This is a genomic window from Marinomonas ostreistagni (assembly GCF_016461785.1).
GTDB lineage: Bacteria > Pseudomonadota > Gammaproteobacteria > Pseudomonadales > Marinomonadaceae > Marinomonas > Marinomonas ostreistagni_A.
Genome location: NZ_JAEMUH010000016.1, coordinates 1 through 115,343, shown reverse-complemented (window position 1 = coordinate 115,343; position 115,343 = coordinate 1). Strand labels below are relative to the sequence as shown.

The window sequence follows — 115,343 nt, the reverse complement described above, 5'->3', positions numbered from 1 at the left end:
TGGAATAGCGCCTATTTTGGTTTTGTGTCACCTGAAGTTTTCATTAGCGTCGCTGAGAAAAAAGGCCTTATTCGTAAAATAACACATTTTGTTATTGAGAAAAGTTTAGAAAAAACTCATGACGTTATGCGTTTACGTCCAGAATTTCGGCTAAATATAAATGTATCTATTCAAGATTTAATGGACCCTGACTTACTCACATTTATTATCCAGACAGCCGATAGGTTTGATGTATCTCTATCACAACTCGTATTTGAAGTAACAGAGCGCTCAGCAGGAGATGATGCAAGCTTAGCGGAAGTGGTACAGAAGTATATTGATGCGGGAGTGAGTATCTCTCTAGACGATTTTGGAACGGGCTATTCCAATCTTGCTTGGCTAGGTCGTTTAAATGCTTCTGAAATTAAGGTGGATAAGTCGTTCACTCAATCCATTGGTACAGGCTCCATAAACCAGACAATGCTAGATGCCATTTTTAGCCTACTTCATGGATTAGATGTTGCGTGTGTATTTGAAGGTGTAGAAACACAAGAGCAGGCGGATTACATATATCGTGCATGTCCCCAAGCATTGGTGCAAGGCTGGCTCTATGCAAAGCCAATGATTGCTCCACAGCTTAAAAAGTACTTAGACGGCAATGATGACGATGTATTTTAAGTTGTTAATACGCTGGCATATTTAGAAAAAAATAAAAAAAGTGGGAAAATTTAACACTTAATGTTGTTTCCTCATGAAAGGTAAGGTTTAATTCCGCCATTCACTTACCTTTGGAATTTCTGAGAGTTAATCGATATGCCGATACGGATGCATCCACATATCAGAAGCTTATTTATGAGCAAACAAATCACTGGATTGTTACTTTTAGCCGCTATATGTGGAGGGCTTGCTGCCCTGTGCGTTGGTCACTACTTTGCGATGAAGTTTCAGCAAAAAGAATTAGAAAGTTACTCAAACTATGCGCTGAACTATTCTGCAAAGGTTGCTAAAGATATTTTCGGTAGCATTCAGGAAGCGAAGCAATCTAGTGCAGAGCCTTGTTCTATAGAAGACCTTGCCAAGCTAAGAACGTCGCTTTGGGAGCATAAATTTATAAAGGATATTGGGCGTGTTATCGACGGTAGGGTTTCATGTACAGCAGAATGGGGCGTTTTAGAAGATAAGCCTACTCTGCCTGAGCCAACGTCATCTTTTCCAGATCAGTCAAAACATTGGTTAAATACAGACAGTGTTTTAGGACTGCCTTATCAAACAGGAATGGATCAAGATGGTAACGTCATTGTATTTACTTCACCTTTTGCATTTGATGGACTAAGACAGCCACCAAGTGATATGGCAGTTAAAGTGCTTCGCCCAGAGAATAATTTCATTTACAGAAGCTTTGGTGCATTTGAGATTGATTCAGACATGTTAGTCCCCTTGCCATCGTTTGCCATGTGGCTGCCTTTCCCAAATAGATATCTACATTATCGGACATGCATTGGGCCAACCCTTTGTGCAGTGGGCGTGAATAAAGTGGTGGGCGCTTACGAACTACCATTGTCCGCTGTACTTATGATTACTGGGGTAGGTGTTTGCTTTGGTGTAATGTTATTTTGTCCATTCTATATAAGACGAATGAAGCGACACTCAATGATCTACCATTTGCGTAAAGCGATCGTCCGTCGCGAGCTGAGTATGGTTTATCAACCCAAGATGGATTTAAATTCAAAGAAAGTAATAGGTGTCGAATCATTAGTTCGCTGGCATAGCCACGAATTTGGAATGGTTTCACCAGATACTTTCATTGAGCTGGCAGAAAGGCATTCTTTGATTCGTCCACTCACTCAACTTGTGATTGAAACATCCCTATTTGAAATGTCACCTTTACTGACTAAATATCGCGACATGAGCTTGAGCATTAATTTATCGATTCAGGATTTATTTGATGCTTCGTTAATGCCATTTATTTGTGAATGCTCAAAGCAAAATAATATACGCACAGATCAATTAGTGTTTGAGATCACTGAACGGTCTGCTGGAGATAGCCATGAATTAGCTAATATCGTGGCGCGATATACTGAACAAGGTATTTGCATTTCTTTAGATGATTTTGGGACTGGCTACTCGAACTTAGCATGGTTAGGGCGTTTAAATGCAAAAGAAATCAAAGTCGATAAGTCATTTACTCAGTCCATTGGAACAGGTTCAATCAATCAAACCATGCTGGATGCTATTTTTAGTTTGGTTCAAAGGCTGAATGTGCGAACGGTTTTCGAAGGCGTTGAGACTCAAGAGCAAGCCGACTATATTCAGCGAGCTTGCCCTAATGCATTAGCACAAGGCTGGTTGTATGCTAAGCCAATGATTATTCCTCAATTAGAAGCTTATCTGTCCATTCCAAAAGCCTAGTCATGGATATAATGGGCAATCTGCGATCTGCCTTTTGATTTAGCTTCATAGAGCGCTTGGTCTGCTCTAGAAATCAAACGTTCAACAGGCATATCCAAGTTTGCTTGTTCCAGATAGGCTGCGCCAACACTAATGGTCACATGATGAAAAGGTGTATATCCATGCGCGATGTTTGCGCTGTCTATTGCAGAAAGCAGTGTCCTTCCGAGCTCATCCAGAGCGTTTATCGTTACATCAGGGACTGCCACAATAAATTCTTCGCCACCATACCGAGCTAGCATTCCAGCATAGTCCTTAGAAACGTGCTGTAACAGGTGGGCTACATGGCGTAAACACTCGTCGCCAGCTTGGTGTCCATAGTGGTCATTAAAAGACTTAAACCAGTCAATATCGATCATTAGAATCCCCAAGCTGCTGTTGTGCTCCGCTAGGTTCTCATAGCTTGCTTGCAACCAATTAAAGAAATAGCGGCGATTAGGAATTTGTGTGAGCTCATCAGTGTTATTTTGCTGATTAAGATGGGTGTTTAACTCTCGTAATTGCTGATTGGCTTGTTCAGCAATTTTTCTAGCGTTTTGAGTTTCTTCATGGGCGACATTGTTTGCTTGAACAAACTGTGCAAAGGTTTTACCAATCACAGTGATCTCATCATGGCCACTTTGTGGAATCGGCTCCGGTGATCCCATTGCGTGTTTTTGCATAACCGCACTGAGATGATTTAAACGTCTAACAATAAAATGATGTATAAACCAATAGGCTAAGCCAATCAGGCCTAAAAAAGCGGCGCTGAAAAGCGCAATTTGAATATTAACCCTCTCAATCAGCTGGCTGTGTTGCAATGATGCTTGTTCGGCACGATTTTTCACCATCAAGTAAAAGTCGTAACAAACACTGCTAAGGCGCTGTGCATAAAGGCGAGTAGTGCGCATAGCAGACAGGGTTTCCAAATTGGTTTTATGAAGCTGATTTTTTAATGAAACCGTTTGGAGGATGTTGTCAATTAAAGCATTACGCGTTTCTTGTTGATTAACGGTTAAGCCTTCAATACTCATTAATCGTTCTTGAAGTTGTTTTAACTGCGATTGACGGCGAGCGATTAGGCCGGGAGAACTTGCTTCTAAATAAGCTTGGCTGCTGTGAGAGTAGCTCACAGCGAGGTTGCTAAAGCGACTGGGGGCTGACGAAAAATCAATGTTGAGCAGCGGCTTAATAATTTGTTGCCGAGCTCTATTTAATGAATCCATGTCCAATTCTAAGCGCTGTTGTCGCTCACTTAACTGATAAAACAGAATCAGTTGACCGAAGTAAGGGGACGTTAAACGGTCAATTTCAGCCAATGTCTCCACTTCTTCCGTGGTCTCTGCCGTAAGCTTTTCACGTGCTACAGTAAATATACGAGTGAAGTCCGCCTGCAAAATGGTGGTGTCAATATTGCCTAATTTTTGGGTGACGCTTTGCTCCATGGCTTGTGTTGCTATCAGCTCTGCATCACGAGACAATTCGGCTGCAAGCATTGCTCGCTCGTAATAGGTCTGAGTTACTGCTTTAAATTGCGCCGATTGTTGCTGTAGCGTCCAAATACCGTAACCGCTGGAAACTAAGAAAAAAATGATCGTTCCCAATAGGATAATGTTTAAGCGAACGCCGAGTTTTTGAAAGCGAGGGATCCTAAAAAAGTACTCTGCAGACATATTCAATTACTTAAATGGCGGAGCGAATAAAACACCGCCGTCGCGCCACAAAGCATTTAGGCCCCGAGGCTGGCCAATGGGGGTGTCTGGACCAAAGTGACGGTTATAAATTTCACTGTAGTTGCCGACGGCTTTAATGACACGATAAGCCCAATCCGCATCCAGGCTCAAATGTTCGCCTAAATCACCGCTGACGCCTAATAAGTTACGTGTCTCTATATTCTGACTGCTGAGCTTAAGCTGATCAATGTTCGATTGAGTGATGCCCTTTTCTTCCGCCACAATCACAGCGTGAACAACAGAACGCACGATACGGTTCCATTGCGGGTCATCATCTCGAACGCTTGGTCCGATAGGTTCTCGAGACAGAGTGTCTGGCAGAATCCGATAATCACTGCGGTTTTCAACACGATTCGCTAGATTGGTCGCTAAGTTCATGCGGTCTGCACTGTATGCATCACAAATACTTCCACGAAAGAATTGATCGCCATTCGCATAAACAACATCTGTTTTAAAACCGTGGTTGTTAATGTAGTCCTCAAGGTTTTGTTGGGTGGTTGTATTACCAGTAACACACACCGTTTTACCATTGAGGTCATCAAGGCTGTGGATGTTTGAGCGGTTACGGACTACGAAGCCTTGACCATCAAACAGATAAAGCGCTGGAAAGCGGATGTTATAAGTGTTTTCGCGGCCAAGTGTCCAAGTGGAGCTGTACATAACCACATCCGTGGTTCGTTCAACTAAAGACGTGAACCGTGATGTTGAGCCCACTTCGACAAAATTGACGTACTCTGGGTTATGCAATACCGCAGCGGCAACGCCACGACAGAAATCTACATAAAAACCTTGCCAACGACCGTTACTGTCCAACGCGCTACGACCCGGGTCGTCAGGGTAGACGCCACAATTCAGGTCCCCTCTGTTTTGCACTTCTTCAAGAGTGCCTGCTTGCGCAGTAATACATACACCACTGAACAAAGTTATTGCGGCAATTGCGGGCCAATTTGGAAGCTTTATCATAAACCTGTCCTAACGAAACCGTGCTTGGTGACTATAAACTTTTCGAATAACACGAAAATAATATAACCAACTTCTTATAAGCACACTACTTTTAAACCAAAAGGTTAGGTTTGGATTGATCTAAGTGAAGCGTAGGCGGGAATTATAAACTAATCTTATGAATAATCTTTGCTCACGAGTGAATACGACCGTGCAGAAATACGAGCCCATACGGTGACGGGCTCATATTTTGGTTTACAGCTAATGAACCAAATTAGCTGTTAATACAAACGCATCCATATATCCAAGTTCGCCGTCAATCGGTTCAATAGGCGCGGCATAATGGAAAAAGCGACGATCATTTAAGACAACGAATTCACCATTATTAAGAGGGTGTTTCATCATGGCTGGGCTGGTTTCCATTGTATGAACACTCACTTCACCACCAGTGATATTATGGCGTTGAATGACGTAAATACCAATGCGATCAAAGCCATCCTGATGAACGCCTTCTGGTGCCACTTCAACGGAGTTGTGGTCAGCAAAGATACGCATTTGATGAACTTCAATAGTGCTGCCGTCTGCAATATCAGTCATCTTTTGGAAGTGCTCGAATAATTCTCGAAAAGCTGGGTCAGACACTGTCTCGTCTTCAATTTCTGGGTAGGTACGTTCAACGTTTCCTTGAAAGTGATTAATGCTTTCATCTTGTACAAATGCCTTGCTTGGAAGGCGTGAGAGTGAGTCGTTGCTAAAAGCGAACCGCGAGTAACGGCGTAATCGGTATGAGCCGTCGGCGTAGGGATTGTCAGGTAAGTTGTCAAAAGACGGTGCGAGGTGGTTTACACTTGCTTGAGGTAATTGGCCTACTTCAAGACGAAAAGCCTCTTGAGCTGATTTAGTCGTCAACATAGTAATTTCTCCTCGTTGGCAGATCATGCGCAACGTATGATTATTTTTATTAGAGAGCCGGTAAGCTCATTACTAAGTTTAGACTGAAAAAGGTGGGCAATGAAACCCACCTTTACGATCAAGAATGATTATTTTGCGCTAATGACATCCATGACCAGTTTGCCATCCACTTTGATTGGACCATCCTCTTTGGCTCCTAGAGTGTATTCAAAGACGCCTGTCTTCATACCCCCATTTTCACCGTGTAACATCAGCATCAGCATTTCACCGCTTTTCACGGGTTCTTGCAAAATAGCACTGACATTACTGTTTTTGCCTTTGATAACGGGGGCGTAACCAACCACTGGACCAGGCTTCATATTGCTATCAGTGCGATGCACCACTAGCCACCCATTTGCTTCAGACTTGATTGTGCTGGCTGTAACATAGCCATGAGAGACATCTTGATCCATACCTTCTACGCTTACGCCATGATGAGCTGCGGTGGCGAGACCTGCTGCACTGGTTAGTGCCATGCTTAAAGAAAATACTTTCAGTGTTCTAAGAGTGACCGTGTTCATAATTACCTTCCTGTATTGATCAAGTGAAAATAGAACCAACGCTTGGTTCGTTAGTTCTATACACGAAGGAAATTTTTAAAAGTTTCATTGTGATTTAAATTTTTCTTCTTCCTCTGTGAGACTACGTAAGCAAAGTGCTAAAAACTCTTTGGCAGGGATCGGTTTGCTATACAAGTATCCTTGTAATTGATCACAGCCAATTTCAGTAAGAATTCTTTCTTGCATTGCTTTCTCTACACCTTCGGCCACTAAGGATATGCCGAGTTGCTTTGATAAAGCTTTTACTGCTTTGATGATTGCGAGATCGTAGTTCTCTTGGTTCTCTTGAAGGTGGGCAACAAAAGATCTATCAATTTTGAGCGTATCAAGTGGCAAATTTCTCAAATAACTAAGTGAGGAATAGCCTGTGCCAAAATCATCCAGCGCGACTTTAACGCCCAGCGAGCGAATATAAGTAATGAGATCTGTAGAATGATCAATATCGACGAGTAACTGACTCTCGGTTAACTCAAGTTCTATTAAATGTGTTGGAAGTTTAGTCTTCTGCAGAATAAACAATAGGCGATCTAGCCAATCTGGATCAGACAGCTGTGAAGCAGAAACATTGATGGCAACAGGTATATTTTCAAAGCCTAAATCATTCAGCTCTTTTGCATGAAGACATGCATGCTCCATCACCCAATCACCTAATGGTAAAATTGCCCCAGTTTCTTCAGCAATTGGAATAAACTCTGAAGGCGAGAGAATACCAAGCTGAGGGTGGTTCCAACGTACTAATGCTTCATAGCCACAAACTTGGCGAGACAAGCCGCCTACTTTAGGTTGGTAATAGAGTTCGAACTGCCCAGCGGCAATGGCGGCAATCAAACTTTGTTCGATGAGTTTACGGCGCTCTAACTGTTCCTTAATAGATTGAGTAAACAGCATGGTTCGGTCACCGCCAGCTTGTTTTGCAACATACATCGCAGCTTCTGCATGAGCGATTAGCTCATCAGAATTACTGGCATCAATAAAAAGCTGTGCCATGCCGACACTACAGCAAATCTGAATCACATGGCCTCTGACCTTGTAAGGCATGTTGAGCACTTGAGTGACTTCGTGTAGCAGCTGATCAAGATTTGTTGCTGCGCTCTTAAGTAATCGAAACCCCATTAAGAACTCATCGCCACTGAAACGTGCCAACAGTTCGCTCCCATCTTGCCCTACGGTTGCAAAAGTATGGTTCAGCCATATCTCATGCCATGCTCTACGAACACGATCAGCAAACATAGTTAGTAAGTCATCACCTACAACATAACCATATTTTTCATTAATATCCTTGAACTTATCAATGTCTAAGTACAATTGTATGAACAGTTCTTCAGAAGACACATGATGGCAAATGTTAGTCAAACTCTCCCGATAACAACTGCGATTACAAAGACCAGTAAGTGGATCGATGTTAGCTAAGCGCTCTCTTTCATGGAGACTGGGGTTGGGATTTTTCGTCTCGTAAAAAACACCAACATAATGGGAAATATTACCTTGGCTGTCGTAAGTTGCCTGAATCTTTAACCACTTTGGGTAGACTTCAGCATTTTTCCGTCGGTCCCAGATTTCACCTTCCCAATATCCAATCGTTTTGAGGTCCTGCCACATAGCTTGATAGAACGCGTCTCCATGACGTCCCGACTTTACTTTTGCTGGGCGCTGACCAATGAGCTCCGCTTCGCTGTAACCGGATATATCTTGGTATGTTTGGTTGACCTTAAGGATAATGCCTTCAGCATCTGTAATCACAACTGCATCTCGGAACATATCCATAACATCAGTTGTAAAAGGCACATTCAAATGTAGTGGTTCCATTACTATTCATACTCAAAGCGTCAAGTACCCAAGAGTAACGGAAGCAAATTATGAGGTGAATTGATATACAGCAACAAGCAAATGAAACGAACAAAAAGCTACACTTCTGAAGAGCTAAAATGCATAGTAGATAAGAAAAAATCTCAGTTTGGAGGGCGTTGCACATGGCAGAGTTCATTGTACTAGGTGCAGGGATGGTTGGTATTTCTTCTGCACTCGCATTGCAAGAGGCAGGGCATACTGTGACGGTGGTTGATCGAACTCAACCAGGCTTGGAAACCAGTTTTGGTAATGCAGGGATTATTCAAACAGAGGCTGTTGAACCCTATGCTTTACCTCAGGATCTGAGCACACTTTGGCGCTATGCCATTGGGCATACCAATGATGTGTTATGGGAGCTAGCACCTACGCTTAGGATGGCTCCCGCTCTATGGCGTTACTTCTTGAATTCGGCAACGGACAAGCACCGAAAAATATCCACAACCTACGCAAAACTTGCCGCTCTTGCCACAGCAGACCATGCACCGCTCATAGATGCCTCTAACTCTGACACATTGATTATTCGAAATGGTCTGGCGATGCTTTATCGAGATGAGGTGAGCTTTGATAAAGAAAAAGCGCGTGCTGAGCGGCTAGAGCGTGAGTTTGGCGTACGTTCTCGTATTGTTGACGGCCAAGCTTACCAATTAGAAGAATCTGCTCTGAAGCAGGCACCGGTTGGCGCTGTTCATTGGTTAGACAGTTGGAGCTGTAAAGATCCAGGAGGGCTGACGCAAGCCTATGCAACCCTGTTTGAACAGCGCGGCGGCCGTTTGCTAAAAGGCGACGCGAATAGCCTGACGCAAACCACAACGGGTTGGGTTGTAAAAACAGAGCAGGGCATTGTTAATGCTGAGCAGGTGGTTATTGCTTTGGGTCCTTGGAGTCCTGAACTACTGAAACGCTTTGGTTATAACATTCCGATGGTCTACAAGCGTGGTTATCATGGTCACTATCAAGAGACGACGCCTTTAAATCGTCCATTCTTAGACGTGGCTAATGGTGTGTTAGCCGCTCCTATGAGTCGAGGCATTCGTGTTACAACGGGGGCTGCGTTAGTTGACTTAAACGCCACCGCTGAGCCCAAGCAATTGCAGCGAGGCGTTAGCGCTTTAAAAACATTACTCGAACTAGGTGAGCGTATCCAAGAAGATCAATGGTTTGGCACACGTCCATGTATGCCAGATATGCTTCCTGTTGTTGGTAAGGCGCCGAAACATGAGCGCATGTGGTTCCATTTTGGCCATGGTCATCAAGGTTTCACACAAGGTCCAACTACCGCAAAAATCCTCGTAGCAAATATAGCAGGAGAAAAAGAAGGGCAGTGGGCTCCACTTGAGCCAAGTGCACGTTTTTAGACATTTCTCATGAAAGGGTCAGTTTTATTGGGTGCTTTTTGCTAACTTGTAAACAAAAGGAAGATTAGAGTTCAAACCTTCCTATCTGTCTAGAATGGCGCTAGTTTAAATACTGAATTAACGCACAGGAGGTACAGAACATGGCAACAGCAAACAGCTCTACTCAATCGAAAAATGGAACTCAAGCGAAGAACAATGCTCAGTCAAAGGCACATGATGCTGTAGATAAAGCGGCTGAAACAGCTCATAAGGGTGTTGATGGTGCAGCGGCCGCTGCCGAAAATGGTCAAGAGCGTGTTGAGGCAATGGCGCAACAAATCAGTGCCCAAGCGCATCAAATTGCAGATACCGCACGTGAGCAATCTGAGAAAGTAAGCACTGCCGTAGGCTCTTATGCCAAAGAAAACCCACTTAAAACAGTTGGTTTTGCGTTCCTAGCAGGTGCTGTCGCAGCCAGTCTTCTGTGCAAGCGTAAGTAATATGACTTGATCACATGGAAGCTAGCATGACGCCATTTAACGAACGTGACCACGCCACTGAAGCACCCGCTAAGGAAGTGGCTGTTACTGCAGATCAGCTGACCTTGAGCCATAAAAAGTGGCTCAAAAGTATCCTCGGTCTTAGCGCCTTAGAGGCAAAGATCTGGATGGCTTCAGGGGCTCAGCTCATCGCTCTAATGTGTGGTGTGGTGTTTTTACTGGTGACCAGCTGGCTTCTATTGATCGCATTACTGGCGACGGCTGCATGGTATGCAGGCTGGTCTTTACTCGGGATTTTAGCCACCGCTTTGGTCGCTACGCTTATCAGTTCCTTTGGTTTAGTTTTGCTGATACGTAGAACCCTTAAACGTATGGATTTAACCCGTACATTGGATGCGATCATTCCAACAGACAGCGAGGATGACTGATGTTTGGCTTAAATGACATGTATCGAGAACGTGAAAAACTCTATATGCGCTGTAAACGCCAGCAAGCCAAGGCTGGTGCAGATCGTACTCTAGCCAAAAAGCAAACCCTTGAAGCTATTTCGAGTACTAAAGGTTTATTGGTGAGTTTTGCCTTGGGATTAACCACACAATGTGAAGCCGCCCATCAATCTCGTCGAACGCTATTAAAAGGCATTCAAACCGAAGTGTTGGGTATTATCAGTCAGTATGTGGCTGCACGGTTTAATCCAGAACCTGAGCAACCACAAGCCAAGAAAGATTAACGCCAAGTAGGGTTCAGCGCGCACTCGCCTTGTTCGCTAGAGATCCACATCTCGCCGTCTTGGATAGTAACGTTTAACTGCATGGTACGAGCACACAATCCTTCCAGTGCTTGGATTTCAGACTCTGCGAACTGTAAAATACGCAAATTATCAAAACGGCTGGTTTTACCTTTGTTCTGCTCCCACCAGATATCTGACTTATCGTTGTAGTTCACAACCACGACATCTTTTGCGCGACCACATGCTTTACGCAGGCGCTTCTCATCAGGCTGACCAAGCTCTACCCATAGCAAAATCTCATCTGAGAAATTCTTCTGCCATAGATCCGGCTCGTCATCGGTGCTCAACCCTTTGGTGAATGACAACTGCTCATCGCCTTCTTTCTCATCGGCTAATAATGCAAACGCAGCTAGGCGCGTCATCATGCGTTCTTCGGTTTCAGAAGGGTGTAGCGCAAGGGTTAAATCGTAACTTTGGTAATGGTGTCGATCCATGTCCGACACTTGCACAGAGGCTTTGTAAATCGTTGCTTTGATAGCCATTTATGAGTAATTCACTAATTCAGAAAAGATGGCGCGCATTGTACTCCTAAATAAGAACTGATGGGGAAGTTCTTCAGGCTAGAGAGCTTTCAGATCAACCCTCTGGGCCTTTAAGTTCAAATTGCTTTGGCCAGTCACGGTAGTTAAATACCTGTCCTTCGTCACGGATGCGGGCAATTTCAGCAAGGTCAACAGTAGCAAAGACCCAGCCAGCATCATCTGTGTCACCTTGCGCCAAGATACCGTTGCCAGGGAAGCCGTAATCCATGGGTGTGTAGACACTGGCGCGGCCAGTGTTGATGTCGACTGCCTCTGACCAAGTGGCATGACCGACCGTTGGGGATTGCACCACGTAACATTGGTTTTCCAAGGCACGGGCCTGACAACCGATGCGCACACGATGGAAGCCCGCTTCCGTATCGGTGCAGCTTGGTACCAATAGTAAGTCAGCGCCCGCCGCTACCTGCTGGTTGGCGATCATTGGGAATTCAGAGTCGTAACAGATATGCACGCCGACGCGGCCAAGGTCAGTGTCGATGACTTTGATCTGATCGCCGCCAGTGATGTGCCATTGCTCGTTTTCAAAACGGGTCATGGTTAGCTTGTCTTGGAAACCAATGAGGCCGCGTGGGTCAAACAGGTTGGCACGGTTTAGGAAGGTGCCGTTGTCTTGGATCGTTGGAAATGAGCTTGCCAAAATCATGACATTGTGGCGCTTTGCCAATTCTATATGTAAGTCATGGAATTGCGGCAGGATCGACTGCATTTCGTGCAGTTGCAGATTTAGATCTTTGTAGACGTTTTCGCCAAATAAAGAGGCCAGTTCCATACTGCCGTATTCAGGAAACACCAATAATTTTGCATCTTGCTGCGCGGCTCGGCTCACCCAACTTTCAAGCTTGTCGGCAAACTCTTCCCAACGGTGAAAGAAGCCAATGTCGTATTGGGCCGCCGCCAGTTTAAATGCGCTCATAATCGTTCTGCTCTATCGTGCTGAGTTCGTTAAAGGTTTCATCCAGAAAGTCATGGGTTTCAATGACTCTGTACTTTCGCCCACTTCTTTCCAACTAAAGTGGGTGGCGAGTTCTGGGCGTTTTTCGTAACCGCGGTTATGCCAGAACTGATCTAACGGTTGGTAATCCGCCGGACGCGCAGGGTGGTCGCCGGAGCGTTGTACGCCACAGAAGCAAGAGTATTTGATGCCAGCTAGGCTCTGTGCGTGTGCTTCGCGATGATCGAAAAAGGCGACGCCGGCGCCTTGGCCACGGTATTCGGACAGCAGAACCGATTCACCGCAATAAAAGATCTCATCGATGTTTAGGCCCGCATCTAGAAATGGCTGTTTTACTTCCGCCATTTCGTGACGCAGTGGCACGCCAGTGGACGCACCGACGACTTTGTCGCCGTCAAACGCCAATACGATGACGCTGTCTGGGGCTTCGATGTAGGTTTTTAAATAACGTGCTTCGTAGGCCAAATCCCCATCGTACAGATAAGGAAAGTCACGAAACACCTGCATACGTAGCTGTGCCAGCGCATCAATGTATTGATTCAACGCTGGGCCAGAAAGTCGTTGAAAGGTCAGCATGGGCGTTCCTGTATAGCTAAGATCTTAAGACGTCGGGCTCACGCTGAAACTTGAGCGATCCAGTCTTCTAGGTTGTAGTAGTTGGTGACTCGAGCGACTTTGCCATCACGGATGTCAAAAAACGCGCCTGCTGGCAGTTTGTAAGTTTGGCCGTTTGCTTCTGGTAGGCCTTCGTCCGTCGCAAGGTATTCACCAAGCACGGTAAATTCTACCGCTGCCCGGTCGCCTGCTGCGTTCGACATCACAACGATATCTACGATGGTTTCTTTGTAGTTCTTGTTCATACGATCCATGAACGCAGAGAAAGTGTCTTTGCCCACTTCACGGTCACCCTGGTTGATGTCATGTACCACGTCATCCGTTAGTAGAGACAAGAACGTATCCATATCTTGAGCGTTGAAGGCTTTGTAGTAGTTTTGCAGTAACTGAACAGTGGCTTGGCTCATGAGCACTCCAAAGGGTTGATCGAAAAAGACTTATGATAAGAGGCCAGCTTTCGTTGTTAAAGGGCCTGACATATGGTCTGGCAAAATCACGCATTTACATGTCGTAAAAGGAGTGGGTATTAAGATGCGACCTGATTTCGACCATTTCGTTTTGCCATATAAAGCGCTTCATCCGCATGTTTTAGGAATTTATCCCGCTGGCTGTGATGTTTTGGAACAGCATTGTAAAGCCCAATACTAATGGTCACATGAAACATTTCACCACCGTAGCGAATCTCTTTTTCTGCCACAGCTTGTCTAATAGACTCCGCTATATCATAGGCCTGCTCTTTTGTACGATTTGGCAGCACAATGCAAAACTCTTCACCGCCGTATCGTGCACAAAGGTCGCATTTATCGTCCGTCATGCCTTGAAATATGGCCGAGATATCACGTAAACACTGATCCCCAGCTTGGTGACCGTGTTGATCATTTACCTTTTTGAAGAAGTCTATATCCAACATCAAAATAGCCATCATCCACTTTGCGTCAATGGCGCGATCAAATGCTTCTGTGAATTTTCGATCAAAGTGGCGTCGATTAATCAAGTTAGTCAAACCATCTGTTTGGCTCATTATTTCCAGCTCAGTATTGGCTTGGGTTAATGAATACATAGCGAGCTTTAGTTCACTGGTTTGTTCTGCTACTTGCTGCTCTAGGTTTTCTTTGGCTGTCCGTTCAACCTCAATAGCATGTTGTTGAGCGGTGATTTCTCGTTGTCGGGCCTCAACGCTTCGTTGTTCATAGTAAATGGATTGTGCTTGAGCTTCTTCTCGTTCTTGTCGCTCCCTATTAATACGTTCAGCCAGAGCGGTTGATATCAGTAAAACCTCCACGGTGAAAGCGATATTTTGTAAGTAATAAAGGTTCATTGAGAAAGAGATAATATTGGTTAGGCCCATCATGAGCACGAATGTTGCTATCATCAATGGTGTCCAGGCAATGGTGATGTACTTTCCTGAAGGGTCACCTTTGTACCAAACAAAGCTTGAAATCCATAAACCGACCACGCAGCTTGTAAAAGCAAAGATATCTATGATCCAAATTTGCCAAGTCGCGGGCATGATGGGGGTCATCAAAAATATCATCGTCCATATGAGAATAGCCACTTTGCTTACGTACTGTGTGGCATCATTGCGCTCAGACAGTAATAGAAATTTACGTATGAAAATGGCTGCACTAAGAAATGCAATAGGAACAGATATGCGATAGGCATATTGATCAAACCAGTCGAAATGCCCGTGTAAGAAACTAATGTAATGGCTTGAAGTGCTGAGCGTATAAAAAATAATAGAGATTACATATAGGCAGTATGCGCCGTAATTTGACTCATGGGTAAAGGCATATAGTGAAAGGTTGTAGAACAACATGGCACACAGAACACCGTAGAAAAGTCCTGTCAGAAGACTTCTGATATGTATTTCTTGATCATGAATATCTAGGGTTTTCAGTGCCAACGGTAAAATGATTTTTTCATGGCCGACTACTTTTATGTACAGCATATAGCTGCCTGTACTCGGCAATGATATAGGGAAAGATAATTGATCGTTTTGAGTGCTTTGAGCGGGCACTTGATGATCAATCAATTTTCCTGTCGCTTGATCTTTCAAATACCAATCAATGTATGAAAAGTTCGGCCAGCCGACCTCGAGTAGCCACTTATCTGTTTTTGGAGCGTTGATTTGGATGGGGATACGTACCCATTGAGTTAGATTAACACCTAAGTGTGGGGCGTTAGTTGATTGCTGCCAAACGCTGTTAGAAAGTTCATTTACGTCCTCGTAATGGGCCTGATCTGTATTTTGAAGAAAGCTTTGATAAGGTGTTAAGACGTAATGGGATTGACTCGCACTAATTTCCAAATAAGGGGCTTTACTCGTAGCGCCAGAGAAAGAGCTTAACATCAATGAACTGGCCATAAATAAGATTAAGCCGAGGACACTGGCAATCATTTGCATCGAGTGCTTCCTTCATGAAGTTGCTAAATCAGGGTTTTCTTATAAACAAAGAGTGCATCTTTGCGATAACCTTATCAAGCCATAACCACAATTCATGGTTTCAAATTTGCAAAGCACTACATTCAGCAACGTTTTGAAACGATAAACTTCTGTTTATAAATTGACCGCAACACCATTGCTGAACGATATTTATACTCTATTGTTTAGAGATGCTCTTATTTCTCAAAGGTCGGTTTATATGGCAAATCCATTATTTTCAAAACAAGCACCGTCTACATCGCCTGCGCAACAGGCAATGGTGAATAAATTAAGTGCCTCAGGCCTCGAGCCTTGGAAAGTGGCGCTAATTGATGATGAAGACGACATCATTGCGGTTTCTGAAATGGTGCTGAAACGTTTACTTGTTGATGACCGACCTCTCAAGTTCCTGAAAGCACATTCCGCTAAAGAAGCGATGAAACTGTTCGAGGAAAACTCTGACATTGCGATTGCGATGGTGGATGTCGTGATGGAAAATGATCACGCAGGCCTCGACTTGGTGAAATGGATTCGGGAGAGCCATAAAAACACCTCAACGAGATTGGTGTTACGAACGGGGCAGCCAGGCCAAGCACCGGAAGAAGATGTCATCCGAGATTACGATATCAACGATTACAAAAATAAAACGGAGCTTAACTCTACTCGTCTTAAGACAACCATTTACTCTGCGATTCGTTCTTACCGAGATATTAAAGAAGTGGAGCAAGGCCATAAAGGCTTAGAAGATGTCGTCAATGCCACGACGAGAGTTTTACAAAGTAACTCTAGTGAAGAATTCTGTGCCCAAGTATACGAAGAATTAAAAGCACTCACTGCTGATGAGTCTATTTCACTAAACCTTTATTACCGTAATCGCAATGTACTGGGTCAGCAAGAATACCTGAAAATGTTTTATGACGGGGCACAATGCAAGATGGAGATGAGTGAACCGTTAGACCCCTATTCGAAGAAAGTAGCAGCCAGTCTACAGTTAGCATTAGACCTAGAATCAGATGTTCAGACAGACAATAGTTTTACGTGTTTCACGCAGCTGTCAAAGCAAAGCGAATGCGCTATCTCAATTCAACATGATTTAGAGTTTTGTGAGCTAACCCGCAAGCTTCTAAATGTGTTTTTGACCAAAGCTGCGATCATTTTCGAGAGCCTTTCCCGCCGAGAAGATGTTGAAAGGACACAGCAGGAGCTGATGTTTATTTTAGGCGAGGCGATAGAACAACGAAGCAAAGAAACGGGTTGTCATGTACGAAGAGTGTCTTTAATCAGTGAGTTTTTAGCTCGTGAATGTGGCCTAGATGAAACCATGGTGAGTCTGATCAAACATGCCACGCCTATGCATGATATCGGCAAAATAGCGATCCCAGAAAACATATTACACAAGCCTGCAAAGTTGGACGCCGAAGAGTGGAGCACTATGCAAACTCATGCGCAAGTGGGATACGACCTGCTTCGTCATTCGAAAAAATCGCTACCTATTATTGGCGCTAACATCGCGTTGTATCATCATGAGAAATGGAATGGTAAAGGGTACCCAGCGGGGTTAAAAGGAGAAGATATACCCATAGAAGGGCGCATTATGGCGCTGGCTGATGTGATCGATGCCCTAGCGGCAAAGCGTGCCTACAAAGAACCGTGGCCGAATAGCAAGATTCTAGAACTGCTACATGAAGAGCGTGGTCAACACTTTGATCCTGCGTTATGTGATATTGCTATCGCTAAGTTTGACGAGATTATGGCACTGCGTGACGTCTACCCAGATTAGAAAGGGGGTCCCTTGAATCGTGAGCTCGAAAACATTCTACTGCGTGTATCTCAATCAGAATACATTGATGATGGCGACTTAGATCGCGCGGCGCGTTTAATTTTAGATTGCATCATTGAAGGTCTTAACGTTAACCGAACAGGCATTTGGTTATTGGCTGAAGATAATAAGTCGATTGTTTGTAAATTATTAATTGATGTTCATAACAATACGGAAGTGGAAGACATTGTTTTAACTCGAGAAGACTTTCCCTCTTACTTCCGCGCTCTAGATGAAGAGCGGACGCTTCGTATTAACAATGCCTTAACCGACCCAGTAACCGCAGAGTTTATCGACTCCTATCTAAAACCATTGGGTATAGGCAGTATGTTGGATACACCTATTCGCCACCGTGGAAAAATGATTGGCATCATTTGTACCGAAGGCAATGAAGAGGATCGCAACTGGACTGATGACGAAGCCACTTTCTCTGGTTCATTATCCGATCTTTTTGGCCGAGCCATTTCCTCATCGCAAAGAGCCGAGCTTGAAAACGCCCTTCGTGATGCGAATGCAGAGTTAGAAAGAAAAGTCACAGAGCGTACACAAGTTCTCAACCAGACGCTTGATGAGCTTAAGAATACTCAAGCTCATCTAATTGAGTCCGAGAAAATGGCCGCTTTGGGTGGACTTGTGTCGGGTGTTGCCCACGAAGTAAATACGCCACTAGGGGTCGCCATCACATCACTGAGTCACATAAAAGAAGAGGTGGATAGGCTTCGTAAAGCCTATGAGCAAGGTTCTTTAGATGAAAACAGCTTCACCAGCTTCCTGTCGGAATTTGACTCAGCTCATCTTATCGCTGGTGCAAACATGGAACGTGCAGCGAAACTGGTATCTGACTTTAAAAAAACGGCGGTAGGACAAAGCTCCAATGTGCTTGAGACTGTACGGCTGAAAGACTCAGTCAGTGCGCTTCTAACGAGCTTACATCCGATGTATAAAGTTAAAAATGTTCAGGTGATTACCACTATTCCAGATGAGCTGATGCTTAAAACCTATCCTGGAGCCGTGGATCAAGTGATTACCAACCTCATTAGTAATAGTTGTACTCATGGTTTCAATGGCCATGATCGTGAGCATGAGATTTACCTTACAGCTAAAGCACTAGAAGACTGTGTCGTCATGGATTACCGCGATAATGGTATTGGCATGGATGCAGAGGTTGCTCGTCGAGTGTTTGAGCCGTTTTATACGACTAATCGAGCCAAAGGTGGTTCAGGTTTAGGGATGTCGATTACTTATAATCTGATTACACAAAAACTCGGCGGAGAGATTCGGGTGATTCCGACGACTCAAGCAGGTGTGCATTTTCAGATAAAGCTTCCTCTTGAGTATGTCGAGTAAAAATTAACGAGTCAGCATAGAAGATTATACTGACTCGTAAAGCCATTAACGTTAAAAGCGGTACGTTGCTTTTGCCATGACATTTCGTGATGGCCCGTAAAAATTGAAGGTCGTTGTGCTGCCTACACGAGAGTAGTACTTGCGGTCGAACAGATTGTTTACATTCAACGAAACATTCAAGTTCTCAGTGATGTCTTTACTGATGCTGGCATCTACGGTCGCATAACGAGGTGCAGTAATCGTGGTAGTACCACGAGTAAGTGAGAACTCACTCATGCCGGTAACGCCTAAACCAAGCTCTGTCCCCTGGAGTAAGTTATCACTTTCAAGCGTATACGTGCCCCATACATTGATGGTGTGTTTTGGCATCAACATAAATAACGTATTGGCATCACCTTCTAGGTTTTCTGTATCCATGTACGTGTAACCTGCAATCATTTCCCATTGCTCATAATGTCCGCTTAACTCGAGCTCCGCACCGGTAACACGTGTTTTACCCGTTGCTTCTGAGTAAGTTTCACCGGAAACACTGGCGGCGCGATTATCATCCGTCAGTTGGAATAGGGTAAAGCGACTGTTCAAACGACCATCGTTATAGCTACCTTTGATGCCAACTTCTACTTGATCACCCACACGTGGATCAATCATTTTGCCATCTTCACCAATGTCTGTTTGTGGTTTATACACCTCAGAGTAGCTGGCGTAGAAAGAATGATGGGTATCTAAGTCGTAAACCAGTCCGCCATAAGGTGTGAAGCGTCCGTTATCGTCATAGCTGCTAGAGGTCACCGCTCCGGTGGATAGCGTGGTGGTATCATTGCTTAAGTCATACCAGCTAAAACGTCCGCCGCCAATCAGCGCCAAAGACTCAACGGGACGGAAGGTTACTTTGGCGTATGCCCCCGTTTCCTTCTCAGTGGACTGAACACGAGAAGTATAGGTCGGATCTGTGTAAGCAACGGATGCAGAATCAAAGTTGTTTACATCGATACTGCTGACAAGGTTGCGTGTTGCGCCACTGCGATAGTCGGTGTCGTAATTTTTGTAATCCATGCCGACGACAAATTCACTCATGTTGCCAAAGGTTGTGAAAGGCTGGCTGTAGCTTGCATCAATGGCTAGTGTTTGTTGTTCTAAATCGCGCTGTGTTGTGTTGAGGGACGTAGTGCCATCTTCCGCTAAGGCAGATCCCGTGAAAGCATAATAGAAATCAGTAGTACGATCCGAAGCACGAGCAGCAATACGACCATAGCCACCATTCTCAAACTCATGGGTCAGGTCGACGAACACATCGGTCATTTCGTTATTAAAATCGTTCCAGTCGGCGCCTAAAAACGTTGATCGGTCCCAGTCAGCCAGTGTGCCATCAGAATAAGCTGGGTAGCCATTGGCGGGGGCAATATCTTTCTTTTGATGGAGAACAGCGACCGAGAGCTCAGTGGATTCAGACAGGTCGGTATCAACCGTCGCATAGAAGCTTTGATCTTTGTTTTCATTGCCGTCTATTTCGTTCGGCATGTTTTCTTCGGCAATGACCACTCGACCACGAACGGTTTCGTCATCATTTAACGCACCGGAAACATCCGCGCTCAACTGATGGCGGTCCCAGCTCCCTAGCCCTGCTGAGATGGAGCCTTGAGTGTCGTAGGTGGCGCGCTTACGAACTAAGTTAATGATGCCTCCCAGCTCACTTGTACTATTGAACAGTCCTGATGGGCCGCGCATGATTTCGACACGATCAAAAGCGGACAAAGACGGTAGCGTGCCATTGATAGATGCCATGGGCGCGGGTAAACCATCAACATTGTACTCGTCATACTCGTAACCACGGGAGTATATAGAAGAGCGCCCGCTATCATTGGATAGGGTTCTAAGTCCTGGCGTGACTTTGGCCGCATCGTCTAAATGCGTTAAATCACGATCTTCTAGATAGTCATTGGTCAGAACCGTAATAGACTGGGGAATATCACGAAGCGCAGCAGGGGCTTTTGTACCGATGGTTGCTGAACCCACGCTGTAGCCTTCAGTACTTTCTGATGACTCCATGCCATACAGGGCATTCCCTTCGACTGTTAAAGTAGACAGTCGATTGGTGCTAGCAACGCTTTCCGCGATGGCGGTCATAGAAAACGGTACCAGTAACGTGGCACCAATTACAGCAATGGCTTTCATAATTGTTCTCCAAAAAAAATGTCTAAAAACAATATTGCAAAAGATAATTATTTGCATTTGAGTTTTGATGGGCCCATTATTCCACAGCCTTGCTTCCTGTCGCCTATGCGAATCGCGCATATAACTATGTGAAAAGCTCAACTCCTAGGAAGCGAACTGTTCTCATTTTCGTAGTCCGTTAGGATGTTCAGCTCAGGGGTGACCATGACACAAACCACACGTTTAAAAGACCAAATCGTCAATGCAACCGAGTTGCAGGAACAGGCTCCCAATGTAAATCGCTACCACTTTGCGAAGACGAAAGGCGTTAAGCAGCCGCTTGCATCAGGTGATCAGAAGTCAAAGCATCCAGTATTGAAGGGATCGATTTTGACAGAACGAAGTGCGTCCGATGTGGTGATTCATATGACGAATGCGATCGCCATGCAGGATTTTATGGTGGAGACAAAAATAGAGCCTTGTGTCCGCATTATTTTGTTCTTTGAAGGGGAGAATCGCTTCCAATATGGTCCCCATTCCGTCACGTTTCACAAAGACAGTCAACGTGCCAAAGTGGTCACGGTACGGGAGGTCGCACCGTGTCATATGAGCATTCGTAACGGGGATCGCCGTTGTGGTTTGTATGTGTCCGTGTCGCCAGCGTGGTTTGCTGAGCAAGGCTTAAATAGTGCAGCGTTAGAGCAGCGTCTAGCTGAGCACTTATCAGTGAGTGACTGGTCGCTGCCGCGACACTTATGGCTGCATGCAAGAAAACTACTCGATGCACCTGCAAGCAGTGCGACAGCAAAGCTTGCTCGAGAAGCATTTGCCATGTCTCTAATTGCGGCTTGGTTGGACTCTTTAGAAGAGCAAAGTTCAGAGCAAGCCGGCCACGACTCACGCCAAGGGCTACGCTTTTGTCAGTTGCTCGCCCAAGAAGAGAGTTGGTCTATGTCGTTAGAGGAGATAGGTCATCAGTTAGGGATGAGCGCCGCTACATTGCAGCGTTATGCTCATGACCATTTAGGTATGAGCTTGACTCAATATCTAAGAAAACAGCGTTTAGCTCAGGCTTGCCAAGTACTGTATCGAGAACATGCCAGCATTTCGGAAGCAGCGCTACTGGCAGGCTATAACCACCCAAATAACTTCAGTGCGGCTTTTAAACGTCACTTTGGTGTATCACCCAATGAAGTTCATCAATACTCATTAAATGCATTATTAACTCGACATTAATCAACTGAGACAAGCCCATGCTTTTTAACATTCGTCGCCATTTACTTAGCTGTTTAGTATGTTTGATAGGAAACTTTATGACCCAAGTGTTCGCCCAAGATATTTCAACGCCGACACCCGTGATTTACACGTTGCCCAATAGCTATTCCGTTGATTGGCAAGTCGATGGTCAAGTTTCGCCTTATCGAGTATTTGTTTCAGTGCCTAATGTGTCGGCACCAGAAGGAGGCTTTCCAGTCGTCTATCTTCTCGATGGTAATGCATTTTTTTCATCGGCCGTCACCGTCAGCCAAACATTAACCCATGAGCGTGCAGGGGGAAAACAGCCTGCGATCATTGTGGGCATTGGCTATCCAATTGATGGCTTATATGACATTGAGCGACGCTGGTATGACTTAACCCCACCAACACCAGAGCCACCCAAGGCACCACTGAAGCATATGGATCGCTTTAAAAACATTCAATACGGAGGGGCGGAAGCCTTACAAGGGTTTTTAATTGAGCAAATACGCCCATGGTTGGCTCAGCAATACGAGATCAATGAGCAACAACAGATTTTGTTTGGGCATTCGTTAGGTGGGTTATTTACACTTTACACGCTACACATTCATCCTGAGGCCTTTTCAGCCTATGCGGCAGCGAGCCCCTCGCTTTGGTGGAATGAAGGGTATCTTAAACCACTTCTAGAGCAGCAATCGCCAGAAAATCTGGAGAACAAGCCTGTACTTATGGTTGTTGGTGGGGATGAAATGGATTTTATGGTCTCTGATGCGAAGCTTGCTCAGCAATGGTTTACTAAGCAAGGTCTTCACAGTGAGTTACGAGAGCTGCCCTATATGAATCATGGAACCGTGTCATTACCCGCATTAACCATGGCGTTAGAGGCGTTGCTGCCTAAAGCACAATAAGCAGCAGTCTAAGTCATAAGGAGCTTTACACTAGGCTTGCTTTGCCATGAGTGAAGCGCCCGCCATCAACTCGACGGCTTGTAAACGTACCTGAGGGTCGTGTAACGGAAAGGAAATAATGATCTCATCCACATCAGTAAGCTCGATAAATTGTGCCAAGCGATGCTCAACTGTTGTGGGTGAGCCGACCATCGCGTAACGAAGCGTCTGATTAATCATTGGCATTTCTGCCGCCGCAACGGCGCTTTGCAAGTCTGCCACAGGTTTTGGGAAAGGACGATTTGCATTTCGACGTAAGTGGGCGAACTTAATCTGTGCTGAGGTAAAGTGGTACTTTGCCTCTTCATCTGTTTCTGCAACGGAGGCCATCACCCCGGCAGACACGTAGGGTTTATCCAGTTGTTCTGAGGGGCGAAAGTTAGCACGGTAGACGTTAAGTGCTTCGAGCAACATGTCCGGAGCAAAATGTGAAGCAAACGAAAACGGCAATCCCATATGAGCGGCTAATTGAGCAGAATACAGGCTCGAGCCTAACAACCAAATGGGAATATTCGTGCCTTGCCCCGGCATCGCCATAATGGGTTTGATTTTATTCTCATCTGCTAAGTAACCTTGTAGCTCTTCTACGTCGTCAGCATAGGTATCTACCGGACCGCCAAGATTTCGACGCAGTGCTCTTGCAGTGGCCATATCGGTGCCCGGAGCACGTCCTAAACCAAGGTCGACTCGACCTGGGAACATCTCAGCTAACGTTCCGAACTGCTCAGCAATCACTAATGGCGCATGGTTAGGTAGCATGACACCACCGGAGCCAATGCGTATCTTGCTAGTAGCTTCACCAATCGCACCAAGCATAACCGCCGTGGCTGCACTGGCAATGCCACGCATGCCGTGGTGCTCGGCTAACCAAACGCGCTGATAACCGTTGGCTTCAGCGCATTGAGCTAGGGCTTTACTGTTTTGAATCGCATCGGCAACAGACTGGCCTTCACCGATGGGAGCCAAGTCTAAAATCGAAAATGGGATCGACATAGTGTCCTCCAAACTTTTACATAGCTCTCACAGTGAGGGCTAGGTCATCGTTTGGCAAGGGTATAACGGTCATCATCCTTGTTTCTTAGGGTATTCCGTACCGCTGATAAAACGGTGGTAACCCCAGCCAATGACTACAATCAGAAGACAACCAATCAGTACTGGATTGAATAAGAAACCCCACGATGCGCCAGTCATCATTATTAATAATGGGTTTGCACCAGCGGGTGGATGAAGGGTATTGGTCAGCATCATGATCATCACGCCCAGACCGACTGCTAGACCTAGCATAAGTGGCGTGCTATCGACATAGTGAGCCATCAGCACACCAATGCAAGCGGTTAGAAAATGGCCGCCGATAATATTACGTGGCTGTGCTAAAGGGCTTTGCGGTAATACAAATAAGATCACCATGGTGGCACCAAACGGCGCCATGATACCGAAGTATTCGGGTGACAATTCACCGCCCAATGCCAGCAATGAAATGCATAAACAGGCGCCTAACCCCGCGAGCAGGGCTTTAGGAATAGGGTGAGCATTAAGAGAACGCAGAAGCATAAAGACCTCATCGAAGTTGTAGTGTATAGGTAGACCGATCTGTCTACCTATAAAGAGTAGACAAGCCTGTCTACCTCTGTCAAACTTTTCTGAAAGAGGAACGCTATGACAAAACGAGACGAATTAATAAAAACGGCGTTTGAGCTGTTTTATTTAAATGGTGTCCACAGTGTGGGGATCAATCAAATCTTGGCCGAAACCGGTGTTGCCAAGAAAACCCTGTACACGCACTTTGCTAGCAAAGAAGCTCTGTTAGAGGCGGTCATTGCTTATCGTGATGAGCGTTTTCGCACATGGATTTTTGGGTTGATGGATCAATATTCTGAGGCGGAAACAATCGTTAAAGCTATGTTTGATGGCTTAGATGACTGGTTTAATGATCGCGTCGATAGTCTTATGTCATTTCAGGGCTGTTTCTTCGTCAAAGTAAACGCAGAGTTTGTACAGCACCGTGTGAATGATCTGTGTTTTGAGCACAAGCAAGCCATTGTTAATTACTTACTATCGGCTTTATCAGCCGAATATGGTGAGGATCGAGCGCGTACGATGGCGGATCAGGTCGCACTTTTAAAAGAGGGGGCGATTACGCAAGCTTATTTAGGCAAAGATCGTCAAGCGGCCATAAAAGCTTGGCATATGGCCAAAACACTGTTTAGGTAATTAGCTTGCTAGCGCTGGTCGTACACAATTCCGTCCAGCATTTTTAGCTTCATACAGGCATTGGTCTGCTCGTTCAATCAAAGCGTCCAGTGCTTCTCCTGACTTGAATTGAGCAACGCCAAGTGAAGTCGTAATGGAGCGGATACTCTGGCCTGTTTTCTTATTCGTTAGACTGATCCGACTGATGCGTTCGCGAATGTCATTGGCAAATTGAGTGGCAATTGTAATGTTGGCGTTGGGCATCAAAAGCGCAAACTCCTCACCACCAAAGCGATAGGCTTGTACACCATTTTTGATGTTGCAGCTTTGTTCAAGAGTCTTAGCCACGGTCTGAATGACTTTATCACCCACAAGATGACCGTATTCGTCATTGAACGGTTTGAAGTGGTCAATATCGACAAGTAATAAGCATGTGTCCTCTGTGGAGGCAGTGAAAAGGCTAAGATCTTCGTTAAATTTCTTACGATTATTGATTTCCGTTAAGCCATCCAGATACATTAGCTTTTCTGTTTCTGCGATTTTCTGCTTAAGTGCATCTATCTCTGAATTCTGCTTTTCTAGCTGACAACGATACGCTTCTGTTTTGCTCATAAAATCGCGTGCCATGGAAACCATTTTGTGGGCTGATGGAGTGTCATTTTGCAATGCTTCATCAGCCATTAGTTGGATATCTGCAGAAAGCGATTGGTTTAAATCGTGTGCATGACTCATGGCGTTTTCGGTAGAGCTACCGATGGATTTGACGACCTGATTGATGTTGCTTTGCATTTCAACCAGTCTATCTTCAGCTGAGTTTAAAAGGTACTCGTCCAGCAACTGATCACAGGTATAACGATCACATTGCCCTTGTTGTGCAATGATGTCATCCATTCGCTGGGATAAGGCTGGAAGCTCGCCAGTGGTGTAAGTAAACCAAAGCGTGTAATAAGGCGGCGTGACCGGTACATTATTCTTCACCATCATGGGAATGGTTTGGCGGAAATACTGGTTAACTTTTGAGGTTGAGCGACCCATACCGTTTCAGTTCCTTTACGTTTGAAGCCATAATCAAATCAGGTGAGAAATTTGGATTTTAACATGCCTTGAAAACAGGGTGATGCTTATTAAATAACTTACATCAATGTTTTGCGGAATAAAGGAACTTTATCAAACTTATACGTTAATTTTTGTTACAAGGTTTGATATGGCTGGTCGTTTAAAAGTCGAAAGAGACCTTTAAATAGCTTTATGACAGACCACAGCCATACCCCTAGTAACAAAACGTAACCAATAAAGAAAAGTGCTAATAAGAACCCTACAATGCTGATCCCCAGTCCCCACCAGAAGATACTGATCATGTTCTGATAGTGGTCATAGAAAACTGAGAGTTTAGCTTCACGTGCTTTGGCCATGGCCCATACGGCGCCCACTAGCCAAAAGACACCGGTGAACAGACCAAGGAGCATAAAGCCGTACGCAATCAACGCATTTTGTTTCGCTTGTGCCTCGTACGCAGACATCGGATTGTCATCGTTCATGCCTCAGCTCCTCAGATGGGAATGTATTAATCCAACTCTATCACGCAGTTAAAGGCCACCACAACGCGGTCTTTTTGGCCAAAATAGGGCAGTGCCGAGTGTTTTAAGTAAGAGGGGAAGATGACCACTTGACCTTCTTTTGGCGCAAAATCCCAAAAGCCTTGGCCACCTAAGTAAGCTGTACCTGGGTCAGCGTAATGCTCAGCGTTGACGCGTGGATCATAGAAACGGTTGATGCCATTGCGCCCTTCAAGGTTCGCTTCACCTGGATCAAGGTAATAAATGCCACACCAAGAGCAATTTGGGTGCGAGTGGGCGTCATGGTAACCACCGTTTTTAGTAATGTGGTACCAAGATTCGATCACATGAGCATAAGCTTCAGCGTCTTCTGGCCAGTACTGATGGTTCACCTCAAATGCAACCTCCGCGATCAGCTCTTCCACCATACGACGCAGTTCCATGACTTCCGGTACTTCGTCTTCAAGAAAATCCAAACGGCTTTCAGACAGATTGTGCTTAGCTTGAACGGCCACATCGCTGTCGACCGCGTTTTCTTGTTCTTGCTGGCGCTGGTAAATATGTGTCAGTAGGGCGTCTTTTAGAAATTCGTGGTCGGCCAGTTCCGCCACAAACAGTGGTGTTGTCCAAGCATCAATGGCTTCAATCGTGGGTGTTTCCATAGTAGCAACTCATACAAAAGTGAATGGTGCCGATTTTAGCAGAGATTTGTGCCAATACAGTTGTCATTACACAAGCGTTTTCGCGAAAATGATAAGGCACTCATTGTTACTTAATTAAAGGTTTCCATCATGCAGCCATTAGCAGGATTGCTAAATCAGTATTTCGGTTTCGATCAGTTTCGCGAAGGACAGCAACAAACGATCGAACAATTGCTCGCAGGACAATCGTCCCTTGCCGTATTTCCCACGGGTTCCGGTAAATCCTTGTGTTATCAGTTTACTGCGACCCAGCTACCCAATCTGACACTTGTGATTTCGCCATTAATTGCGCTGATGCACGATCAGCTGGCTTTTTTGCAAAGCAAGGGCATCCCGAGCGCGAGCCTTGATTCGACCCAAGCTAAAGAAGAAAGTCAGGCCGTGATGCAACAGGTGCGAGAAGGGCGCATTAAAATCTTGATGATCTCAGTAGAGCGTTTTAAAAACGAGCGCTTCCGCCGCTTTATTCAAGGTGTGCCGATTTCTATGTTGGTGGTAGACGAAGCCCATTGTATCTCAGAGTGGGGTCATAATTTCCGCCCCGACTATTTAAAGCTGCCACAATATCAGCAAGAGTTGAGTATTCCCTTAGTATTGCTGCTTACAGCAACGGCCACTCGTCGAGTGCAAAAAGATATGGCGCTCAAGTTCAGTATTGCGCCAAACCATATTGTGCAAACCGGCTTTTACCGCCATAACTTGGATATCGATTTAATCTCGGCTCAGGGCCAAGACAAACAAGCGTTGCTGCGCCAAGTGCTAAACGACACCCAAGGGGCGGGCATTGTCTATGTGACGCAGCAAAAAACCGCCGATGAATTAGCCGCGACTCTACAGCAGTCAGGCTATTCCGCCGTGTCGTATCATGCTGGGCTTGGCAATGAAGTGCGCGCCGCCATTCAGAATGATTTCATGGCTGGGCAAACACGTATCATCGTCGCCACCATCGCTTTTGGTATGGGTATTGATAAGTCTGATATTCGCTTTGTCGTACATTACGATCTACCGAAATCTATTGAAAACTACAGTCAAGAAATTGGCCGTGCAGGACGTGATGGTCAACCCAGTCGCTGTGTTATGCTGGCGAGCCTTGATGGGTTAAATGTCTTAGAAAACTTCGTCTACGGTGACACGCCAGAGCCTCACGCCATCCAATCTTTACTGCAAGAAATCTTCAGCAATACGATCAATGGTGAATGGGAAACTCAAGCTTATGGTCTGTCACAAGTGACCAATATCCGAGCGTTGCCGCTGAAAACCCTATTGGTACAAATGGAAATCGCAGGTGCGATTGTCCCGCGCTACAGCTATTACAGTGATGTAAAACTTAAATGGAATCAAAGTTTTGAGCAGATTCGCGCTGCTTTGCCTGTTGAACAACAGGAAGTGTTCAATGGCGTGGCGCAGCAAACTGTATTTAAGAAAATTTGGGGTGTGCCAGATTTTGAGCGTCTGCATCAACAAGGCCTAGAACGCGGTGCGGTCTTAAGCTTACTGGAGCAACTCGCGGATCGAGACTTGATTACCCTAGAAACCAAAGGTCTGACAGAAGTGTATGGCGTACGTACCGAGCTAATAACGCCCGCTCTTGCTGAAAAGCTGCAAAGCTACGTGACGCAAAAAGAAACCTCTGAAATCGAGCGTATCGCCACCATGATTCGTTTCTTTGAGCTTGATCGCTGCTTGAACCATAACTTGGCTCGCTACTTTGGTGATCAACAAGCACCAGAGCATTGTGGCCATTGCTCAGTATGTCGCGGCGATGTTTTATCTTTGGATAAACATGGCAGCTATCAAGTGATAGATAGCTTATCAAGTGACATGCAAACGGCGAAACTTTGGCTGCTGCAAAAGCTGCCGCAGAACCAAGTAACGCCAGTCCTACTTGCACGCTTTATGGCGGGATTAACACAACCCGTTTTTACCAAGCTTAAAGCTCGTCAACAGCCAAGCTTTGCTAAGTACGAAGACGTGGCTTACCGCATGTTATTAAACCAAGCAGAAAATCTATGAAGTGATACACTAGCGCCGTCTCAATTTATTGTTAGCGCGGTGCTTGTTTATGAGTTTCTCCACCCTAGGTCTTCACGCGGATTTACTGTCAGTCCTCGACACGCTTGGCTATCAAACGCCAACGCCGATTCAACAAACGGCGATCCCTGAAGTCTTAGCCGGTCATGATGTGATGGCGGGTGCGCAAACGGGAACGGGTAAAACCGCTGCCTTTGCTTTGCCGCTGATTCAACGTCATTTAGAACGAGAAGTATCAGAAAAAGCCATTCGTGTGTTAGTGCTCACTCCGACGCGAGAGCTTGCCCAGCAGGTACATAAAAGCTTTGTGAAATACAGTCAAGGCTTAGGATTAAATGCAGTGGTGGCTTATGGAGGCGCGAGCATTAATCCGCAAATCGATGCGTTAAACGCAGGGTGTGATGTCTTGGTAGCAACGCCAGGTCGCTTGCTTGAGCTTGCGATGAAAGAGCTGATTGATCTAAGCACCGTGGAAACACTGATTCTTGATGAAGCCGATCGAATGCTGGATATGGGCTTTATTATCGATATCGAACGCATTTTAAAACGCCTGCCTGAAACACGCCAAACTCTGTTCTTTTCAGCGACCTTTAATGATGAAGTCTTTGCCCTTAGCAAAACCATTTTAAAGCAGCCTAAGTTGATCGAAGTCGCTGAGCGAAACGCTACGGCTGCCAAAGTTGAGCAACGTATTTACGAAGTGGATAGCAAACGCAAAGCAGGTTTAGTGGCCTACTTGATCGGCTCAAAAAACTGGCAACAGGTTTTGATTTTTACCCGTACCAAGCAAGCGGTGGATGATCTGGTCAAAGAATTGGGTAAGGATGGTATCAATGCCGTCGGTGTGCATGGTGATAAATCCCAAGGTGCCCGTGATCGCGGCCTAGAAGAATTCAAAACCGGACAAGTACGTGCCTTGGTCGCAACCGACGTCGCGGCTCGTGGCCTAGACATCCAGCAGCTGCAATATGTGATCAACTACGAACTGCCGTACAACGCAGAAGATTACATTCACCGTATTGGTCGTACTGGCCGAGCGGGCAAAGAAGGCTTGGCGATTTCCTTGGTCTCAGCAAAAGAGAAATATCTACTGGAAGACATCGAGAAACTAACCGGCGAGCACTTCGTGCCCCAGTGGATGGAAGGCTTTGAACCCAATTTAATGGTTCAAGAAGAACAAGCTAGTTTGAAACGCAAACCCTCAAAAAAAGCTCTGCGTGCTAAAGCCTTAGGTCAAAGCAGTGGTGGCAAAGCGAAAAGCAGCAAATCTCGTCGTCGTTAGTTCCTAGTTGTTGAGGCTGATTCAACACGAGCCTCACAGTTAATAAAACCTCTTGAAAATTATTTTGCACATAGTTGCAAAATTTAATCTCATTGAAACATTTCTCTTCTATCGTTGCTCACAACTTAATCAAGTAATGAGCGATAGAAATATGTCTGTAATGACTGACATGACTTGTTCGACCCCATGGCAGCGGTGGTGTTACAAGTTAGAAATTGCTAAACGAGCACCGACGCTTTTTATTGGTCTCGCTTTGCTGTTTATTTTTGGCTGGCTGATTGTTGCGCCGATTGTGAACATGATGTTTGAAATGTTCACCGTACAAACGGGTGATGAAATACGTGTCGGTGCTGAGGTGGGGCAGTTAACAAGCTACTACCTTGAACGTGTATTTTCTTCACGAATGTCTTCGATTATTTTCTGGAAGCCTTTGTGGAACACCTTGATGGTCGCAGTCATTGCGATGGTAATTTCTATGGTCATTGGCTCAATCTTAGCTTGGTTGCTAGTTCGAACCGATTTAATGGGCCGTAAATGGCTATCTACAGCGTTAATTATTCCTTTTATGTTGCCAGCATGGACCTTTGCTCTGGCGTGGACAACCCTGTTTAAGAACGCCACCATTGGCGGCCAGCCAGGGTGGGTAGAAAACATGGGTTACCAGTTGCCAGACTGGGTTTCTTATGGTGCGTTTCCTACCATTGTCATCATGACGTTGAACTACATTCCATTTGTTATTTTGTTGGTCGGAAATGCGTTACGACGCCTCGATAGTCAGTTAGAAGAAGCGGGTAAAATGCTGGGCGCCAGCCGACCGAGAATTGCCTTGTCTATTGTCTTCCCTCTAATGCGTCCGGCCTTGATGTCTTCGGCATTGCTGATTTTTGCGGATGCAATTGGTGAATTTTCGGTGCCTTATGTCCTTGGCCTGCCGGTTCACTTTGAAACCTTAGCGACGTCGCTATATCGTGCTATTGGTACTCAACAAACGGGTGTCGCAGCGGTCTTTGCGGGTGTCATTTTAGTGTTTGGTATTGCAACACTCGCTCTGGACGCATGGATGATGCGTGAGGCGCGACGCTTTGCCATTATTGGCTCGAAAGGTGCTATGGAGCGTCGTCAATCGCTAGGTTTGTTGCAATGGCCAGCAGCGTTTTTAGCGCTAGCGATGGTTTTCATCGGTGTGGTTGCACCATTAGGTGCCTTGGCTCTATCGACGGTGATGCACATTCCTGGGCGTTTTGAATTATCCAACTTCACGCTGGATTATTGGATCGGTAATAATCTAGACACCGTTGCCATGCAAAATGGCATATTGTTCTCGTCCGAATTTTGGGCGGCTGCTTGGAGTTCCATCAGCATTGTTGGCAGTGCTTCAGTGTGTGCGGGCATTCTCGGTTTGTTGACGGGCTATATTGTGCTGCGCTCACCACTTCGCGTGATCTCGGTAACTTTACGGCAGGTGACGTTCTTTCCATACTTGGTGCCGGGCATCGCCTTTGCTGTGGCATTTTTAACACTGTTTGCCGTACCGCATGGGCCTATTCCAGCACTATACGGAACTCCCATTATTCTTTTCTTAGCTTTGATCGCCGATCAAATGCCGTTTGCCAGCCGCGCCGGGATATCTGCGATGACACAACTGGGCAGTGATGTAGAAGACAGTGCGCGTGTCTCTGGGGCTGGTTGGTGTCGCCGTATGTGCTCGATCATTATTCCCATTCAACGTAATGCTTTAGTGACTGCTGTATTGATGCCATTCATCTCTGGCATTAAGGGAGTCAGTCTATTCATCATTTTGGCAGTGCCTGCCACAGATGTTTTAACCACCTTCTCAATTCGATTGATTGATTTCAACTACACCCAAGCCGCTAATGCTGTGGTCTTGATGATCGCCTTGATTGCTTTACTGGGCACGATTGTCATTAACAGATTGACCCGAACCGGCCTCGCACAGGGATTGGAGAGCTAACCCATGCCAAATATTACTCTAAACAATATATCTAAGCGTTATACACCAGACCATCCGCCCGCGGTGGATCAAGTCTCAATGGAGATCGAAGACGGCGCCTTTATGTGTGTGCTGGGGCCCTCTGGCTGTGGTAAATCGACGATTTTACGCATGATTGCTGGCCTGGAAAATCTAACTGACGGTGAAATTTCTGTTGCGGGTAAGTCCCTTGATCATGTGCGTAAAGGAATTTTTATTCCGCCGGAGAAGCGGCATATCGGACTCGTATTCCAATCCTACGCTTTATGGCCGCACATGACGGTGGCACGCAATATTGAGTTTGGCTTGAAATTGCAGAGAATGCCCGTGCAAGAACGTAAGCAGCGTGTGGCTGATATGATCACCATGCTCAAAATTGAAGGGCTAGAAGATCGTTATCCTGCACAGTTATCTGGTGGACAGCAACAGCGTGTGGCCTTAGCTCGTACCTTGGCGATGAATCCTGGTGTATTGCTATTAGATGAACCGCTTTCCAATCTGGATGCTGCACTACGCCTATCTATGCGCGCAGAGCTTACTCGCCTACACAAAGAATTCGGCACAACGATTGTGTTTGTGACCCATGATCAATGGGAAGCCATGACGCTTGCCACGCAAATTGCGGTGATGAACAAAGGCTCGTTGCAACAAATTGGTACGCCAGATGATATTTATGAGCGCCCAGCGAATCGCTTTGTGGCCGAATTCATCGGTAATCCACCAATCAATATGCTACCTGCCGAATCCGACATTGCGCAGCATCTGGTCAATATTTCAGGTTTCTCAATGTCCTCTGAGGTGGTGGCGGGTCAAGCGACATTAGGTCTTCGCCCTGAAGGATTACAGCTGAGTACGGATGCCTCTGGGAGAGGCTTGCCTGTGGTCATTTCCGACATCATGCCCACAGGCGGAGCTTGGATTATTGAGTTACAAGCTAGAGCAGCTTCTGATCACACGGCACCATTGAATTTGGTGTACACCACGCAAACACCGCCAATGTGGCGCAAAGGTGATCCTGTATTTTTACGCGTTGCCCCCCATGCCATGCATTTATTTTCTAAAGACGGAGCACGTCTGCCTCTGTCGGTCAGCTCAAAAACCACCGCGTTTGCGGAAGTGAATAGCCCTAATCTTTGTCAATCCAAAACTGAGGACATCCTATGATTCGCAAAATTTCTAGCCTGCTGTTAGTTGGCACTTTAGCTTCTACAGCTTACGGTGAAAAGTTTGATCTTGAGGCGTTGATTGAAGCCGCGAAAGCTGAGCCACCACTGTCAGTTTATGACTCGACCGGCAAAATCAAAACACAAGCGCAAGCCTTTGCTAAGAAATACGGTATTGAAACCACAGGTACGAAAATCAAGGCAGGTGCCAACATTAAGATGGTCGTTAGTGAAGCGAAAGCGAACAATGTACGTTCTGATGTTGTGATCATCTCAGACGTGCCAGCCGCTTCAGCGCAACTGCTACAAACGGGTTACACCTACAGCTATTTGCCAGAAGACATGGTAGATAAAATCCCAAGCCAGTTTAGAGATCCTCTAGTGGTCTCGAACTCCCCCGTCGTTTGGACGTATAACACAGCGCTTAATGATACATGTCCAGTGGATAATATTTGGGCGCTAACTGACCCAGAATGGAAAGGTCATATATCGATGCCTGATCCACTAAACAAATCTGTTTATACGGACTTCTTTAACCAGATCGCTATGCACCATGATCAAAAGATTGCTGACGCGTATGAAGCACATTATGGCAAACCGCTTAAGACTGATTTGAACAATGCTACCGAAGCATTTGTCGCGGCATTGGCTGCCAACCAACCTCTTCTGACTAACTCGGATAGTGATGTAGCGGCTGCGGTCGGCGCACCAGACAGTTCTGAGAACTTTATCGGCATTATGTCTTCTGCGAAGTACCGCGAAAATGAAAACGGCATGAAGCTGGGCATTTGTGACACGATTAAGCCAATGACAGGCTTGCTGTACCCAAAATTTATGATGATCACAAAAGGAACGGATAGCCCGAATGCTGCGAAGCTGTTCGTGCATTACATGTTGACCGAAGAAGGTTATGCCCCACAAGCGATAGACGGGAAAATCTCGACTAATATCGACAACGAAATCCCAGCCCAAGAGCCATCAGGTGTGGCAGCACATTTAGATGAGCTTCTGAAATATGACACCACAACAGCGCAAGATGATTGGGCTTCTCGCCAAGAGTGGCAAGACCTTTGGGCTCTAGCCCGTGCTGGACAATTGTAAACAACACCCATAGCACGTTCAGTTCGCTGTAGGTGCTATGGGCATTTTTTGAAAACGCAGACCAAACAGTCTGTTTTGCTATAAAAAGGCTTACTTTGAAACACTCGGATTCCATTGAAACTCGCGCAGGGTTTCTAAAAATGTTGATAAAAAAAGCATCAGACCGTGCCTTAGAAGGGTTTTTAAATCGTACGGCGGGTGATTATGATTTAAAAGGTCCTCAAGACTTTCTCACCGAAACAGACCTCGCCGTAGAGGCTTTAATCAAAGATGAAATTACACAGGCTTTTCCTAAGGATGCCATTTTGGGGGAAGAGGGTGGTGGCGTACCTGAACATTTCACATGGGTGATCGATCCCATTGATGGTACGGCTAACTTTGCCCGAGGCATTCCACATTTCTGCGTGATTATTTCATTCTGCGTCGATGGCGAAGCGCAACTGGCAGCCATTGCCCAACCTGTGACACAGGAATTTTACTTTGCACAGCGCGGTATGGGGGCGTTTAAAAATGAGCAACCGATACATACCTCATCAACGAACGACATGAACCGAGCGCATATTGAACTTGGCTGGTCACGTCGTGCGACCATTGAATCTTACTTAGATACGCAAAATTACTTATTGCGTCAGGGAACCAGTGTTCGTCGAGGTGGCTCAGGTGGTTTGTCTCTAGCATGGGTGGCAGAAGGCCGCACCGATGCCTATCTAGAGATCAGTATGAACAGTTGGGATTGTGTGGCAGGTATGCTGTTGATCGAAGAAGCGGGGGGGCGAGTAGGTAACTGGCCTCGCAACGTGGCTGACCTAACCGAGACCGGGCCCATATTAGGTTCAAACCCTTTTTTGGCGGAGCAAGTAGCAACCGTCGATTTTCCCGGCTTAGCGCTCAAGGATGCACTATGAAAACTGAAGCTGAAGTTTTAGATATCAAACGATTATTCAAGCTCGCGGATGAAAGCCGTGCACCACTGCATTTGATCCATGAGAACTTCCTAGGCCGTGGTATTGATCTTTACATAGGCAATAAGCAAGCTGCCTCAGATCCTGAGCTGTTGGAAGAGCATAACATTGGCACGGTATTTAACTGCGCGGTGAATCTCGATATCAATCTGGTGACGAATGTTGACCCACTCAGCAAATCATTACCATTTGGTTGGTCGCCTGTTCGTTATTACAAATGGGGTATTGTTGATGGCCCTGGTAATCCGCATCCCATGATGTTGGCGGGTTACTATCAATTGCGCAGCATTATTGATCAGGAATTGCCAAGAAAAGAGAGTTATCCGTGGACAAAAACAGGTAATATACTGATCAATTGTCGCGGAGGGCGCAGTCGTTCAGTCACCTTGACTGCTCTTCTCTTACATTTGGATGAGCCTGAAATATACCCCACGTTAGATGCTGCAGTAGCGCATATTCGAGAAGCACGACAGCTGATCAAAGAAGAGTGGCCAGAAGCACCCAAGCAAGTGCTGGTCGATGCCGCACAATGGGCTGCTGAGCAAGTGAAACGAATCAGGCCTTTTTTGCCCGATGAGAACTCGTGAATGATAAAGCTTAAAGGTCCCGCTAAAAGTCGCGCCGCTTCTGCTACGGAAGTAGCGCGCTTAGCAGGCGTGTCTCGATCTGCTGTCTCAAGAACGTTTACTGACGGAGCGAGCGTCTCAGCGAAAACTCGCGAAAAGGTATTGGCCGCCGCTGCTGAATTGAATTACCACGTTAACCATTTAGCGCGAAGCATATCAAAAGAAAAGAGTCGTCCAGTGTGTCTGTTGGCGGCCAACCTTGATAAGCCGTACCATAATTTGCTGCTGGATGCGTTGACGCGACAACTTCAAGCCGATGGTCGTATGGTGATGATTATTAACGTCACTTCAGATCCGCAAAGTGCCGATGAAGCACTGAAAAAAGCACTCAGCTACCGAGCTTCCGCCAGCATCGTCATGTCTGGCACACCGCCAGAGGCCATGGTGCAAGCCTGCGTTGAATCGGGTCAAAAAGTTATTTTGATCAACCGCAATAACGACATCGAAAACGTGCATCATGTGCAAATTGATTACCACCAGGCGATGCATGATGCCGTGGATCGTTTTTTGGAAGCGGGGTGTACCAAACTGTGTCTAGTGAGCTCGACCAAAGGCACGCCTAGTTTGCTGGCTCGCGAGCGTTTTTTTATCGAAGCAGCCAAAGAAAAGAGGGCGGACGTTAGTGTTTGGCGTAGCCATGACACCAACTATGAAGATGGTCAGCGTGCTGCACGTGAGTTGTTGTCTAAGCCTGAGCGGCATCAAGCGTATTTCTGTATTACAGATCTTGTAGCTTGTGGTTTTCTAGATACCGCGCGTCATGAATTCGGTGTATCGATTCCCGATGACATCAGCGTACTGGGGTTTGACGATATTCCCCAGTCTGGCTGGCAGGGATATAACCTAAGTACCTTTGCTCAGCCGTATGATGGGATTGCTCAACGCGTCACAGCCATTCTGAATGATCAGGTGGATCAAGACCTTACTTCGCGCCTTGCGGTCATTCCAAAAATGCGTAGTACCATCCGCCAATGTATGTAAAAGGCTGAACCACAACCTTCTGATTTACTGCAATGACCTGAGTAAATATCGATGTCACATGAGCCTATTACTTTACCATCACCCAGTCGGTCGCTTCTTGTTTGTGTCTAAATACTTTTAAGTTTGGTGAGATGAGCCAGCTTAGGGTGCTGATCATAAGGTTGTGCCAGCGGTTTTGGCCGTATACGGCGATGCGTTTAAATTCAGGACCGATTTTCAAACCATGGAGTAGTTCATTCCAAGCGTTTTTGGCGCTGATACTTGTGAGTTCACTTAGGTCGACGAACAGAGCAACTTCTTGGGAATGTATGGCATACAGCGCACTGTTTGTCATGTCGGACAGTTTGTTAAAGTCGTCACTGCTAGGTCGGCCAGACGGCTTGATGTTGAGCACTAATGTAGTGTGATGACGTTGGACATTCAGTGAAATATGGCTTGTCTGATGGGTCATGATACCGCACTCCAGTTTCTGCGTTTTGATCGCTTTAATGTAAAACAAAATCACACGCTGAAAAGTCGATTAACTCAGTATCAATTGTCAGTGAAAGCCGAGGAGGTTTGAGCTTGTGTCAGTGAGGTTAACAAAGCCTACACGGTTATGAGGCTTTGTTAGTTCAGTGTAAAAATCAGGCGCTCAATGCGCGCCTGGTTTGTGTTTGCTAGCGGTTATTTAAGATGGCGATATAATGATCTGTGCGTCCTGTTTGATCTTTCGGGGCAATTTCTCGTATTTGCTGGATCCCTTCAAAATCTGCACGCAGTGACTTAATGAGAGCGAACATCATCATGAAAATAATAAAGGCAAACGGTAAGCCTGCGGCAAGTGATGCTGTTTGCAGGGCTTTTAGGCCTCCGGCGAGTAATAATACTGCTGCTACAGCGCCTTCGCTTAACCCCCAAAAAATACGGTAGCTAGACGGTGGATTCTCATTCCCCATGGAAACCAGAGTGGTAATCACTAAGGTGCCAGAATCTGAAGATGTGATGAAGTAGGTAATGATAAGGACCACTGAGATAAAAGCGACAATTTGTGTCAGCCAGCCAAGGCTCAATTGTTCAATGACCACAAAAAGAGGCTTAGAGATATCTTCGTTTACGGCTGCGATCACTCCACCAGTACCAAAGCCTGCGTCAGCGAAAAGCTCCATAAACAGGCCTGTTCCACCAAATACTGCCATCCATAAGAAAGTGATTAATGTCGGAACGATCAGCACTCCCAGACAAAACTCACGGATAGTACGGCCTTTAGATACACGAGCAATAAACATCCCTACGAACGGAGCCCAAGCAATCCACCAGCCCCAATAGAAGACTGTCCACCAGCCTTGCCATTGGCCTTGTGGGTCTGGATCAACCCAAAAGCCCATCGGGATAAAGTTAACAATGTAATCACCAAGGTTTGTTACAAAGAAGCCAAGCACAAAGACCGTTGGTCCGGCAATAATAAAGATGGAAATCAGAATGATCGAAAGCCACATATTCACTTCGGATAGAATCTTGATGCCTTTACCGACACCCGATACCGCTGAAATCGTTGCCATCACAGAGACGACAGCAATGATAATGACTTGCTGAGTTGTACCCACTTCAATACCAAACATATAGTTGAGTCCAGCATTGATCTGACCTGCACCGAGTCCCAGTGTCGTTGCGACACCGAACAGCGTACCAAACACGGCTAACAGGTCTGCTACATGGCCGCGCCAGCCAAAAATCTTATCGCCAAATATTGGGTAGAGTGCTGAGCGGATCGTTAATGGTAGGTCATGGCGGTAGGTGAAGTAGGCCAATGCCAGTCCGACGATAACGTATACACCCCACCCATGCAGCCCCCAATGGAGAAAAGTAACCTGCATTGCTGTGTTGGCACCTTCCATCGTATTGGCAGCACCTGATGCTAAAAATGGGTTACTCTGAATATGATAGGCTGGCTCTGCAATGGACCAGAACAGTAACCCGATTCCCATACCGGCACCAAATAACATCGAGAACCATGAGAAGTAACTGAACTCAGGTCTGTCGTCGTCTTTACCAAGACGAATGGTGCCATATTTCGAGCACATCAAATAAAAAGTGAAACCGACAAACACACACATGGATAAAACGTAAAACCAATCTAGATTGGTTTGAATCCAAGATTGCATACCAGAAAATACAGTTGCGGCTTGATCGACATCGTAGAGAGTGAAAATGACAAAGGCGAGAATCAACCCTTTAGAAAAAAGGGCCATGTTTGGGTTTAAATCCCGAAACATGCCTTTATCAGCGAGGATGACATAGTCTGTGTCGGAGGCGTTTGATTTTCTATTCATAGGAAGACCTTTAGAGTGCTCTTGATCTTGTAAAGTTACCGAGCAATCTAAAAGCCGTAAACGACCCTAGAATTAATGCCATACATAATGACGGCTAATATTAGTTTTTTCTATTTTTTGTTTTCTTTGATCAGATGCACTCAGTGAGCACGTCACAAGTAGGATAAATTAGTTTTATAGAATGAACGATTTTAATTCTATATTTTATTGTTTTTAAAGCTTATTTATATATTTTCGCTTAGCTCATAAGCGGATGAATTTAGTTTGTTATGTTGCCATTGTTCCAGCGGTTTTATGTCAATTGTGACGTAAGTTACATTGTAAAAAGTAATGTTTATTGGCCTTTGTTCGCACTAGAAATGTCGAAAATTGGTTACATTTTCGACGTAAATAAGCAATCAATGACTGGGCTGAAACACAAAAAAGCCATCAGCATAGGGATTTCATCAAACTTAACAGCCCTGATCCTTCAAGACTCTGTTTGTTGATGCTGGAAATCTGGCCAGTTTTTCGGCGGGGCGTATTGGGCGAGGTGAAAAATTACCGCCGCAATTGGGGCAGATGTTAAAAAGAGTATTTTGCGCGCAGTCTTGGCAGAATGTACATTCAAAAGTGCAGATTACGGCCTCTGTTGACTCTGGAGGTAAGTCTTTATCACAGCATTCACAATTTGGGCGAAGTTCTAACATCTGATTCTTCAGTAGAGATAAGTGATTCCTCAAAATATGGCTAATTATCGGATAAAGCAAGTAGGCACTGATATTGGTTAAAGTACGGGTTTGCAGAGCAAAAAAAGCCCCTTGCAAGAAGGGGCTTTAGAGAAGCCATTGCAGGAAAGCTTATGCTTTCGCTGCTAGCTTGTCAGAGATACGTTGCGCGGCCACTTTTGCTGCAGGCTCAAACTCTTCTGTGCCCGTTGCCAGTTGTTCCGCTAGGATCTTCTTCATGCGGCGCGACCAAAACTTGGTGATATGGCTTTCCACCATATCGGCCACGTCTGACTCGGTTCCCGCACTCACATTGTTTTGCGCAATGTGATTGATCATGGTTACGATGCTTTCTTCTTCAGTATGAAACATAGTTTATCTCTCAATACCTACTTATTTAACGGCACTGTTCGCTGACGCAGAGCCACGTAAGAACTCGTACTGGCGTTCGTGGTTGTCTTGGAAGTTCTTCTGCCATTCAGATGGCTGAGATACTTTCTCGACTTGAACTGCAGTGACCTTGTATTCAGGGCAGTTCGTTGCCCAGTCTGAGTTATTCGTCGTGATAACGTTTGCGCCACTGCCAGGGTGGTGGAACGTTGTGTACACCACGCCCGGCTGCATACGTTCGCTGACTTTTGCTCGCAGTACCGTTTGACCAGCACGACTGGAAATACCTAACCAATCGCCAGTCTTAATGCCGCGCTCTTCTGCATCGTGCGGGTGCAGCTCAAGGATATCCTCATCGTGCCACGCTTGGTTGTCGGTACGACGGGTTTGCGCTCCGACGTTGTATTGGCTCAAGATACGTCCCGTGGTTAATAACAGTGGGAAACGGCTGTTGGCACGCTCTGTTGTGGGGACGAATTCTGTGACTGCAAATTTAGCCTTACCTTCGTCGCCGATTGGGAAGCTTTCCGTGTGCATAATTGGCGAGCCCATTGGGAAGGCATCGTTACATGGCCACTGCAAGCTGCCGTGCTCTTCTAAACGCTCATAGCTTACGTTGGCGAAGCTTGGTGTTAGGCTGGCAATCTCATCCATGATTTCAGATGGGTGAGAGTAGCTCATTGGATAACCCAATGCGTTGGCAAGATCTACCGTTACTTCCCAGTCTTCTTTCCCTGCAACGGGTGCCATCACTTTACGAACGCGGTTGATACGACGCTCGGCGTTAGTGAAAGTACCGTTTTTTTCTAGGAAAGTAGAACCTGGCAGCAACACGTGTGCGTATTTCGCCGTTTCGTTCAAGAAGATATCTTGTACGATCAAGCAATCTAGCGCCGACAGTGCCGCTTCAACGTGTTGTGTGTTCGGGTCAGACTGAGCGATGTCCTCACCTTGTACATACATGGCGCGGAATTCACCGGCGAGCGCTGCATCGAACATGTTTGGAATACGCAGGCCTGGCTCGTCGTCCAGTTCAACGCCCCATGCTTTTTCGAAGCGGGCACGGGCAACAGAATCCGCGACGTGTTGGTAGCCTGGTAGCTCGTGAGGGAAAGACCCCATGTCACAAGAACCTTGTACGTTGTTCTGTCCACGTAGCGGGTTGACCCCCACACCTTCACGACCGATGTTACCGGTTGCTAGGGCAAGGTTGGCGATCCCCATTACCGTTGTCGAACCTTGGCTGTGCTCTGTGACACCTAGACCATAGTAGATCGACGCGTTTTTCGCCGTGGCGAACTTACGTGCTGCTTCACGTACTTTCTCCGCGCTGACGCCTGTGATGGCTTCTACCGCTTCTGGTGCATGACGTTCATCGATGATGAACTCGCGCCATTTCGCGTAGGCTTTTGTGTCACAACGAGAGGCGATAAATTCTTTGTCTTCGTAACCTTCTGTCACCACCACGTGCGCTAGAGCGTTGACCATCGCAACGTTGGTACCTGGGCGAAGTGGCAAGTGTGTTGCGTCGCCTAGGTGTGGTGTATTCAGTAGGTCGATCTCACGTGGGTCGGTCACGATTAAGCTTGCGCCTTCACGTAGACGACGACGCATGAGCGAGCCAAATACTGGGTGAGCGTCGGTTGGGTTGGCACCGATTACCAAAATACAATCTGAATGCATCACCGAGTCAAAGGTTTGCGTACCCGCAGATTCGCCTAGGGTTTGCTTCAGACCGTAACCGGTTGGGCTGTGGCAGACACGCGCACAGGTATCGGTGTTGTTGTTACCGAATGCCGCACGGATCAGTTTTTGGACCAAGTACGTTTCTTCGTTGGTACAACGAGAAGAGGTAATGCCACCGATGCTTTCACGGCCGTATTGCGCTTGGATGTCTTTTAGACGTTTCGCCGCGAAACCGATCGCTTCTTCCCAGCTGACTTCTTGCCAAGGCTGGTCGATCGAATCACGGATCATGGGCGCTTTGATACGGTCTTTGTGGGTGGCGTAACCGAACGCGAAACGACCTTTGACACACGAGTGACCGTGGTTGGCATCGCCTTCTTTCGCTGGCACCATGCGGACTAGCTTGTCGCCTTTCATTTCAGCTTTGAAAGAACAGCCAACACCACAGTAGGCACAGGTTGTTGTCACGCTGTGCTCTGGTGTCCCCATGTCGATGACCGAGTTTTCCATGAGGGTTGCCGTTGGACAGGCTTGCACACAGGCACCACAGGACACACACTCAGAATCAAGGAATGGCTCGTTTTGGCCAGCAGCGACTTTCGAGTCAAAGCCACGGCCATCGATGGTCAGTGCAAAGGTACCTTGTACTTCAGAACAAGCACGCACACAACGTGAACAGACGATGCACTTGCTCGCATCGAAGGTGAAGTAAGGGTTAGATTGGTCTTTTTCTGCATTTAGGTGGTTGTTGCCTTCGAAGCCGTAACGCACTTCACGTAGACCAACCGCACCCGCCATGTCTTGCAATTCACAATCACCGTTCGCAGGACAGGTTAGGCAGTCTAGCGGGTGATCAGAGATGTACAGCTCCATGATGTTTCGACGCAGCTTAGCCAGCTTGTCGTTTTGCGTCGTGACTTTCATGCCCGCATCCACAGGCGTGGTACAAGATGCAGGTGTGCCACGACGACCTTCAATTTGCACCGCACAGATACGGCAAGAGCCGAAGGCTTCTAGACTGTCTGTCGCACAAAGTTTAGGGATGTTGATGTCGTACATCGCCGCCGCGCGCATCACTGACGTACCTTCTGGTACGGTCACTTCCACACCGTCGATTTCGAGCGTCACCAGCTTTTCGCTCAGAGAAGCAGGGGTGCCGTAATCTTTATTTGGGTCAAAATGTTGCAACATGATCAGACCTCCTTCGCTTGGGTCGCCGAAGCGGCATTCTTAACAAAGTCCTCAGTAAAGTGCTGCATGGCACTTTGGACTGGGAATGGCGTCATACCGCCCATGGCACAAAGGGAACCGTCTAGCATGGTTTCACACAGGTCAGACAATAGTTCCATATTGGCATCGACGTTTTTACCAGCGCGAATACGGTCGATCACTTCGACACCGCGAGTTGAGCCAATACGACAAGGGGTACACTTACCGCAAGACTCGGCGACGCAGAATTCCATCGAGAAGCGGGCTTGCTCGCTCATGTCCACTGTGTCGTCAAACATCACTATACCACCGTGGCCAAGCACGGCTTGTTTTTGGCTAAACTCTTCGTAACCAAGTGGTGTATCCCACTGGCTTTCGGGTAGGTAAGCACCGAGTGGGCCGCCCACCTGAACTGCACGAAGAGGACGACCGCTGCGCGTACCGCCACCGAATTCGAACATCAATTCTTTGAGTGTAGGGCCAAAGGCGAGTTCTACTAGGCCGCCAAACTTTACGTTACCGGCGACTTGGAAGGGCAGCGTACCGCGTGAGCGACCGACACCGACATCCGCGTAGGCTTTGGCACCCTTATCAAGGATGAAAGGCACCGCTGCTAAGGACAGTACGTTGTTCACAACCGTCGGTTGACCAAACAAACCAACGATCGCTGGTAGTGGTGGCTTGGCACGTACTAGACCGCGCTTACCTTCTAAACTTTCGAGTAGTGAGGTTTCTTCACCACAGATGTAAGCCCCCGCACCCATACGCACTTCAAGGTCAAAGTGTTTACCACTGCCTTGGATGTCCGCACCCAATAGGTTGTGGTCGTAAGCTGTTTGGATAGCGCTGTTTAGGTTCTCGATCGCCAGTGGGTATTCAGAACGACAGTAGATGTAACCTTGCGTGGCACCGACAGCTAGGCCTGCGATGATCATGCCTTCGATCAGCATGAAGGGGTCACATTCCATTACCAAGCGGTCAGCGAAGGTACCTGAGTCACCTTCGTCGGCGTTACAAACGATGTACTTTTGATTTTTGGGTGAGGGCACATCAAGCACGGTTTGCCACTTGATGCCAGTAGGGAAGGCGGCACCTCCACGGCCACGAAGGCCAGATTCTTTGACGGCATCCACAATGTCTTGTGATGACAGTTTGATCGCGTTCGCTAGACCTTTAAAGCCGTCTTTGGCTTGGTAATCCTCTAGGGACAGTGGATCGTTGATACCAAGACGTGAGAACGTGAAACGCTCTTGACGTTTTAGATAAGGGATTTCTTCCACTAAACCGACCGCTAGCGAGTGCTCTATATTGCCATTGTAGAACTCTGCAGCAAACAACGACTCGATATCGCCTTCTTTCACAGGACCAAAGCCGTAACGACCTTCATCAGTCTCGACTTCTACCAGTGTTTCTAACCAGTAAAGACCGCGGGTACCGTTACGACGTACTTCAACGTCAATCTTGTGTTCTTCCGCTACGATTTCAATCAGACGAGCTATGCGATCAGCGCCACGTGCTTTGGCCGTGGTATCCGAAGGAACGTGAATACGAAATGTCATAGCAGAATCTCCACTCGGTCCGTTTTTAGACCTTCCACAAGCTCATCAAAACGGGTTGCATCCACGTCCGCATGAATTTCATCGCCCACACGAATAGAGGGGCCACAAGAGCAATTGCCCAAGCAATAAACCGGCTCAAGGGTAATGTTGCGATCCGCGGTTGTCTGATGGTAATCCACCCCCAGAGCTGCTTTGGCATGGGCTTCTAGTGCTCGCGAACCTTGTGCTTGACACGCTTCTGCGCGACAAATCTCTACCATATGGCGCCCAGGTTGCTGGGTACGAAAGTGGTGGTAAAAGCTGATCACACCATGAACTTCGGCACGGCTTAAGGTTAAGGACTGAGCAATCAATGCCACCGCTTCCTCAGGAATAAAGGAAAAGCGATCTTGGATGGCATGTAGAATCGGCAGCAAAGCGCCTGGCTTTGACTTCAGGTCATCGATTAGGGCTTGTGCGGTGACTGGCTCCCAGGCAACAGCTTTCGATGTGGTCATGGCGGTCTCCTCCTATTGTCCAGTTACGAAGTCGACCTCGTAAGCTGGTGGAAGTGTTACTTATTATTGTAGTGGTAAGGCATCCGTATTAGTTCGTCGATTCAAAACGCTCCTGCAACGTGTTGAATCCGCTAAATGCCTTCCAATGTTCAAAACTGCTGGCACAGTAGCACAGTCAATTTTGGGTCATTTATCTTATTGCGACACATTCAGAGTGAATGACGCATTTCCTCACACTTTTCTATCGATCATTGCGACAGATCACTTAACCAGTATAGAAGGGCATCCCCTAAAAACACTCTTATACCTTGGACGTTTGTCGTTGTTTGAACGCTCGATCTTTGCAGGGTCGTCGTAATCGTGTCTTGTCCTGACGCTCGTGTGCAAGAGCATCACAGGACGCTAGTTTCTAATGGCTGACGCTCCATTGTGGGTTGTGGTGCTCAATTAAAGAGCGCGCAAAAGCACTGTTAGTGAGCGAGTAACTAGGTGTTGGTGACAACTTGGATAAAAATAATTACGGCATCATTATGAAGATTGGAATACCAAAAGAGATCGAAGACGGCGAGCTGCGGGTGGCCATGACCCCTGCGGTCGCGGAAAGGGTTAAGCAGCTAGGCTTTGATTTAGTCATTGAAAGCGGCGCGGGTGAAGCGGCGTCTTATTCAGACGATGCTTACATCGCAGCAGGTGTGGAAGTGACCAGTGACACCAAAGCACTGTGGCACGATTCAGACATTCTGATAAAAGTGCGCCCACCAGTTGAACACCCAGAGCTAGGCTTTTACGGCATTGAGCTACTCGGTAAAGATCAGACACTCATTAGTACCCTCTATCCAGCGCAAAATTCTGCCAAGTTGAGCGAATTGGCTGCCCGTGGCACCAATGCTGTGGCGCTAGATGCCGTGCCACGTATTTCCCGCGCACAAAAAATGGACGTGTTGAGCTCGATGGCCAACATCGCCGGTTACCGTGCTGTTGTAGAAGCCGCACAACACTTTGGACATTTCTTCACAGGTCAAATCACCGCTGCGGGTAAAGTGCCGCCAGCGAAAGTATTGGTGATCGGTGCAGGGGTTGCCGGCTTGGCTGCCATCGGGGCCGCGAAGAGCATGGGCGCGATCGTTCGTGCCTTCGACACGCGTCCAGAAGTCAAAGAACAAGTGGAAAGTATGGACGCTGAATTTCTTGTTCTAAATTTCAAAGACGAAGATGGCAGTGGTGAAGGCGGTTACGCCAAAACTATGAGCCCTGAGTTTATCGCAGCAGAGATGGCCCTGTTCGCAGAACAAGCGAAAGACGTGGACATCATCATCACCACCGCTCTTATTCCAGGTAAACCCGCGCCAGAATTGATCACTGAACAAATGGTGCGCTCTATGAAACCAGGCAGTGTGATCGTGGACTTGGCGGCCGAAACGGGCGGTAACTGCAAACTGACCCAAGCCAATGAGATCGTGCGTAAGCACGGTGTCACTATGATTGGTTACACCAACTTACCAAGCCGCATGGCGGCACAATCTAGCCAATTGTTTGCCACCAATATTTATCATTTGCTAACAGAGTTGTGTCCTAACAAAGATGGTCAGATCGATCTGAACATGGAAGACGAAGTGATTCGTGGCGCAACCGTAGTGAAACAAGGCAACATCACTTGGCCACCACCGGCACCGCGTCTGTCTGCGGCGCCGAAAAGTGATGTCAGCGAGCCTTTGTCGGAGGCAAAAACAGCTAAGAAAGAAGAGAAGAAGCCCAGTGCGTTTGGTTTCCTCATTCCAGTCTTGATTATTGGCGCATTGCTAATGGGCATCGGGAGCGTTGCGCCAGCTGAATTTATGGGGCATTTAACCGTTTTTGTTCTGTCGTGTTTCGTCGGTTACATGGTGGTGTGGGGTGTGAGCCACTCGTTGCATACGCCACTCATGAGTGTGACCAATGCCATCAGTAGCATCATTGTCGTTGGTGCGTTGACACAGATTTCTAACGACAGCTCAGTGGTCGCGATACTCGCGGCGTTAGCCATCTTTATCACTAGCATTAACATCGTCGGCGGCTTTGCCGTGACCCATCGTATGCTGAAAATGTTCCGTAAGTAGGAGACGACAATGAACTTTGGAGTAATGACGGCTGCCTACATCGGAGCCAGCGCCTTATTCATCATGGCACTGGGTGGCTTGAGCCACCAAGAAAGCGCGCGCCGCGGTAACATCTACGGCATCTTAGGCATGGGGCTAGCGATGGCGGTTACCATCATCGGTGCAGTCACCGATAACTACAGCCTACTACTGTTAGGTCTAGTACCTGGTGGTGTGATCGGTTACATCCTAGCGAAGCGTGTCGAAATGACATCGATGCCAGAATTGGTGGCGATCCTACACAGCTTGGTTGGTTTGGCGGCGGTCTTCGTAGGCTTTGCCAACGCGTTAGGCCACGGTGTGTACGAGTCAGTGGTGGCGCAACGTATCCATGACGTGGAAACGTCTCTCGGTATCTTTATCGGTGCGGTCACCTTTACGGGTTCGTTGGTTGCTTACTTGAAGCTAAGTGGCAAAGTCTCGGGTAACCCACTGCAACTACCGGGTCGTCATCTGATCAACCTTGCGATCGTATTAGTGTCTTTGTACCTAATCGTTGAATTCGCCGCGGTCGGTGCATCGGAAGGTATGTTTTACCTAACCATTATCACGGTCCTAGCGTTGCTATTCGGTGCTCACCTAGTGGTCGCGATCGGTGGTGCGGATATGCCAGTTGTCGTGTCAATGTTGAACTCCTACTCGGGGTGGGCCGCCGCGGCAATGGGCTTTATGCTCGGTAACGACCTACTGATCGTTGTCGGTGCCCTAGTCGGTAGTTCCGGTGCGATCCTGTCTTACATCATGTGTCGTGCGATGAACCGTAAGTTCTTAAACGTTATCTTGGGTGGTATCGGCACTAAGAAGAAATCGGCCCCCAAAGCCGGTGCGGTTGCAGAGGTGCAAGGTGAGATTGTAGAAGTACAATCTGAAGAAGCTGCTCACATGTTAGAATCAGCGAAAGAAGTCATGATCATCCCTGGTTACGGCATGGCGGTCGCGCAAGCACAGCATACGGTGTTTGAGATCACTAAGAAACTTCGTGAAAAAGGCGTTAACGTGCGCTTCGGTATTCACCCAGTTGCGGGTCGTATGCCAGGTCACATGAACGTATTGCTTGCAGAAGCGAAAGTCCCCTACGACATCGTCTATGAAATGGACGAGATCAACGACGATTTCCCGAAAATAGACGTATCGGTGGTGATTGGTGCCAACGACATCGTTAACCCTGCGGCAAACGAAGTAGAAGACAGTCCAATCGCGGGGATGCCAGTCCTAGAGCCTTGGAAAGGTAAACACACGATCGTGCTTAAACGTGGAATGAGCCGCGGTTACGCAGGCGTCGAAAACCCACTGTTCTTCAAAGACAACACCCGCATGTTGTTCGGCGATGCGAAACAAACGGTGGATGCCTTGTTGAAGCATTTAGCCGCTTAGTTCTGCTCTTACTTTCGAATAGGCTTTGTTTAAGTGGGACCAAGGTGAACGCCTTGGTCCCACTCACACTACTACTGCATGCGTTCAACGGCCAATAAACTGTCGGCAAAATACTCAATTTGAGAGGGCGCCAATCCTGCGATATTGAGGCGACCATTGTCGAGTAAATAGATCGCTTTTTGGGTGCGTAAACGGTGTACGGAGTCCGCATCGATCCCTAGCATTGAGAACATTCCTTGATGCTGTTCGATGAAACTGTAATCACGGTTAAAGCGGTGCTCTAAAGCCTGACGTAGCTGCTGACGTGTGCTCTGGATATGCTGAGTCATATTACTCAGCTCTACTTGCCATGATGCTTTTAATGATTCATTAGACAGAATCGCTGCCACGATGGCCGCGCCATGATCCGGTGGCATGGTGTAGCTATTTCGTGCGAGGCTTAACAATTGCGAGAGCATGCTGTCACTGGCTTTCTCCGAATGGCCTGCCATCATGGCGACGCCCACACGTTCACGGTAGAGACCGAAGTTTTTTGAACAGGAGCTGGCCAACAAAAAGCTTGGTACTCGTGCCGTCAGATAGCGAGTGCCTTGGGCATCTTCTTCCAAAGAGCGACCAAAGCCTTGATACGCCATATCGATAAAAGGTAAGAACCCTGTCTTAAGCGACAGCTCTGTCACCTGTTGCCACAGTTCCAAACTCATGTCGGCGCCGGTTGGGTTATGGCAACAGCCATGCAGTACCACCACGTCATTGGCGCCCAGTTGGGACAGTTGGGCAATCATGGCATCGCCGTTCACTTGCTTAGTGGCTGCATCGAAGTATGGGTAATAACGCACGTCTAAACCCGCCGCGCGAAAGATGGGCTCGTGATTGGTATAGCTTGGATCGCTAAGCCAGATAGTAGCATCCGTGTTGGTTCGCGCAATTAAGTCTGCGAGCAGTCTTAGTGCGCCACTGGCCCCCGGTGTTTGTAGTGTACGGACTCGACTCTTATCCCATTGCTCACCCAGAATCAGTGACGTCATAGCATGGTTAAACCCTAAATGTCCTTGCATGCCAACGTAGGCTTTGCTGTCTTGTGCGGCGACTAGAGATTGCTCAGCGGCTTTGACGGCGTCAAAGACGGGCGTCTGGCCTAAGGCATTGCGGTACACGCCAATCCCCAGATCCAGTTTCTGTGTGCGAGAGTCCTGTAAACACAGGGAGGACAGCGCCATGATTGGATCATGAGGCGCAGAGGAGAGAGATTCAAAAAACATACGAGGGCACCTCTTAACGGGAAAAAATGGATCGCAGAGACAAACCACTGGCTAGCACAACACCGCTACAGACCAATGTCAGTCCTAAGCCAGAAGCCATTGAAAGTGATTCATTCAGTAAAGGAATAGCGAACAAAGACACCAACACTGGCGTCAGGGAACCGATGGCAGCACTCAACTCAGCGCCAATCAAGTTAATGGCGAAACCATAGGTAAAGCCTGCCACGATACCGACGAGCACCGCTTGCACAATAAACTGGGTCATGACTGTCAGCAGTGGTGTGTCAGGTATCCCTGAGGAGACCTGCCCAGAGGTATACACCAATCCGAGAATAACACTCGAAACAAGACACAAAAGTCCGGTAATCGCTAACGGAGGCAGGCCTGCTAAACGCAAACAGATGGTGTACACCGCCCAGAAAAAGGCGGCCAGTAGAAAGATTAGATCCCCTTTCCAAAGCTCCCCACTACCTTGCAGCATCGACATCAAGACGAGACTTAAAACACCTAGACCAATGCACAGCAGACCGACTAAACGTTGTGATGAAATCGGTTCTTTGAAAACCAACACGGCGATAGTCGTGACAAATAACGGAAAAGTACCGGGGATCAATAATCCTGAATGTGCGGCTGGGGCGTAGTTGGCGCCTAAACTACTGAGGTAAAAGAACGGCACGCCTGCGCCAATACAAACGCCCAATAGCACCCATGGGGAGGTCGACATCAATAAACGCCAATCACGCATGACCCAGGGCAGTAATACCAACCCAGGTAACACAAAACGCATTAGGGCCAAATCAAAGGTGGTTAGGGCAGAAACAGCACCAGCGCGCATGGACAGCAGGAAACAGCTCCAAATAAACACCGTCGCCAAAGCCGACAGAACACCAAGCTTGAAAGCTCGACCTTGCGCTGTGAGACGATAGGCAGGTGCCGAGTTGGGGATCGTTGGAGAGCTAACATTCGCCATTAAGTGTGACCTCAATCCATATTGATGAGAGGGCGCTCAGGAATCAAAGCGCGCTTTAATGACTTCATTATTTAGCAAATAGGCAAAGCATGTCCTTGCTATGTTGATAGGTTTTACAGACTCAAAAGACGCATTGTGCTAATTTTTAATCAAATAGTTTTTGAGTATGCCAATATGATGGATAAAGTGGATTTTGCGATCTTGCGCCAGCTACAAGACGACGGACGCTTAACGAATGTGGATTTGTCGGAACGCATTCATTTGTCGCCCTCGCCCTGTTTAAGACGGGTTAAGAAATTGGAAGCAGAGTCGGTCATTACCGGATACCGTGCCACCCTAGATCGGGAAAAAGTCGGGCTGGGCATGACGGTCTTTGTTGATGTCTCCCTTGAAAATCACAAAGACCAAACCAGCTTGCAGTTTGAAGAGTCCATTATTGCTATGCCCAATGTGCTCAGCTGTTTTGTGGTATCGGGGCAGTCTGATTACCGCTTAGAAGTGGTGGTGCATAATTTGAAGGAGTACGAGGCGATTTTAAGGACCATTCAGACCTTGCCGTTTGTGAAAGATATCCACAGCAATTTTGCCATTCGAGCGGTCAAAACCGATGCGCCGCTGCCGATTCAAGAGGCCCGATCTTAGACCTCTTAAATCGAGCAAGTACTAGGCCATATCCAAGGTCAATAGCAAACGCTGCTGGCCTTGTTCGACACTAGGGGAGCGATGCACAATGCCGCGGCCTTCATTGCCTTCCCAGCGCTCGCCTTTTAACAGCGCCACATCACCGACCATGATTTGCTGGATATTGGCGTTGGCTTGGATTAAGCCAGAGGAACTGTCCGGTTGACCATTGCTACCACGGCCAAGCTTTGAGCGGTTTAAGCTGCTTTCCTCTAACCATTGGGTAGCGGGGCCTGCAAAAGTGGTGATCAAACGGCAAGGCACTTGATCCACATGAAAGCGGGGGCACATGGCGCGATCCACTTGTGTTAAACGTAAGCCCGCTGTCTCTAGGTCAAACAAACAACAGTAAGCATCAACCAATAAAGCAATATCGCGAATCAAAGCGTCACGACCTTCGACTTGGGGCAAGCCGCGCTCAAGGGATTGACTGACGTTCTCTGGGGTGACGATTTGATTCAAGGAAATGGGACGGTCCGTTTGCAGCACAGCCGCCACCGATTGTTCAGTTTCTGTGTCCAAATTGCGTTGCCATACCATCAAGTTCACATCGTCCTGATAGATGCCCGCAAGCCCTGATAATTCTTCTGAAAATGCAACGCTTGGAGAGGGCAGAGCGCCAAACATTTCTTCGATCACACTCATGCTGCGGACTCCTGCCAAGCAGGGAAGGGGTCAGTCATAGCTTCCCATGCGTCTTTGCCAAGAACCAGTTCCTCATCCGTTAGGAGTGCAGCGTCTAGCGCCTGAGTCATGGCGGCTTGATCAAGGTTTTGGCCAATAAACACCAGTTCTTGGCGCATATCCCCAAAGGGTTCGTGCCAGTTTTCCATAATGGTCGCCAAAGAGGCTTCGTCTGTTGGCCAATGCTGTTTAGGTACCGCGCGCCAGAACATGCCTGCAAAACCGTATTGCGCAATGCCGCCTGCTTGGCTCCATTGCCCCGCAAATTGAGGTCGTGAGGCTAACCAAAAGTAGCCTTTAGAGCGAATTAGTTTGCCGTATTGCTCGGTGCTGTGCAGTACGTCATAGAAGCGTTGCGGATGAAAAGGCTTACGCGCCACAAAACTGAAGCTGGCAATGCCGTACTCTTCCGTTTCTGGCGTGTGCTCGCCACGCATTTCAGCTAGCCAACCTGGGGCTTGTTGGGCTTTCTCGAAGTCGAATAATCCTGTGCCAAGCAGTTTCTCGTTAGGGACTTGGCCCCGCTCTATGGGAATGATTTCGGCCATGCTGTTTAAACTACGCAGGATGGCTTTTAGCTCGTTAAGCTCTGCTTCGGTGACTAGGTCAATCTTGCTGATCAGCAGTAGATCGGCAAACTCCACTTGATCCACTAGTAAATCAGCAACGTTGCGCTCGTCGTCTTCGCCTAATGATTCCCCTGCCTCTTTGATGCTTTTGGCGGTGTTGTAATCTTTTAGGAAATTCACAGCGTCTACTACCGTGACCATGGTATCTAAGGTGGCGATGTCAGAAAGGCTGATGCCATCTTCATCGGCAAAGGTAAAGGTTTCTGCCACGGGCAATGGTTCAGAAATCCCCGTGGACTCAATCACCAGGTAATCAAATTTATCTGCCTCGGCAAGCGCGCGAACCTCGATGAGTAAGTCTTCGCGCAGCGTGCAGCAGATGCAACCGTTGCTCATCTCAACCAGCTTCTCTTCGCCGCGATTTAAAGACACTTCTTGTTCAACAAAAGCGGCATCAATGTTGATTTCACTCATGTCATTAACGATGACAGCGATGCGCAAGCCATCGCGGTTATTAAGTAGGTGACTCAATAGGGTGGTTTTACCTGCACCGAGAAACCCTGACAGGACGGTGACGGGTAATTTTTTAGAATCGTTGATTGCTGGCATCATGCTCTCCTCTCTCTATTAAATGTTATAACATAACATTTAAGTTTTAAAAAGATGATCACTTTTATGCGATGGTTTTAGACCTAGATGAGAAATGCTTTTATTATGACGCATACGGTTAACGTCGAGACGAAGAGGTGATAAGTGTTGGAGCGTCAGCAAGAGCTAATGGAAGTGATGACAAGAGTAGATGGCGCAGCTCCGGGCAGTGGCTTGAAAAAGCATCGCAAGATGACAATTAGCCCCTTTGTGATGCTGCGTGGCGCCTCTTCTGTGTTTTATCAAGACTTGGCTAATATGACGTTTCGATTGCCTGATGAAATCGAGTCATGGCCGCTGACAATGGTCATGGGCGACTGCCATGTCTCAAATTTTGGTTTTTTTAGCGAAGAAGGCTCTCATGGGGAAGACGTGATCTTTGCCCCGAATGATTTTGACGATGCCTGCGTTGGGTATGCGGGTTGGGATTTACTGCGCTTTGGAGCGAGTCTATTACTCTGCACAGATCATTGCCAAGGCATTGTTGAAGGTCGTTATCAACCTCTTGAACCGCTGAGCAAAAACAAAGTAGTGGAAGCCAGTGAAGCGCGTCTAGCGCTAACCGCATTTTGGCAAAGCTACCGTGATACCTGCCAACAACTGCTCGACAAAGATATAGACTATCGTCATGTACTGCAGGACTTTCCAGAGGAACATCTGCTTTATAAGCTAGAGCAAAAAGCACGCCGTCGCCAAGTCGGTGGTGAGGACTTTCTCAGTAAAAGCTCCTTGGCAAAAGCAGTCGATCTTGAGCAGCGTCCACTGCGTTTTCGAGAGATACCTGAGAAGTTTAAAATCATTGAAGACGGTTCCACCTATCGATTGATAGAGCAGGTCTTTTCACCTTATGTGGACGACACGATTCATCATATTGTGGAGCGTGTCGGGGCCGGAACGGGTTCGGTCAACATGAAGCGTTATTACCTACTGGTAGGCCCAGAAGATGTGACATCTGATGATCTCGGATTGTGTCATATTGTTGAAGTTAAGAAACAACGGGCGGCGGCCCCCTTGTTTGAATATCAAGATTTGAGTCTGACGAACTTACTGTCTCCTGCCCACTTAACAGTGAATTGCCAGCGCCGTATGCAGCGTAACCCAGACTTAGTCCTTGATGATGTGCTATGGCGCAAAGCGCATTGGCTGGTGCGTTCTCGTCATCATGCCCGTGTCGGCATCGATCCCGACAATATTGCCTGCGGCAAACGCGCCATCAACGGTGGACTACGTGAATACGCTACGGCATGTGGCGCTGCCTTAGCGCTTGCTCATGGCCGCTATGATCGACGTTCACAACGTTTCGAGCAGGCCGTCGCAGCAATGTCTGACACCACTTGGGCTGAACTTGAACAGCTCCAGCTTGATTACGCACAACAAGTCATTGAAGACTGGTGCTGGTTGTCAGCGGTAGAAGCGTCTCCTTTACTGGAATCCTAGGTTGCGAAAGCTTCAGAGCGATTAAGTCCCGCGATTTCGTAGAGCTTGTGGGTATTAATAGGATCTATTTGCTCCGGTTTCAGATGTTTTTCGGCATAGCTCAAGTATGCTTTTGATTCGACAAATAACTTAAATAGAGTGCCGTCTAAGTGTTCATCCTTGACCATAAATGCCAGTATTTTTAGCGACTCAGACAGGGTTTTAGCGACTTTATAAGGACGGTCCGCAGCAGTCAGTGCTTCAAAAACATCGGCAATGGCTAAGATACGATCTTGCACCGATAATTGCTCTCGCTTAAGGCCTCTAGGGTATCCTGTACCATCTAACTGTTCATGATGATTACCGGCAATATTGGGTACGTTTTTCAGCTCTTCTGGGAACGGGAGGGATGAGAGCATTTTTATTGTTTGTACCATGTGATCTTTGATGATGAAGCGCTCCTCTTGCGTTAGCGTCCCTCGCTTCACACTGAGGTTGTAAATCTCCCCTTTGTTATAGGCTTGAGCAGGCAGCTGCATATCAAACCCCCAAATATTTTCTGGGTGATCGAATTCCACTGGGGGGCGTCGTTCGCCCCAGCTTTCAACATGCTCTGGCTTATTGGCCAGTAGAGTTTCTCGCCTTGGCAGTGTTTCTGGATAGTGTGGAAGGTTTTGCTTCTCTTCCTGAGAGAGGCCAATGCGATTGCTGAAGTGTCTCACCCATTCTTGTTTGGCGATACTATGAAGCCGTTCAATATCACGAGCCTCCATAAATTCACCACCGATATTCGTTTGCGCAATGAAGGCAAAGTCTGCTTTGAGTTGCTCTTGGCGAGCGTATTTTTGCTGACGAAGAGTTGCTTCACTTTTGCCGTCTAGACAACCATTTAGGTAATCGATCTCGGCGTCTCGCCATAACACTTCAAAACGAGTTCGGATTTCATGAATACGGTTGTATATGGTTTCTAGCTTAGTGGCTTTATCTACCACATGAACGGGACTGGTTATTTTTCCGCAGTCATGAAGCCATGCGGCGATATGAAACTCACGACGTTGATATTCGTTCATTTTGAATTGAGCTAATTCACCTTCTTGAGACTGTTCTGCCGCTTCAGCTAATAACTTAGCAAGCTCTGGAACACGCTCACAATGTCCACTGGTGTAAGGTGACTTGGCGTCAATCGCGTCGGCTAACAAACGAATAATGCCATCTAGAAGAGCTTGTTGCGCTTCGAACTGTCGGCGGGTCGAAATAGCAGTGGCTGCGGCTCCTGACACTTCTTCCATAAAACGGCGGAACGTTTTCTTATTCGCTAAGGCATCCTCTGGCAGCTGCAGTGCTAACGCACCTAGAATGGATGCATCGCGGTCTATTAAAGGTGTTAGAAAGAGGTTCTCCTGCTCGGCTATCAGCTGGCTTTTTAAGGTGCTCTCAAGTTCAGCCCATTCCAAGCTTTGGCAAGAAATAGCAGCGGGACAATTTAAGTTTGTTTGCGTTGCCAGTTCCATGACTTGGTTTTCTTTATTGAACAAATAGACGGCGCCGGCTTTAGAAGCGGTGATCGCTTGTAGATGATCTGAAACTTGTTCCAGCATACGTTCCATGTTCGGGTCATGTGCCAATTTATCCGTGATTGACTGAAAGTTATGAATCGTCAATGCCATATGATCTGTCAGCGACGATAGGACATTGATTTCCTTAACGGGGGAATGCACATCAATTTTACGGCTGAAATCAAATGACGCCAGAGCACTAACTTCTTGCGAAAGTTGGTGTAGCGGTCTTGAAATTGTGCGACCAATTAACCATCCGAAGATCACTAAGATAGCAATGACTGCGAGTGACAACAGTAATTGGTTAAACAAATTAGCATTGACGCTTTTTAATAATTCAGACTTAGGGATAGCGTAGAGAAAGTTCCATTGCTGCTGATTATTACGAAAGACAGGTAGGTTCATGCCGTACCAAGCCTGTCCTCCTACCTTAAAGTCACTCAGCCCCTGAGATGTATTTGGTTGCTTTAACAGCTGAGCGAAAGTTGAATTTGGCAGATCCTGTATGGTTTTTAAGGTCGTTGAAGTCTTGTCCAATGAATGATCAATCAGTGAGATGTCTAAATTGCTGTGTCCCAGTACCCATTGGTTTTGATCAACAAGCGCCATTTGTACAGACTCATTGGGTGACAGTAGGTACATAAAATTGGACAGATCATCGATGGATGCATCCACCCCTACTACGGCTCTCTTGCTCTCATGACGTTGAGCAAAGGTGGCGCCAATTTCTTCCGTCGTATAAAACACATATGGGGACGTTAATATTGGTGTGTTACTTGATTGAGCCTCTTGATACCAGAGCCGATTTCTAGGGTCATAAGCATACTCTTTTGGTGTCACAGCACCTTCAATAGGTTGAAATGATGCATCATAGAAAGCCCATGTCGTTGAAAGTATGTTGCCGTAAAAGTCTCTATCAATCGCCTGAAGTAAGTAATTCGCATTGTCTGGTGCAGAGACACGCTCACGAGCTAGGGGGCTTTTTAGTGAGCGCAGTAAGAAAAAGTCGCCATCCTCATACCCCACATAGATAGCGCTGATAATATGAGTTAATGTCATCATATTGGCGAGTTTAGGGATTTGTTGTAGGCGATCTGACGTCGATACCATGTCAGTAATATCATCCATGGCGAGCAGCTGTACGCTTTGTTTTGCCGTGCTGGTAACGGTTTCAATTTGCTTTTCTAGAGATAGGGTTGTTTGGTGGGCGGTTATCTCTACTTGATCAGTTAGAGACGATCTTGCGTAAAAATACGAACAGAGCGTCAATGCTGATGCCAAAATCAGCATGCTAATGATAATTGTGCCACTGAATAATAGTCGAACAGGAATGCCCATTCTTTTGGTGTGCTTGTCCATCCTTGAAAATCCCCGAAACAAGTGAAATTACGGAAAAAGCAACTGTGTTCTATTTCAGTATTGGCTATGGCTGTTTAATCGACAAGTTTTTTAGACGCTTTCTCTCTCTTTAGTGGATGATAGATGCGCAATTTTATCCAATACGTTTGTTGGTCTTTCCGCTACTCTGAAGCGGTATCTTGGGCATTTGCAAAGAGGAGGGGAGATGTCGGACGGGAATCAGTTTCAATTTCTTAATAACCAAGCACTAGACAATGTGATGCTGTTGAAAGCGTCAATGACGAACTTTTCCTACGGTAATCATGCTCATGAAGAATACTCTTTTGGGGTCACTCTGTCGGGGCGTCAGGATTTCTTTGCTAATGGAAAATTGAACAAGAGTAATCCTGGGCAGGTGATCGCTCTGAATCCTGGCGATGCTCATGATGGTGAGTCAGGTGGCGATGCAATGCTGACTTATGAAATGCTTTACGTCCACCCAGAGCTATTTGTGCCGCACTTTGAGGCGTTGAATGTACGGCATGCGGAACATTTTCGCGTTAACGAAACGGTTTTTAGCGATCCTCAAGTTCAGGATCGTATTTTGCGGCTGGCGCGATTAATTGAGTCCCAAGGCGCAACGTCGAGTGAATACACCATGTTGATGTTTGAGCTGGCGGAGCAGTTAGTGCGTTACGAGTCTAAGCGAGAACTGAGCCGTGACGTCAAACGCCAGTCGCGGCTGGAACGCGCCAAAGAGTATTTACAAGATCACTATCAAGACGAAGTGTCTTTGGACAGTTTGTGCCAAGTGGCCTGCATGTCGAAGTATCATTTTTTGCGACTCTTCAAAGCATATACTGGTATGACGCCACACCAATACTGGCTCAATATTCGTATTAACCGAGGCCGCCAAGCACTTCGTTCAGGTGTGCCAGTTTCCGACATCGCTAATCGCTTAGGCTTTAACGATTTAAGCCATTTTAATCGTCGCTTTAAGCCAGTATTTGGCATTACCCCGCGTCAGTATCAGCAGTTAATTCTGATTCCTTAGCGCCCACTTTTCCGTTTATCTCTTGAATCTGACATAGCCCGTTGGAGGGTATCCTATGCTTGAAATTCTACTGTTTGCACTGGTGATGATGTACTCCCCTGGCCCAGTCAATATGCTGTCACTGTTTTCTGGGGTAAGCCACTATGGCTGGCAGACATTACGTTTCTGTGGTGGTGTTGCCTTAGCGATGTGCACTCTGTTCCTATTGGTGGGCTACATTGGTGGTGCGATGGTGACGCCTATCATGCAAGGTGTCGCGGCCAGTTTAGGTGGCCTGTATATCGCGTATTTAGCTCTCAAGCTACTGATCGCCAGCTATCGTCCACAACAGGCGGCCAACGCCAATCATGATATGACGTTTGTCTCGGGTCTTATTATGCAACTGACCAACCCTAAGGCGATGATTGTCGTATTACCAGTGGTGACGGTGCAATTCCCTAATGCTCACATTGAAGGCATCAATGTGTTTTGGGTGTCGGTGTTGCTAGGTCTGATGGCTGGCGGTGCTCCAGCGTCTTATTTTCTTGCGGGTAAACAATTAAAACAGCTAGTACTCAACCCCTCTGTTATGTCATGGGTACAACGTTTGATGGCGTTTTTAATGCTTTTGTTAGCTGGGCAGTTCTTATTGGATGGTGTTGGGCTGATGGCGAGGCTTATTTAATCAAGCCTTTGTCTAAACCTTGAAACAACCGTGTAGGAGTCGTGCAATCCCGCCGATTGGCTTGAAAACAGTACTTCTTTCTCCCAGTTTAATAATCACATGCAGGCACTTATTGAGTGCTGCTTGATTCACTTAAGTAACCAAGGAGAACGTTATGCAAGCGCAAACAACTGAGGTTCATCATATCGCCGACATCATTAAAGTTATGAACAGCGGCATTGAGTTTTATCAAGAAGCGAAAAGCAAAATTGATCAGCCAGAATACACTGGCTTCTTTAACCGAATGATTGATGCCAAGGAAGAGGCAGTGTTCGAGTTACAGAAATTCGCCGTGGCGGAAACGGGTGCATTAGAAAATGGTTCAGATACCATGACTCAAGCCCGCAAAGCTTACTCAAATTTAGTCGACAAGATGTCTTCCTCATCCACGGAAACTTATGTGAGCCAGCTTGAGGAAGTGGAAGACAAGGTATTGAATGAAATCGATACGGCACTGAATAGAGAACAACCAGCAGATTGCGAAGCCACTTTACGCCGTGTCTACACTCGCATGAAAGAGTGTCATGATGAAATGCGTATGCTGCAAAATGGCATCATGCACTAAATCATTTTCTCTGAAAGGTAAAAGCGCTGTTTCAATGGTTATTGAGGCAGCGCTTTTTTAATGCTCCGCCACCAGTGCTCGTTCTATGGGTTGCTGCACATTGAAACCCTTCAACGTAGATGTTTCATCGTACTGGGAAAAGTATTCTATAAAGTCTTCATCAACGACCTTTTTATAACGTAAGCTGGCGTGACGTAAAAACAGTTTGCCCTGCTTTCGGATAGCAAAGGCCTGATGCGTAATATTAAGGTGAGTCCCAATCCATTGGGTGACATCGTAATTAGGCCGCACCATATTAATGACGCTGCCAGAGGGAATGCGGTCTAACACGGCGGGTTGATTCAGTAACGTTAGAGGTACGTAAGGTGTACGTACATAGATTTTAGGTAGCTTTTTACCAGCCTCACGCAGTGTTTTAAGCTGATCTATTTTATCGATTGAATCGGGTAAGCCTTGCAGTCGATCCTCTTGCATTGCCTGATACCAAGCTGGTTTATCAATCAAGGTCTCTGCAAATGCTGTACGGTCTTGTGCGATGTCTAGCGTAATATCCCGTAAAGCCCATTGGTTGTTGGGGATCCAATCGGCGCTGGCGAAATGGTTACGCGTAGTAAAGTCGACGTTGCCATGTTGATAGCGAAGCTTAATCAAGTTGCGTTCAAACTCAGTAGGTGAATAGGACATGGCACCAGCGAGGACAGTTTCGACAAACGTTGTGCAATCAAACAGGTCAAAGCGAGATAATGGATCGCGGTCAAATTTACCAAAAGAACCTTCCCCTAAACCGCCATCTACATAGGGCAGTCCCAACAAAGGCTCGCTGAGAGGGATAATGCGCTCGCTGAGCTTATGAGATGGTGAGGCAACCATTTCTTCCATGAAGGTGTTTCGCGGCTGTGGCTTAAAGACAGAGCAGCCCGTCAGCAGACTAAGCAATAGCATAAGAGAAAGATAACGTTGCATAACCAGAACACTACTATTTAAAAAAAGAAAGTGTGCCTGATTTCAAAAGGATCAACCAGCGGACTTACAAACATTGAAGCGCTTATGAGTGCATTAGTGCCATTTTTCTACAAGCAATCATGGATGGTTTTCGCTATGGTTGAGGACTCTCGCTATGCTAAACGTTCGGCAACGGATGGGTGTAATGGATCAAGTTCAGTATTTTAGTACGGCCGACCAGTCGGTCAGTCTTATTGAAGGTCAATATCAGTCGTTTGAGTTTAAACGTCACTATCACTTGGATTACCACATTGGCTTGATCCTAGGTGGACAGCAGAGTTTCACTTATCAAGGTGAGCGCTTTCAAGTAGGGCGCGGCGACTTGGTGATTATGCCTCCGGATGAACTTCATGATGGTTGTTCAGTTAACGAGCTGGGTTATAAAGCACAAGTTTTTGCCATTGAGCCTTATTGGTTTGAACGTTATGTGCAGACCTCGCAAACGCCATCCTGCCTTAGCTTTAAACAGCCTGTTATTCGTGATGCCCAAGTGTTTCAATTCCTAGACAATGCACACCAACTATTGCGTCAGAACTCACTCAGCCAACTGGCGCAGGACTGCTTACCTTACGACAGCTTTGAACCATTGATTCAACGCTACAGTGTGCTCAAACCGTTGCCGCCATCTCGACTTGGGCGCTCTACCTTGCAAACCTTGAAAGCGTTTTTGTTGGCGCATCTATCTGAGTCGATCCATTTAGTAGAGCTAGCAGCTCTGTGCGATTTAAGTTCGACGCAATTTCAGCGTCACTTTAAAGCCACCACCGGTATTACGCCTTATGCGTGGCTGACACGATTGCGTTTGGAGCAAGCTATGAAGCTTCTGAAGTCCAATGTTCCCGGCACTGAGGTAGCTCAGCAGGTTGGCTTTTACGATCAAGCGCACTTCAGTAAGTCCTTTAAACAAGCCTTTGGGGTGTCCCCTTCCGAAGTTCGGTGATCCAAAAATCCGGCAGCGGATTCGAAAAGCGCTTTAGCACTAGAACTGATACTGCAGCTCAAGCACACTGCACAGTCTCTTTGTTATGCAAATAAAGGTTTTATTATGTCTGTGTTGTTAGAGCGTAAAATTGATTGTCATAATCATGTTTTTGACCCTGAAAACTTTCCCTACCAGCCAGATCGCTATCATCCAACTGGCCATGAAATTAGCCCAGCGAAGTATTTTTTACAGGTATTAGACGCTTACCGCGTCTCACATGCTTTGGTGGTTGGTCCTAATTCTGGGTACGGTGAAGACGATAACCAAGCCTTGCTGGATGCCATTGAACGCTCTAATGGTCGGTTGAAAGGTATGGCCGTGGTGTCCAAGAATGTCACAGATGAAACACTGCAGTTATTTAAACAGTCTGGAATAGTAGGAGTAACGTTCAATGTGGCTTTCTACGGCAAAGAGCACTTCGGTCATGCTTCGTCTTTGATGTCACGTTTGCACGAACATGGTTTGCTGGCGCAGATACAGTTGCAAGGAGATCAGATACTAAGCTTTGTTGATATTTTGAAAAGCACCCCAGCGCAAGTGGTGATTGATCACTGTGGCCGTCCAGAGCTGGAGCAGGGTTTAGATTCAGCAGCATTCCAAGCATTGTTATCGCTGGGCCAACAGGCACAACATGCAATTAAATTGTCTGGGATGGCAAAGTTTTCAAAGCAAGGTTTTCCATTTGACGATACCAAACCTTATGTAGACGCGTTATTCGCAGCGTTTGGTGAGGACCGAGTGCTATGGGGATCGGATTGGCCATTTTTGCTTGCACCACAGCGCATGGACTATGGCACGCTGTTGATGCTTGCTGAAACCCGATCCAAATGTGCGTGAAAAGTATTTCTGGCGTAATGCTGCACGTTTATTTGGTTTTTCTTAACGGGTCAAAAGCAACTGTGGCCTGAAAGCGATTCAAATTCGTAAAGAATATGTCTGCCATTGAATTGATCATGTGTTGCTCGTATCTATGAGGCATCAAGATAAAATTTTATGGGAGAAAGACATGTCTCAATCAGAATCCGCGTTGTTTCAACCTGTTCAGCTAGGTGAATTATCGCTCCCGAACCGAGTCATCATGGCACCTCTGACTCGTACTCGTGCGATCAATCATCAACCGAATGCTCTAATGGCAGAGTACTATGCTCAGCGCGCTAGTACAGGGTTATTAATTACCGAATGTACGATGGTGTCAGAAGGTACGTCATCGTTTGGCAACGATCCTGGTGTGTACTCTGCAGAGCAAGTAGAAGGCTGGAAGTTGACAACTGAAGCAGTGCACAAAGCTGGAGGCCGAATCTTTATGCAGATTTGGCATGCTGGACGTGCAGCACATCCGCTATTAAATGATCATAAGGATGCCGTTTCATCCAGCGCAATTGCTATTCAAGGTGAAACTCATACGCCTGAAGGTAAGCAGCCTTACACGGTTCCTCGCGAGCTGACACAGGCTGAGATCCAAGAGATCGTAAAAGATTTTCGTCGTGGTGCTGAGAATGCCAAAGCAGCGGGCTTTGACGGCATAGAGATTCATGCCGCGAATGGCTATCTGATCGACCAATTTTTGCGTGACGGCTCTAATAAGCGCCAGGATGAGTACGGTGGTTCTGTTGAAAACCGAAGTCGCTTCTTGAAGCAGATATTGGATGAAGTGACGTCCGTATTTGGTTCAGGGCGCGTCGGTGTGCGTTTGTCACCTCTAAATAGCTTCAATGATATGCGCGATAGCGACCCAGTGGCGCTGACAAAATACTTGGCCTCTATGCTCAATGAATACGACTTGGCGTACTTGCATTTGATGCGAGCAGACTTTTTCGACCAACAGCATGCAGACGTAGTATCGGTTGCTCGTTCAGCCTACCAAGGTCACCTAATGGTCAATATGGGCTATACGCCTGATGAAGCGAACCAAGTGCTTCAAGCGGAGAAAGCGGACAGTGTAGCATTTGGTACCTTGTTACTGGCCAACCCTGATTTCGTTGAGCGTATTCAAGCTGGGGCCGGTTTTAACGAGCCGAACCCAGAAACGTTTTATACCGATGGTGCAGAAGGCTACACAGACTATCCATTTATGAATTAATACGCACTCGTAAAGCTTTTAGGAGGGGCGGCAAGCAATTGCCACCCCTTTTTTATTCACACTAAAAAATAGTGGGAATTTACCCCACGTTAAATTAGGTAAATCTAATTTAGTGTGGTTTTTGGTTGATTTTGTCCACTATTTTTACGTAAAGCTTACATTTGTGGCGCTTAGAAAGCGAAAAGTGTGCATGAGAATTGCTCTTACTAATTTGGCAATCAATGGTCTGGTTGCCAAATTAGAAAAGGAGACTATCTATGCAAGTTAATAGTAGTAGCTCTGTCTTTGACCTATCCAGTCTCACTAGTCAGTACTCATCAACTGTGTCCAGTAGTACTTCTACTACTGCCACAGAAAGTACCAGTACCGATGTCAGTGTGAGTAATATTGGACAGCTGTTGTCGGCATTTTCTTCAATGAGTGAAGAAGAAAAAACCGAAGCCGACAGCTTTCGAGACAGTATTTTTGAAGCCATCGAGAGTGGTGAATATGATGCGGAAGAACTAGCTGCTTCTGCGCCAGATTCACTGGTAGCACTGGCTGATGAAACTGGAATGGACTTAGAAGAGCTGGTTGATGAGATCGCTTCGATGGCGGAACAAGCACCACCACCTCCGCCTGGAGGTATGCCTCCATCTGAAAGTGCGTTGTCTTTAACAGAAGACGAACTTGAAGAGGCTGATGCTTACCGTGAGACGCTGATTGAGGCGATGGAAAGTGGTGAATTTGATGCGGAAACCCTAGCGGAAAGTGCTCCTGATGCTGTAGTTGCTATGGCGGAAGAGGCGGGGATGTCCGTAGAAGAGTTCATTACGCAAGTTGCAGAAGAAGATAAAAGCGGCAATATGCCACCGCCTCCACCACCTTCTGCTAACAGTTCGGCAATGGCTGCTCTGAATATGTATACGGATATTCAGTCAAGTGCCAATGAAAGTACGGCTGCAAGTGTACTAAGCCAACTGTTCTCTAGCTAATTTCTTAGCCAGAAAAGCAGCACAATTTGGTGTTGTGCTGCTTACTTTGAAATTAAACATGTCTTTTAGTTCCAAGCAACTGTTCAATATCTGTGATGTGGTAGGCTGAGTTGTCCTGCAAACATTGGCTTGACTGCTATAGGTGCTAGGCCTCTAGTTTCTCCTTCAGAGCTTTTAATTCTTTAAAGCGGGCAATATAGGTTGGAAATAAGCCATTTAGGTAAAACTGGTAGCCTTTGGCTTGACTTGTTTCGATCCCTGCTTTTTCTGCAAAGAATGACACAATTGCATCGGAATCGGTTATGTGTTCGTTTTCTGTTAACTCTGCGGTTGGGAAGGATGCTTTCGTATTGGTTAAGGCTTCTAATGTTTGACGATAGTGGTTCATTTCATCGTCGTTGTTGCCGTCGATACTGATAATCTCTACCTGATCCATTTGTTGTGTTTCTGTAAGAAACATAATGACCTTAAAGCAAAAAGGGCAATTGTTCTTTAAATATAATTTGGGAGTAAATGCGCTCATAGGGGGCTCCTTTCATTGCGACTAAATGATATTTTGATTGCTCTAATTGAATTTATAAAGGCAAAGGGCTGATTTCCGACCAAGGATTTGGAAACGCTCTGTTGCTTAAGATGAAAAGGAACATTTCATGCTGTGTTTTTTATCCGATGCTTACCGTGATCATAACCCTCAATACGAGTACTTTCGGGGGGAGAAAGTCCCTTGCTTTGAGTCAGTTGAGCGCTTAGACAACATTGTGGCGGCCTTGCAGGCAAGGGGGCACGAGTGTGTATTGCCACAGGCGGATGCATCATCGGTGATCGCTAAAATTCATGACCCTGCTTACGTGTCTTTCATTACCCACGCTTGGCAGGAATGGGTAGCATTGGATGAGAAAAACCATGAGCTGCAACCCTTTCCATCGGTTTGGCCAACGCGCACCTTACGTGACGATATCGTGCCGGATAATTTCATCGCTAAGCTTGGACTCTATTCGATGGACAATGGCACGCCATTAGCGGCGGGCACATGGCGTGCTGCTAAGTCTGGGGCCGATGCTGCTGTGAGTGCTGCTAATTATCTGTTGGCTGGCCATTCGTCAGTATTCAGTGCCAGCCGACCACCGGGCCATCATGCTGGTCGAGATTTTATGGGCGGCTACTGTTTTCTTAATAATGCCGCGCTGGCAGCCCAAGCCTTATTGGATCAAGGCATGAAAAAAGTGGTGGTGCTAGACATTGATTATCACCACGGCAACGGTACCCAGAGCCTATTTTATGATCGTGACGATGTATTATTCATCAGTATTCATGGCGATCCAAAAACCGAATACCCTTTCTATCTGGGGCATGCGGATGAGACTGGCGAAGGGGCGGGTCAAGGTTATAACGTGAACTTTCCATTGCCGATCGGAACGACTTTTGCCCAGTGGTTATCCACTTTGGAGAAAGCAAGTGAGCAGATTCGAGACTTCCAAGCCGATGCATTGGTGATATCCCTTGGCTTGGATACGTTTGAAGACGATCCGATTTCTAAATTCACCATTAAAAGTGACGATTATTTCCAAGTCGGACAGCAGCTTGCAAGCCTTAACCTGCCCACCGCGTTTATTATGGAAGGTGGTTATGCGACCGAAGCGCTGGGCACTAATGTGGTTAATGTGTTAGAAGGCTTTGAACAGGCTTAGTCCCATTTACTCAAGCATAAGTGGCCAGTAATAAACCAACTATGCTGGCCACGATCAAAGGAATGCTGGCTTTCATGCCCATTATTTTTCCGCCAATGCCACTGACTAAGCCAGCTTTCAAAATACCGTTCACACCTGCGGCGATTACGATACCCAATACCGCTGTATCCAAACTTAGCCCTTCACGGCTCATGCCCGAGAGAGAAAGGTTGATTGGGTCCACATCTGCCACGCCTGATGCTGCGGCTAATAACAGCACTCCGGCATCTCCTAAAGTGGCTTGTAATCCTGCGCTAAGCAACAGAATACCTGTCAGCAGTGCGCCAAAGGCTAACGCTGACCAAAGCGACAATGGCGAAGCGGGCGGGGCGACGTTTTCAGGCACACTTTGATTGCCTTGGTACCAGAACCACAGCGCTGGTAAATAGGTCAAAATGGCCATCGTTAACGTCGGCACTGCAAGGGGTTGCAGCAAGTCGGGGTTGATCACGCTAGCGACCAGCAACACTCGCGGGTACATGGTGCCGCAGGCAAACAGAACGCCTGCTGCTAACAGTGGTGAGGCTTGGGGCACTTGCTTCGCCATACGTGAGAACTGCAGTGTTAACGCTGTGGAAGAGGCAAAGCCCGCAAACAATGCTGTGGCCATGATGCCTTTTTTCGCCCCAGCGAACTTCATAGCAAAGTAACTGACAAATGAGATGCTGGAGATCAGCACTACCATCCACCAGATTTCATAAGGGTTCAGTGCTTGCCAGGGCCCCATATCTTCATTTGGAATAACGGATAAGATCACGACAGAAATGATCAGCAGCTCAAGTGCCGCCCAGAGCTCTTTCTTTTCGATCAACCACAGCCAGCGGTGCATTTCGCCTTTTAAGCTAAGTAACAAGGTGGTGATCACAGCGAGTGAAGCCGCTTCGACTACGTAACCAATCATGACCATGGCGCCAAAACTAAAGGCTAATAAAGATGCGATTAGGGAAGTCAGCGAAGCTCGGTCGCGGGTACTGTTGACCACGTAAGATGCGGTTAGGGCGATGGCCAAGCCAATGAAGAACACCCCCAAAAGGAAAGCGCCAAGTTGGTTGGCGATCATGGCGGATACTGCACCGAGTAACGAAATCAGGCCGTAAGTGCGAAGTCCAGCAATACGAGAACCTTCTTTTTGATCTCGATACTTAAAGCCCCGTTCAACACCAATCAGTAAACCCAGTGAAAGCGCGATGGCTAACAACACAATGGTATGAAAATCACTCGACTGCATAGCACCATCCTATTGTTTTTATTTGAATTATTTATTTTAAAGCGTAGCACATGCGCAAAAATAAATAGTTAGAATCCTCTGTTTATAGTTTTTAGATGATTGCTAATGTTTGCGGCAGTGTGCTTTAAAAGAGCGGCATAATTGTTAGCGAATGTCTTTTCATCAGCAAAGACGTTAGGCCAGACTAGGTTAATACAAGCTCTAACCTTACTGTCGGACATAATTGGAACGGCAATGGCCCTAAGGCCATCATTGACCCCTCGCTCACCAAAATAAGAAGGTGAGCGGTATGCGAACCCTTGTTGAAGAATTTGTTTGTGCAAAGATGGCCAAGTTTCGTAAAACTGTTGTTGAGTGTTAGAAGGTGAATTTGTCCAAATGGTGTCTAGATAACGTTCACGATCACTCTCATTACAGTATGCCAGTAGAACGCGACCTGCTGCCGAACGAAGCATACTGACCTCAGTTTGAATACGACAATGATTAATGTGAAGTCTCGTGATCGCGCGCGTGCTTTCCACCAGAAACAACTTATTATCAATTGGGATAAAAATATCAGAAGGCCACAAGACTTGATCGGTAAGGGCTTCGGCATGCTGACAAATGATTTCAATTAATGGCTGATCAGCTGGGGGAATATGCACTTCTGTCTGCTGCGGTAATAGCACATTGCTCCGGTAACGTTGATCAAGCAGGTTTTGTCTCACAAGGTGCTGTTCAGTCAGACGTTTTAATAAGCGATGGGTGGTGCTTTTCGGAATCCCTGTACGTTGCGATACTTCCGACAGGGTTAGCCCTTGAGCATTACCCAGCTCTGCTAAGATTTGGATGCCACGGTCAAGGGCTAGGGTCATATGTTACGCTCGCAAATTATTCAAATACATCCAAGTCGTTGGCTAGCACAACTTTACCATCATAGTGCTGACGAACTTGATCCGCAGTGGATTGCACTGGCTCAGCATAGAACAGTAAGTGGGTCAGCACCAGTAGACCGGGCTGAGCAGCCTTGGCGACTTTTGCTAACTCTGCTGCGGGAGTATGCGCTTGGGAATGATAGTTCTGCCACGCTGGCGAGACCTTTTTCAAGGCTTCATCATTGATGACTTCATGGACCAGAATATCGACCCCCTTTGCCATCTCAATCAGCTTCTCGCTGTAGCCAGTATCGCCGGAAATTACGATGCTTTTATCCGGAGTGGTGATCTTATAGCCGAAGGCTGGTTCAATATCGCCATGGGGCACATCAAACGCTTCGATGGTGACATCGCCATCTTTAAAGACCCAACCGCCGTGTTCATACTCGGTTACTTTGGTTTTATACAGCTCGGGATCTTTTATTGGCTGTAAACCATGCAATCGTAAATCTAAGTCGACTTGTAGCATCTCATAATAGCCATCGGTCATGGCTTGAATGCCTTTTGGGCCAAACACTGAAATCTGGTTATCACGACGCCACCACAGGGTGGATGCCAGCTCCCCATAATCTAAAATGTGGTCACTGTGTAAGTGAGTGATGAAGAGGTTTTCGATCTTGGTCGGATGCAGTTGCGGAAAGCCATTAGCGGCCGCTTGGATGGTACGGTGCACCGCGCCGGGACCAATATCAAACAGGTAGGCTTTATCGTTGTACACCACGGCAGTAGCCGAGCCAACGCGCTCAGGATTGGTTACCGGTGTTCCTGTGCCTAGGGTAATGACTTGGGTTTTTGCCAGTACCGGCAACGCCACCAAACCAAGGGATAAAAGGGTGCATTGAGAGAGTTGTTTGATCATCGTCTGAGTCCACTCTGTTATTTTTATTGGGAAGACATCTGAGTACGGCCATACACAGCGCAGTCGCTGAACTGCCTGTTTATGATTGCGATCAAGTTAGAAAAGGTAAATGGGAAAGTATAAAACGTTCCACTGAGTGGAACGTTTGTCTAGGAGAAGAAGTATTAGCTGCTAGCAATCAGGTTACTAAAGGCTTTGCTGATCAGATCTTTTTTCACCGTGGGTCGTGCCACTGATTGATCAAACCAGAAGCTCATAGGCTGATCAAAGCCAATGCCATGCATGTAGTTGTACAGGGCTTTGCGTAAACCATTGCCGAGCATGTCATGGTCGGTGCCAGTGGGGTCGAAAAAGTCCACATCGTTTTCGGCGAATAGGGTTTCAGGGCGTTCAGCCAAGGTAATGCCATACTCTTCTGGGTTGATACCAATAGGGCTGTGAATGGTGGCGGCGAAGCGATGCCAGTAAGCCGATTGGAAACAACCGTGGGACATCATCTGGCGCACCATTTCTAGCGCATCAACAGTCTCTTGCTCGGTTTGTGTGGGGAAGCCGTACATCAGGTAGGCATGCACCAATATGCCGGCATCACTGAAGCCTTTGGTGACGCGGGCCACTTGCTCGACGCTAACGCCTTTTTTCATCAGTTTCAGTAGACGATCCGAGGCGACTTCCAAGCCTCCACTAACGGCGATGCAGCCAGAGTCCGCTAGGAGTTGGCATTTCTCTGGGGTGAAGGTTTTCTCAAAGCGAATATTGCCCCACCAGCTGATGATCACACCACGCTCGATTAAGCGTTCCGCTAGAGCAAACAGCGCTTTAGGTGGCGCCGCTTCATCGACAAAGTGGAAGCCGGTCTGACCGGTTTCTTCGATCAATTGTTCGATACGATCGACCAAGATATCGGCACCAGCATAGTCGTAGCGTTCGATGTAATCCAAGCTCACATCACAGAAGCTACATTTCTTCCAGTAGCAGCCATGGGCGATAGTCAGCTTGTTCCAGCGGCCATCACTCCAAATACGGTGCATCGGGTTGAGCATTTCACACAAAGACAAATATTCCGTCAGTGGCAAACCATCGTACACTGGCGCACCGACTTCCGTTTGCGGAATGTCTTTTAGATCTTTGTTGTCGTTGAAGTACACGAACGGCTCACCGTCTTGGTCTTCAGCAAGGAAGTAAGTACGTACTAAGTCATCGACTTCACACTTGCCATCAAAGTAATCCAGCAAGGTCATAAACGGACGTTCGCCATCGTCGACACAGATAAAATCAACAAACTCAAACACACGGGTGTCTTTTAGCGCGCGCAGTTCGGTATTGACAAAACCGCCGCCCATCACAATCGGGATATCAGGGTTAATCTCTTTACAGGTTTGTGCAATGCGCAGCGCTCCCAGCATATTGCCTGGGAAAGGCACGGTTAGCGCGATCACGCTGGGTTGAGTTTCTTCAAGGTAGGCTTCGACCAATTGCTCAAGGATTTCTGAGCTAAAGCTCGGCTCCCCCATCAAGGTATCGTACAGATCGTCAAAGGTTGGGTTGGCTGCGGCCAAACGCTCACCGTAACGACTCACTTCAAAATAGGGATCGACCCCTTGCGTAATGACGGCTGATAAGTCATTGATAAATAAGGTCGCTAAGTACTTAGCCTTGTCCTGCACGCCCAAGTTACCAAAGGCGCTTTTCAGTACATCGCCAGACACGGACTCCATCTGCTCAATCACATCAAAGGCTGGGCCTTCTGGTAGAAAACGGCGCGAGTTAATGCGCATAGCAAGACTAGAATCCTTGCCTTGTAAGAAGCGAATTACCGGTTCAACGCATAAACGGTAGCGATCAAACTCGGCGAGGAAGGTGTAAATCGCATCCGGTAGCTCATCGTCATCGAAGGACTCGAAGTTCTCTTCCACATGCTGACGCATGATGTCCAAGCCCTGTGCCGTCATCATCTCTAAGAACAACTCAATCGCTGGATCACGCTGCACTGCCTCGTAGCCACGGGAGCGCAAAAAGCCCGTTAGATACGCCGTCGCAGGATACGGGGTATTCAACTGAGTCATTGGAGGAGTCATTAAAAGAACGGTCATGGCAGGCCTATTGAAGAGTGGAGATAAGCTAATAATTTGTGGAGATTTTAGCATTTAATCACAAGAAAGGCGCGAGCCCCTTAATCTAATAAGGGGCTAAATGATTACTCTTCAGACGTTAAAAAATGGCTGATATCTTGGAAAATTTCATCGTGTAATTGCTCTCTGGTGACGCCTTCGCCATCTAAACAAACAATACCATCCCCCTGTTCTTCTGCTTCTAAAAGTTCATAAGCATTTGCTTTACAAAGCTGCATGAAACTGAAATGCGTCGCTTTTGGGTAAATTTTGTAGCGGTTTGTCGGTAGCTCTAGTGATCGCGCGATAAAGCCAGATTCAATATCTACGGGTAAATCCCCAATATCGATGCCTGCTCCTAGTACCATTACCGAAGGCAAAATCTGCTTTAAGCTGGCGACTGAAAATGAATGTGCCAGTCCGAGGTCCAAACTAACGATTTTGTTAATACGCGAGTCTTCAAGGCCTGCGAGCATTGGTTCGGGGTTATCCAACTTCATTTCATTTGCTACGCTTTCAATTCTAGGGTTAGGGTGCTTGTTATAAAAGGTTCGCATTGCGTGTGCGTCCACTGATGCGCCAGCGAGGAGCATCACCGTCCAACCGCCTAGAGAGTGACCAATGGCACTGACCTGCTCGGAGTTAATATATGAACTCCATACAGAATGTTGTAGCCAGTCAAGTGTTCGAGAAATATCCTTTGGCCGTTCCCACCATTGTGCCGCTATGTCTGCATCATGATTAAATGTAGAAGTGCCAGGGTGATCCACAGCTGCAATCAGATAGCCTTTTTTGACGAGAAGGTCTGCCAACCAGTTCAAATTACGCCAATGACCGCGATAGCCATGGGATAATAGAATCAGCGGGTAGTTGCCCACTTTCAGGGGAGCATTTTTAGCTGCTAGTGTGCCTTGGAATGCAGCATTATCGGCTGTTAATGTAGCTTCTTTCTCTGCCGAAGTTGGATACCAAATGGTAATATCCAGTGGCCGATATGAATCATTAAAAATAGTTTGGTGCTGTATGCCTACTGCATTATTTAGTTCTACAGCGGAAGCGAGTTGCGCGAACAAAAGCAAAGTTAAGTAGCGACAGGCAGTAGAGATCGTACGGTGGATTTTCATTAGTGGCTCCTATAGTAGTTAAATTGAGTCACCATAATCACTGGAATTTAGAGTAAAGGAGTCCTCGATCCTGATGTAGGATGTCCTAAAAAGGGATATAGGTCAGCCATCATAGGTTTTTAGAAAGGCAGAACTAACTATGGTAAAACGTAAAAACCGCATTATTCAGTTACCTAACACCACCGTAGAGCGTGCGTTTGAAAAAGAAAGTGAGCTGTTAAAAAAGGTTCAGCAAAACACGTTGCAGCAAGCTTTGTTGCTGTGGCAAACACCTGAGCCAACGGTGGTGTTGCCTGCTAGTAAGAAGTGGTTGGCCACTCCTGAGTTGATCGATCAGTTGCATGAAAAGGGTTGGCAAATATTGTCACGCAGAACAGGAGGAGCCCCCGTACCGCAAGTGGCGGGGGTGTTAAACGTGTCGCATATGTATGTTTGGGAGACAAATCAGCCTTATTCAATTTCAGACAGCTACAAACGTTTTTGTGCTGCATTACAGCGCTTTTTTAAGGCCCTTGGCATCGAAACCGAAGTCCATGCCACGCCATTTTCCTATTGTGATGGGGATTACAATATTAATATTAAGGGTCAAAAAGTGGTGGGAACCGCACAGCGCGTCATGCTAGGACAACAAGGGGAAAAGATTGTCTTGGCGCAGGCTTGCATCTTACTCGAGGCAGACCTTGAGCAACTGATTTATCCGATCAATTTGAGCAACGCACTTAATCACATTGACGAGCAAGTGAAAGCGGATGCTCATACCTGTTTAGCGGACCATCTAGCATCACTGCCAAGTGAGCAGAGCTTATATCAGCAATTAATCCAAGCGTTCGCACCCGTGGCGTGAGCGTTTATGGGTTTGCTCCTAGGGAATTCTAGTCACCAGCAATTGTTCGACGCGCACGCCTTCTAAATCGAGTACTTCAAACTTATAACCTTCGTGAACAAAAGCGTCGGTGCGTTTTGGGAGGCGCTTTAATTTATAAATCACAAATCCTGCTAACGTTTCGTATTGATTACGGTCTGGGAACTCTTCAATGTCTAGACTGCGCATGACATCGATAATTGGCGTTAAGCCTTCGATCAGCCAAGAGTTTTCATCGCGCTTTACGATCTGCTCGGCGTCTTGTGGTGTGATTAAGTCGCCCATAAAGCTACTTAATAAATCTTTTACCGTCACTAACCCCACCACGGTGCCATATTCGTTAACCACCACGGCAAAGGGCTGAGGCGCGACTTTGAAGGCATTTAACGCCTCTGAAAGGGTGAGGGTTTCTGGTAGATAGAACAAATCCTTGTCAATTTGGTCGGGTAAAATGCGAGCTGTTTCGCCTTTAAGCACCATACGCAGGATTTCCTTAGACTCGATGACCCCTAGGATTTTGTCGAGGTTGCCATCACAGACCAGAAAGTCATTGTGTGGATGCTCGATAATTTTCTGGCTGATTGCAGCGCTGCTTTCTTCTGCGTCGAAATAGATAATTTGATCGCGGGGCGTCATGGCACTGCCGATGGTCAAGCTGTCCAGCTCAAATACGTTACCGATTAATTGATACTCTTGCTTTTGTAGGCTGCCATCTTCTGCACCGGCGTCCATCATGGCGACGATGTCTTCTGTTGTGACCAACTCTTCTTGTTTTGTAGGTAGGTTAAATAAACGCAAAATGGCGTTGGTAATACCATTGAACAAGAACACCATTGGCATTAACACAAAGGTAATCCAGCGCATCGGCGTGACCATCTTGATGGCGACCGCTTCTGGCATGATGATGGCCAAGCGCTTTGGTAACAAGTCAGCAAAAAGAATAAACAGCGAGGTTAACACCAAGAACGACAGCATAAAGCTGATCTGGTCGAGCAGGGGGCCTTGGTAAAACATGACCACCATGTCTTTTATATACGGCGTTAGGGCTTGTTCACCGACGATACCGCCTAAGATGGAAATGGCGTTCAGAGCGATTTGAATCATCGCGAAAAACGCGCCAGGGTTTTGCTGCAATGCAAGCACCGATTCGGCTTTTTCATTACCGTCTTCTAGCATGACACGTAGTTTGATCTTACGTGCTGCAGCCATGCCAATTTCTGACATGGCAAACAAGGCGCCGAATAAAATCAACAAACCAATCCAGAGTAGGTCATTCATCACTATTCCTCAATCGTAGAGCATACGAAAACGATATAAAACCGTTGTTTGGAGCAGTGCGATCAGCCTTGTTCTGGCTTCCATTGACGGTGCTTTTCCCATGAAAAGCACGCGCATTATAGGATTAAAAAGTGATCAATCAATGTTTATTTTGTAAGAAGTTTTAGTGAAGTATTGCATTGAGATGAGCATCGCTTAATTGGCGCATTTGACGCTCAATCCATTGCACTCTTTCAAATAAGTTGACGCTGAGTCGATTCGGATTTCGCTGCTGTGGATTAGGCAGTAATACGGCTAAACGAGCCGCTTGGTTGGGTGATAAATCACGTGCTGAGCGACCATAGTAATGTTGGCTAGCGGCTTCTACGCCGTAAATGCCTTTGCCAAATTCAGCAATGTTGAGATACACCTCAAGGATGCGCTTTTTACCCCAGATGGCTTCCAAGCTGATCGCTAACCCTGCTTCTAAGCCTTTACGGATAAGGCTACGTCCAGGCCAGAGAAATAGGTTCTTGGCGGTCTGTTGGGAAATAGTGCTGGCGCCACGCAGACCTTCGCCATCGCTGTAATCTTCCAGTGCATTGCTGATAGCGGTGAAGTCGACCCCAAAGTGATTTGGGAAGCGTTGATCCTCAGAAGCAACCACCGCGAGAGGCATGTAACTGGGTAGCTCATCGATCACTACCCATGACTGTTGCACGGGGTAAGAACTTTGCAACATAAATGCTGACGTCGGAGGTGGCACGAAGCGAAACAGTAGCAAAACCAATACTAGTAGTAGGGCTAGCTTCCAGATAATGGACCAGAGCCAGCGGAGCATTTTAGATTTAGGTTTTGCCATAAGGTTTTGACGTTACTCCGATGCAATGATGTAACAGTGTGATATGGAAGCATGAGTGTTTATTTTGCATTGTGACAGGGCATTTAACTCAGCTTCTTGCTTGGTGTCTCCTTCAGAGCCGCCTAGGACTCCAGAACGGTTGCCTGCTATGGCTTTATGTCCTGAGGTCGATAAGTAGTCTTGCCAGTGGTCAACGTCACGATAAGCAATGATTTCTTTGGGATAATCGGCTGGATTCAAGGGGGCGCGATTTGTCCCTTCCTGATCTTCAACCAGACAGTTGGCACGTTGTGACCGGCTGTAAGCCTGACATAGCCTGAGTGCCTCTTTACGTGCAATGTCGATCGAAAGTTTGTCATCTGCAAAGCCACTTGCAATGGGGCGTCCAGCCTCATTCCAAAAAACAGCAAACGCTTTATTACCCTTTTTGTTAAGGTAAGTGCGATATTCGTTTGCTAACCAATCTTCCGACTGCAGCATGCGAGTAAAGTGCATGCCAATCTGGCGTTGGTTGAGTTCATTTTGTTCAAAAACACCCGTCTTCTGGAAAGTTGAGCAGGCCGTAATGAGTAAAAGTGTTGAGATAGCAGAAGTGGTTTTTAATAACGATAAGGCGGTCATATAACGTTCCTTGATAATGTAACCGTAAGAAGTGAGGTATCACAGCGCATTATAATGACTTTGCCAAATAGCTTAAGCACTTTATGACGTAAAAACTTGCAAAATTATAGCGTTGTTTTGCATTAGCCATCACACCGGTCACTGAGGTCAGTATTCTTCAATACTTTCCGTTTTAAACCGCCCATGCTCCAAGCTTTATTAATTAGCGATGGAGTCTTTTATGATCCTTTCCACTTTTATATCTATGAGCTTATTTGCGCTGGCAGCGTCTCTTTCTCCTGGGCCGGTCAATTTGGTTGGCGTCAGTAGCGGTGCTCGTTATGGCGTATTCGTAGGTTTAAAATTTGTCACCGGTGCGACCCTAGGTTTCATTGTGCTTTTTTTATTTATTGGCCTTGGCTTACAGCAACTGATTCAAGTTATGCCTGCGCTGATGTTCTATCTCAAATGGGCTGGTGTCGTCTTTCTTTTATACATTAGCTATCAACTATGGCGCGACTCAGGCGAGTTGTCCTCAGACCAGCAAGAACGCCAGCCTTCACCTTGGCTTGGAGCCGTAATGCAGTGGCTTAATCCGAAAGCTTGGCTAGCGTCGGTTTCAGGCATAGCGGCTTATACCGAACCCACTGACGTTTATGGGATTTGGCTATTCGCAGGCATATATTTGGTTATCTGTTGGCTGTCGCTTATGGTGTGGGTACTGATTGGGGCGTGGATGAGAGAGTGGTTGGCAACCTCCAGTCGCATTAGACAACTTAATCGAGTACTTGCGGTAGGTCTTCTTTTGAGTTGTGTGGCGATTCTGTATTAAGAGAATGAGCGATTTACTTTATATTGTTTAGGAGTAGCAGCGACTCTTTCTTTAAACGTACGTTGAAAATGTGCTTGATCGCTAAAGCCAAATTGACTAGCGACATCGATTATCGAGACGCCATTTTTAAGAGCAATTTGACCCAGTTGAATCCGACGGTTTAAACGAAATGCGTGTGGTGATAATTGGTAATACCGTTTGAACTGACGAGTGAGGTAGCCTGAACTCATTGCAAACTTCATGGCTACTTCTTCAATGCTCTCTTCTGAGTGAGAGTTCTCAATAAGATAATAGGCAACTTCTGACAAGGCGGTCGGAATTTTATTGGTTTGCGCTACCTTGGTACTTTTTAAGAAATTAAACAGCTCCAATAATGTGGACTGTAAGGCGCGAGACTTTGATGGAATGGAAACACTCGACATTAAAATCTGACAAAGGCCTACAATTTTTTCAAACATCTCTGGATGCTGAATGATGTCTTGTTGAGTCGGCTTCCATCTAGAAGACTGGGACTGCCCACTATTTAATAGCAACTGTCCTAACCAGTTACAGTCCAGATGCAGCATATAGTATGACCAAGGAGAGTTTGACTGCGGATTACAGGCATGTACTTCATGAGCATTCATGATCACCAAATCGCCTTGACTAACCTGATGAATACGATCCCCGCACAAGAATGAGCTATGGCCATCAAGGATCGCACCAAGAGACCATTGTTCATGGCTATGAGGTATATAGCGAACATTGTGACCGTCTTTGATGTAGCGTAATTCGATTTGCTTCATGCTTGGATCACGCCAAAAAACAGGTTGGGTATCAGGTGCCATGTTGTCTTCCAAGTAAAACCAGCGCAAGACTGTAGGAGCGATTATTTACAAGCATAAGAATGAGATTATACCTGTTGAAGTCACCTTTGATTCTGCCATAAGTCTAGTGACAAGCCTATTTGAAATAGTGACCTTCTAATTAAAGGCCAATGATACAAATTGATTTTAGGTCGTACCCTCCAATAATCATCGTTTACATAAGGTAGTGGCATTTTCTTCTTTCTTTGCTAGCTTGATTTAAATATCGATTCGGTTTGAAGACATTAAAGTTGAGGCACCAATGAGCGAAGTTCAAACTCCTGTCAGTGGTTTTGAAACGGTTTTTAGAGACTCCAAAGATGGCCTAGCTATCTTTAAAGAAGGCATTTTTGTCGACTGCAATCAATCAATGTTGGACTTGGTGGGTGCCACTAAACGTGATGAATTTATTGGTTTAACGCCGTTCGATTTCTCTCCAGAATTTCAGCATGACGGACGACTGTCTGCTGAAAAAGGCATGAAATACATTGATCAGTGTTATGAAGAAGGAAGTGTCCGGTTTGAGTGGTTGCACTCTAATGTCAGAGGGGAGCCATTCTGGTGTGAAGTGATCATCACCAAAATGATCATGGATGGTGAAGTTGTGGTTTACACCAACTGGCGTGATATTACAGAAAAGAAAGATCTAGAGCTTAAAATAGCAGAACAAAAAGAAACGTTTGAAACCTTATTTAATGAGTCATTGGATGGTCTTAGCGTCTTCGATGGGCAAAAGTACACCGACTGTAATAAAGCTTTTGTGAAGATGTTTGGATTCGCTTCAAAAGAGGATGTGATTGGTATTCACCCATCGCAGGTTTCACCTAAATACCAGCCAGACGGAAGAACCTCAAAAGATGCTGCTCAAGAGGTAATAAAAGGTGCGCTTGCTCAAGGAGTTAACAACAGATTCGAGTGGATGCACAGAAAAGTTGATGGTACTGAATTTTGGACCGAAGTGATTTTAACCAAGGTAACCTTGAATGGAGTGGATTCGATCTATGCAGTGATTCGAGACATCTCAGAGAAAAAGGACTTAGAATTTCGACTTGAGCAGCAGAAAAGAACCTTTGAAACGCTGTTTGAAGAATCTCTAGATGGTATGACCATTTACGATGGCAAGCAGTATCTTGATTGTAATAAAGCCTTTGTCAGAATGATGGGGTTTGACTCCAAAGATGACATTATTGGACTAAGCCCGCTGGCGATTTCTCCAGAGTTGCAAGCCGACGGAAACACCTCATTTGATAAAGCCATCACACTCAATACAGAAATTATTGAAAACGGCCAAGCAGGCTTTGAGTGGGTGCATAAAAAAACGGATGGCACAGAGTTTTGGACAGAAATACTCGTCACCACGATTGTGTTAAATGGTGAAGAAGTCTTTTTTACGACAACGCGTGATATTTCAGAGAAAAAAGCGCTCGAACTGGAAATTGCAGAGCAGAAGCTAACGTTTGAAACACTGTTTAATGAATCAGAAGATGGCCTGACATTTTTTGATGGAGAAAAATACCTCGACTGTAATAAAGCGTTTTTGAAGTTGATGGGCTTCGAAGCAAAAGAAGACGTTATAGGGTTAAATCCAGTGGCGCTATCCCCTGAATTCCAACCGGATGGAAGACCAACGACGGAACTGTTTGAAGCGGCTTCAGAAGACGTTTACGGCAAAGGCAGTACTCGATGTGAGTGGCAGCATCAAAAGACCGATGGCACAAAGTTCTGGACAGAAATAATTGTGGGGATGTTGTCCTTAAATGGTAAGGAAGTCATTTACTCCATTACTCGAGATATCAATGAGCAAAAAGAACTAGAGCTGCAAATCGTTGAGCAAAATGAGCAGTTAAATAAGTCAAATAATGAATTGGAAAAAACCATTGCGAACTTAGAGCAAGCACAAGATAAGCTGGTTGAGTCTGAAAAAATGGCGAGTCTTGGGTCTTTAGTGGCAGGTGTAGCGCATGAAATAAATACCCCAGTGGGAGTGGGGTTAGTCGGCATTACGCAGTTTGAAGAAGATCATCGACATTTAAGTCGTCGTTATCAAAATGGTGAGTTAACAGAGCAAGACTTAGAAGAGTTCTTAAGCAGTAGCCAAGAAATTGCTGACATTGTGAAAAAGAATCTCGATAGAACCGCTCAGCTGGTGAAAAGCTTCAAACAAATAGCCGTCGACCAAACCAGTGAAGAAGACCGTGATATTAATCTCAAAGACTATCTAGAAGAGGTGCTTTATAGCCTTGGTTCTATGGTTCGAAAAGCCGGTGTCAGTGTGACGATAGAGTGTCCTGATAATGTTAATGTGACGACTAATCCTGGTCTTATTTCGCAAGTTTTCACGAATTTGATTATGAACTCCCTCACCCATGGGTTTGATCAAAAAGAGTCTGGAAATATCACCATTGCAGTGCGTGATTTAGGAGGGTGTTCACTTGAAATACGTTATCAAGATGATGGCAAAGGGATTACTGAAGTGAATTTACCTAAGATATTTGATCCTTTCTTTACGACCAACCGTGGTAAAGGTGGTACAGGGTTGGGTTTAAATGTCACTTACAATATTGTGACTAATGCCCTTGGTGGCACGATTACATGCCTCAGTGAAGAAGGAAAAGGCGTAGAATTCTTGATCGGTTTGAATGTCAAAGAAAGAGCTGAATAAACGCTAGCCCACTCATTGAGCTAGCGTGTGGTAATGGATGACCGAAGCGCTAGCTCTTAGAATGTGTGTTCAAGTCACTCAGTCTATAACTCGATTAGGCAATTTTTTGACCTGCAGTGGGACCTGATTTTAGTGTAAACACTTCATCGACTTTAATAAGCACAGCGCACTTAGGTGTTTTCATGCTGTTGTTTTCTGCATACTGAACGGCATTATCAAAGTACTCACCGTCGTAATGCACTTCTGGAGAACCGACAAAACGATAGCCATCCAAGTTTGGACGATCAATGACAGCAATGGCGATTTTAGAGCCTTGCTTAATGTTATCTAATGTCTGACCACCCGTGTTTTCGTTAAAAATCAGATGGTTACCATCATATACACGCAGGGAACGTTTAGGGCCAATGTTTGGCATACCTGATTCTTTGATGACGGTAGCTAGAATAGGGGTTTGCTCCGCAAGCATTTGCTGCATAGCATCGTTTAATTTTTGCTCAGACATATTATCATCATTCCTATATGATAGATTGAATTCTATTTTGAGAATAGTAATCTATATCAATTGATAATAATTGTCATTGATGTTTTGTGTGGCGACGTTATTTTTGAGAGTAAGCCAGGCACTGGGGGCCTGGCTATGTTATGCAACTACTCTTTAGGAAGAGCGTAGGGGCCGTCAAGCAATCCGTAATTGAGACGATTGACGGCTATGTGGTTGGCGGTTCTCGACAATTCAGGCGTTTGATCATTCATCGAATTAATGATCTGCGTCGCCACAGCATTGATGACATTACCTAACAAGCCGCCACCCCCTGAATCAGATCGTTGTACGGCAGAGGCATGGGCATCCCAGAGCAGTACTCCGGTTTTACTATCGACCAAGCGCATACTCACATCAACAACCGTGTCAGATGACAAGATGTTATATTTTTGTCCCCAATCATTGATCTGGGTATATAAGACTGCGTCTGCACCAATGTGTTCGTATAGCTTATCCAACGGTACCAAATTCATTTCTTCTGGAGTCGGTAGACCATTTTCCCTGAGAAAGGTTTCAATGACGGCAACGGGGAAGACGTAATAGCCTTTTTCACCAAGAGGTTTACTAATGGTTGATAAAAACGTGTAGGGTGCTTGAACTTCAACAGAGTGATTGCTTGGAGGAATGACTAATATGGATCGTGGCTTTGCCGCCAGCAGAGCCTCATAATTATAACTAGAGGGTGTGGTAGAACACCCCATTAGGAATAACGTCAGTAAGCTAGTCAGCCCCCATAGCATTTTTCGCCATTGCATCATGGATTTTTTGCTCCTTCAAGGCGGCTTAACATACCATCGATTAACACGGCTGACTCAGGAAACAGTGTTTTCTCGGTTAAAAACTCCGCTTTCGCCTGAGCCATGTTGCCTTCTAGCGTATACATGTAACCTAAATGGGCATGTATGCCTGGGGCAATGCGTAGGCCTTTTGCATCAGCTTTTTGAATCGTCTCTTCTAACTCTGCAATTTGCATGGTGCTGTCCGCACTGCCTGGCTCAAGGTACATTTTATAAACCAGCTGTTCGTAGTCACCCCAGTAAAAAGTTGGCTGGTGTGTCGAACAGCCAGTTAAGGCAACCACGATCATGAGCCCAGCGACTTTGCAGGCATTTAGGGATGGAAAGTATGTTCGCATCTTATTGGACAATCCAAGTGCCGTTTTCTAGATCACGCACGATATGGTTAACGGCTTCGGTGATCGCGAAGTTTAAGACTTTACCATTGAGTGTGGCATCGTAGCTCGCAGTTGAACCAAATCCGACTACTTCACGGTTGCTGAGTTCGTATTCGCCTGCAGCTTGGGTCGAGTAAACAATCTCTCCCGTCATGACATCCACAATATTCAAACTTACTTTGGCATAGGCTGTTTGCGTTTTCCCTGATCCAAGGATGCCAAATAGCTGTTTGTCGCCAGTGACTTTGCGACCAAACTCGGTGACGTCCCCTGTTAAAGTGTAACGCGCGCCAGTTAGCACTTGTTTCACGCCATTTAGTTCTGCTTCACGCTTTAGAATATTTAAATTCTCACGGTCAACCACTTTGAAACGGTTGGTTTGTTGTAAGTGTGTTTTAAGAATGGTTTTAGCTTGATTGCCTAAACGGTCTGTATCACTTGAAAAAAGGCCTTGCATGTATGATGAGCGGTTTTGGAAATTACCAACGACCAGCGTTGTTTTGACGCCTTGATAATCTGTCTTGTAGCTCGTCACGGTTTCTGATGTCACGACTCGATTTGTTTCTGTTGTGGAACACCCCGTTGTGACTAACATTACGGCGGTGGTTAAACATATAAGTGGTAGTTTTAATGCAGGCATAGCTTTTTTCTCCTTTGCAATACCTTGGCGTTTTGCCATGTTTCCGTGTCTGGACTGTTTGTAAAATGTCATCATGTTTTAGACGCTACCTTCTTGCTCAATCACGAGTATACGGGCTTCTCCGACAGGGTGGGCAACGTGTTCAGTACCTACTGAAGCATAGAAAATATCCCCGACATTTAGTAAAGTCGATTGCTCCATACCATCGTCTTTAAAACGCATTTCCACCACACCATCGAGTACGACAAATACCTCTTCACCATCGTTGATGTGCCACTTATATGGCTGATCTGTCCAATGAAGGCGAGTAGTGATGCCATTCATGTTAGCAATGTCTAGAGCACCCCAAGCGTTATCCGCTTTAAACGCTTTACTTTGAATAACACGCATAATCACCTTCCTATTGTGAGCATTTTTGAATGAGCAGTACTGTTTAATGAGTCGATCATACATTAAGCGCTGACCTCTCAATAGTACTGTTCATAGAGGTTCTGTCATTACGGTCTACCGTTTTACTACATAAATCAGATTCAAGCTTAGATATAATCAGCATTAGCATTTATTCTTTGTTTATCTGATGAGTTTTTGATGATCATTTGGTCGAGTAAAAGAGTGATTCTAAGAGGGGGAGTATGATTATTTCAGGTGTTTTTACAGTGAAGGCACTCCCTCAAGAATCCCATTTGAAGAGTTCTCATGGCATGGTTTTTCGCCGTTTAGGTGTGGAGAAAGACTACTCAGGTGAGCTGGTTGCCACTGGCCATTGCGAGTTACTGAGTATTAATACTCCAACGGAAGGATCGGCAGCTTATGTGGCGCTTGAGCATATAACTGGCTACGTATGCGGGCGCTATGGGAGTTTTGTAACACAGGAAACGGCCTCATTATATCTGGGTGAGGAGAGCAATATACAAACCGTGGTCGCTGACTCAGGCACGGGCGAATTATCTGGTCTAACGGGAACTCTACACACAAAACGCGAAGGTGAGCAGTACTATTACGAGTTCGACTTTGATTTCAAAACAGAAAGCATCACTAAATTAAATCAAAACCTAATCAACGATGAGGACAAAGACCGACAAATGGAGTCAATATTAGGCCCTGAGTTTGTCACATCGTGGTTTGCTATTCACTCTCTCGAAAACGGAGGTTTAGTAGACCAGCACTTTTATCCAAATGGGATCATGGGGACGGGCATCGCTACGAAACAGCTTACTCACTACACTGAGCTGTTCCCTATGAACGATGTCTTTACCTTGTATGAACTGGTTATGTTTACCAGAGAATCGTTGCATCCAGATATGGACGAAGCTTCTAAGCATCGTTTTATCAAAGAGTTTGGGGCTATCTCAACTATTTTGAACGTCTATGCTCCCTACTGCATTCAGAATAAAGTGAACCCTTGTGACATCATCGAAGTACCTGCTAGCGTAGAAGATTTGGGAGGAAAATGTTTACTGTTCGTTGAATATCATGCTCTCAAGGGGAAGATGAAACAGAGCTTTGGGATGATGCTGATCATGGAGGTTTATCACAGTGAGATGGCTTACGCGAAAAGGAATGGCAGTAAGAAACTCATTGATCGTCTCAAACTCCATAAACACTATCCATATTTTGGACTAGATAGACCGCCAGTTGTTTAAAGCCTCTCTCGCCTTCCTTACCATCAAAAACACCCATGTAATGGTCTTTGGTGGTTGATCTGTAACCGCCCCCCAGTCACAGGATGTATTCTTGATTACCAAGCGTTATACCGCTTCGCATTGATATGGGGGGAAACTTGCTGCAGCATTGTATCACCGACAAGTATGTCAAATTTGTTTTCTTTGAGTGTTTTTTGATCTACGAAGTATTAAAAAGTACTAATAAGTATTAAAAAACTTAAAAATAATCAAAATAGTACAAAATATTTTAATGATTTAATATTTTTGTCAAAATAGTATCAATATTATCCTTTTCTAGTATTTGTTTAATCCCCCCCGAATTCTTAGACTCCCTGCCCTAATATCTGGTGACAAAAAGAACAGTTTGCTACAGACCTTAATCTGCCAGCGAAATACGTTAGATATGCTGCCATTTTCTATTAATCGAAAAGGCCTTTGTCACCTCTCTAGGAAGTCACCTCATAACGATTTGTCAGAGGGTCGTGGGTGAATGGGTTCCAATAATACGTATTAAAAGAATAATGAGATAAGCAATGAATTTTGAAAAACTAGACAGAGTTGACGAAGAACAGTTGCCTATAGCGAAACATAAGCAGCATGGTTGGAAACACTTTCTTGGTCTTTATGCCGGTGAACATGTCGCTGCAACGGAGTTCGTGATTGGGGCTACATTTGTTGCCCTAGGCGCAAAAACAATGGACATTTTGTTGGGTTTGTTAATCGGTAATATTCTCGCTATTTTAAGCTGGACTCTGATTACTGCCCCAATTGCGACTCAGACTCGCTTGAGTCTATATACCTACCTAGAGAAGATCACCGGTCAATCTATGACTAAGCTCTACAATTGGGCAAATGTCATCATCTTTACCGTCATATCCGCCGCCATGATAACGGTGTCGAGTACCGCAGTTCGGTTCTTATTTGATATTCCAGCTCAATTAAATTGGTATCCAACAGATTTCTGGTTTGTCTTGGTGGTATTGGCGGTAGGCATCGTAGTTGTATTTATTGCTATGTATGGCTTCAAAGCGGTTTCAGAGTTTTCAGGCATCTGTGGACCTTGGCTATTCGTGATGTTTGCATCCGGCGCACTGGTTATGATGCCTGCATTATCGGACAGCGTGCTTGGTACAACGGTTTTGCATAGTTTTAAAGACTTCATCACCATAGGTAATGAATCTATATGGACGGGTATTAATGCTCATGGTGAGCCAGGTATTGGGCTAGTTGAAGTGATTGGGTTTGCTTGGGCTGCGAATACGATTACACATTTTGGCTTGATCGATATGGCGCTGCTTCGTTATGCGAAAAAGCCAATCTACGCATTATCAACCAGTGCTGGCATGTTGTTTGGTCACTTCATCGCTTGGGTCTCTGCGGGCATCATGGGAGCAGGTACAGCAATCCTAGTACAGAAATCGATTATTCAATTGGACCCAGGTGATGTGGCATTTCAAGCATTAGGCTTGTCTGGCTTTGTTATTGTAATCATCGCTGGTTGGACGACAGCCAATGCTAATTTGTATCGTGCAGGCCTTGCGGCTCAAGCAGTGTTTCCCCAGTACTCACGTAAAGCGACCACTCTAACCGTCGGTGCGGTCACGGTCGTGATTGCCTGCTTTCCATTCGTATTCACTAAGATGCTGCCGATTTTGACCTATGCAGGCCTATTAGTGGTTCCGGTGGGGGCTATCGTATTTGTCGAGCATTTTGTCTTCCCTCGTATTGGGCTAACTCGCTACTGGGCACGTTACCAAAACTTAACGCATAGCACACCAGCTGTCGCATCTTGGGCCATTGGTTTGATTTTTGGTTTTGGCCTAAACGCACTGGATGTCATGTCGTTCTACTACTTATTTCTACCAACATGGTTTATCACCATGATTGTTTACACGCTTCTAGCGAAGCGCTACGGCGCGGATCAGGAATACCCAGAGGCAGAAGCAAAAATGCAAAAAGATGCTGAAGTAGTGAAGGCTTATCACAAGCAACAGGCGGCTGAGTTGACGCCAATGGTAGAAGATACGAGCTGGCTTTCTAAGGCCCTTAAAGTGGCTTCTTGGGGAAGTTTACTTGTTACATTAGTACTGGCTTACAACACTATGTTTGAGAGTCAAGACATGGCGGCATATCTAGATAATCGCGCAACATTTTATACCTATGGCTTTGCTTGCACCTTGATCTACTTTATTGCTGCTTATTGGGCTTTGCAGCGTAAAAAAGCGCTTCAAGCTTAACGAACGACCTTTAAGAGATATTGTCATGATTACGACTATTCCGCTGAACCAAGAAAACCTATCTAACCTGCCTGAGTCAGTTGTTGTTCCTAAATACGACAGAAATCAGCTTCAGGCAGGCATTGTCCATATTGGCGTGGGTGGTTTTCACCGATCTCATGAAGCATTTTATACCGATGAGTTTTTATCGTTATCGCAGTCTACAGAGTGGGGCATCTGTGGCATGGGGTTGCGCGAAGCAGATCGCAAGATTGGCGATATCCTTAAACAACAAGACTACTTATATACATTGATGGTTAAGCACCCAGATGGTCGCCAAGAAAACCGAGTAATTGGTTCGATTGTAGATTTTGTCATGGCCTGTGATGATCCTCATGCTGCGACTGATAAGTTGGCGCATGAGCAAACCAAAATTGTTTCCCTAACGATTACGGAAGGTGGTTACAATTTCAATGCCGCTACCAATGAATTTGATTTTTCAAATCCTGATGTTCAGTACGATCTTGAGCATCCTGATACGCCTAAAATGATCTTTGGCTTCTTAACTGAGGCTTTGAGAAAGCGTCGTGCGGCGGGCATTCCTGCATTCACGATTCAGTCATGCGATAACATTCAGCACAATGGTGACATGACACGAAAAATGCTACTTGCCTTCGCAGAGAAACAAGATCCTGAGTTAGCGAAGTGGATTGCTGCGGAAGTGTGTTTCCCTAATGCAATGGTTGACCGCATTACACCTGTGACAACGCTACAGGATATATCTGATCTTGAAGAAGTGGGTGTGCAGGATCTCTGGCCTGTGACATGTGAGCCATTTACGCAATGGATTATCGAAGATAGTTTCTCTAATGGCCGACCAGCATGGGAAACAGTAGGGGCTCAATTTGTCACGGATGTGACACCTTATGAGTTGATGAAAATCCGTCTTCTAAATGCAGGCCATTCTGTCTTAGGGCTGCTAGGGTCGATTCATGGTCACGAAACGATTGATGGGTGTATTGCTGATCCACTCTTTGCGACTTACGTTCGTCGTTTTATGGATGAAGAAGCCACTCCTATTTTGCAGCATGTAGACGGCATTGACCTTGATGACTACAAAAGCACTTTGATCGAACGTTTTGGGAACCCGAACATAAAAGACAATCTGGCTCGAATTTGCCTAGAAAGTTCGTCCAAACTGCCAAAATTTCTTATACCAACCATCGCGGAAAACCTTGCTAAAGGCGGGGGCATCAAATTCGCAACGCTCGTTTTAGCTGCTTGGTGTTACTACTCAGACAAAGGCATAAACAAGTTTGGCGATACACTGGATATTGTGGATGAGATGAAGGATGAGCTGCACCAATTCGCTTCTAAAACAGAGTCAGACAGCTTGTCGTTCCTAAAATTAGAAAGTGTTTTTGGTGACCTAATTCAAAATGAGGCATTCACCCAGCAATATTGCTACTCAGTGCAAACACTCTATCAGAATGTTGACATTGAAGCGCAAATGAATGAGTTGCTAGGAGAAGGCGTTTTATTAACTGCTTAATGCAATGGGTTATTAGTAACCCTCTTTTGGGCCGACTTTGTCACAAAGTCGGCTTTTTTTTATCTGTTTCATTGCGTCGTTGCGGAACATGCTTTCAGGAAGTAGTGGCGATAAAGCTGATAAAACCGTGTAATGTGCAGCGGTTTCTCTCCTTTGTATTGATGCAGGAAGTAAAAATGCCAATCCTTACCGCGGAAGTCCGGTAATACACGCTGCAAACCACCATTTTCAACATGAGATTGCACAACAAACTCTGGCAACAGTGCGATCCCCATATCCAATAAAGCGGCCTCTACACCAGTGATGAGACTGTTTATTTTTGTACTGTATGGAATAGAAATCAGCTGTTTGTTTGCCATTTGATTATCGAATACATCGATTTGAGGTCTATGCCATGCCGTACCAATAAACTTATGTGTGGCTAACTCCTCGAGTGTTGCTGGGCTGCCAAATTGAGCGAGGTAACGAGGAGAGGCGCAGAACACCTCTGATACGCGACTGACGGACAAGGCTCGATAATCACAGTCTTTTAAATCTCCACCAAAAATCGCAGCATCAAGATCATGCTCGATCAAGTCCTGCCATTTTCCCGTCACGACGATTTCAGGTGTTAGTTTAGGAAACTCAATACACAGCTGTCGAATGGCTGGCATAACAATTTCTTTTTCAGAAAAAGGGGGCACAGAGACCTTGAAGCGCCCACTGGGTTGCTCTTTCGTTTGTTTTAACTCGGCAAAGGCCATATTGAGTTGCTCATCCAGTAACTCGCTACGGTTCAATAAAGTTTCACCAGCAGCGGTCAATATAACTCCTCTCGTACTTCGAATAAGCAGTTGCTGATCAAGTTCAGCTTCTAAGCGTTTTACCTGCTGGCTGACGGCTGACTTACTAATCCCCAGCTTCTTTGCTGCAGCGGTATAAGATCGTTTCGATGCCACTTCAGAGAAAATAAGTAGAAGGGGGGCTAATTTTATATTGTTCATTTTATTAAACGCTTAATTTATTTTCTTAGTGATTGTTTATAAAACAATACGTACTTTTTTTAGCTCCGTCTATTCTGGCCTCTGTATGGAAACTCTCTAGGTATAGGTTTGGGCTACGTGGCTGTCTCATTTTTGTTCATAATTCAGGTAATTGAGGAAGAACTTCAGCAAATGACTTGATGAGTCATCTACGGTTTCAGTTAGTACGTTAGTAAAGAGGAGTGTTGTTTTAAAACTGTTTTATTTAAACAACAAAGAATAAGAACGGATTTATTGAAGAGCCTATATGACCGATACCATTGAAATCACTTTGCCTGAGAAGTTTACTTATGATGATTACGCTTGGTTTTTTGAAGCGTCTCATCGCGCTATGACGCAGACAGATAGAGTAGAGCTGAATTGTTGTCGTGTGAGTTATTTAGATTCGGCTGCATTAGGCATGATTGCTTACCTTCACAAGCAGTTAAAAGCGAGAGGTAGTAAAGAGTTAATCATTACTCAGCCGACGGGCTATTGCGAAGAGATTTTCCAAATCGCGAACATGTATACTCACTATGTGAAAAAAGACAGCCCAAGCGTTCATTAATCATTCAGTGAACGCTTTTATTACTAGGGTCAGGCCATTGTTTTTTTTTTATGGTTCTACGAAGAGAGGAAAACAGCGAGGGTATTTACATTGGTGAGCCAGTGAGAACCTTGGCACTGAGATTATAATTTCACATCGCAGACAGCCCAATCACGGCCATCAGTCCAAACGTTAGCTTCTTGTTTTGTGAGCTCGGGAGTTTCTTCGGTAGAGCTAAAGAAAATCCCATTCGTAGCCGACATAGCACGACCATACACCGCTACTTGAATTTGGCCTTGATCAATTTCTTGAACCTTCCCGACACTGTTTTGCCAAGTACAGACTGTGGTGCCGACTGACTTTTTCAATGTCAGATTCTGCTCAAACTTTGTTTCACGAAGTCGATTATCTTGCTCCTTCGCTGCTTGTTCCTGCTCCGCAGCTTTTTCATCGGCCTTTAATTGTGCCAGTAGCCCGTCATCTTCTGACTCGGATGTTGTGTGTGTTGAAGGCTGCGCTTCCATAGCGGAAGGCATTTCTGTTTTCATCGTGCCATCAAACGAGTGATTGGGGGTCGAGTCACAAGCGACCAATAAAAGGGGGAGGGCAAAAAGACTGGTAATGCGTACAAGCACAGATATTTCCTTTGAGTTCTAAACATATGCTTATCATATCACGCCTTGACGCTAGCTATCGTTAAGAACTGCGGAGATAAAAACCAATAAAAGGGGACTTTGTATTGGTTCATAGATCTGATCAACCACGGAAAGCCAAGTCAAAAGTGCCGTTATGACTGGCATTAAGACTGTGGCGCTGGTTACTTTTTCGATGAGCGCATATGCAGCTGTAAGCCTAACAAGAAGTAGCGCAGGATCTGGTCTTTGCATTTTCGGTATTGACGATTGTCGGGCTTGCGGAAAAATGCACTGAGCTCATGTGGGCTGATATTGAACTCTGCAAGGCGCATCACTTCCAACATATCCTCCGCTTTAAACGCCATAGCGATGCGTAGCTTTTGCAGGATGATGTTGTTGTTTAAGCGGCTTTCTGGCACGGGCTTGTCGCCTTCCCGAGCACCACGTTTAAGCGTAATCAAGCCGTTTAGAAACGATGCCAACTCAACGTCTTCCATTGGCTCGAAGCCGTCCATATCGTCTTTCTTTAACCAAGCTTTGACTTGTTCTGCACTAATGCTCATATCGGCTAGAGCAAAAATCTCCACCATAGTGCTGTCTTTAAAATCGAAGGTGTAGCGCACGCGGCGCAAAATATCATTGTTGGTCAACGTCGGTTCCATTTTATGAGGGCTTTAATTGCGTAAGGATACCATTAATCGTGTAAAGGATCTTAAAGGGATCAGGCGATACTCTTTAACTCTGAGAGTTTTTATGTAGTATGCGCCCACTCACTTGATAGCATCTATAAAAGCTAGTGTTGAGTTTTGATCTATCGTCACCACAAGAAGAGATTTTTTGCCCCATGGCAGATTTTAAAACCCATATTACCGTCGCTGCGGTCATTAGTACACCACTGGCCGTCAGCGCTTTTATCTTTGGCTTAGCTGACATCAATGACACCATTTTGTATGGATTAGCGGGTATTTTAGGCGGCATGTTACCTGACATTGATGCAGATGAGTCGATTGCCATACGGATCATATTTCGTCTTTTTGCCACTTTAGTAGCAGGACTTAGCCTCGTCGTGTGGTTCGATAAAATGATCTACTGGCATTTGTTGGCTCTTGCCATTGCCAGCTACTTCGTGATTCGCTTTCCCGTGCAATGGTGCTTTGAAAAACTCACCATCCATCGTGGCACATTACACAGTCTATTGGCGAACCTTCTTTTTAGCGCCGTCGCAGTGCCAATGGCTCACCATGTATTCACCTTAAATGCGCAAACGGCATGGGGCATTGGTGGCTTTATCTTTCTTGGTGCCACTATTCACCTGATCCTTGATGAACTCTACAGTGTTGAGTTGTCTGGCTTACGAGTAAAACGCTCTTTTGGAACCGCTATGAAACTGACTGACTGGGGGCAGCCGCTGACCTCGTTATTATTTCTTATCGGGTGTGGTGTCGGCTACTGGCTCAGTCCAAGTCCTGCTGCTTGGTTTGAAATATGGCAATCAAGTTGATGACGACATATTTTTAACGATTAAAAATCATTCACGCTTCTTAAGCGTCACTTAAGGAATCATGACTAATCTAACCTTGTTTTTAACCAATCGAGGAAAGAATTTATGAAAGCTATCCTGTTATCTTCTGCTATTGCTTTGACGGTTGCTGGCTCTGCTGTAGCGGGCCCGACATGTACTGAGGCGGACCGTAGTACCTGGATGTCTCAAGATATGATGAAGCAACACATTATGGACCAAGGGTATAGAATTAAAAAATTTAAAGAGACCAGTGGTCATTGTTATGAAATATATGGATACGATAGTAAAGAACGTCGTGTTGAAATTTACTTTAACCCAGTGACTGGCGAAGCAGTTAAAACAGAAATAGACGACTAATTGACTAAGAATAGAGGTGGTCAATAATGGTAAACGGAATTATCTGGGATCCTATCATTCGAGTGTTTCACTGGACTGTTGCCGCAGCTTTTTTGCTGAACTACTTTGTTCTGGAAGAAGGCGCGGATCCGCATGAATTCGCAGGCTACTACATATTATGTGCAGTCGCAGTAAGAATTGTTTGGGGCTTTTTGGGATCAAGTAATGCTCGTTTTATAAATTTCCTTCCTACCACATTAGGTGTTAAGCAACATTTGTCGGCCTTGAAAAAAGGCAAAGTGCTCGAAGAAGATGGTCATAACCCAGTGGGGGCCTTGATGATTTTTGCGCTATTAATAGGCTTAATCGCTACAGGGCTCAGCGGCTGGAGTTTAGATGGGATCTTTTGGGGAGAAGAGTGGGCCGAGGAATTTCATGAAGTTGCTGCAAACACAACATTTACTTTGGTCATTATTCACGTCTCGGCAGTGGTTTTATTTAGCTTGAAAGGTCCTAGAAACCTAATAAGGCAAATGGTCACGGGGCGTGTTTCAAAACGTTAATAATGACTGAAAAGAGCCTCATGCCACTTTGAGTGCAGGTAGTAATAAACCTCAGCTTTGCTGGGGTTTACTTTATTCTAAGCATGTGTGGCTGGTGACATCAGTGCAACATTGTTTACTTAGATAAACAATCTGTTAATTATCTGTCTATTGTTTAGTAGGCGATACAAACATAAGCTGAGTTAGTCCATTAACCTAGGAGATAACATAATGACTAGCTTTGTTGTTGTTGATTCAACTGTGATTGATCAAGAGAAATTGGCGGAGTATAGCAAGCAGGCGAAAGTCACTTTAGACATGTACGGCGGCCGCTTTCTTGCTAAAGGCAAAACCGAAGTATTGCATGGAGAATCTGGTTACAGTAATAAGTCGATCATTGAATTTCCAGATCGTGAAAGTGCGATCAATTGGTACCACAGCGACATTTATCAAGCATTAATATCACTTCGTGAGCAAGGCATACGCAGTACATTTCAGCTTATATAAAACAACGTTGAGGGATGAAATAATGAAGAAGGTCACTGCAACGAATCTGCCATTGCACAGCGTATTGTTAGAGCGAGTCGGCCAGTACGATTTTATGGATTGTTATTGCGTGGCCTCGCTTTTAAGCCCTCGCCAAGCCGCAGAAATTATTGCCAATTTTCCATTGTGGGCTCGGTTTCTCGTGAATATTCGAAATGTTCTTACGAAGCCATTTGGGTTGTCGAGCGATGGTCCAGAAGCTGAGGATAAAGTAGGCTTTTTTCCTGTAGAATTCTCTAATGATCAAGAACTTATAGCTGGTTTTAATGACAAGCATCTGGATTTCAGAATTACGGTGATGTCTTATCAGGGGCAAATTTATCTTGCTACTTGGGTTCATCCACACAACCTAGCCGGCAAGCTGTATTTAAATACGATTTTGCCATTTCATAAATTAATCGCTATCAATGCCTTGGCTCGAGTTAAGGTGAAAAGCTAGAAAGAGGTGGACTGAATCCACTCATCACTCAAATAAACGAATGAAGTTCTGATTGCCATTCGGGTCTGACCCCTTGGCAATCTCGTAACATTGTTTGTCCAGCTTAGTGGCTAGCCCGACAATATCTCGATCCAGCTTCCCCTCCTCAGCCATATCACTCAACATAGACAGTGCCGTTGAAAGATCGATACCTGCACGGTAAGGGCGATTTTGTACTAACGCTTGGAAAATATCGGCTACCGCAATAATACGCGCCTCGACACTTAGTTCTCGAGCCGAAGGGTGAAATGGATAGCCTTTGCCGTTGATACCTTCATGGTGAAAAGCTGCCCAGCGGGCGATCTCTTCTAGCCCTGGAATATGGCGTAGAATCTCATAGGTTTCATAACTGTGCTGATTCATGATCGCCCGTTCAGAGGGATCGAGTGGGCCAGGCTTATCGAGAATCTTATCTGGCGTATGCAACTTGCCTAAGTCGTGCAGCAAACCGGCGATTTCCACCTTGTCGCATTGAACTTCAGACAAACCATAAGACTGCGCTAGAAAGCGTGCCACATCGGCCACACGCACCGAGTGTTGCGCGGTGAAAGGACTCTTTTGATCGACTACATAGGAGAGGATCAAAGACAGGTGTTTGATTTGCGGTAAGGTCAGGCGCTGGCTACTTGGAACATGTCCCATCTCCCATGTGTAGCGCGTGATATGACGATCTTCCAATGCGATCCAAAAGGCTTCTGAGCGTTGTACTTCTTTAAAGGCTTCGATAAAGACAGGGTTAAAGTAACTGCCCGACCGAGCACAAATATCGGCAACAATCTGATCTTTGACCAGCAAAATGTCTTTGCCGTAGTGGGCGGCGGCTTGCACATCGATGCGATCGGCGAGGAAAATTAGATTGGTCATACGCGCGTCGTAAGCCGAAATGTTCAACTCACTGAGCTCTGACCAAGAAGTGTGATGATGGCGGATCGGGGTGGCAAACTTCGCCAAAGGGGCAAAGTCTTTGAGTAAGCGATAGCCAATTTCGCAGTGGATGTTCGCCCCATCCCAGTTAAATTGATTGACCAGATTATTATGCATGGACTCGGTCGATACACCGCAGTCATGGAGCAAACCAAACTCGAACGCAAAGCGAATATCCGCTTCACTAAAGCCCAATTCATAGCCTAACTGACTGGCAATAAAGCCTACCCGTTTACCATGATTAGTATCGTCCATACCGACCAGAGAGACCGCTGTTTCAATCACGATAATCATCTGTCGAAGGTCTACATCAAGTCCTTTATCCATCATCATCTCGCCATCTAACCTCACATTGATTGATTTAGATTAGTCTAATTTAAATAACCTTGCACTGACTTCAATTTAGGATAGATAAGAAATAGTTCGCAGTTTCCTTGGCACTGCAAGACATGAATGGGCGGCAATACAATCATGGAGTAACCTTAACGAGAGAGATTGATTGCCATCGTATTGAGAAGGAGTACCTATGAAGAACCAAAAGTTAACAGTAGAAGACGTTCAAGCAGAGTTAATCGAACTCAATTGTGGCACGGGGCATGATTGGGTTCTTAAAGGTGGTAAGTTGACTAAAGCATTTGTATTTAAAAACTTCCAGCAAGCGTTTGGCTTTATGACTATGTGCGCACTGTATGCGGAAAGAAAAGATCACCATCCCGAATGGTCAAATGTCTATAACCGAGTCGATGTACAGCTAATCAGCCATGATGTGTCAGGCTTATCAGCAAAAGACTTTGATTTAGCGAAGAAAATGGATGAATTTGCAGGATTCACTCACGCTCAGGACTGAAGTGAGAAGGCCGCCAGATTGAAAAGTCAGCCTTCTCTAGGTTTTATGAACGTCATTTTGGCAAAGCAAGACGAACTATTTAGTTTACTCCGCTTGCTTTTGCAGCAGTGCTTGATCGATTTCTATTGCTTTGATGAATGCAGAACGCGAGACGATACGGTCAATGTAGGCATCGATAATGGGAGTGGTTTCGATCAGGTTAAACTCTCTGCACCACTTCAGTGTACTGCCCCAGAACAAGTCTAAAGCGTACATCTGATCTCCCAGTAAATATGAGTGATTATCTAGTTGCTTGTATAATGCATCGAGCATTATGGAGTAGCTACCATAGGGCATAATAGAAGGGTCACCTGCCTTTCGCTGAAGTGCATGATCGACAACAGCAGGTTCAAAGCTGGATCCTTGATAAGCTGTCCAACGAAGATATTCCCCCCGTTTAGGATCTTTTAATGAAGGGGCTAAGCCTTTCTCTGGAAACAAATCAGCCAAATACAGGTAACAGGCAACTTGTTCTGTGATGACGGCGCCGTTATGAACCAGAGTCGGAACTTTACCAAGTGGATTAATTGCTAGAAACTCTGCGCTTCGATGCTCGCCTTTGTTTCTGTTCAGAACTTTTAGCGTATAGGGAACTCCTAACTCTTCTAATAAGAAGACAATCCCACTGCCACGTGTTTGAGGGGAGTGGTATAAAACGAGATCATGCTTGCTCATAATGGATTCCTTCAGTGAATGAAAACTAGCAACACCGTATTTTGATCTATGGTGAAGCTTCTATATTAAGTTACTGGGCATACCTGCCACCTTTTGTCAGGTATGTCTCGCTATACTGAAAAAATGTTCTGATCGAAACTTAAGAGGCTCAACTCATGCGGGCAAGTCGCTTACTAAAACTGCTAATGGTGCTGCAGGCTCGTGACAAGATGAACGCAACAGAGCTTGCTTTGCACTGCGAAACATCTATTCGTACTGTCTATCGAGACATCGAATCGCTCAGTGCAATGGGGATTCCTGTGTACAGTGAGCGGGGTGTCGAGGGAGGATATCGTTTACTACATGGCTATCGGACTCGGTTAAACGGTCTCTCCGCGAAAGAAGCTGAGACCCTGTTTCTAGCTGGGCTTTCTGATCAAGCAGAGACAATGGGCTTGGCATCCTCTTTAGCGGATGCCCAAGTAAAGCTGATGAGTGCGCTCCCCGAAGCCTTACGCCATGACGCAGAACGTATGCAAAACCGTTTTCTCCTAGACGCACCCAACTGGTTTTCAGGGAATGAGCAGGTCGAATATCTGCCCGATTTAATGACCGCTGCACGAGAACAGTGTTGTGTTGATATAACGTATCAACGTTGGCAAGGTATCCGGCAGCGTAGAGTTCTGCCCCTTGGCATCGTATTGAAGGGAGGACAATGGTATCTGGTGGCGATGGTTGGACCGGACACTAGGACTTATCGAGTTGCTCGAATACTATCGCTGGCGCTGACGGAAGAAACCTTTGAACGTCCAGAAAACTTTAGCTTAACCGAATTTTGGCAAACCAACTTGCAAAGAATGGCGTCACTCCAGTATCCATTGCTGGCAGATGTGCGCTTGACGCCGCAGGGAATAAAGCTAATGGAGCAAGTGTGTACGCCCTATGTCATGACGCACGCAGATATTGATCCCGTGGCAGTGGACGGTTGGTATTCCGCAAGGTTGCCCATCGGCAACCCTCCATACGGGTGTTATGACTTATTGCGCTTTGGTCCAGAAATTGAGGTCATTGGACCAACAGAAGTTCGACAAGTAATGCTGAAACTAACAACCAGTATGGCTCAGCAATACAGTTCATAAAAAAACTCAAGCAGGCCAAAACTCCCAGTATCTATTCTTAAAGCTAAAAGCGTATGGAAGGGGGCGACACAAGCCTGCTCCAACAAGAAGCTGATATTTGAGTGAGAATGCTTTGGAATAAGAAGGTTATAACTAGACAAAAAAATTTCTTATTTGTGCTTATGATTTCTCTCGCTATTTTTAAAGTTTTGGATTAAATAGTGTTTCAGATAGTCGCCTTTTTTCCTTTGCTTTACTCAAAGCTAAGTCGGCTAGTGGCGGCGTCCGCCGTCAATTCCTTATGCCATGATAGCGTTCAATAGGAGTGCTAGATGCAGTCAACGTTTTCCGTTCAGATCGATTCCTTTCGTAAAGTAAATAAGATTCAAAATGCTTGGTCCAATGCTGACTTCAAAACCATGCTGACATTGATGGATTTTGATGAAGTAGATTCGCTTGATGATTCTGAATTGCGCGATATGTGCGTGATGTCGCTGGGGGATTTAGAGCCCGACGACGGCGCTATGATTGTGCTAACCCATTTATTCCCAACTTTGAAACGCGGCAAAATCGAACACATGGCCCACGACATGCTGCAAGACCGCTCTTGGGAAGAATACCCAGACTGCCTGTTCCACGAGCGTTTCTTTAATGCCTATGAATTATTACGCGAGGCATACGGCAGCAAATTCGCCAAACCAACTGGCGTTGAAATGACGTTGACAGTGAGTGCAGTACAGGCGGAAGACTTAGCGATCTTTGATAAATCGTTAGCCCCTTCCATGGTACGATTGTTGGCCAGTGGCTTAGAAAGTGATGCCTTGATGCACCGCTTGTACGAAGACCAAATCAAAGGCACGTCATTCCCAGAAGCCAGCGGCATCGTGTGGCAACTGAAACAGACCGCTAACAATGGCGTAAGCCGTCAATTTAGCTTGGTGGGGTCGCAGTTTTGGTTGGCAAGCTTTGAACATATACAGAGCTTTGGCGGCGTAGCCCACGCGGACAGCGTGGGCTAGCAGGTAAAAGCTGTTTAGGTAGGCGTTTTCGTTTTCATCTGCCCCCAATTCATTATTGCCACCAACGCTCTTCAATTGGTGCACTCGTTGGTGAGAAAACCTCGCCAACGATGGGCGTTGATAAGGCTACTTGATTCTGTGTTGCCGCACTGAGTACGCGCTCCAGCGGGTCAGACCAAGCATGAAAGGCTAAGTCAAAGGTGCCGTTATGCACTGGCATCATCACTTTACCTTTCACGTCCAAATGGGCTTGCACACTTTGCTCTGGGGTCATATGAATGTCAGCCCAATCTTTGTCATAGGCGCCAGTTTCGATAAAGGTTAAATCAAATGGTCCATAGCGTTCTCCGATGCGTTTAAAGCCATCAAAGTAGCCAGAGTCGCCGCTGAAATACAGCGACGTATCCGGCGTTTTGATCACCCAAGAACCCCATAGGGTGCTATTGCTATCGCTCATGCCACGGCCTGAAAAATGCTGGGTAGGGGCAAAAGCTAACTGAACATCATCAAGGCTTTGCTCCTGCCACCAGTCGAACTCTTCAATCTGTTGCGAGGCAATGCCCCAACGTTCAAGATCGCCACCTACGCCTAATGGCACATAAAATTTAGGCTGAGACTTTGTTAGAAACTCGATGGTGGGTTTATCCAAATGATCGTAGTGGTTATGGGAAATCAACACCCGGCTAATTGGCGGCAGCTCATTTAAGGCAATCGGAGTAGGGTGAAAACGTTTTGGCCCAGCGAAGGAAAAGGGCGATGCGCGCTCGCCAAAGACCGGATCCAACAGCCAATATTCGCCATACATTTTCACCAGCAATGATGAGTGCCCAAGTTTAACGATATGAACTTGGTCATCACTCAGTGCCTCCAAATCTGAACGAGACAGTGTTTTCATCGGTACCGAAGGCGGGACAGTATTGACCTTTTTCTCAGTAAAGAAGCGAATAAATAAACCAATGGTTTCGGTTGTCGAAGGCTTATTTCGAGGCGCTTCATTATAGAACTGACCATCACGATAATGTTCTGACGTTGCAAACGTTGCAGACTTGGATGCGATGGATGCGTTTAGCAGATAGACACCAACCACTAAAACGACCATTACCAAAAGCACCCAGAGATACCATTTCATTCTCTAAACTCCAATTTGCTATCATGCAAAAGTAAACTACTCGGTGTAGTCTACTTTCAATATGATTCATAAGTAAACCCGTCGGTGTACTTTTTCCTTAATTGCGCTAAACTGTGGCTTCTTATCACATGGGTATGTCATGAAACTAAGCGATCGAAAACGTCTACAAATCTTAGATGCCGCAGAAGCCTTGTTTGCCGAGCACGGGGTAGAAACCACCAGTATGGATGCGATTTCAGCGCGTGCCGAAGTCTCCAAACGTACGGTTTACAATCACTTTGCAACGAAGGATGAGCTGTTTCAGGCCATCATGATCCGCATGTTCGAACGCCAAGCGGATGATGAGATGGTGGTATTTAACAAAGATCAGCCCGTGGCTGACCAACTGACGAAAATTGCGGCAAGTGAAGTGGCTCGTCTGTCGTCAGAAGGCTTTATTAAACTCGCCAAGGTAGGCTTTATCCAGCTTCTTACGCAACCAGAACTGGCGGAGCGATTTTCTCAGCAAAAAGTAGGCTGTCAGGTGTATCTGGATCAATTTCTGTCAGATGCTTGTGAGCAAGGTGTCCTGCACATCGACGATATTCCGTTTGCCGCTATGCAGTTCATTTATCAACTGAAAACCTTTGTCTTTTATCCAAGCCTTTTGCAATCAGAAACCGTGTCTGAGGCGCGCAAAGAGCAAGTGATCCGCGAAACCGTCAGTATGTTTTTAGCACGCTATGGTGAGCTTCTTAGGTAAAAAACCTTTAGTAATCATTCAATGATTTAGCTTGTTGGCAGCTGGCTGCTGCCCGGTGTGTACAGATAAACAATCTTAGTATTTAGAGCTTAAACAGCGCTTCTAAAAGTCTTCATTTCATAAATCATTAAAGCGAGCTCTACTGTGTTTTTCTTACCATAATATAAGAAGCAAAAGTTCACATTAGTATCAAACTACAAGTTTGCACAAGCTAATGGCCATAATATATAAATCAATCTTTGTTGAAATGAAAATAAGAGTTGCTAATGGATTGCAGAGTACTTCGAGAAGTTAGTCTCAAGTCTGATGGCCACATACATTGTGACGATAGTAACGGCTATACGATCCACCTTGGCCAGGTTGGTGAATCAGTCAATTGGAACATCAAAGCGTTACTAGAAGGGCCTATTTATCAACATATTCGTTCTTCTTTCTTTAAGGAGACTCCACCATGGGGAGATACTTGTAGGAAATGTGATCTATTCAATGTTGGCGGCACTCCAGAAGATACACTTTCTAAATCGATCAAAATCAGAATTGAGCCAACATTAGACTGTGGTTTAGCTTGCGCCTATTGTAAACGTAAACGCGAAGCGAGAATTCGGGAAGGTGACTGGAATCTTTCTTTAAAGCGTTTTGAGCAGTTACTAAGTAGCTGTAAGAAAAACCAAATCGATGTGAGCTATCTTTCCTATCTGGGATGGGGGGAGCCTTTGAACCATCCAGAGTTCAGGCAACTCGTTCTGATCGGCAAACAATTTTACCCTGAAATGTTTCAAGAGGTGACTACCGTTGCTCAGAAAGGTTTCTTGGAAACATTAGGTAATACTCCTATCGACTTAATCACAATATCCTGCGATGGTGTTACACAAGAGTCTTATGAGCGGTATAGGCGTCATGGGGTGATTGAAAATGTGTTTAATTTTATGGAAGACTCCAAGAAATTTAAATCTAAGAACACGAAAGTTATCTGGAAATATATTGTTTTTAGTCATAATGATACCGACGAGGAATTATTAAAAGCTCAGCAACTTTCAGATCTTTATGATATTGATGAGTTGCACTTTGTTCTCACAAATACGAATAATGGGTCAAAGCGTTTTTATGCTCATAATTTGAATAAATTTCCAATTTCGTCAGGTAAAACTCGGGTTATCAATGCGGCGGCACTGCAAAAAGTTGAGCATGACTTGATTAACAAAATTAACAATAGAAGTCTTAATAAAAACTCTCTAATGGGCTGGATTGATAAACTCTTCATTACAAATGGAAATCACTTGGTATGTGAAGGGTGGTTATTTGATATTGAATCAAAGCTGTCTAGCCTTGCAATTCGAATAAATAATCAATCGTTCTTTCAGGCTATATCTATTAGGGAAATTCGAGTGGATGTCTCTGAGTATTTTGATAATAAGGTCTCTAAAGAGAGTGGTTTTATTGCCCAACTCCCCATCGAAGATGGGTTAAAAAATGAACTCTCAGTTGAATTATTGGCGACTGTTGGCGAAGAAGAGGTGCGATATTTAATACCAAAAATAACGCTGGATAAGAGAATTCCAATTTCTATGCTATAAAAGCAACTTATGAAAGCTTTATTTGTCGATTAGGGCAGAAGGCCTTTAGCCTTTTGAAGAATGCACCTGTAAACCTAACAAGAAGTAGTACTGAATTTAACTTTGCGTTAATGATATTGACGGCTCAGCCTACCTAGGCGCCGTCATTTACCGTATGCTTGATGAATGCCAGAGTGTGGAGTTGTCTGGTTTAAGTGCAAAGAGCAAGTGATTATGTTTTTAGCACGCTATGGCGCATAGTCCTGAAAGGCGCTTAAGACGCGCCTTTTATGGAAGCGTGACGACCAAGCTTTGGCAGCGACCAATCAAACTTCACGGCACACACGGACAATAGAATCAATGCGACACCGACTAATTGCCAAGCGGAAATGTGCGTTGCAAAGGCAATGTGATCGACAAATAAAGCGGTGATCGGATAGATGAACGACAAGATCGCCAATAAGTTAGTCGGCAGCTTTTGAAATGCATCGTACATAATGATGTACATAAAGCTGGTGTTGATCGCCCCTAAGATAAACAAGTCCAACCAAGAGATGCTGCTAGATGGCAACGCTCCCCATTGCACAAATGGCAGCAGCATCAGCACACCGACACCCATCTGAATCAACGCGACTAAATACGGTGGCACACTGCTTACCTGCTTGGTGATCAAGGTGGTGGCTGTGTACAACAAGGCCGCCGCCAGCGCTAAGCCCAGGCCAAAGATGGCTTCAAAAGAGCGACTATCACCTTGCAACAACCCCCACACTTCCGCCATATCCAGTTCGATCACAAACCATAACCCAGTAAATGAGACGATCAGCCAAAACATCAGTGAGCCAGTGGGTGCTTGGCGAGCCAAAAATGCCCCGGCCAACACCAGCATTAATGGCTGGGTGTGATACGCCACCGTCGCGATCGAAAATGGGATATAAGTAAACGAGGCAAACAGAAAGACCCAGTTCGCCACCAAGGTGACGCCTCCTAACAGCACCAGAAAAAGCATGCTGCGCTGCTTGAGGGCTTCCGGTAACACGCCACGATAAAAGGCATAGGCCAATAACAGCCCACCACCAATCACACAGCGGAAAAACACCACATTCCAAAACGACTGTCCTGAATGCACCACAAAATAGCCAATGGTGCCTGACAGCATCATGGCGAGAATCATCTCTAGATTCCCTTTGGTCATGTCATTTACTTTCATGCTCTAATCTCCTAACGTTGAATAAGCATAAGATTAGAGGCTTTCAACGGACTTTGGCATACGATAATCTGTGTAAAAGCCGCTCCCTGCATTTATAAGATGAGGCTAAAATGAGAAGTAACCTTAAAATCGAAGGTAAGGCGCTGGATGGTATTGATGTGAAGCTGGTCACGCTCCTCAATGACAACGCACGCATGAGCGTAGCGGAGCTTGGGCGCGCCGTAAATATGTCAGCGCCAAGCGTCAACGAGCGGCTTAAACGTCTAGAAGAAGCGGGCATCATCTCTGGATATGCCGTGATCTTAGATCCGGAACAAATTGGTTATACGCTGCAAGCGATCGTACGTATGCGCCAACTGCCCGGCAAGCTAAAAGAGCTGGAGGAATTGATTCAATCTATCCAACAGTTTATCGAATGTGACCGAGTCACAGGGGAAGACTGCTTTTACGCGCGCCTTTGTCTGACGAACATCCACCAGCTCGATGAGATCCTGAATCGAGTCTGTGAAATCGCCGAAACCAACACCTCAATCGTCAAATCGACGCCAGTCAAACGCCGCCAAGTGCCTTTGCTGTTGGGGGGAGGTTGAGCTTACTCCCGCATTTCTCTGACGCGCATTGGCATACGATCGATATCACCAAAAAGACGATCGAGATCCAATCCTGAAAGACGCTCTTTTAAGCCACCATCCTTGCCAATCAGGATGACCTCATTGTCGCGAAGCTGATACTGGCTTTTTACTTGGCTTAACAAGCTTGGACTGACTGAACCTTGGTAGTTGGTTTGCACTTCATTGTCTGAAAACACAAACCAGATCACATCCCGATCAATGATGCCGCTGTTCTCTTGGCTAAAGAGCTCAGTCAGTGTGTCACTGCTTTGCTCGCTGTTCGCGACAATAATGCGGTTTTGCCAAATCAAATCTTTTAAATGAGTTAGCTCACCATTGCTTGCGTAGGCGGTTTGAGTAAGTGCTGCCACCGCCAACGCACAGGGAAGTAAGTAACGTTTCATAAACACCTCCTAAAAAAACACTACGAAGGGTTACGCGAGCTGCCTGTATACAGATCAACCACCATTGATGGTTTACAATGGATGTTAGAAATTGAGGACAAATTAAAATAGGGCAATCGCTGCATTTTTCATGGCTCCGAATTGTTCACCACGTCGATTCCACATAACATAGCTGTAGACACACAACGTCAGCATTTTGGTTATTAACAGGACTTACTAAGGCTGTATAGAACATGATCCACCTGCAAGACTACTTCGCCCGTATCAATTACCAAGGACCAGCGACACCAGAGCTTTCAACGCTAAAAACCATTCACGCGCTGCATCCGGCGCACATCCCCTTTGAAAACATTGATGTTCTCCTTGAGCGTGGAATCAGCCTGAACCTTGCTGACATCCAGCAAAAACTTATTAGTAATCATCGTGGTGGCTACTGCTTTGAACACAATGCGCTGTTTATGCAGGTGTTGAAACAGCTGGGATTTGAAGTCGAATCGTTAATGGCGCGTAACGTTTGGCGACAACCCGCTGATATGCCATTTGGCCCAAGAACTCATCAGGTGCTAAGAGTTAAAGTCGAAGGCGAATGGTGGCTGGCAGATGTAGGCTTTGGTGGCCTCGTACTGACCGATCCATTGCGTATGGAAACCAGTGATGAGCAACAGGGGCAACATGAAGCGTTTCGCATCCTGGCACAGGATCACGGCTGGATGTTACAGGTGAACGTACAGGATCAATGGGAAAATCTATACGATATTGCCAGCCAACCTCAAGAGCCGATCGAGATGGAAGTCGCCAACTGGTTCACCTCGGCCAGCCCTAACTCCAAATTCCGCCACAACCTAATGATGGCGCGAGCAACAGCAGACACGCGTTATGCATTGCTCAACAACCGCCTAACCGTCCGCCCACGCAACGGTGTCGCTGAGCAACGAGAATTAAACCCAGAGCAACTAGCCGATGCGTTACAAGATTGCTTTGATCTAAAAGTAGAAAGCGAATGGCTACCACTGCTGGAAAGGATTGTTGAAATTGGGGTCAGATGAAAATAGAGCAAAGATTTAAACTAATCTGATATGAACAGGATGTTCAATCAGAGCTTACAAGTAAACCTTATTTCAAAGGAGTGAAATATGGCAAGACTTCCCCGACTTTGTCCCATTGGTATCCCACAACACATCATCCAGCGTGGTAATAACCGCCAAGTGTGTTTTGCGAGTGAAGATGATTTTATTGCTTACACTCACTGGTTAACTGAATACGCCCAGCAGTTTCAGGTGAAAGTCCATGCATGGGTGTTTATGACCAATCACGTACATTTACTGGCGACACCCATGATGGAAAATGGCATTTCGCTGATGATGCAGGCGCTTGGTCGACGCTATGTGCGCTACTTCAACTACACCTACCAACGAACGGGCACATTGTGGGAAGGGCGCTTTAAATCCTGTGTCATTTGTGTGGAGGAATACTTTTTTATCTGCCAGCGTTACATCGAGCTCAACCCCGTCAGAGCCAATATGGTGTCTCATCCTATCGACTATAAATGGTCGAGCTACCGCTTTCATGCACAAGAGTCACTGGGGTTACAAAGTGAGCTCTGGCAGCCACACGAGCTCTATCTCAAGCTGGGGCATCAGCAAAGTGCACGAGCAAAGCGTTATCAAGCATTATTCAAATACCATATTCCCGACGAAGAGCTTGGGCGGATTCGATCCGCTACGCATTCCGATATGGCATTGGGCAACGCACGTTTTAAAGAAGAGATCGAGCAGCTAACAGGTAGGCGAGTGACGCCCAGAAAGCGAGGCCGGAAACCGAGTCAGATGTATTAATTTTCATCTGACCCCAATTGTTCCCGCCAACCTCAGGAACCGATTGAAATGGAAGTAGCGAACTGGTTTACCTCAGCCAGCCCCAACTCCAAATTCCGCCACAACTTAATGATGGCGCGAGCAACACCAGACACTCGCTATGCACTGTTGAACAACCGCCTAACGCTTCGCCCACGTAACGGCGCAGTGGAGCAGCGAGAGCTAAACCCAGAGCAGTTAGCTGTTGCTTTACAGGAATGTTTCGAACTTAAGGTCGAAAACGACTGGAAGCCGCTGCTAGCAAAATTGGGGTCAGATGAAAATAGAGCATAAACTAATCTGATTTGAACAGGATGTTCAATCGCAAAATCATTAGTAAACCTTATTTCAAAGGAGTGAAATATGGCAAGACTTCCTCGACTTTGTCCTATTGGTATCCCACAACATATCATCCAGCGTGGCAATAACCGCCAAGTGTGTTTTGCCAGTGAAGATGATTTGATTGCCTACACACATTGGTTAACCGAATATGCTGAACAGTTTCAGGTTAAAGTCCATGCATGGGTGTTTATGACCAATCATGTACATTTACTGGCGACGCCCATGATGGAAAATGGCATTTCGATGATGATGCAGGCGCTTGGTCGCCGCTATGTGCGCTACTTCAATTACACCTATCAACGTACTGGTACATTATGGGAAGGGCGTTTTAAGTCCTGTGTCATTTGTGCGGAGGAATATTTCTTTATTTGTCAGCGTTACATCGAACTCAACCCAGTCAGAGCCAACATGGTCTCTCATCCAGCTGAATACAAATGGTCGAGTTATCGCTTTCATGCACAAGACTCTCTGGATCTACAAAGTTCGCTCTGGCAGCCACACGAGCTCTATCTCAAACTAGGTCATCAGCAAAAAACCAGAGCGAAGCGTTACCAAGCACTATTCAAATACCACATTCCCGACGAAGAGCTTGGACGGATTCGATCCGCCACGCATTCCGATATGGCATTGGGAAACGAACGCTTTAAAGAAGAGATCGAGCAGCTAACAGGTAGGCGAGTGACGCTAAGGAAGCGTGGTCGAAAACCGAGTCAGACGGATTAAATTTCATCTGCCCCCAATTGTTCAACGTTTTAAAGAAGAGATCGAGCAGCTAACAGGTAGGCGAGTGACGCCAAGGAAGCGCGGTCGAAAACCGAGTCAGATGGATTAATTTGTCTCCCCTGAATAATAGCTCATTTTTCTAAAAACGCTATTATTCAGGGGCGACCAATAATATTTTTCCGACTTTAGTTTTCCAATAAGTTTTGGTGGAGCTGTTTTATTTGTTCGTGATTAACGAGGTTGTCCCAAAAGTCTATTGATGTCGGAGATGCGCTAGCCTGTCCCTTAGCACTGGCGTTTTCATAGAAGCCCCTACCTTTAAGCTGTTGAGCAATATCTTTAAAATAGACTGACTCATTACAAATAGCCTTATATTCTATATCGCTAATGAAATTTACATGAGCATTATTTATACAGATTTTAGAGATATACTGCTTTTTTACTGCTAAGGCTTTACGTTGGTGGTCTATTGCTTTTTGCCCTGCATCGATTGTTTCTTTGGTGATTAGTGCAACATGATCGTAATATTTCTTTGGAAGAGAAGTGTAAGAGGTGATTTTTTTATTTATTGCTTCTCCTGATTTCAGATCCCCGTGCGAGGAAAACTCAAACCAGAAGCCATGGGCTTTTAAATCCTGATCCTTTGTATAAAAACCATATTTGATTTTTCTATTATCCAAAGAGGTATGGATTATGAAGTCATAGTCAAAATTCATATATCTTTTCATGATATGCTGTTTTTTAGCTATTTCTGAAGTGTAAATTGACTTCTGAGGGTAATTGAAATCACCATATGTATAATATACATCCAATTTAGGATCTTGGATGACTTGTATTTTCACATAAGAATTTTTATTAAGATCTCCTTGATATTGGTATCCATTTATTAGGTCATATCCAATATAGTAATTAGGTTTTTGTTGTTTTGTGTGATATATGGCAATATTGTCTTCTTTGTAGTTTTTTGAACGATAGAACTCTCTTCCTAATCCATAGGCGTAACCGTCCTTACACCCGCCATCCCAGTATGTATGATTCTCATCATCTTTCCCAAATTGACTGTTGTGTGAGTAGGTATAGACTTTACATTCCTCTTTTTTGTTTTTTGCTTGAATCCATAAAACCTCATGAGAGCCAGATTTCTTGAGCTCATAGTTTTCTCTCTGAAACTCTTTGATATAACTGAATGCTTCACGTTCACTTATTTCTGGTTTGTTTTGAATCACGGAACAGCCTGATAATAGAATGAAAGCTAAAATTAAGTAGGAGATATTTTTAAAATTCATTAATGATCCTTTTAATGTAATAATGTTTTATTTCAAAGAGGGAGATATTAATACTTCCAATTAGGATTTATTTTATCAGTGACTGATTTCCAATAACAGAGTTTCTGTTTTTAATGGGGCTTACTAAGGTTGTATAAAGAACGATCTTTCTACAAGGCAACTTCGTCTGTATCTATTATCAATAGGTTACGACATCAGAGCCTTAAGACCGTTAGACATCCGTGACGTATCGCCTAACGGTTCGTCCGCATAATGGCACTGTGGAGCAAAGAGAGTTAAACCAGCAACTAGCCGATGCTGATACGTCGAGCTTACAGCCGAAAATGAGTGGCTTCAGCTGCTGGAGAGGGTTGTTTAAATTGGTAGTACGGGAAAGAGTTTGCTTGTAGCCGAGAGATACTAAGGAAACACGATAGGAAACTGAGTCAAATGGATTAATTTTCATCTGACCCCAATTGTTTCAGTTAGCGCGCCAAGATATACGTGGTGGTTCCTCATCACTTTCACGACTAATCATAATCAGGTCAAAGCCCTTACCGAAGGCTGTACTTACGTACCAGTCCAAGCGTATAAGAGCGTCTTCAACGCCATCATGATTAAAATCTCCTCTTGCTAGCTCGACATAGCGCACCACTAAATCTCCAGATAATTCAACTTCGATCGAATGTTCTTGCGAAGAGCGCTCAATCATTGTCGGCTCAGCATCGCCTAGAGTTGTGAATGAATGCCCTAAGGGTTGTCCCCCGAGATCTGGTTGGGCTTGTGGCGGTAGAGCTTTGATGAAATGGATATCAAAAGCGGATGGCAAAAAGCTTTTATAACTGTTTTGCGCTTGAAAATAAAAATCCGAAGCCAAACAATTTACTTTCATTAGTTTAAGTAAATGTTGCTGTGATGTCTCTATCTCCGTATCAGATGCGTTATTTATCTGATAGCAAGAGCTAAAAGGTAAGCTCTTACCTGCTGGGGAGTCAAGTGAGTAGTCAAACTGCATACTGTTAAGATCACTATTCATATTGCTTAACCCAGTTAACTCTTTTGAATTAAGGTGCTTTTCGATATCCGCTTGTTTTTCGGAAGCACAACCTACAAGTGCAAAGAGTATAGTAGTAACTAAAAGAGGTAGATTAAGTCTCATTGGTGCACCTCTTGGTTTGTTTTTGGGATATTGGAAGCCTGCATTAAAAGCTCTCTAACATATAAATTACGAGCTGAATTGACATCAGGTCTATTTGATTCTAACGCAGCATCATTCCAGTTTTCTTGCTTTATCGCAGCATTGAAATTAACAAAAATATTCCTTAGTTTGGTTTGCCCTAAATTAAAGATCATGTCAAAAAGTGCCTTTTGAACAACTTCAGGGTAATCATCGAAGTTGCGTTTATAACCATTGGGTATGTTATAAATTGAGACTAATTCTGAGTAAAAGGTATTCAGGTGTTTATCGCGCTGTAAGTTAATATCAGAATCCTTCATCACTAGCGTACAGAACTGTCTATACCAACTTGCCTTATAGTTTTTAGGTTTCTGGCTAATAATTGTATATTCTTCCAATTTTTTTTGCTGGCTAGCTAAAGTGAAAGGGATATTGTTTTTTACAGTATATAAAGGAACTGATGAAAGCTCATTTTTATTAGGAATAAAGTGACCTATTCCGATAGTAACTAAGCCTTTACTGTCTAGGTATAAGTGTGGATGTCGGCCTTCGTATTCCTCAAGCTTCTTAGCTACAGAAGACTTAACAGATGAGCTTAATGGCATGATGATATCCTTATCAATAAAATTAGATGGCTATGAGTATCTTAAATAAATTTAATTTACAATGAAGTGCTTTGGATATTTACTATTCCATTACAGATTTTTCTATATGATCGAGGTTTTCGTGTTTTGTATTGGTTTTGGATTACCCCGAATATTTTCCTAGTTTTTTGTTTTTATAAGCATGATCAGGCCGAGGTTGGGATAGAGTTGATCCTGTCCTACTACTAGAGCGCAGTTTATAAGCGCCGACCGAAAATAGGTAAAACGAAACAGCTACTCGCTTAGTAATCTCTCATTTTCTCCTCATCTAGTATTGCCTGACTTGGCAAGATTACAGTATGTCTAAAAAACGCTAAATATCGATAATTTCTACGATATGGATGGTAACGAAGCAGGAAAAAACCAGTTTCAGGTAAAATTGGCTTGCTTGATAGAACTGAGTGCTAGATCACTTTTTAAGGTGGGTGGCCTGTTAAGACGCTGGGCATCAGCAAAGTGCACGAGCAAAGCTTATCAAGCATTATTCAAATACCATATTCCCGACGAAAAGCTTGGGCGGATTCGATCCGCTAGGCATTGGGCAACGAACGTTTTAAAGAAGAGATCGAGCAGCTTACAGGTAGGCGAGTGACGCCCAGAAAGCGAGGCCGGAAACGAACGCTTTAAAGAAGAGATCGAGCAGCTATCGGGTAGGCGAGTGACGACAAGGAAGCGTGGTCGAAAACCGAGTCAGATGGATTGATTTTCAATTTTCATCTGACTCTTAAGTTGCGGTTTTCAGTTTTTTCGTCTGGTGCGAGATATAATTGCTTTAGATATTATTGCAGAATAAGCTACAACCTCGTTTATTCCTGAGGAAGATGAAAGCATTAAAATATGCTCGCCAATAATTTTTGCATCAAAATTGCTTTTTATTGCATCTGAAGTTAGTGAGTCTAAATTGTAGCTTTCGGTTTCATTATTTTTTTCTTCGGATAGTTCTAAATTTACTTGTTCGACTATCTCATTTTGATTCTTTTTAAAATTCATTTTTTCTTTAAATTCATCTCGGATTTTAACCAAAAATGACTGTCCGAATTTAGATTTCACCCACTGGAAAGAGTAATTGTAACTATCTGTATTTCTGCTTCTAAATTCTTTTGATATTATGCTTACTTCACCAATGCTAACGATTTTTAGAATGTCTTGTTCTAGATTTACATAATCCAGAGTTGATGCTGGTGTCCCCCAATTCTCTAAATTCGGATAATTAAAAGAATCACATTCTTTTCCTTGCGAAAGTTCGTAAAGCCTCGTGGCATCATATTCTATATAGTCTTGGTCTTGAACTCTTTGTGGTGGTGCCGTGATTTCAAGATAACCTCTCAAGGCACCAGCCATTGTTGCAATTGAATCGGTATCTGATCCTAAGTCGTTTACAATATCTAAAAGCACTAGGTTTAAGTCTTTTTTTATAAGTAGAGCTGCACCTAATGCGGCTATCGAAGTTAGAGTTGCACTACCTCTTATTTCTTTGTTTTTTAGATCAAGAATTTCACTTATATGTGAGTAAGTTACATCTTTATTTTCTTGTAAAAATTCGAGTTTTTTTAATAAGTCTGTTAATTCATCTGAAACTTTTGAATAAGACTCTTCAATTGTTGTGTTGGATTTAGATTCGAAAAGAGGTATCCAAGCAGTTCTTAAGTTAATATTGCTCTTGATTAAATCTGGTATTTTAGCGATTTTTTCTAAAAAAAATCTAGCATCTCTTAAATCTGGTATCTTTTCGTTAGTAATAACGTAACTCAAACAAAGAGCATGGAAAACAGCTCCTGCAATAGCTCTTGGATGTCCGTGAGTGGTTAAAGAGTTTTTAATGACATCAACGATAAAAGTATCTGAGTTTTCAGGTAGGGCTGATGACCATACATGAGGTTGTATCCTCATAGCAGCTCCATTTCCCCCAGATGAAATATAGTTCGCTTTATTTGTTGTATAAAAGTTGTTATACCATGCTGAGGATTTCTTGGATAAAGAGTTGGCTGCTAATTTGGATCCAACTCCAGCACCCAATGCATAGCAGGACCAAGTAGGTAACTCTATTTTCGAAAAGGCATTGATGTCAAAACGGTTTTTGCTATTGATTGCTCTAGATGTAGATAGTCGGAGCTGTGTGTCATCAGAGTATGCTCCTGATGGGAGCTGGATAATTGGACCATATAGGCCACCTATCTTTCGCTCCCAATCTATAAGTTTAGAAACTGCCTTTGTACCTGTGCGCTTAAAAAGAATATTAGAATCTGCTAATTCAGATATGAAGCCTAGTGCATCACCATAAGCTGCCCATAGGCTTGAGTTGATTGTTCTTTGTTTTCTCGATGTCATAACTTAAATCCCCTCAAACATTGTAGGGCAGACTTCTATTTGAATTGTTTTCTCGATACCTAATGCTCTCATTTGAGCTGCAATACTATATTTACTTTCGAAGTCGCAAACATAGATCTTGGATAGATAGTCTAAAGATAATTGTCCATAGTACAGTACTTCAGACTGTTGGCAAGTTGTCCAAGAAGGTAGGTGATTAGCGGTTCTAATCACTTTTTTTTGAAATTTCCCTAAAATTGATTCATTGAATACAGCTTCAAACCCCGATAAACCAGCTCCTCTTGAACATGAAGGATAAATGTTGTTTGTTGTTGTAAAAATTACTCCATCGTGAGTTAATATTTCTGGGTCGAATGAGAATATTGCCCAGTAAAGATCTGACGCTCTATGGACATACTGTGAATAGTTGAAAAACTCGAAATTCAATTTCGTTATTGATAGATTTACATATTCTAACCATTTTTTATCTCGCTCTTTTCTTTCTGGTGAATTTTGCTGAAATATAAATGAAAGTGTATCTTCACTGGATAATTGTGAGTTTGGTAGTAGTGCCCACGTTTTCAAAGCCCCCAATACGCCTTTGTTCGTTGTGAAGTGTAATATTTCACTGATACCTTTTTCTTCAATTGAATTTTTAAAGTCTTCCATTGTTAAGCCTCAATAAATGAATCTTTTTCAAAGAAATCAATGAAAAATGGTTTGGATTCTTCCTTATAGCCAAGGATTACTTGCTTCTTAGCTCTAGTTATTCCCATAGAAATTAGCTTTATCGCAGGTGAGTAGTCACTATCTTGAGCCCCCTTGCTGGCTAAGTTAAATAATCTTTCTTCTAATCCTAATATGAAAACGTAGTCAAATTCTAAGCCTTTCGCTGAATGTATGGTCGATAGAGCAATGTTGTGATTGTTTTTTGGCCAGTTTCTTTGGGCCGTTATTTCATCATACCCTAAGCCTTCTTTTTCAAGTCTGTCTTTTATACCAGAGAACCAATTGCCACCCTTTACGTGAAGGAAGCCAATGCTCTCATTATCTAGATCAATATTATTACGAAGATACCTGATTACATAATTTAACTGTTCATTGAAATAACCATTAACAATTATGGGTTTTTCTCCTCTAAATTTATTTTCTTGAAGTAAAGGAAGAGTTCCATCATCATCGAAAGTTATTGAGCTGTTTTCAATTAGTTTACTTGCAAAGTATGCGATTTCATAAGAGTTCCTATAATTTAGTTCTAGTCTAGAAAATCTAGGTTTATCTATACCTACTTCCTTCCAGGAAAACCCTCTTTTATAGATTCTCTGATTTGTATCTAGAACAATCGTTGAGAAGCTTTCTTCGGCTAGTTGATTTGTAATCGCTTTTATTTGGTTCGCAGATAGATCTTGAGCCTCATCAATGATTGCAATATCAATTGATTCAAAAATTTCTTTGGAAAATATAATGGCTATATCAT

110 protein-coding genes and 1 pseudogene (1 of these 111 running past the window's edge) are annotated in these 115,343 nt (G+C 45.4%); 53 read left to right on the top strand and 58 right to left on the bottom strand.

The annotated features are described in order from the left end of the window. A protein-coding gene (locus JHD44_RS16040) for an EAL domain-containing protein (RefSeq protein ID WP_199463777.1) crosses the window boundary here: on the top strand, positions 1–657 show its final stretch. It extends 930 nt beyond the left edge of the window; only the last 657 of its 1,587 coding nucleotides appear in the window; its start codon lies beyond the left edge, outside the window; it ends in the stop codon at positions 655–657. A 174-nt stretch (positions 658–831) separates the two neighbouring features. Next, entirely contained in the window at positions 832–2,388 is a 1,557-nt protein-coding gene (locus JHD44_RS16035) for an EAL domain-containing protein (protein ID WP_199463776.1), read from the top strand. Here JHD44_RS16035 and JHD44_RS16030 read toward each other — a convergent pair. The 5 genes from JHD44_RS16030 to JHD44_RS16010 form a co-directional block, all read right to left on the bottom strand. Then, positions 2,385–4,079 carry a GGDEF domain-containing protein gene (locus tag JHD44_RS16030; protein WP_199463775.1) on the bottom strand — a complete coding sequence of 565 codons (1,695 nt, stop codon included), beginning with the start codon at positions 4,077–4,079 and terminating at the stop codon, positions 2,385–2,387. The two genes, JHD44_RS16035 and JHD44_RS16030, sit on opposite strands and share 4 nt — an antisense overlap. 6 nt (positions 4,080–4,085) lie before the next feature. Next, the gene (locus JHD44_RS16025) at positions 4,086–5,102 is read right to left on the bottom strand and encodes an amino acid ABC transporter substrate-binding protein (protein WP_199463774.1); all 1,017 of its coding nucleotides are present in this window, start codon (positions 5,100–5,102) and stop codon (positions 4,086–4,088) included. Positions 5,103–5,342: 240 nt separating this feature from the next. Further along, a complete protein-coding gene (locus tag JHD44_RS16020) occupies positions 5,343–5,993 on the bottom strand; it encodes a 2OG-Fe dioxygenase family protein (RefSeq protein ID WP_199463773.1) in 651 nt (216 codons plus the stop codon). A 128-nt stretch (positions 5,994–6,121) separates the two neighbouring features. Then, positions 6,122–6,553 carry a DUF7282 domain-containing protein gene (locus JHD44_RS16015; protein ID WP_199463772.1) on the bottom strand — a complete coding sequence of 144 codons (432 nt, stop codon included), beginning with the start codon at positions 6,551–6,553 and terminating at the stop codon, positions 6,122–6,124. A gap of 84 nt (positions 6,554–6,637) precedes the next feature. Continuing rightward, on the bottom strand, positions 6,638–8,398 hold the full coding sequence (locus tag JHD44_RS16010) for a putative bifunctional diguanylate cyclase/phosphodiesterase (RefSeq protein WP_199463771.1): 1,761 nt from the start codon (positions 8,396–8,398) through the stop codon (positions 6,638–6,640). A 164-nt stretch (positions 8,399–8,562) separates the two neighbouring features. Here JHD44_RS16010 and JHD44_RS16005 point away from each other — a divergent pair, with 164 nt between their 5' ends. The 4 genes from JHD44_RS16005 to JHD44_RS15990 all read left to right on the top strand — a co-directional run bounded on the left by JHD44_RS16005 (position 8,563) and on the right by JHD44_RS15990 (position 11,004). Continuing rightward, positions 8,563–9,795 (top strand): NAD(P)/FAD-dependent oxidoreductase, encoded by a 1,233-nt coding sequence (locus tag JHD44_RS16005; protein ID WP_199463770.1) that lies wholly within the window; start codon positions 8,563–8,565, stop codon positions 9,793–9,795. Between the two features lie 140 nt (positions 9,796–9,935). Continuing rightward, positions 9,936–10,274 (top strand): hypothetical protein, encoded by a 339-nt coding sequence (locus tag JHD44_RS16000; protein ID WP_199463769.1) that lies wholly within the window; start codon positions 9,936–9,938, stop codon positions 10,272–10,274. A gap of 26 nt (positions 10,275–10,300) precedes the next feature. Further along, a complete protein-coding gene (locus JHD44_RS15995; protein ID WP_199463768.1) occupies positions 10,301–10,702 on the top strand; it encodes a hypothetical protein in 402 nt (133 codons plus the stop codon). Further along, positions 10,702–11,004 (top strand): hypothetical protein, encoded by a 303-nt coding sequence (locus JHD44_RS15990; RefSeq protein WP_199463767.1) that lies wholly within the window; start codon positions 10,702–10,704, stop codon positions 11,002–11,004. Before JHD44_RS15995 ends, JHD44_RS15990 begins: the two co-directional genes overlap by 1 nt. Here the strand turns inward: JHD44_RS15990 and JHD44_RS15985 are convergent. The 5 genes from JHD44_RS15985 to JHD44_RS15965 form a co-directional block, all read right to left on the bottom strand. Then, complete coding sequence (locus JHD44_RS15985) at positions 11,001–11,546, bottom strand: YaeQ family protein (RefSeq protein WP_199463766.1); 546 nt, start codon at positions 11,544–11,546, stop codon at positions 11,001–11,003. The two genes, JHD44_RS15990 and JHD44_RS15985, sit on opposite strands and share 4 nt — an antisense overlap. Before the next feature lie 94 nt (positions 11,547–11,640). Continuing rightward, complete coding sequence (locus JHD44_RS15980) at positions 11,641–12,519, bottom strand: carbon-nitrogen hydrolase family protein (protein WP_199463765.1); 879 nt, start codon at positions 12,517–12,519, stop codon at positions 11,641–11,643. Positions 12,520–12,531: 12 nt separating this feature from the next. Beyond that, positions 12,532–13,134: a GNAT family N-acetyltransferase gene (locus JHD44_RS15975; protein ID WP_199463764.1), complete on the bottom strand. Its 603-nt coding sequence runs from the start codon at positions 13,132–13,134 to the stop codon at positions 12,532–12,534. Positions 13,135–13,172: 38 nt separating this feature from the next. After that, positions 13,173–13,580, bottom strand: a complete 408-nt coding sequence (locus tag JHD44_RS15970) for a ketosteroid isomerase-related protein (protein WP_199463763.1) — start codon at positions 13,578–13,580, stop codon at positions 13,173–13,175. 119 nt (positions 13,581–13,699) lie between these two features. After that, a complete protein-coding gene (locus JHD44_RS15965; RefSeq protein ID WP_199463762.1) occupies positions 13,700–15,577 on the bottom strand; it encodes a sensor domain-containing diguanylate cyclase in 1,878 nt (625 codons plus the stop codon). A gap of 238 nt (positions 15,578–15,815) precedes the next feature. Here JHD44_RS15965 and JHD44_RS15960 point away from each other — a divergent pair, with 238 nt between their 5' ends. After that, positions 15,816–17,375, top strand: a complete 1,560-nt coding sequence (locus JHD44_RS15960) for an HD domain-containing phosphohydrolase (RefSeq protein ID WP_199463761.1) — start codon at positions 15,816–15,818, stop codon at positions 17,373–17,375. 12 nt (positions 17,376–17,387) lie between these two features. Further along, positions 17,388–18,761, top strand: a complete 1,374-nt coding sequence (locus tag JHD44_RS15955) for a sensor histidine kinase (RefSeq protein ID WP_199463760.1) — start codon at positions 17,388–17,390, stop codon at positions 18,759–18,761. 51 nt (positions 18,762–18,812) lie between these two features. On the opposite strand, the gene JHD44_RS15950 is transcribed toward JHD44_RS15955, so the two are convergent. Further along, positions 18,813–20,933 carry a TonB-dependent siderophore receptor gene (locus JHD44_RS15950; protein ID WP_199463759.1) on the bottom strand — a complete coding sequence of 707 codons (2,121 nt, stop codon included), beginning with the start codon at positions 20,931–20,933 and terminating at the stop codon, positions 18,813–18,815. A 204-nt stretch (positions 20,934–21,137) separates the two neighbouring features. On the opposite strand from JHD44_RS15950, the gene JHD44_RS15945 reads away from it, so the two are divergent. Both JHD44_RS15945 and JHD44_RS15940 read left to right on the top strand, forming a co-directional pair. After that, positions 21,138–22,148 carry a helix-turn-helix transcriptional regulator gene (locus tag JHD44_RS15945; protein WP_199463758.1) on the top strand — a complete coding sequence of 337 codons (1,011 nt, stop codon included), beginning with the start codon at positions 21,138–21,140 and terminating at the stop codon, positions 22,146–22,148. Positions 22,149–22,225: 77 nt separating this feature from the next. Continuing rightward, entirely contained in the window at positions 22,226–23,056 is an 831-nt protein-coding gene (locus tag JHD44_RS15940) for an alpha/beta hydrolase (protein ID WP_199463757.1), read from the top strand. A gap of 30 nt (positions 23,057–23,086) precedes the next feature. On the opposite strand, the gene JHD44_RS15935 is transcribed toward JHD44_RS15940, so the two are convergent. Next, a complete protein-coding gene (locus tag JHD44_RS15935) occupies positions 23,087–24,088 on the bottom strand; it encodes an LLM class flavin-dependent oxidoreductase (protein ID WP_199463756.1) in 1,002 nt (333 codons plus the stop codon). 72 nt (positions 24,089–24,160) lie between these two features. Then, positions 24,161–24,646 carry an HPP family protein gene (locus JHD44_RS15930; protein ID WP_233402223.1) on the bottom strand — a complete coding sequence of 162 codons (486 nt, stop codon included), beginning with the start codon at positions 24,644–24,646 and terminating at the stop codon, positions 24,161–24,163. 105 nt (positions 24,647–24,751) lie between these two features. On the opposite strand from JHD44_RS15930, the gene JHD44_RS15925 reads away from it, so the two are divergent. Continuing rightward, entirely contained in the window at positions 24,752–25,306 is a 555-nt protein-coding gene (locus JHD44_RS15925; RefSeq protein WP_199463755.1) for a TetR/AcrR family transcriptional regulator, read from the top strand. On the opposite strand, the gene JHD44_RS15920 is transcribed toward JHD44_RS15925, so the two are convergent. The 3 genes from JHD44_RS15920 to JHD44_RS15910 all read right to left on the bottom strand — a co-directional run bounded on the left by JHD44_RS15920 (position 25,307) and on the right by JHD44_RS15910 (position 27,503). Next, a complete protein-coding gene (locus JHD44_RS15920; RefSeq protein ID WP_199463754.1) occupies positions 25,307–26,320 on the bottom strand; it encodes a GGDEF domain-containing protein in 1,014 nt (337 codons plus the stop codon). It abuts the gene before it with no gap. A 155-nt stretch (positions 26,321–26,475) separates the two neighbouring features. After that, positions 26,476–26,823: a DUF4870 family protein gene (locus JHD44_RS15915; RefSeq protein ID WP_199463753.1), complete on the bottom strand. Its 348-nt coding sequence runs from the start codon at positions 26,821–26,823 to the stop codon at positions 26,476–26,478. Positions 26,824–26,849: 26 nt separating this feature from the next. Beyond that, the gene (locus JHD44_RS15910; protein ID WP_199463752.1) at positions 26,850–27,503 is read right to left on the bottom strand and encodes a TIGR02466 family protein; all 654 of its coding nucleotides are present in this window, start codon (positions 27,501–27,503) and stop codon (positions 26,850–26,852) included. Positions 27,504–27,632: 129 nt separating this feature from the next. Between JHD44_RS15910 and JHD44_RS15905 the strand changes: the two genes are divergently transcribed. The 8 genes from JHD44_RS15905 to JHD44_RS15870 all read left to right on the top strand — a co-directional run bounded on the left by JHD44_RS15905 (position 27,633) and on the right by JHD44_RS15870 (position 37,678). Then, on the top strand, positions 27,633–29,555 hold the full coding sequence (locus tag JHD44_RS15905) for a RecQ family ATP-dependent DNA helicase (protein ID WP_199463751.1): 1,923 nt from the start codon (positions 27,633–27,635) through the stop codon (positions 29,553–29,555). Positions 29,556–29,604: 49 nt separating this feature from the next. After that, positions 29,605–30,855 carry a DEAD/DEAH box helicase gene (locus tag JHD44_RS15900; protein ID WP_199463750.1) on the top strand — a complete coding sequence of 417 codons (1,251 nt, stop codon included), beginning with the start codon at positions 29,605–29,607 and terminating at the stop codon, positions 30,853–30,855. 151 nt (positions 30,856–31,006) lie between these two features. Further along, positions 31,007–32,827, top strand: a complete 1,821-nt coding sequence (locus JHD44_RS15895) for an ABC transporter permease (RefSeq protein ID WP_199463749.1) — start codon at positions 31,007–31,009, stop codon at positions 32,825–32,827. A 3-nt stretch (positions 32,828–32,830) separates the two neighbouring features. Further along, positions 32,831–34,009 carry an ABC transporter ATP-binding protein gene (locus tag JHD44_RS15890; RefSeq protein WP_199463748.1) on the top strand — a complete coding sequence of 393 codons (1,179 nt, stop codon included), beginning with the start codon at positions 32,831–32,833 and terminating at the stop codon, positions 34,007–34,009. Then, on the top strand, positions 34,006–35,109 hold the full coding sequence (locus JHD44_RS15885; RefSeq protein WP_199463747.1) for an ABC transporter substrate-binding protein: 1,104 nt from the start codon (positions 34,006–34,008) through the stop codon (positions 35,107–35,109). Before JHD44_RS15890 ends, JHD44_RS15885 begins: the two co-directional genes overlap by 4 nt. Positions 35,110–35,249: 140 nt before the next feature. After that, on the top strand, positions 35,250–36,014 hold the full coding sequence (locus JHD44_RS15880; protein WP_199463746.1) for an inositol monophosphatase family protein: 765 nt from the start codon (positions 35,250–35,252) through the stop codon (positions 36,012–36,014). After that, entirely contained in the window at positions 36,011–36,658 is a 648-nt protein-coding gene (locus tag JHD44_RS15875; RefSeq protein ID WP_199463745.1) for a dual specificity protein phosphatase family protein, read from the top strand. The genes JHD44_RS15880 and JHD44_RS15875 overlap by 4 nt, the downstream gene beginning before the upstream one ends. Beyond that, positions 36,659–37,678 (top strand): substrate-binding domain-containing protein, encoded by a 1,020-nt coding sequence (locus JHD44_RS15870; RefSeq protein WP_199463744.1) that lies wholly within the window; start codon positions 36,659–36,661, stop codon positions 37,676–37,678. Positions 37,679–37,745: 67 nt separating this feature from the next. Here the strand turns inward: JHD44_RS15870 and JHD44_RS15865 are convergent, their stop codons facing one another. The 7 genes from JHD44_RS15865 to JHD44_RS15835 all read right to left on the bottom strand — a co-directional run bounded on the left by JHD44_RS15865 (position 37,746) and on the right by JHD44_RS15835 (position 46,038). Then, a complete protein-coding gene (locus JHD44_RS15865; RefSeq protein WP_199463743.1) occupies positions 37,746–38,129 on the bottom strand; it encodes an STAS/SEC14 domain-containing protein in 384 nt (127 codons plus the stop codon). Between the two features lie 208 nt (positions 38,130–38,337). Further along, positions 38,338–39,990 (bottom strand): BCCT family transporter, encoded by a 1,653-nt coding sequence (locus JHD44_RS15860; protein ID WP_199463742.1) that lies wholly within the window; start codon positions 39,988–39,990, stop codon positions 38,338–38,340. A 452-nt stretch (positions 39,991–40,442) separates the two neighbouring features. Next, positions 40,443–40,679 carry a DUF1272 domain-containing protein gene (locus JHD44_RS15855; protein ID WP_199463741.1) on the bottom strand — a complete coding sequence of 79 codons (237 nt, stop codon included), beginning with the start codon at positions 40,677–40,679 and terminating at the stop codon, positions 40,443–40,445. 150 nt (positions 40,680–40,829) lie between these two features. Next, a complete protein-coding gene (locus JHD44_RS15850; RefSeq protein ID WP_199463740.1) occupies positions 40,830–41,069 on the bottom strand; it encodes a formate dehydrogenase subunit delta in 240 nt (79 codons plus the stop codon). Positions 41,070–41,090: 21 nt separating this feature from the next. Beyond that, positions 41,091–43,964, bottom strand: coding sequence for a formate dehydrogenase subunit alpha (gene fdhF / locus JHD44_RS15845; protein ID WP_199463739.1), 2,874 nt, complete (start codon positions 43,962–43,964; stop codon positions 41,091–41,093). Between the two features lie 2 nt (positions 43,965–43,966). After that, entirely contained in the window at positions 43,967–45,541 is a 1,575-nt protein-coding gene (locus tag JHD44_RS15840) for a formate dehydrogenase beta subunit (protein ID WP_199463738.1), read from the bottom strand. After that, positions 45,538–46,038 (bottom strand): formate dehydrogenase subunit gamma, encoded by a 501-nt coding sequence (locus JHD44_RS15835; protein ID WP_199463737.1) that lies wholly within the window; start codon positions 46,036–46,038, stop codon positions 45,538–45,540. The genes JHD44_RS15840 and JHD44_RS15835 overlap by 4 nt, the downstream gene beginning before the upstream one ends. Positions 46,039–46,568: 530 nt before the next feature. On the opposite strand from JHD44_RS15835, the gene JHD44_RS15830 reads away from it, so the two are divergent. Next, complete coding sequence (locus JHD44_RS15830; RefSeq protein WP_199463788.1) at positions 46,569–48,134, top strand: Re/Si-specific NAD(P)(+) transhydrogenase subunit alpha; 1,566 nt, start codon at positions 46,569–46,571, stop codon at positions 48,132–48,134. Between the two features lie 9 nt (positions 48,135–48,143). Beyond that, a complete protein-coding gene (locus tag JHD44_RS15825) occupies positions 48,144–49,547 on the top strand; it encodes an NAD(P)(+) transhydrogenase (Re/Si-specific) subunit beta (RefSeq protein ID WP_199463736.1) in 1,404 nt (467 codons plus the stop codon). A gap of 71 nt (positions 49,548–49,618) precedes the next feature. On the opposite strand, the gene JHD44_RS15820 is transcribed toward JHD44_RS15825, so the two are convergent. Next, positions 49,619–50,809, bottom strand: coding sequence for an aromatic amino acid transaminase (locus tag JHD44_RS15820; protein WP_199463735.1), 1,191 nt, complete (start codon positions 50,807–50,809; stop codon positions 49,619–49,621). Positions 50,810–50,822: 13 nt separating this feature from the next. Next, positions 50,823–51,779, bottom strand: a complete 957-nt coding sequence (locus tag JHD44_RS15815; protein WP_199463734.1) for a DMT family transporter — start codon at positions 51,777–51,779, stop codon at positions 50,823–50,825. Between the two features lie 174 nt (positions 51,780–51,953). Between JHD44_RS15815 and JHD44_RS15810 the strand changes: the two genes are divergently transcribed. Further along, on the top strand, positions 51,954–52,421 hold the full coding sequence (locus JHD44_RS15810; RefSeq protein WP_325097111.1) for an Lrp/AsnC family transcriptional regulator: 468 nt from the start codon (positions 51,954–51,956) through the stop codon (positions 52,419–52,421). Positions 52,422–52,442: 21 nt separating this feature from the next. Here the strand turns inward: JHD44_RS15810 and JHD44_RS15805 are convergent, their stop codons facing one another. Both JHD44_RS15805 and zigA read right to left on the bottom strand, forming a co-directional pair. Continuing rightward, positions 52,443–53,105 (bottom strand): DUF1826 domain-containing protein, encoded by a 663-nt coding sequence (locus JHD44_RS15805; RefSeq protein ID WP_233402221.1) that lies wholly within the window; start codon positions 53,103–53,105, stop codon positions 52,443–52,445. Continuing rightward, positions 53,102–54,322 (bottom strand): zinc metallochaperone GTPase ZigA, encoded by a 1,221-nt coding sequence (gene zigA / locus JHD44_RS15800; RefSeq protein ID WP_199463733.1) that lies wholly within the window; start codon positions 54,320–54,322, stop codon positions 53,102–53,104. The genes JHD44_RS15805 and zigA overlap by 4 nt, the downstream gene beginning before the upstream one ends. Positions 54,323–54,466: 144 nt before the next feature. Here zigA and JHD44_RS15795 point away from each other — a divergent pair, with 144 nt between their 5' ends. Further along, entirely contained in the window at positions 54,467–55,798 is a 1,332-nt protein-coding gene (locus JHD44_RS15795; RefSeq protein ID WP_199463732.1) for a DUF2252 family protein, read from the top strand. Here the strand turns inward: JHD44_RS15795 and JHD44_RS18810 are convergent. Further along, positions 55,795–58,692, bottom strand: coding sequence for an HD domain-containing phosphohydrolase (locus tag JHD44_RS18810; protein WP_233402219.1), 2,898 nt, complete (start codon positions 58,690–58,692; stop codon positions 55,795–55,797). The genes JHD44_RS15795 and JHD44_RS18810 overlap by 4 nt on opposite strands. A gap of 205 nt (positions 58,693–58,897) precedes the next feature. Between JHD44_RS18810 and JHD44_RS15785 the strand changes: the two genes are divergently transcribed. The 3 genes from JHD44_RS15785 to JHD44_RS15775 all read left to right on the top strand — a co-directional run bounded on the left by JHD44_RS15785 (position 58,898) and on the right by JHD44_RS15775 (position 60,993). Then, entirely contained in the window at positions 58,898–59,725 is an 828-nt protein-coding gene (locus JHD44_RS15785; protein ID WP_199463731.1) for an AraC family transcriptional regulator, read from the top strand. A gap of 55 nt (positions 59,726–59,780) precedes the next feature. Further along, positions 59,781–60,389, top strand: coding sequence for a LysE family translocator (locus tag JHD44_RS15780; RefSeq protein ID WP_199463730.1), 609 nt, complete (start codon positions 59,781–59,783; stop codon positions 60,387–60,389). A gap of 154 nt (positions 60,390–60,543) precedes the next feature. Next, positions 60,544–60,993, top strand: a complete 450-nt coding sequence (locus JHD44_RS15775) for a PA2169 family four-helix-bundle protein (protein ID WP_199463729.1) — start codon at positions 60,544–60,546, stop codon at positions 60,991–60,993. Between the two features lie 57 nt (positions 60,994–61,050). Here JHD44_RS15775 and JHD44_RS15770 read toward each other — a convergent pair whose 3' ends face one another. Further along, positions 61,051–61,956, bottom strand: a complete 906-nt coding sequence (locus tag JHD44_RS15770; protein WP_199463728.1) for an N-acetylmuramoyl-L-alanine amidase-like domain-containing protein — start codon at positions 61,954–61,956, stop codon at positions 61,051–61,053. Between the two features lie 154 nt (positions 61,957–62,110). Between JHD44_RS15770 and JHD44_RS15765 the strand changes: the two genes are divergently transcribed. The 4 genes from JHD44_RS15765 (at position 62,111) to JHD44_RS15750 (ending at position 66,031) form a co-directional block, all read left to right on the top strand. Continuing rightward, positions 62,111–62,935, top strand: a complete 825-nt coding sequence (locus JHD44_RS15765) for an AraC family transcriptional regulator (RefSeq protein WP_233402217.1) — start codon at positions 62,111–62,113, stop codon at positions 62,933–62,935. Positions 62,936–63,040: 105 nt separating this feature from the next. Then, positions 63,041–63,814, top strand: a complete 774-nt coding sequence (locus JHD44_RS15760) for an amidohydrolase family protein (RefSeq protein WP_199463727.1) — start codon at positions 63,041–63,043, stop codon at positions 63,812–63,814. A 169-nt stretch (positions 63,815–63,983) separates the two neighbouring features. Continuing rightward, positions 63,984–65,057: an alkene reductase gene (locus JHD44_RS15755; RefSeq protein ID WP_199463726.1), complete on the top strand. Its 1,074-nt coding sequence runs from the start codon at positions 63,984–63,986 to the stop codon at positions 65,055–65,057. A 257-nt stretch (positions 65,058–65,314) separates the two neighbouring features. After that, positions 65,315–66,031, top strand: coding sequence for a hypothetical protein (locus JHD44_RS15750; protein WP_199463725.1), 717 nt, complete (start codon positions 65,315–65,317; stop codon positions 66,029–66,031). Between the two features lie 145 nt (positions 66,032–66,176). On the opposite strand, the gene JHD44_RS15745 is transcribed toward JHD44_RS15750, so the two are convergent. Then, on the bottom strand, positions 66,177–66,554 hold the full coding sequence (locus JHD44_RS15745; RefSeq protein ID WP_199463724.1) for a glutathione S-transferase N-terminal domain-containing protein: 378 nt from the start codon (positions 66,552–66,554) through the stop codon (positions 66,177–66,179). Between the two features lie 127 nt (positions 66,555–66,681). On the opposite strand from JHD44_RS15745, the gene JHD44_RS15740 reads away from it, so the two are divergent. Beyond that, positions 66,682–67,719, top strand: coding sequence for a histone deacetylase family protein (locus JHD44_RS15740; RefSeq protein ID WP_199463723.1), 1,038 nt, complete (start codon positions 66,682–66,684; stop codon positions 67,717–67,719). A 10-nt stretch (positions 67,720–67,729) separates the two neighbouring features. Here the strand turns inward: JHD44_RS15740 and JHD44_RS15735 are convergent, their stop codons facing one another. The 5 genes from JHD44_RS15735 to JHD44_RS15715 form a co-directional block, all read right to left on the bottom strand. Further along, complete coding sequence (locus JHD44_RS15735) at positions 67,730–68,986, bottom strand: MgtC/SapB family protein (protein ID WP_199463722.1); 1,257 nt, start codon at positions 68,984–68,986, stop codon at positions 67,730–67,732. 68 nt (positions 68,987–69,054) lie between these two features. Further along, positions 69,055–69,840, bottom strand: a complete 786-nt coding sequence (locus JHD44_RS15730; RefSeq protein ID WP_199463721.1) for an IclR family transcriptional regulator — start codon at positions 69,838–69,840, stop codon at positions 69,055–69,057. A gap of 16 nt (positions 69,841–69,856) precedes the next feature. After that, the gene (locus tag JHD44_RS15725; protein ID WP_199463720.1) at positions 69,857–70,759 is read right to left on the bottom strand and encodes an MBL fold metallo-hydrolase; all 903 of its coding nucleotides are present in this window, start codon (positions 70,757–70,759) and stop codon (positions 69,857–69,859) included. A 164-nt stretch (positions 70,760–70,923) separates the two neighbouring features. Further along, on the bottom strand, positions 70,924–72,825 hold the full coding sequence (locus tag JHD44_RS15720) for a B12-binding domain-containing radical SAM protein (RefSeq protein WP_233402215.1): 1,902 nt from the start codon (positions 72,823–72,825) through the stop codon (positions 70,924–70,926). Positions 72,826–72,956: 131 nt separating this feature from the next. Further along, positions 72,957–73,994 carry an alpha/beta hydrolase family protein gene (locus JHD44_RS15715; protein ID WP_199463718.1) on the bottom strand — a complete coding sequence of 346 codons (1,038 nt, stop codon included), beginning with the start codon at positions 73,992–73,994 and terminating at the stop codon, positions 72,957–72,959. 139 nt (positions 73,995–74,133) lie between these two features. On the opposite strand from JHD44_RS15715, the gene JHD44_RS15710 reads away from it, so the two are divergent. After that, the gene (locus JHD44_RS15710) at positions 74,134–74,838 is read left to right on the top strand and encodes a lipoate--protein ligase family protein (RefSeq protein ID WP_199463717.1); all 705 of its coding nucleotides are present in this window, start codon (positions 74,134–74,136) and stop codon (positions 74,836–74,838) included. 18 nt (positions 74,839–74,856) lie between these two features. Here the strand turns inward: JHD44_RS15710 and JHD44_RS15705 are convergent, their stop codons facing one another. From JHD44_RS15705 to JHD44_RS15695, 3 genes are all read right to left on the bottom strand, one after another. Continuing rightward, positions 74,857–76,134, bottom strand: a complete 1,278-nt coding sequence (locus JHD44_RS15705) for a hemolysin family protein (RefSeq protein WP_199463716.1) — start codon at positions 76,132–76,134, stop codon at positions 74,857–74,859. Between the two features lie 163 nt (positions 76,135–76,297). Beyond that, on the bottom strand, positions 76,298–76,975 hold the full coding sequence (mtgA, locus tag JHD44_RS15700) for a monofunctional biosynthetic peptidoglycan transglycosylase (RefSeq protein ID WP_199463715.1): 678 nt from the start codon (positions 76,973–76,975) through the stop codon (positions 76,298–76,300). A gap of 12 nt (positions 76,976–76,987) precedes the next feature. Next, complete coding sequence (locus tag JHD44_RS15695; protein WP_199463714.1) at positions 76,988–77,596, bottom strand: hypothetical protein; 609 nt, start codon at positions 77,594–77,596, stop codon at positions 76,988–76,990. A 220-nt stretch (positions 77,597–77,816) separates the two neighbouring features. Between JHD44_RS15695 and JHD44_RS15690 the strand changes: the two genes are divergently transcribed. Beyond that, entirely contained in the window at positions 77,817–78,407 is a 591-nt protein-coding gene (locus JHD44_RS15690; RefSeq protein WP_199463713.1) for a LysE family translocator, read from the top strand. On the opposite strand, the gene JHD44_RS15685 is transcribed toward JHD44_RS15690, so the two are convergent. Continuing rightward, positions 78,404–79,234: an AraC family transcriptional regulator gene (locus JHD44_RS15685; RefSeq protein ID WP_199463712.1), complete on the bottom strand. Its 831-nt coding sequence runs from the start codon at positions 79,232–79,234 to the stop codon at positions 78,404–78,406. The genes JHD44_RS15690 and JHD44_RS15685 overlap by 4 nt on opposite strands. A 280-nt stretch (positions 79,235–79,514) precedes the next feature. On the opposite strand from JHD44_RS15685, the gene JHD44_RS15680 reads away from it, so the two are divergent. Then, positions 79,515–81,914, top strand: coding sequence for a PAS domain-containing sensor histidine kinase (locus JHD44_RS15680; RefSeq protein ID WP_199463711.1), 2,400 nt, complete (start codon positions 79,515–79,517; stop codon positions 81,912–81,914). Between the two features lie 94 nt (positions 81,915–82,008). On the opposite strand, the gene JHD44_RS15675 is transcribed toward JHD44_RS15680, so the two are convergent. The 5 genes from JHD44_RS15675 to JHD44_RS15655 all read right to left on the bottom strand — a co-directional run bounded on the left by JHD44_RS15675 (position 82,009) and on the right by JHD44_RS15655 (position 84,659). Further along, on the bottom strand, positions 82,009–82,416 hold the full coding sequence (locus JHD44_RS15675; protein ID WP_199463710.1) for a pyridoxamine 5'-phosphate oxidase family protein: 408 nt from the start codon (positions 82,414–82,416) through the stop codon (positions 82,009–82,011). 146 nt (positions 82,417–82,562) lie between these two features. After that, complete coding sequence (locus JHD44_RS15670; RefSeq protein WP_233402212.1) at positions 82,563–83,213, bottom strand: DUF799 domain-containing protein; 651 nt, start codon at positions 83,211–83,213, stop codon at positions 82,563–82,565. Beyond that, complete coding sequence (locus tag JHD44_RS15665) at positions 83,210–83,590, bottom strand: DUF4810 domain-containing protein (protein ID WP_199463709.1); 381 nt, start codon at positions 83,588–83,590, stop codon at positions 83,210–83,212. Before JHD44_RS15665 ends, JHD44_RS15670 begins: the two co-directional genes overlap by 4 nt. Position 83,591: 1 nt before the next feature. Next, complete coding sequence (locus JHD44_RS15660; RefSeq protein WP_199463708.1) at positions 83,592–84,269, bottom strand: CsgG/HfaB family protein; 678 nt, start codon at positions 84,267–84,269, stop codon at positions 83,592–83,594. A gap of 78 nt (positions 84,270–84,347) precedes the next feature. Continuing rightward, positions 84,348–84,659, bottom strand: a complete 312-nt coding sequence (locus JHD44_RS15655) for a cupin (RefSeq protein ID WP_199463707.1) — start codon at positions 84,657–84,659, stop codon at positions 84,348–84,350. A 242-nt stretch (positions 84,660–84,901) separates the two neighbouring features. On the opposite strand from JHD44_RS15655, the gene JHD44_RS15650 reads away from it, so the two are divergent. From JHD44_RS15650 to JHD44_RS15640, 3 genes are all read left to right on the top strand, one after another. After that, positions 84,902–85,912: a DUF3224 domain-containing protein gene (locus tag JHD44_RS15650; RefSeq protein ID WP_199463706.1), complete on the top strand. Its 1,011-nt coding sequence runs from the start codon at positions 84,902–84,904 to the stop codon at positions 85,910–85,912. A 554-nt stretch (positions 85,913–86,466) separates the two neighbouring features. Further along, entirely contained in the window at positions 86,467–88,170 is a 1,704-nt protein-coding gene (locus tag JHD44_RS15645) for a purine-cytosine permease family protein (RefSeq protein ID WP_199463705.1), read from the top strand. A gap of 25 nt (positions 88,171–88,195) precedes the next feature. Then, positions 88,196–89,701, top strand: a complete 1,506-nt coding sequence (locus tag JHD44_RS15640) for a mannitol dehydrogenase family protein (RefSeq protein WP_199463704.1) — start codon at positions 88,196–88,198, stop codon at positions 89,699–89,701. Positions 89,702–89,769: 68 nt separating this feature from the next. On the opposite strand, the gene JHD44_RS15635 is transcribed toward JHD44_RS15640, so the two are convergent. Further along, positions 89,770–90,684 carry a LysR family transcriptional regulator gene (locus JHD44_RS15635; protein WP_199463703.1) on the bottom strand — a complete coding sequence of 305 codons (915 nt, stop codon included), beginning with the start codon at positions 90,682–90,684 and terminating at the stop codon, positions 89,770–89,772. Positions 90,685–90,970: 286 nt separating this feature from the next. On the opposite strand from JHD44_RS15635, the gene JHD44_RS15630 reads away from it, so the two are divergent. Further along, on the top strand, positions 90,971–91,270 hold the full coding sequence (locus tag JHD44_RS15630) for an STAS domain-containing protein (protein WP_199463702.1): 300 nt from the start codon (positions 90,971–90,973) through the stop codon (positions 91,268–91,270). A gap of 122 nt (positions 91,271–91,392) precedes the next feature. On the opposite strand, the gene JHD44_RS15625 is transcribed toward JHD44_RS15630, so the two are convergent. Then, positions 91,393–91,884, bottom strand: a complete 492-nt coding sequence (locus tag JHD44_RS15625; protein WP_199463701.1) for a hypothetical protein — start codon at positions 91,882–91,884, stop codon at positions 91,393–91,395. 182 nt (positions 91,885–92,066) lie between these two features. Then, positions 92,067–92,534 (bottom strand): DUF1456 family protein, encoded by a 468-nt coding sequence (locus JHD44_RS15620; protein WP_199463782.1) that lies wholly within the window; start codon positions 92,532–92,534, stop codon positions 92,067–92,069. A 194-nt stretch (positions 92,535–92,728) separates the two neighbouring features. Here JHD44_RS15620 and JHD44_RS15615 point away from each other — a divergent pair, with 194 nt between their 5' ends. From JHD44_RS15615 to JHD44_RS15595, 5 genes are all read left to right on the top strand, one after another. Next, positions 92,729–93,385: a metal-dependent hydrolase gene (locus JHD44_RS15615; protein WP_199463700.1), complete on the top strand. Its 657-nt coding sequence runs from the start codon at positions 92,729–92,731 to the stop codon at positions 93,383–93,385. Positions 93,386–93,490: 105 nt separating this feature from the next. Further along, the gene (locus JHD44_RS15610) at positions 93,491–93,763 is read left to right on the top strand and encodes a PepSY domain-containing protein (protein WP_199463699.1); all 273 of its coding nucleotides are present in this window, start codon (positions 93,491–93,493) and stop codon (positions 93,761–93,763) included. Positions 93,764–93,789: 26 nt separating this feature from the next. Further along, positions 93,790–94,305, top strand: a complete 516-nt coding sequence (locus JHD44_RS15605; RefSeq protein ID WP_199463698.1) for a cytochrome b/b6 domain-containing protein — start codon at positions 93,790–93,792, stop codon at positions 94,303–94,305. 210 nt (positions 94,306–94,515) lie between these two features. Continuing rightward, on the top strand, positions 94,516–94,791 hold the full coding sequence (locus tag JHD44_RS15600; RefSeq protein ID WP_199463697.1) for a DUF1330 domain-containing protein: 276 nt from the start codon (positions 94,516–94,518) through the stop codon (positions 94,789–94,791). Positions 94,792–94,813: 22 nt separating this feature from the next. Continuing rightward, positions 94,814–95,269, top strand: a complete 456-nt coding sequence (locus tag JHD44_RS15595) for a DUF2867 domain-containing protein (RefSeq protein ID WP_199463696.1) — start codon at positions 94,814–94,816, stop codon at positions 95,267–95,269. 24 nt (positions 95,270–95,293) lie between these two features. Here JHD44_RS15595 and JHD44_RS15590 read toward each other — a convergent pair whose 3' ends face one another. Beyond that, positions 95,294–96,565, bottom strand: coding sequence for an HD-GYP domain-containing protein (locus JHD44_RS15590; protein WP_199463695.1), 1,272 nt, complete (start codon positions 96,563–96,565; stop codon positions 95,294–95,296). 193 nt (positions 96,566–96,758) lie between these two features. Between JHD44_RS15590 and JHD44_RS15585 the strand changes: the two genes are divergently transcribed. Then, positions 96,759–97,079, top strand: coding sequence for a 4a-hydroxytetrahydrobiopterin dehydratase (locus JHD44_RS15585; protein WP_199463694.1), 321 nt, complete (start codon positions 96,759–96,761; stop codon positions 97,077–97,079). Between the two features lie 84 nt (positions 97,080–97,163). Here the strand turns inward: JHD44_RS15585 and JHD44_RS15580 are convergent, their stop codons facing one another. Next, complete coding sequence (locus JHD44_RS15580) at positions 97,164–97,793, bottom strand: glutathione S-transferase family protein (RefSeq protein WP_199463693.1); 630 nt, start codon at positions 97,791–97,793, stop codon at positions 97,164–97,166. 155 nt (positions 97,794–97,948) lie between these two features. On the opposite strand from JHD44_RS15580, the gene JHD44_RS15575 reads away from it, so the two are divergent. After that, positions 97,949–98,911 (top strand): helix-turn-helix transcriptional regulator, encoded by a 963-nt coding sequence (locus JHD44_RS15575; protein WP_199463692.1) that lies wholly within the window; start codon positions 97,949–97,951, stop codon positions 98,909–98,911. 311 nt (positions 98,912–99,222) lie between these two features. After that, a complete protein-coding gene (locus tag JHD44_RS15570; RefSeq protein WP_199463691.1) occupies positions 99,223–99,909 on the top strand; it encodes a hypothetical protein in 687 nt (228 codons plus the stop codon). A gap of 52 nt (positions 99,910–99,961) precedes the next feature. Here the strand turns inward: JHD44_RS15570 and JHD44_RS15565 are convergent, their stop codons facing one another. Then, positions 99,962–101,038, bottom strand: coding sequence for an MBL fold metallo-hydrolase (locus JHD44_RS15565; protein ID WP_199463690.1), 1,077 nt, complete (start codon positions 101,036–101,038; stop codon positions 99,962–99,964). Positions 101,039–101,177: 139 nt separating this feature from the next. Here JHD44_RS15565 and JHD44_RS15560 point away from each other — a divergent pair, with 139 nt between their 5' ends. Further along, complete coding sequence (locus tag JHD44_RS15560; RefSeq protein ID WP_199463689.1) at positions 101,178–101,780, top strand: TetR/AcrR family transcriptional regulator; 603 nt, start codon at positions 101,178–101,180, stop codon at positions 101,778–101,780. A 266-nt stretch (positions 101,781–102,046) separates the two neighbouring features. After that, a complete protein-coding gene (locus JHD44_RS15555) occupies positions 102,047–103,354 on the top strand; it encodes a radical SAM protein (RefSeq protein ID WP_199463688.1) in 1,308 nt (435 codons plus the stop codon). A gap of 253 nt (positions 103,355–103,607) precedes the next feature. On the opposite strand, the gene JHD44_RS15550 is transcribed toward JHD44_RS15555, so the two are convergent. Continuing rightward, positions 103,608–104,540 carry a DMT family transporter gene (locus JHD44_RS15550; protein ID WP_199463687.1) on the bottom strand — a complete coding sequence of 311 codons (933 nt, stop codon included), beginning with the start codon at positions 104,538–104,540 and terminating at the stop codon, positions 103,608–103,610. Positions 104,541–104,650: 110 nt separating this feature from the next. Between JHD44_RS15550 and JHD44_RS15545 the strand changes: the two genes are divergently transcribed. Next, the gene (locus tag JHD44_RS15545; protein ID WP_199463686.1) at positions 104,651–105,130 is read left to right on the top strand and encodes an Lrp/AsnC family transcriptional regulator; all 480 of its coding nucleotides are present in this window, start codon (positions 104,651–104,653) and stop codon (positions 105,128–105,130) included. Between the two features lie 2 nt (positions 105,131–105,132). Here the strand turns inward: JHD44_RS15545 and JHD44_RS15540 are convergent, their stop codons facing one another. Then, positions 105,133–105,555 (bottom strand): DUF4174 domain-containing protein, encoded by a 423-nt coding sequence (locus JHD44_RS15540; RefSeq protein ID WP_199463685.1) that lies wholly within the window; start codon positions 105,553–105,555, stop codon positions 105,133–105,135. Positions 105,556–105,788: 233 nt separating this feature from the next. Between JHD44_RS15540 and JHD44_RS15535 the strand changes: the two genes are divergently transcribed. From JHD44_RS15535 to JHD44_RS15520, 4 genes and pseudogenes are all read left to right on the top strand, one after another. Beyond that, the gene (locus JHD44_RS15535) at positions 105,789–106,601 is read left to right on the top strand and encodes an arylamine N-acetyltransferase family protein (RefSeq protein WP_199463684.1); all 813 of its coding nucleotides are present in this window, start codon (positions 105,789–105,791) and stop codon (positions 106,599–106,601) included. A gap of 87 nt (positions 106,602–106,688) precedes the next feature. Continuing rightward, positions 106,689–107,390, top strand: coding sequence for a transposase (locus JHD44_RS15530; protein ID WP_199463683.1), 702 nt, complete (start codon positions 106,689–106,691; stop codon positions 107,388–107,390). Between the two features lie 36 nt (positions 107,391–107,426). Further along, positions 107,427–107,702: pseudogene (locus JHD44_RS15525) on the top strand (arylamine N-acetyltransferase); the annotation flags it as partial. A 69-nt stretch (positions 107,703–107,771) separates the two neighbouring features. Then, positions 107,772–108,473 (top strand): transposase, encoded by a 702-nt coding sequence (locus JHD44_RS15520; RefSeq protein ID WP_199463681.1) that lies wholly within the window; start codon positions 107,772–107,774, stop codon positions 108,471–108,473. Positions 108,474–108,658: 185 nt separating this feature from the next. Here JHD44_RS15520 and JHD44_RS15515 read toward each other — a convergent pair whose 3' ends face one another. The 6 genes from JHD44_RS15515 to JHD44_RS15490 form a co-directional block, all read right to left on the bottom strand. Beyond that, a complete protein-coding gene (locus tag JHD44_RS15515) occupies positions 108,659–109,759 on the bottom strand; it encodes a hypothetical protein (RefSeq protein ID WP_199463680.1) in 1,101 nt (366 codons plus the stop codon). A 460-nt stretch (positions 109,760–110,219) separates the two neighbouring features. Next, on the bottom strand, positions 110,220–110,897 hold the full coding sequence (locus JHD44_RS15510) for a hypothetical protein (RefSeq protein WP_199463679.1): 678 nt from the start codon (positions 110,895–110,897) through the stop codon (positions 110,220–110,222). Then, positions 110,894–111,520: a hypothetical protein gene (locus JHD44_RS15505; protein ID WP_199463678.1), complete on the bottom strand. Its 627-nt coding sequence runs from the start codon at positions 111,518–111,520 to the stop codon at positions 110,894–110,896. Before JHD44_RS15505 ends, JHD44_RS15510 begins: the two co-directional genes overlap by 4 nt. A gap of 777 nt (positions 111,521–112,297) precedes the next feature. Continuing rightward, on the bottom strand, positions 112,298–113,887 hold the full coding sequence (locus JHD44_RS15500) for an ADP-ribosylglycohydrolase family protein (protein WP_199463677.1): 1,590 nt from the start codon (positions 113,885–113,887) through the stop codon (positions 112,298–112,300). 3 nt (positions 113,888–113,890) lie between these two features. Then, positions 113,891–114,535 carry a DarT ssDNA thymidine ADP-ribosyltransferase family protein gene (locus JHD44_RS15495; RefSeq protein WP_199463676.1) on the bottom strand — a complete coding sequence of 215 codons (645 nt, stop codon included), beginning with the start codon at positions 114,533–114,535 and terminating at the stop codon, positions 113,891–113,893. A gap of 2 nt (positions 114,536–114,537) precedes the next feature. Further along, the coding region (locus tag JHD44_RS15490) for a 3'-5' exonuclease (RefSeq protein WP_325097110.1) at positions 114,538–115,343 on the bottom strand (806 nt) is incomplete at its 5' end.

Excerpts from the sequence above, each read along its gene's own strand:
- JHD44_RS15840 (WP_199463738.1), bottom strand. The coding sequence starts at position 45,541 with ATGACATTTCGTATTCACGTTCCTTCGGATACCACGGCCAAAGCACGT.
- JHD44_RS15820 (WP_199463735.1), bottom strand. The coding sequence starts at position 50,809 with ATGTTTTTTGAATCTCTCTCCTCTGCGCCTCATGATCCAATCATGGCG.
- JHD44_RS15990 (WP_199463767.1), top strand. The coding sequence starts at position 10,702 with ATGTTTGGCTTAAATGACATGTATCGAGAACGTGAAAAACTCTATATG.
- JHD44_RS15910 (WP_199463752.1), bottom strand. The coding sequence starts at position 27,503 with ATGGAAACACCCACGATTGAAGCCATTGATGCTTGGACAACACCACTG.
- JHD44_RS15730 (WP_199463721.1), bottom strand. The coding sequence starts at position 69,840 with ATGACCCTAGCCCTTGACCGTGGCATCCAAATCTTAGCAGAGCTGGGT.
- JHD44_RS15780 (WP_199463730.1), top strand. The coding sequence starts at position 59,781 with ATGCTTGAAATTCTACTGTTTGCACTGGTGATGATGTACTCCCCTGGC.
- JHD44_RS15645 (WP_199463705.1), top strand. The coding sequence starts at position 86,467 with ATGAATTTTGAAAAACTAGACAGAGTTGACGAAGAACAGTTGCCTATA.
- JHD44_RS15720 (WP_233402215.1), bottom strand. The coding sequence starts at position 72,825 with ATGACTCAGTTGAATACCCCGTATCCTGCGACGGCGTATCTAACGGGC.
- JHD44_RS15535 (WP_199463684.1), top strand. The coding sequence starts at position 105,789 with ATGATCCACCTGCAAGACTACTTCGCCCGTATCAATTACCAAGGACCA.
- JHD44_RS15640 (WP_199463704.1), top strand. The coding sequence starts at position 88,196 with ATGATTACGACTATTCCGCTGAACCAAGAAAACCTATCTAACCTGCCT.
- JHD44_RS15930 (WP_233402223.1), bottom strand. The coding sequence starts at position 24,646 with ATGCTTCTGCGTTCTCTTAATGCTCACCCTATTCCTAAAGCCCTGCTC.
- JHD44_RS15715 (WP_199463718.1), bottom strand. The coding sequence starts at position 73,994 with ATGAAAATCCACCGTACGATCTCTACTGCCTGTCGCTACTTAACTTTG.
- JHD44_RS15690 (WP_199463713.1), top strand. The coding sequence starts at position 77,817 with ATGATCCTTTCCACTTTTATATCTATGAGCTTATTTGCGCTGGCAGCG.
- JHD44_RS15495 (WP_199463676.1), bottom strand. The coding sequence starts at position 114,535 with ATGGAAGACTTTAAAAATTCAATTGAAGAAAAAGGTATCAGTGAAATA.
- JHD44_RS15995 (WP_199463768.1), top strand. The coding sequence starts at position 10,301 with ATGACGCCATTTAACGAACGTGACCACGCCACTGAAGCACCCGCTAAG.
- JHD44_RS16025 (WP_199463774.1), bottom strand. The coding sequence starts at position 5,102 with ATGATAAAGCTTCCAAATTGGCCCGCAATTGCCGCAATAACTTTGTTC.
- JHD44_RS15765 (WP_233402217.1), top strand. The coding sequence starts at position 62,111 with ATGCTAAACGTTCGGCAACGGATGGGTGTAATGGATCAAGTTCAGTAT.
- JHD44_RS15895 (WP_199463749.1), top strand. The coding sequence starts at position 31,007 with ATGTCTGTAATGACTGACATGACTTGTTCGACCCCATGGCAGCGGTGG.
- JHD44_RS15555 (WP_199463688.1), top strand. The coding sequence starts at position 102,047 with ATGGATTGCAGAGTACTTCGAGAAGTTAGTCTCAAGTCTGATGGCCAC.
- JHD44_RS15980 (WP_199463765.1), bottom strand. The coding sequence starts at position 12,519 with ATGAGCGCATTTAAACTGGCGGCGGCCCAATACGACATTGGCTTCTTT.
- JHD44_RS15785 (WP_199463731.1), top strand. The coding sequence starts at position 58,898 with ATGTCGGACGGGAATCAGTTTCAATTTCTTAATAACCAAGCACTAGAC.
- mtgA (WP_199463715.1), bottom strand. The coding sequence starts at position 76,975 with ATGGCAAAACCTAAATCTAAAATGCTCCGCTGGCTCTGGTCCATTATC.
- JHD44_RS15935 (WP_199463756.1), bottom strand. The coding sequence starts at position 24,088 with ATGTCGATCCCATTTTCGATTTTAGACTTGGCTCCCATCGGTGAAGGC.
- JHD44_RS15855 (WP_199463741.1), bottom strand. The coding sequence starts at position 40,679 with ATGTTAGAACTTCGCCCAAATTGTGAATGCTGTGATAAAGACTTACCT.
- JHD44_RS15865 (WP_199463743.1), bottom strand. The coding sequence starts at position 38,129 with ATGACCCATCAGACAAGCCATATTTCACTGAATGTCCAACGTCATCAC.
- JHD44_RS16015 (WP_199463772.1), bottom strand. The coding sequence starts at position 6,553 with ATGAACACGGTCACTCTTAGAACACTGAAAGTATTTTCTTTAAGCATG.
- JHD44_RS15510 (WP_199463679.1), bottom strand. The coding sequence starts at position 110,897 with ATGAGACTTAATCTACCTCTTTTAGTTACTACTATACTCTTTGCACTT.
- JHD44_RS15975 (WP_199463764.1), bottom strand. The coding sequence starts at position 13,134 with ATGCTGACCTTTCAACGACTTTCTGGCCCAGCGTTGAATCAATACATT.
- JHD44_RS15545 (WP_199463686.1), top strand. The coding sequence starts at position 104,651 with ATGAGAAGTAACCTTAAAATCGAAGGTAAGGCGCTGGATGGTATTGAT.
- JHD44_RS15605 (WP_199463698.1), top strand. The coding sequence starts at position 93,790 with ATGGTAAACGGAATTATCTGGGATCCTATCATTCGAGTGTTTCACTGG.
- JHD44_RS15665 (WP_199463709.1), bottom strand. The coding sequence starts at position 83,590 with ATGCGAACATACTTTCCATCCCTAAATGCCTGCAAAGTCGCTGGGCTC.
- JHD44_RS15520 (WP_199463681.1), top strand. The coding sequence starts at position 107,772 with ATGGCAAGACTTCCTCGACTTTGTCCTATTGGTATCCCACAACATATC.
- JHD44_RS15505 (WP_199463678.1), bottom strand. The coding sequence starts at position 111,520 with ATGCCATTAAGCTCATCTGTTAAGTCTTCTGTAGCTAAGAAGCTTGAG.
- JHD44_RS16010 (WP_199463771.1), bottom strand. The coding sequence starts at position 8,398 with ATGGAACCACTACATTTGAATGTGCCTTTTACAACTGATGTTATGGAT.
- JHD44_RS15600 (WP_199463697.1), top strand. The coding sequence starts at position 94,516 with ATGACTAGCTTTGTTGTTGTTGATTCAACTGTGATTGATCAAGAGAAA.
- JHD44_RS15815 (WP_199463734.1), bottom strand. The coding sequence starts at position 51,779 with ATGGCGAATGTTAGCTCTCCAACGATCCCCAACTCGGCACCTGCCTAT.
- JHD44_RS15655 (WP_199463707.1), bottom strand. The coding sequence starts at position 84,659 with ATGCGTGTTATTCAAAGTAAAGCGTTTAAAGCGGATAACGCTTGGGGT.
- JHD44_RS15710 (WP_199463717.1), top strand. The coding sequence starts at position 74,134 with ATGGTAAAACGTAAAAACCGCATTATTCAGTTACCTAACACCACCGTA.
- JHD44_RS15630 (WP_199463702.1), top strand. The coding sequence starts at position 90,971 with ATGACCGATACCATTGAAATCACTTTGCCTGAGAAGTTTACTTATGAT.
- JHD44_RS15825 (WP_199463736.1), top strand. The coding sequence starts at position 48,144 with ATGAACTTTGGAGTAATGACGGCTGCCTACATCGGAGCCAGCGCCTTA.
- JHD44_RS15725 (WP_199463720.1), bottom strand. The coding sequence starts at position 70,759 with ATGATCAAACAACTCTCTCAATGCACCCTTTTATCCCTTGGTTTGGTG.
- JHD44_RS15970 (WP_199463763.1), bottom strand. The coding sequence starts at position 13,580 with ATGAGCCAAGCCACTGTTCAGTTACTGCAAAACTACTACAAAGCCTTC.
- JHD44_RS15565 (WP_199463690.1), bottom strand. The coding sequence starts at position 101,038 with ATGAAATGGTATCTCTGGGTGCTTTTGGTAATGGTCGTTTTAGTGGTT.
- JHD44_RS15595 (WP_199463696.1), top strand. The coding sequence starts at position 94,814 with ATGAAGAAGGTCACTGCAACGAATCTGCCATTGCACAGCGTATTGTTA.
- JHD44_RS15810 (WP_325097111.1), top strand. The coding sequence starts at position 51,954 with ATGATGGATAAAGTGGATTTTGCGATCTTGCGCCAGCTACAAGACGAC.
- JHD44_RS15960 (WP_199463761.1), top strand. The coding sequence starts at position 15,816 with ATGGCAAATCCATTATTTTCAAAACAAGCACCGTCTACATCGCCTGCG.
- JHD44_RS15500 (WP_199463677.1), bottom strand. The coding sequence starts at position 113,887 with ATGACATCGAGAAAACAAAGAACAATCAACTCAAGCCTATGGGCAGCT.
- zigA (WP_199463733.1), bottom strand. The coding sequence starts at position 54,322 with ATGCCAGCAATCAACGATTCTAAAAAATTACCCGTCACCGTCCTGTCA.
- JHD44_RS15915 (WP_199463753.1), bottom strand. The coding sequence starts at position 26,823 with ATGAACGATGACAATCCGATGTCTGCGTACGAGGCACAAGCGAAACAA.
- JHD44_RS15610 (WP_199463699.1), top strand. The coding sequence starts at position 93,491 with ATGAAAGCTATCCTGTTATCTTCTGCTATTGCTTTGACGGTTGCTGGC.
- JHD44_RS15570 (WP_199463691.1), top strand. The coding sequence starts at position 99,223 with ATGCAGTCAACGTTTTCCGTTCAGATCGATTCCTTTCGTAAAGTAAAT.
- JHD44_RS15965 (WP_199463762.1), bottom strand. The coding sequence starts at position 15,577 with ATGCAAATGATTGCCAGTGTCCTCGGCTTAATCTTATTTATGGCCAGT.
- JHD44_RS15755 (WP_199463726.1), top strand. The coding sequence starts at position 63,984 with ATGTCTCAATCAGAATCCGCGTTGTTTCAACCTGTTCAGCTAGGTGAA.
- JHD44_RS15515 (WP_199463680.1), bottom strand. The coding sequence starts at position 109,759 with ATGAATTTTAAAAATATCTCCTACTTAATTTTAGCTTTCATTCTATTA.
- JHD44_RS15760 (WP_199463727.1), top strand. The coding sequence starts at position 63,041 with ATGTCTGTGTTGTTAGAGCGTAAAATTGATTGTCATAATCATGTTTTT.
- JHD44_RS15695 (WP_199463714.1), bottom strand. The coding sequence starts at position 77,596 with ATGACCGCCTTATCGTTATTAAAAACCACTTCTGCTATCTCAACACTT.
- JHD44_RS15590 (WP_199463695.1), bottom strand. The coding sequence starts at position 96,565 with ATGATGATGGATAAAGGACTTGATGTAGACCTTCGACAGATGATTATC.
- JHD44_RS15670 (WP_233402212.1), bottom strand. The coding sequence starts at position 83,213 with ATGATGCAATGGCGAAAAATGCTATGGGGGCTGACTAGCTTACTGACG.
- JHD44_RS15885 (WP_199463747.1), top strand. The coding sequence starts at position 34,006 with ATGATTCGCAAAATTTCTAGCCTGCTGTTAGTTGGCACTTTAGCTTCT.
- JHD44_RS16035 (WP_199463776.1), top strand. The coding sequence starts at position 832 with ATGAGCAAACAAATCACTGGATTGTTACTTTTAGCCGCTATATGTGGA.
- JHD44_RS15850 (WP_199463740.1), bottom strand. The coding sequence starts at position 41,069 with ATGTTTCATACTGAAGAAGAAAGCATCGTAACCATGATCAATCACATT.
- JHD44_RS15585 (WP_199463694.1), top strand. The coding sequence starts at position 96,759 with ATGAAGAACCAAAAGTTAACAGTAGAAGACGTTCAAGCAGAGTTAATC.
- JHD44_RS15735 (WP_199463722.1), bottom strand. The coding sequence starts at position 68,986 with ATGCAGTCGAGTGATTTTCATACCATTGTGTTGTTAGCCATCGCGCTT.
- JHD44_RS15880 (WP_199463746.1), top strand. The coding sequence starts at position 35,250 with ATGTTGATAAAAAAAGCATCAGACCGTGCCTTAGAAGGGTTTTTAAAT.
- JHD44_RS16030 (WP_199463775.1), bottom strand. The coding sequence starts at position 4,079 with ATGTCTGCAGAGTACTTTTTTAGGATCCCTCGCTTTCAAAAACTCGGC.
- JHD44_RS15870 (WP_199463744.1), top strand. The coding sequence starts at position 36,659 with ATGATAAAGCTTAAAGGTCCCGCTAAAAGTCGCGCCGCTTCTGCTACG.
- JHD44_RS15920 (WP_199463754.1), bottom strand. The coding sequence starts at position 26,320 with ATGGGTCGCTCAACCTCAAAAGTTAACCAGTATTTCCGCCAAACCATT.
- JHD44_RS15950 (WP_199463759.1), bottom strand. The coding sequence starts at position 20,933 with ATGAAAGCCATTGCTGTAATTGGTGCCACGTTACTGGTACCGTTTTCT.
- JHD44_RS15745 (WP_199463724.1), bottom strand. The coding sequence starts at position 66,554 with ATGAGCGCATTTACTCCCAAATTATATTTAAAGAACAATTGCCCTTTT.
- JHD44_RS16020 (WP_199463773.1), bottom strand. The coding sequence starts at position 5,993 with ATGTTGACGACTAAATCAGCTCAAGAGGCTTTTCGTCTTGAAGTAGGC.
- JHD44_RS15830 (WP_199463788.1), top strand. The coding sequence starts at position 46,569 with ATGAAGATTGGAATACCAAAAGAGATCGAAGACGGCGAGCTGCGGGTG.
- JHD44_RS15550 (WP_199463687.1), bottom strand. The coding sequence starts at position 104,540 with ATGAAAGTAAATGACATGACCAAAGGGAATCTAGAGATGATTCTCGCC.
- JHD44_RS15660 (WP_199463708.1), bottom strand. The coding sequence starts at position 84,269 with ATGCCTGCATTAAAACTACCACTTATATGTTTAACCACCGCCGTAATG.
- JHD44_RS15740 (WP_199463723.1), top strand. The coding sequence starts at position 66,682 with ATGCTGTGTTTTTTATCCGATGCTTACCGTGATCATAACCCTCAATAC.
- JHD44_RS16005 (WP_199463770.1), top strand. The coding sequence starts at position 8,563 with ATGGCAGAGTTCATTGTACTAGGTGCAGGGATGGTTGGTATTTCTTCT.
- JHD44_RS15775 (WP_199463729.1), top strand. The coding sequence starts at position 60,544 with ATGCAAGCGCAAACAACTGAGGTTCATCATATCGCCGACATCATTAAA.
- JHD44_RS15705 (WP_199463716.1), bottom strand. The coding sequence starts at position 76,134 with ATGAATGACCTACTCTGGATTGGTTTGTTGATTTTATTCGGCGCCTTG.
- JHD44_RS15905 (WP_199463751.1), top strand. The coding sequence starts at position 27,633 with ATGCAGCCATTAGCAGGATTGCTAAATCAGTATTTCGGTTTCGATCAG.
- JHD44_RS15890 (WP_199463748.1), top strand. The coding sequence starts at position 32,831 with ATGCCAAATATTACTCTAAACAATATATCTAAGCGTTATACACCAGAC.
- JHD44_RS15530 (WP_199463683.1), top strand. The coding sequence starts at position 106,689 with ATGGCAAGACTTCCCCGACTTTGTCCCATTGGTATCCCACAACACATC.
- JHD44_RS15925 (WP_199463755.1), top strand. The coding sequence starts at position 24,752 with ATGACAAAACGAGACGAATTAATAAAAACGGCGTTTGAGCTGTTTTAT.
- fdhF (WP_199463739.1), bottom strand. The coding sequence starts at position 43,964 with ATGTTGCAACATTTTGACCCAAATAAAGATTACGGCACCCCTGCTTCT.
- JHD44_RS15860 (WP_199463742.1), bottom strand. The coding sequence starts at position 39,990 with ATGAATAGAAAATCAAACGCCTCCGACACAGACTATGTCATCCTCGCT.
- JHD44_RS15635 (WP_199463703.1), bottom strand. The coding sequence starts at position 90,684 with ATGAACAATATAAAATTAGCCCCCCTTCTACTTATTTTCTCTGAAGTG.
- JHD44_RS15770 (WP_199463728.1), bottom strand. The coding sequence starts at position 61,956 with ATGCAACGTTATCTTTCTCTTATGCTATTGCTTAGTCTGCTGACGGGC.
- JHD44_RS15805 (WP_233402221.1), bottom strand. The coding sequence starts at position 53,105 with ATGAGTGTGATCGAAGAAATGTTTGGCGCTCTGCCCTCTCCAAGCGTT.
- JHD44_RS15985 (WP_199463766.1), bottom strand. The coding sequence starts at position 11,546 with ATGGCTATCAAAGCAACGATTTACAAAGCCTCTGTGCAAGTGTCGGAC.
- JHD44_RS15615 (WP_199463700.1), top strand. The coding sequence starts at position 92,729 with ATGGCAGATTTTAAAACCCATATTACCGTCGCTGCGGTCATTAGTACA.
- JHD44_RS15575 (WP_199463692.1), top strand. The coding sequence starts at position 97,949 with ATGCGGGCAAGTCGCTTACTAAAACTGCTAATGGTGCTGCAGGCTCGT.
- JHD44_RS15945 (WP_199463758.1), top strand. The coding sequence starts at position 21,138 with ATGACACAAACCACACGTTTAAAAGACCAAATCGTCAATGCAACCGAG.
- JHD44_RS15750 (WP_199463725.1), top strand. The coding sequence starts at position 65,315 with ATGCAAGTTAATAGTAGTAGCTCTGTCTTTGACCTATCCAGTCTCACT.
- JHD44_RS16000 (WP_199463769.1), top strand. The coding sequence starts at position 9,936 with ATGGCAACAGCAAACAGCTCTACTCAATCGAAAAATGGAACTCAAGCG.
- JHD44_RS15580 (WP_199463693.1), bottom strand. The coding sequence starts at position 97,793 with ATGAGCAAGCATGATCTCGTTTTATACCACTCCCCTCAAACACGTGGC.
- JHD44_RS15875 (WP_199463745.1), top strand. The coding sequence starts at position 36,011 with ATGAAAACTGAAGCTGAAGTTTTAGATATCAAACGATTATTCAAGCTC.
- JHD44_RS15685 (WP_199463712.1), bottom strand. The coding sequence starts at position 79,234 with ATGGCACCTGATACCCAACCTGTTTTTTGGCGTGATCCAAGCATGAAG.
- JHD44_RS15560 (WP_199463689.1), top strand. The coding sequence starts at position 101,178 with ATGAAACTAAGCGATCGAAAACGTCTACAAATCTTAGATGCCGCAGAA.
- JHD44_RS15835 (WP_199463737.1), bottom strand. The coding sequence starts at position 46,038 with ATGACCACATCGAAAGCTGTTGCCTGGGAGCCAGTCACCGCACAAGCC.
- JHD44_RS18810 (WP_233402219.1), bottom strand. The coding sequence starts at position 58,692 with ATGGACAAGCACACCAAAAGAATGGGCATTCCTGTTCGACTATTATTC.
- JHD44_RS15540 (WP_199463685.1), bottom strand. The coding sequence starts at position 105,555 with ATGAAACGTTACTTACTTCCCTGTGCGTTGGCGGTGGCAGCACTTACT.
- JHD44_RS15650 (WP_199463706.1), top strand. The coding sequence starts at position 84,902 with ATGATTATTTCAGGTGTTTTTACAGTGAAGGCACTCCCTCAAGAATCC.
- JHD44_RS15900 (WP_199463750.1), top strand. The coding sequence starts at position 29,605 with ATGAGTTTCTCCACCCTAGGTCTTCACGCGGATTTACTGTCAGTCCTC.
- JHD44_RS15680 (WP_199463711.1), top strand. The coding sequence starts at position 79,515 with ATGAGCGAAGTTCAAACTCCTGTCAGTGGTTTTGAAACGGTTTTTAGA.
- JHD44_RS15940 (WP_199463757.1), top strand. The coding sequence starts at position 22,226 with ATGACCCAAGTGTTCGCCCAAGATATTTCAACGCCGACACCCGTGATT.
- JHD44_RS15675 (WP_199463710.1), bottom strand. The coding sequence starts at position 82,416 with ATGTCTGAGCAAAAATTAAACGATGCTATGCAGCAAATGCTTGCGGAG.